General features: G+C 69.1%; 108 protein-coding genes and 1 pseudogene (2 of these 109 only partly in view). 61 read left to right on the top strand and 48 right to left on the bottom strand.

The annotated features are described in order from the left end of the window. Positions 1–327 carry the start of a carbohydrate kinase family protein gene (locus ACQUSM_RS04870; protein ID WP_435116304.1) on the bottom strand. 627 nt of this gene lie to the left of the window's left edge, so only the first 327 of its 954 coding nucleotides appear in the window; the start codon lies at positions 325–327; its stop codon lies beyond the left edge, outside the window. A 199-nt stretch (positions 328–526) separates the two neighbouring features. On the opposite strand from ACQUSM_RS04870, the gene ilvA reads away from it, so the two are divergent. Both ilvA and ACQUSM_RS04860 read left to right on the top strand, forming a co-directional pair. Next, positions 527–1,747: a threonine ammonia-lyase gene (ilvA, locus tag ACQUSM_RS04865; protein ID WP_435116302.1), complete on the top strand. Its 1,221-nt coding sequence runs from the start codon at positions 527–529 to the stop codon at positions 1,745–1,747. Positions 1,748–1,807: 60 nt separating this feature from the next. After that, positions 1,808–2,680, top strand: a complete 873-nt coding sequence (locus ACQUSM_RS04860) for a DUF3267 domain-containing protein (RefSeq protein WP_435116300.1) — start codon at positions 1,808–1,810, stop codon at positions 2,678–2,680. 4 nt (positions 2,681–2,684) lie between these two features. Here the strand turns inward: ACQUSM_RS04860 and ACQUSM_RS04855 are convergent, their stop codons facing one another. Beyond that, positions 2,685–2,999, bottom strand: a complete 315-nt coding sequence (locus ACQUSM_RS04855) for a hypothetical protein (RefSeq protein WP_435116298.1) — start codon at positions 2,997–2,999, stop codon at positions 2,685–2,687. 80 nt (positions 3,000–3,079) lie between these two features. On the opposite strand from ACQUSM_RS04855, the gene ACQUSM_RS04850 reads away from it, so the two are divergent. Next, positions 3,080–6,088, top strand: a complete 3,009-nt coding sequence (locus ACQUSM_RS04850; protein ID WP_435116296.1) for a glycosyltransferase — start codon at positions 3,080–3,082, stop codon at positions 6,086–6,088. On the opposite strand, the gene ACQUSM_RS04845 is transcribed toward ACQUSM_RS04850, so the two are convergent. Next, entirely contained in the window at positions 6,085–6,828 is a 744-nt protein-coding gene (locus ACQUSM_RS04845; RefSeq protein WP_435116294.1) for a pirin family protein, read from the bottom strand. The genes ACQUSM_RS04850 and ACQUSM_RS04845 overlap by 4 nt on opposite strands. Before the next feature lie 198 nt (positions 6,829–7,026). On the opposite strand from ACQUSM_RS04845, the gene sod reads away from it, so the two are divergent. Then, positions 7,027–7,629 (top strand): superoxide dismutase, encoded by a 603-nt coding sequence (gene sod, locus ACQUSM_RS04840; RefSeq protein WP_435116292.1) that lies wholly within the window; start codon positions 7,027–7,029, stop codon positions 7,627–7,629. 138 nt (positions 7,630–7,767) lie between these two features. On the opposite strand, the gene ACQUSM_RS04835 is transcribed toward sod, so the two are convergent. Further along, complete coding sequence (locus ACQUSM_RS04835) at positions 7,768–8,184, bottom strand: Rieske (2Fe-2S) protein (RefSeq protein ID WP_435116290.1); 417 nt, start codon at positions 8,182–8,184, stop codon at positions 7,768–7,770. 128 nt (positions 8,185–8,312) lie between these two features. Here ACQUSM_RS04835 and ACQUSM_RS04830 point away from each other — a divergent pair, with 128 nt between their 5' ends. The 8 genes from ACQUSM_RS04830 (at position 8,313) to ACQUSM_RS04795 (ending at position 15,050) form a co-directional block, all read left to right on the top strand. Further along, positions 8,313–9,800, top strand: coding sequence for an aldehyde dehydrogenase family protein (locus tag ACQUSM_RS04830; protein ID WP_435116288.1), 1,488 nt, complete (start codon positions 8,313–8,315; stop codon positions 9,798–9,800). A 111-nt stretch (positions 9,801–9,911) separates the two neighbouring features. After that, complete coding sequence (locus ACQUSM_RS04825) at positions 9,912–11,111, top strand: ABC transporter substrate-binding protein (RefSeq protein ID WP_435116286.1); 1,200 nt, start codon at positions 9,912–9,914, stop codon at positions 11,109–11,111. A 93-nt stretch (positions 11,112–11,204) separates the two neighbouring features. Then, positions 11,205–13,055 carry an aldehyde ferredoxin oxidoreductase family protein gene (locus tag ACQUSM_RS04820; protein ID WP_435116284.1) on the top strand — a complete coding sequence of 617 codons (1,851 nt, stop codon included), beginning with the start codon at positions 11,205–11,207 and terminating at the stop codon, positions 13,053–13,055. Continuing rightward, the gene (locus tag ACQUSM_RS04815) at positions 13,052–14,011 is read left to right on the top strand and encodes a DUF7124 domain-containing protein (protein ID WP_435116282.1); all 960 of its coding nucleotides are present in this window, start codon (positions 13,052–13,054) and stop codon (positions 14,009–14,011) included. The genes ACQUSM_RS04820 and ACQUSM_RS04815 overlap by 4 nt, the downstream gene beginning before the upstream one ends. A gap of 48 nt (positions 14,012–14,059) precedes the next feature. Beyond that, on the top strand, positions 14,060–14,320 hold the full coding sequence (locus ACQUSM_RS04810; RefSeq protein WP_435116280.1) for a hypothetical protein: 261 nt from the start codon (positions 14,060–14,062) through the stop codon (positions 14,318–14,320). Next, positions 14,320–14,463 carry a hypothetical protein gene (locus ACQUSM_RS04805; protein WP_435116278.1) on the top strand — a complete coding sequence of 48 codons (144 nt, stop codon included), beginning with the start codon at positions 14,320–14,322 and terminating at the stop codon, positions 14,461–14,463. The genes ACQUSM_RS04810 and ACQUSM_RS04805 overlap by 1 nt, the downstream gene beginning before the upstream one ends. Further along, positions 14,463–14,822 (top strand): hypothetical protein, encoded by a 360-nt coding sequence (locus tag ACQUSM_RS04800; protein WP_435116276.1) that lies wholly within the window; start codon positions 14,463–14,465, stop codon positions 14,820–14,822. The genes ACQUSM_RS04805 and ACQUSM_RS04800 overlap by 1 nt, the downstream gene beginning before the upstream one ends. Before the next feature lie 39 nt (positions 14,823–14,861). Then, a complete protein-coding gene (locus tag ACQUSM_RS04795) occupies positions 14,862–15,050 on the top strand; it encodes a hypothetical protein (RefSeq protein ID WP_435116274.1) in 189 nt (62 codons plus the stop codon). 586 nt (positions 15,051–15,636) lie between these two features. Here ACQUSM_RS04795 and ACQUSM_RS04790 read toward each other — a convergent pair. Together ACQUSM_RS04790 and ACQUSM_RS04785 are read right to left on the bottom strand one after the other, a co-directional pair. Further along, positions 15,637–16,263, bottom strand: coding sequence for a TorD/DmsD family molecular chaperone (locus ACQUSM_RS04790; RefSeq protein WP_435116272.1), 627 nt, complete (start codon positions 16,261–16,263; stop codon positions 15,637–15,639). 3 nt (positions 16,264–16,266) lie between these two features. Continuing rightward, on the bottom strand, positions 16,267–18,384 hold the full coding sequence (locus ACQUSM_RS04785) for a hydrogenase iron-sulfur subunit (protein ID WP_435116270.1): 2,118 nt from the start codon (positions 18,382–18,384) through the stop codon (positions 16,267–16,269). A gap of 272 nt (positions 18,385–18,656) precedes the next feature. Here ACQUSM_RS04785 and ACQUSM_RS04780 point away from each other — a divergent pair, with 272 nt between their 5' ends. From ACQUSM_RS04780 to ACQUSM_RS04765, 4 genes are read left to right on the top strand one after another with little or no spacing between them, the layout of a single operon-like run. Further along, entirely contained in the window at positions 18,657–21,869 is a 3,213-nt protein-coding gene (locus ACQUSM_RS04780; RefSeq protein WP_435116268.1) for a molybdopterin oxidoreductase family protein, read from the top strand. Position 21,870: 1 nt separating this feature from the next. Continuing rightward, positions 21,871–22,551 carry a 4Fe-4S dicluster domain-containing protein gene (locus ACQUSM_RS04775; RefSeq protein WP_435116266.1) on the top strand — a complete coding sequence of 227 codons (681 nt, stop codon included), beginning with the start codon at positions 21,871–21,873 and terminating at the stop codon, positions 22,549–22,551. After that, the gene (locus ACQUSM_RS04770; RefSeq protein WP_435116264.1) at positions 22,548–22,937 is read left to right on the top strand and encodes a hypothetical protein; all 390 of its coding nucleotides are present in this window, start codon (positions 22,548–22,550) and stop codon (positions 22,935–22,937) included. The genes ACQUSM_RS04775 and ACQUSM_RS04770 overlap by 4 nt, the downstream gene beginning before the upstream one ends. After that, the gene (locus tag ACQUSM_RS04765; RefSeq protein WP_435116262.1) at positions 22,934–23,926 is read left to right on the top strand and encodes a cytochrome b/b6 domain-containing protein; all 993 of its coding nucleotides are present in this window, start codon (positions 22,934–22,936) and stop codon (positions 23,924–23,926) included. Before ACQUSM_RS04770 ends, ACQUSM_RS04765 begins: the two co-directional genes overlap by 4 nt. An 82-nt stretch (positions 23,927–24,008) precedes the next feature. On the opposite strand, the gene ACQUSM_RS04760 is transcribed toward ACQUSM_RS04765, so the two are convergent. After that, positions 24,009–24,407, bottom strand: a complete 399-nt coding sequence (locus ACQUSM_RS04760) for a hypothetical protein (RefSeq protein WP_053947779.1) — start codon at positions 24,405–24,407, stop codon at positions 24,009–24,011. Between the two features lie 96 nt (positions 24,408–24,503). On the opposite strand from ACQUSM_RS04760, the gene ACQUSM_RS04755 reads away from it, so the two are divergent. Continuing rightward, the gene (locus ACQUSM_RS04755) at positions 24,504–24,683 is read left to right on the top strand and encodes a hypothetical protein (RefSeq protein WP_435116259.1); all 180 of its coding nucleotides are present in this window, start codon (positions 24,504–24,506) and stop codon (positions 24,681–24,683) included. A gap of 100 nt (positions 24,684–24,783) precedes the next feature. Here the strand turns inward: ACQUSM_RS04755 and ACQUSM_RS04750 are convergent, their stop codons facing one another. Together ACQUSM_RS04750 and ACQUSM_RS04745 are read right to left on the bottom strand one after the other, a co-directional pair. Then, positions 24,784–28,293, bottom strand: a complete 3,510-nt coding sequence (locus ACQUSM_RS04750) for a UvrD-helicase domain-containing protein (RefSeq protein WP_435116257.1) — start codon at positions 28,291–28,293, stop codon at positions 24,784–24,786. Further along, positions 28,290–30,317, bottom strand: coding sequence for a hypothetical protein (locus tag ACQUSM_RS04745; RefSeq protein ID WP_435116255.1), 2,028 nt, complete (start codon positions 30,315–30,317; stop codon positions 28,290–28,292). Before ACQUSM_RS04745 ends, ACQUSM_RS04750 begins: the two co-directional genes overlap by 4 nt. A gap of 129 nt (positions 30,318–30,446) precedes the next feature. Between ACQUSM_RS04745 and ACQUSM_RS04740 the strand changes: the two genes are divergently transcribed. Both ACQUSM_RS04740 and ACQUSM_RS04735 read left to right on the top strand, forming a co-directional pair. Next, a complete protein-coding gene (locus ACQUSM_RS04740; protein WP_435116253.1) occupies positions 30,447–31,439 on the top strand; it encodes an asparaginase in 993 nt (330 codons plus the stop codon). 43 nt (positions 31,440–31,482) lie between these two features. Next, positions 31,483–31,740: a hypothetical protein gene (locus ACQUSM_RS04735; protein WP_435116251.1), complete on the top strand. Its 258-nt coding sequence runs from the start codon at positions 31,483–31,485 to the stop codon at positions 31,738–31,740. On the opposite strand, the gene ACQUSM_RS04730 is transcribed toward ACQUSM_RS04735, so the two are convergent. The 3 genes from ACQUSM_RS04730 to ACQUSM_RS04720 all read right to left on the bottom strand — a co-directional run bounded on the left by ACQUSM_RS04730 (position 31,737) and on the right by ACQUSM_RS04720 (position 34,263). Then, positions 31,737–32,717 (bottom strand): AAA family ATPase, encoded by a 981-nt coding sequence (locus tag ACQUSM_RS04730; RefSeq protein ID WP_435116249.1) that lies wholly within the window; start codon positions 32,715–32,717, stop codon positions 31,737–31,739. The genes ACQUSM_RS04735 and ACQUSM_RS04730 overlap by 4 nt on opposite strands. An 83-nt stretch (positions 32,718–32,800) precedes the next feature. Then, positions 32,801–33,562 (bottom strand): enoyl-CoA hydratase/isomerase family protein, encoded by a 762-nt coding sequence (locus ACQUSM_RS04725; RefSeq protein WP_435116247.1) that lies wholly within the window; start codon positions 33,560–33,562, stop codon positions 32,801–32,803. 53 nt (positions 33,563–33,615) lie between these two features. Then, positions 33,616–34,263, bottom strand: a complete 648-nt coding sequence (locus ACQUSM_RS04720; protein WP_435116245.1) for a helix-turn-helix domain-containing protein — start codon at positions 34,261–34,263, stop codon at positions 33,616–33,618. A gap of 84 nt (positions 34,264–34,347) precedes the next feature. Between ACQUSM_RS04720 and ACQUSM_RS04715 the strand changes: the two genes are divergently transcribed. The 5 genes from ACQUSM_RS04715 to paaE are packed head-to-tail and all read left to right on the top strand — an operon-like array spanning position 34,348 to position 37,282. Beyond that, on the top strand, positions 34,348–35,289 hold the full coding sequence (locus tag ACQUSM_RS04715; protein WP_435116243.1) for a Phenylacetic acid catabolic protein: 942 nt from the start codon (positions 34,348–34,350) through the stop codon (positions 35,287–35,289). A 2-nt stretch (positions 35,290–35,291) separates the two neighbouring features. Next, positions 35,292–35,810, top strand: a complete 519-nt coding sequence (locus ACQUSM_RS04710; RefSeq protein ID WP_435116241.1) for a PacF protein — start codon at positions 35,292–35,294, stop codon at positions 35,808–35,810. Continuing rightward, complete coding sequence (gene paaC, locus ACQUSM_RS04705; RefSeq protein ID WP_435116239.1) at positions 35,810–36,640, top strand: 1,2-phenylacetyl-CoA epoxidase subunit PaaC; 831 nt, start codon at positions 35,810–35,812, stop codon at positions 36,638–36,640. The genes ACQUSM_RS04710 and paaC overlap by 1 nt, the downstream gene beginning before the upstream one ends. Continuing rightward, on the top strand, positions 36,633–37,082 hold the full coding sequence (paaD, locus tag ACQUSM_RS04700) for a 1,2-phenylacetyl-CoA epoxidase subunit PaaD (protein ID WP_435116237.1): 450 nt from the start codon (positions 36,633–36,635) through the stop codon (positions 37,080–37,082). The genes paaC and paaD overlap by 8 nt, the downstream gene beginning before the upstream one ends. Then, positions 37,079–37,282, top strand: coding sequence for a 1,2-phenylacetyl-CoA epoxidase subunit PaaE (gene paaE / locus ACQUSM_RS04695; RefSeq protein ID WP_435116235.1), 204 nt, complete (start codon positions 37,079–37,081; stop codon positions 37,280–37,282). Before paaD ends, paaE begins: the two co-directional genes overlap by 4 nt. 160 nt (positions 37,283–37,442) lie before the next feature. Here the strand turns inward: paaE and ACQUSM_RS04690 are convergent. The 3 genes and pseudogenes from ACQUSM_RS04690 to ACQUSM_RS04680 all read right to left on the bottom strand — a co-directional run. Then, positions 37,443–37,541: pseudogene (locus tag ACQUSM_RS04690) on the bottom strand (DUF7558 family protein); the annotation flags it as partial. A gap of 9 nt (positions 37,542–37,550) precedes the next feature. Then, complete coding sequence (locus tag ACQUSM_RS04685; protein ID WP_435116233.1) at positions 37,551–38,864, bottom strand: HEAT repeat domain-containing protein; 1,314 nt, start codon at positions 38,862–38,864, stop codon at positions 37,551–37,553. A gap of 98 nt (positions 38,865–38,962) precedes the next feature. Then, positions 38,963–39,160, bottom strand: a complete 198-nt coding sequence (locus ACQUSM_RS04680; RefSeq protein ID WP_435116231.1) for a hypothetical protein — start codon at positions 39,158–39,160, stop codon at positions 38,963–38,965. Positions 39,161–39,285: 125 nt separating this feature from the next. Here ACQUSM_RS04680 and ACQUSM_RS04675 point away from each other — a divergent pair, with 125 nt between their 5' ends. Continuing rightward, positions 39,286–39,603, top strand: coding sequence for a hypothetical protein (locus ACQUSM_RS04675; protein ID WP_435116229.1), 318 nt, complete (start codon positions 39,286–39,288; stop codon positions 39,601–39,603). Between the two features lie 194 nt (positions 39,604–39,797). Here ACQUSM_RS04675 and ACQUSM_RS04670 read toward each other — a convergent pair whose 3' ends face one another. Genes ACQUSM_RS04670 through paaK form a run of 3 tightly spaced genes read right to left on the bottom strand, consistent with a single transcriptional unit; the run spans position 39,798 to position 43,101 of the window. Beyond that, the gene (locus tag ACQUSM_RS04670; protein WP_435116227.1) at positions 39,798–41,228 is read right to left on the bottom strand and encodes a serpin family protein; all 1,431 of its coding nucleotides are present in this window, start codon (positions 41,226–41,228) and stop codon (positions 39,798–39,800) included. A 59-nt stretch (positions 41,229–41,287) separates the two neighbouring features. Beyond that, positions 41,288–41,761: a MaoC/PaaZ C-terminal domain-containing protein gene (locus ACQUSM_RS04665; protein WP_435116225.1), complete on the bottom strand. Its 474-nt coding sequence runs from the start codon at positions 41,759–41,761 to the stop codon at positions 41,288–41,290. 53 nt (positions 41,762–41,814) lie between these two features. Next, positions 41,815–43,101 carry a phenylacetate--CoA ligase PaaK gene (paaK, locus tag ACQUSM_RS04660; protein WP_435116223.1) on the bottom strand — a complete coding sequence of 429 codons (1,287 nt, stop codon included), beginning with the start codon at positions 43,099–43,101 and terminating at the stop codon, positions 41,815–41,817. 112 nt (positions 43,102–43,213) lie between these two features. Between paaK and ACQUSM_RS04655 the strand changes: the two genes are divergently transcribed. The 6 genes from ACQUSM_RS04655 (at position 43,214) to lpdA (ending at position 49,545) form a co-directional block, all read left to right on the top strand. Beyond that, the gene (locus ACQUSM_RS04655) at positions 43,214–44,386 is read left to right on the top strand and encodes a thiolase domain-containing protein (protein WP_435116221.1); all 1,173 of its coding nucleotides are present in this window, start codon (positions 43,214–43,216) and stop codon (positions 44,384–44,386) included. Then, the gene (locus ACQUSM_RS04650; RefSeq protein ID WP_435116219.1) at positions 44,383–45,855 is read left to right on the top strand and encodes a zinc ribbon domain-containing protein; all 1,473 of its coding nucleotides are present in this window, start codon (positions 44,383–44,385) and stop codon (positions 45,853–45,855) included. The genes ACQUSM_RS04655 and ACQUSM_RS04650 overlap by 4 nt, the downstream gene beginning before the upstream one ends. A gap of 66 nt (positions 45,856–45,921) precedes the next feature. Then, positions 45,922–46,809 (top strand): 3-hydroxyacyl-CoA dehydrogenase family protein, encoded by an 888-nt coding sequence (locus ACQUSM_RS04645; RefSeq protein WP_435116217.1) that lies wholly within the window; start codon positions 45,922–45,924, stop codon positions 46,807–46,809. Then, positions 46,806–47,612, top strand: coding sequence for an enoyl-CoA hydratase/isomerase family protein (locus tag ACQUSM_RS04640; RefSeq protein ID WP_435116215.1), 807 nt, complete (start codon positions 46,806–46,808; stop codon positions 47,610–47,612). Before ACQUSM_RS04645 ends, ACQUSM_RS04640 begins: the two co-directional genes overlap by 4 nt. Positions 47,613–47,657: 45 nt before the next feature. Next, the gene (locus tag ACQUSM_RS04635; protein ID WP_435116213.1) at positions 47,658–48,038 is read left to right on the top strand and encodes a PaaI family thioesterase; all 381 of its coding nucleotides are present in this window, start codon (positions 47,658–47,660) and stop codon (positions 48,036–48,038) included. A 103-nt stretch (positions 48,039–48,141) separates the two neighbouring features. Then, positions 48,142–49,545: a dihydrolipoyl dehydrogenase gene (gene lpdA, locus ACQUSM_RS04630; RefSeq protein ID WP_435116211.1), complete on the top strand. Its 1,404-nt coding sequence runs from the start codon at positions 48,142–48,144 to the stop codon at positions 49,543–49,545. A gap of 6 nt (positions 49,546–49,551) precedes the next feature. On the opposite strand, the gene ACQUSM_RS04625 is transcribed toward lpdA, so the two are convergent. The 4 genes from ACQUSM_RS04625 to ACQUSM_RS04610 all read right to left on the bottom strand — a co-directional run bounded on the left by ACQUSM_RS04625 (position 49,552) and on the right by ACQUSM_RS04610 (position 53,720). After that, positions 49,552–50,529 (bottom strand): alpha-ketoacid dehydrogenase subunit beta, encoded by a 978-nt coding sequence (locus ACQUSM_RS04625; RefSeq protein ID WP_435116209.1) that lies wholly within the window; start codon positions 50,527–50,529, stop codon positions 49,552–49,554. After that, entirely contained in the window at positions 50,526–51,560 is a 1,035-nt protein-coding gene (locus tag ACQUSM_RS04620) for a thiamine pyrophosphate-dependent dehydrogenase E1 component subunit alpha (RefSeq protein ID WP_435116207.1), read from the bottom strand. The genes ACQUSM_RS04625 and ACQUSM_RS04620 overlap by 4 nt, the downstream gene beginning before the upstream one ends. A gap of 80 nt (positions 51,561–51,640) precedes the next feature. Then, complete coding sequence (locus tag ACQUSM_RS04615; RefSeq protein WP_435116205.1) at positions 51,641–52,429, bottom strand: SDR family oxidoreductase; 789 nt, start codon at positions 52,427–52,429, stop codon at positions 51,641–51,643. 73 nt (positions 52,430–52,502) lie between these two features. After that, on the bottom strand, positions 52,503–53,720 hold the full coding sequence (locus ACQUSM_RS04610; protein ID WP_435116203.1) for a dihydrolipoamide acetyltransferase family protein: 1,218 nt from the start codon (positions 53,718–53,720) through the stop codon (positions 52,503–52,505). Positions 53,721–53,817: 97 nt separating this feature from the next. On the opposite strand from ACQUSM_RS04610, the gene ACQUSM_RS04605 reads away from it, so the two are divergent. Both ACQUSM_RS04605 and ACQUSM_RS04600 read left to right on the top strand, forming a co-directional pair. Further along, entirely contained in the window at positions 53,818–54,621 is an 804-nt protein-coding gene (locus ACQUSM_RS04605) for a hypothetical protein (protein WP_435116201.1), read from the top strand. Between the two features lie 25 nt (positions 54,622–54,646). Then, positions 54,647–55,099 carry a VOC family protein gene (locus ACQUSM_RS04600; protein WP_435116199.1) on the top strand — a complete coding sequence of 151 codons (453 nt, stop codon included), beginning with the start codon at positions 54,647–54,649 and terminating at the stop codon, positions 55,097–55,099. Here the strand turns inward: ACQUSM_RS04600 and ACQUSM_RS04595 are convergent. Genes ACQUSM_RS04595 through dctP form a run of 3 tightly spaced genes read right to left on the bottom strand, consistent with a single transcriptional unit; the run spans position 55,071 to position 57,892 of the window. After that, the gene (locus tag ACQUSM_RS04595) at positions 55,071–56,351 is read right to left on the bottom strand and encodes a TRAP transporter large permease (RefSeq protein WP_435116197.1); all 1,281 of its coding nucleotides are present in this window, start codon (positions 56,349–56,351) and stop codon (positions 55,071–55,073) included. The two genes, ACQUSM_RS04600 and ACQUSM_RS04595, sit on opposite strands and share 29 nt — an antisense overlap. Further along, the gene (locus ACQUSM_RS04590) at positions 56,351–56,827 is read right to left on the bottom strand and encodes a TRAP transporter small permease (protein WP_435116195.1); all 477 of its coding nucleotides are present in this window, start codon (positions 56,825–56,827) and stop codon (positions 56,351–56,353) included. Before ACQUSM_RS04590 ends, ACQUSM_RS04595 begins: the two co-directional genes overlap by 1 nt. Continuing rightward, complete coding sequence (gene dctP, locus ACQUSM_RS04585; RefSeq protein WP_435116193.1) at positions 56,828–57,892, bottom strand: TRAP transporter substrate-binding protein DctP; 1,065 nt, start codon at positions 57,890–57,892, stop codon at positions 56,828–56,830. Positions 57,893–58,261: 369 nt separating this feature from the next. Here dctP and ACQUSM_RS04580 point away from each other — a divergent pair, with 369 nt between their 5' ends. Next, positions 58,262–58,558 carry a DUF7562 family protein gene (locus ACQUSM_RS04580; protein ID WP_435116191.1) on the top strand — a complete coding sequence of 99 codons (297 nt, stop codon included), beginning with the start codon at positions 58,262–58,264 and terminating at the stop codon, positions 58,556–58,558. 17 nt (positions 58,559–58,575) lie between these two features. Here the strand turns inward: ACQUSM_RS04580 and ACQUSM_RS04575 are convergent, their stop codons facing one another. The 5 genes from ACQUSM_RS04575 to ACQUSM_RS04555 all read right to left on the bottom strand — a co-directional run bounded on the left by ACQUSM_RS04575 (position 58,576) and on the right by ACQUSM_RS04555 (position 61,765). Then, positions 58,576–59,892, bottom strand: coding sequence for a phosphoribosylamine--glycine ligase (locus ACQUSM_RS04575; protein WP_435116189.1), 1,317 nt, complete (start codon positions 59,890–59,892; stop codon positions 58,576–58,578). A 46-nt stretch (positions 59,893–59,938) separates the two neighbouring features. Beyond that, positions 59,939–60,748, bottom strand: a complete 810-nt coding sequence (locus tag ACQUSM_RS04570; RefSeq protein WP_435118285.1) for a carbon-nitrogen family hydrolase — start codon at positions 60,746–60,748, stop codon at positions 59,939–59,941. 26 nt (positions 60,749–60,774) lie between these two features. Beyond that, positions 60,775–61,209, bottom strand: a complete 435-nt coding sequence (locus ACQUSM_RS04565; protein ID WP_435116187.1) for a CoxG family protein — start codon at positions 61,207–61,209, stop codon at positions 60,775–60,777. 79 nt (positions 61,210–61,288) lie between these two features. Next, positions 61,289–61,516, bottom strand: coding sequence for a DUF7123 family protein (locus tag ACQUSM_RS04560; protein WP_379731050.1), 228 nt, complete (start codon positions 61,514–61,516; stop codon positions 61,289–61,291). 42 nt (positions 61,517–61,558) lie between these two features. Continuing rightward, positions 61,559–61,765, bottom strand: a complete 207-nt coding sequence (locus ACQUSM_RS04555; protein WP_435116184.1) for a DUF7525 family protein — start codon at positions 61,763–61,765, stop codon at positions 61,559–61,561. Positions 61,766–62,254: 489 nt separating this feature from the next. On the opposite strand from ACQUSM_RS04555, the gene ACQUSM_RS04550 reads away from it, so the two are divergent. Continuing rightward, positions 62,255–62,722: an NUDIX hydrolase gene (locus ACQUSM_RS04550; protein WP_435116182.1), complete on the top strand. Its 468-nt coding sequence runs from the start codon at positions 62,255–62,257 to the stop codon at positions 62,720–62,722. Here the strand turns inward: ACQUSM_RS04550 and ACQUSM_RS04545 are convergent, their stop codons facing one another. Together ACQUSM_RS04545 and ACQUSM_RS04540 are read right to left on the bottom strand one after the other, a co-directional pair. Continuing rightward, a complete protein-coding gene (locus ACQUSM_RS04545; RefSeq protein WP_435116180.1) occupies positions 62,723–63,841 on the bottom strand; it encodes an asparagine synthase C-terminal domain-containing protein in 1,119 nt (372 codons plus the stop codon). After that, positions 63,841–64,524: a PHP domain-containing protein gene (locus tag ACQUSM_RS04540; protein ID WP_435116178.1), complete on the bottom strand. Its 684-nt coding sequence runs from the start codon at positions 64,522–64,524 to the stop codon at positions 63,841–63,843. Before ACQUSM_RS04540 ends, ACQUSM_RS04545 begins: the two co-directional genes overlap by 1 nt. Positions 64,525–64,649: 125 nt before the next feature. On the opposite strand from ACQUSM_RS04540, the gene ACQUSM_RS04535 reads away from it, so the two are divergent. From ACQUSM_RS04535 to ACQUSM_RS04525, 3 genes are all read left to right on the top strand, one after another. Further along, the gene (locus ACQUSM_RS04535; RefSeq protein WP_435116176.1) at positions 64,650–65,510 is read left to right on the top strand and encodes a ZIP family metal transporter; all 861 of its coding nucleotides are present in this window, start codon (positions 64,650–64,652) and stop codon (positions 65,508–65,510) included. A 79-nt stretch (positions 65,511–65,589) separates the two neighbouring features. Further along, on the top strand, positions 65,590–67,752 hold the full coding sequence (purL, locus tag ACQUSM_RS04530) for a phosphoribosylformylglycinamidine synthase subunit PurL (RefSeq protein ID WP_435116174.1): 2,163 nt from the start codon (positions 65,590–65,592) through the stop codon (positions 67,750–67,752). Positions 67,753–67,955: 203 nt separating this feature from the next. Next, positions 67,956–69,194: a hypothetical protein gene (locus ACQUSM_RS04525; RefSeq protein ID WP_435116172.1), complete on the top strand. Its 1,239-nt coding sequence runs from the start codon at positions 67,956–67,958 to the stop codon at positions 69,192–69,194. A gap of 4 nt (positions 69,195–69,198) precedes the next feature. On the opposite strand, the gene ACQUSM_RS04520 is transcribed toward ACQUSM_RS04525, so the two are convergent. From ACQUSM_RS04520 to ACQUSM_RS04500, 5 genes are all read right to left on the bottom strand, one after another. Continuing rightward, positions 69,199–70,281 carry a hypothetical protein gene (locus tag ACQUSM_RS04520; protein WP_435116170.1) on the bottom strand — a complete coding sequence of 361 codons (1,083 nt, stop codon included), beginning with the start codon at positions 70,279–70,281 and terminating at the stop codon, positions 69,199–69,201. A gap of 73 nt (positions 70,282–70,354) precedes the next feature. Beyond that, the gene (locus ACQUSM_RS04515; RefSeq protein ID WP_435116168.1) at positions 70,355–71,521 is read right to left on the bottom strand and encodes a hypothetical protein; all 1,167 of its coding nucleotides are present in this window, start codon (positions 71,519–71,521) and stop codon (positions 70,355–70,357) included. Between the two features lie 214 nt (positions 71,522–71,735). After that, complete coding sequence (locus ACQUSM_RS04510; protein ID WP_435116166.1) at positions 71,736–71,888, bottom strand: DUF7550 family protein; 153 nt, start codon at positions 71,886–71,888, stop codon at positions 71,736–71,738. Positions 71,889–71,934: 46 nt separating this feature from the next. Then, positions 71,935–72,144, bottom strand: coding sequence for a hypothetical protein (locus ACQUSM_RS04505; RefSeq protein WP_435116164.1), 210 nt, complete (start codon positions 72,142–72,144; stop codon positions 71,935–71,937). A 52-nt stretch (positions 72,145–72,196) separates the two neighbouring features. Then, positions 72,197–74,461, bottom strand: coding sequence for an AAA family ATPase (locus tag ACQUSM_RS04500; RefSeq protein ID WP_435116162.1), 2,265 nt, complete (start codon positions 74,459–74,461; stop codon positions 72,197–72,199). Positions 74,462–74,642: 181 nt separating this feature from the next. Between ACQUSM_RS04500 and ACQUSM_RS04495 the strand changes: the two genes are divergently transcribed. Further along, positions 74,643–75,851 carry a PAS domain S-box protein gene (locus ACQUSM_RS04495; protein ID WP_435116160.1) on the top strand — a complete coding sequence of 403 codons (1,209 nt, stop codon included), beginning with the start codon at positions 74,643–74,645 and terminating at the stop codon, positions 75,849–75,851. Positions 75,852–75,906: 55 nt separating this feature from the next. Here the strand turns inward: ACQUSM_RS04495 and ACQUSM_RS04490 are convergent, their stop codons facing one another. Beyond that, the gene (locus tag ACQUSM_RS04490) at positions 75,907–78,762 is read right to left on the bottom strand and encodes a DEAD/DEAH box helicase (RefSeq protein ID WP_435116158.1); all 2,856 of its coding nucleotides are present in this window, start codon (positions 78,760–78,762) and stop codon (positions 75,907–75,909) included. 102 nt (positions 78,763–78,864) lie between these two features. Between ACQUSM_RS04490 and ACQUSM_RS04485 the strand changes: the two genes are divergently transcribed. The 4 genes from ACQUSM_RS04485 (at position 78,865) to aroC (ending at position 84,210) form a co-directional block, all read left to right on the top strand. Then, complete coding sequence (locus tag ACQUSM_RS04485) at positions 78,865–80,130, top strand: Zn-dependent hydrolase (protein ID WP_435116156.1); 1,266 nt, start codon at positions 78,865–78,867, stop codon at positions 80,128–80,130. A 187-nt stretch (positions 80,131–80,317) separates the two neighbouring features. Beyond that, entirely contained in the window at positions 80,318–81,622 is a 1,305-nt protein-coding gene (aroA, locus tag ACQUSM_RS04480) for a 3-phosphoshikimate 1-carboxyvinyltransferase (RefSeq protein ID WP_435116154.1), read from the top strand. 70 nt (positions 81,623–81,692) lie between these two features. Beyond that, on the top strand, positions 81,693–82,955 hold the full coding sequence (locus ACQUSM_RS04475) for an alkaline phosphatase family protein (protein WP_435116152.1): 1,263 nt from the start codon (positions 81,693–81,695) through the stop codon (positions 82,953–82,955). Between the two features lie 88 nt (positions 82,956–83,043). Beyond that, positions 83,044–84,210, top strand: coding sequence for a chorismate synthase (gene aroC / locus ACQUSM_RS04470; protein WP_435116150.1), 1,167 nt, complete (start codon positions 83,044–83,046; stop codon positions 84,208–84,210). On the opposite strand, the gene ACQUSM_RS04465 is transcribed toward aroC, so the two are convergent. Continuing rightward, positions 84,207–84,803, bottom strand: a complete 597-nt coding sequence (locus ACQUSM_RS04465) for a CAP domain-containing protein (RefSeq protein WP_435116148.1) — start codon at positions 84,801–84,803, stop codon at positions 84,207–84,209. The genes aroC and ACQUSM_RS04465 overlap by 4 nt on opposite strands. Continuing rightward, positions 84,804–87,596, bottom strand: coding sequence for a PKD domain-containing protein (locus ACQUSM_RS04460; protein ID WP_435116146.1), 2,793 nt, complete (start codon positions 87,594–87,596; stop codon positions 84,804–84,806). Between the two features lie 156 nt (positions 87,597–87,752). Here ACQUSM_RS04460 and ACQUSM_RS04455 point away from each other — a divergent pair, with 156 nt between their 5' ends. The 7 genes from ACQUSM_RS04455 to ACQUSM_RS04425 all read left to right on the top strand — a co-directional run bounded on the left by ACQUSM_RS04455 (position 87,753) and on the right by ACQUSM_RS04425 (position 94,278). Further along, positions 87,753–87,980, top strand: coding sequence for a hypothetical protein (locus tag ACQUSM_RS04455; protein WP_435116144.1), 228 nt, complete (start codon positions 87,753–87,755; stop codon positions 87,978–87,980). Between the two features lie 132 nt (positions 87,981–88,112). Further along, on the top strand, positions 88,113–90,002 hold the full coding sequence (locus ACQUSM_RS04450; protein ID WP_435116142.1) for a 2-oxoacid:acceptor oxidoreductase subunit alpha: 1,890 nt from the start codon (positions 88,113–88,115) through the stop codon (positions 90,000–90,002). A gap of 3 nt (positions 90,003–90,005) precedes the next feature. Beyond that, the gene (locus ACQUSM_RS04445; protein ID WP_435116140.1) at positions 90,006–90,944 is read left to right on the top strand and encodes a thiamine pyrophosphate-dependent enzyme; all 939 of its coding nucleotides are present in this window, start codon (positions 90,006–90,008) and stop codon (positions 90,942–90,944) included. Between the two features lie 103 nt (positions 90,945–91,047). Continuing rightward, positions 91,048–91,476 (top strand): HTH-type transcriptional regulator LrpA1, encoded by a 429-nt coding sequence (lrpA1, locus tag ACQUSM_RS04440; protein ID WP_379730802.1) that lies wholly within the window; start codon positions 91,048–91,050, stop codon positions 91,474–91,476. 80 nt (positions 91,477–91,556) lie between these two features. Then, complete coding sequence (dinB, locus tag ACQUSM_RS04435) at positions 91,557–92,897, top strand: DNA polymerase IV (protein ID WP_435116137.1); 1,341 nt, start codon at positions 91,557–91,559, stop codon at positions 92,895–92,897. A gap of 116 nt (positions 92,898–93,013) precedes the next feature. Further along, the gene (locus tag ACQUSM_RS04430; protein ID WP_435116135.1) at positions 93,014–94,000 is read left to right on the top strand and encodes a hypothetical protein; all 987 of its coding nucleotides are present in this window, start codon (positions 93,014–93,016) and stop codon (positions 93,998–94,000) included. Continuing rightward, complete coding sequence (locus ACQUSM_RS04425; RefSeq protein ID WP_435116133.1) at positions 93,997–94,278, top strand: hypothetical protein; 282 nt, start codon at positions 93,997–93,999, stop codon at positions 94,276–94,278. The genes ACQUSM_RS04430 and ACQUSM_RS04425 overlap by 4 nt, the downstream gene beginning before the upstream one ends. 17 nt (positions 94,279–94,295) lie before the next feature. Here the strand turns inward: ACQUSM_RS04425 and tpiA are convergent, their stop codons facing one another. The 3 genes from tpiA to ACQUSM_RS04410 all read right to left on the bottom strand — a co-directional run bounded on the left by tpiA (position 94,296) and on the right by ACQUSM_RS04410 (position 96,207). Next, entirely contained in the window at positions 94,296–94,940 is a 645-nt protein-coding gene (gene tpiA / locus ACQUSM_RS04420) for a triose-phosphate isomerase (protein ID WP_435116131.1), read from the bottom strand. 66 nt (positions 94,941–95,006) lie between these two features. Next, the gene (locus tag ACQUSM_RS04415; RefSeq protein WP_435116129.1) at positions 95,007–95,531 is read right to left on the bottom strand and encodes a multiprotein bridging factor aMBF1; all 525 of its coding nucleotides are present in this window, start codon (positions 95,529–95,531) and stop codon (positions 95,007–95,009) included. A 61-nt stretch (positions 95,532–95,592) separates the two neighbouring features. After that, on the bottom strand, positions 95,593–96,207 hold the full coding sequence (locus ACQUSM_RS04410) for a class I SAM-dependent methyltransferase (RefSeq protein WP_435116127.1): 615 nt from the start codon (positions 96,205–96,207) through the stop codon (positions 95,593–95,595). A gap of 123 nt (positions 96,208–96,330) precedes the next feature. Here ACQUSM_RS04410 and ACQUSM_RS04405 point away from each other — a divergent pair, with 123 nt between their 5' ends. Next, a complete protein-coding gene (locus ACQUSM_RS04405; protein WP_435116125.1) occupies positions 96,331–97,281 on the top strand; it encodes an ATP-binding protein in 951 nt (316 codons plus the stop codon). Here the strand turns inward: ACQUSM_RS04405 and ACQUSM_RS04400 are convergent. Beyond that, positions 97,278–97,664 carry a winged helix-turn-helix transcriptional regulator gene (locus ACQUSM_RS04400; protein ID WP_435116123.1) on the bottom strand — a complete coding sequence of 129 codons (387 nt, stop codon included), beginning with the start codon at positions 97,662–97,664 and terminating at the stop codon, positions 97,278–97,280. The two genes, ACQUSM_RS04405 and ACQUSM_RS04400, sit on opposite strands and share 4 nt — an antisense overlap. A 132-nt stretch (positions 97,665–97,796) precedes the next feature. Here ACQUSM_RS04400 and ACQUSM_RS04395 point away from each other — a divergent pair, with 132 nt between their 5' ends. Together ACQUSM_RS04395 and ACQUSM_RS04390 are read left to right on the top strand one after the other, a co-directional pair. Next, entirely contained in the window at positions 97,797–99,413 is a 1,617-nt protein-coding gene (locus ACQUSM_RS04395; RefSeq protein ID WP_435116121.1) for a GTPBP1 family GTP-binding protein, read from the top strand. Positions 99,414–99,452: 39 nt separating this feature from the next. Further along, positions 99,453–99,854, top strand: a complete 402-nt coding sequence (locus ACQUSM_RS04390; protein ID WP_435116119.1) for a hypothetical protein — start codon at positions 99,453–99,455, stop codon at positions 99,852–99,854. Between the two features lie 3 nt (positions 99,855–99,857). On the opposite strand, the gene ACQUSM_RS04385 is transcribed toward ACQUSM_RS04390, so the two are convergent. Genes ACQUSM_RS04385 through ACQUSM_RS04375 form a run of 3 tightly spaced genes read right to left on the bottom strand, consistent with a single transcriptional unit; the run spans position 99,858 to position 101,644 of the window. Continuing rightward, positions 99,858–100,343: a hypothetical protein gene (locus tag ACQUSM_RS04385; RefSeq protein WP_435116117.1), complete on the bottom strand. Its 486-nt coding sequence runs from the start codon at positions 100,341–100,343 to the stop codon at positions 99,858–99,860. 3 nt (positions 100,344–100,346) lie between these two features. Continuing rightward, positions 100,347–101,282: a methenyltetrahydromethanopterin cyclohydrolase gene (mch, locus tag ACQUSM_RS04380; protein WP_435116115.1), complete on the bottom strand. Its 936-nt coding sequence runs from the start codon at positions 101,280–101,282 to the stop codon at positions 100,347–100,349. 35 nt (positions 101,283–101,317) lie between these two features. Next, complete coding sequence (locus ACQUSM_RS04375) at positions 101,318–101,644, bottom strand: thiamine-binding protein (protein WP_435116113.1); 327 nt, start codon at positions 101,642–101,644, stop codon at positions 101,318–101,320. Positions 101,645–101,723: 79 nt separating this feature from the next. On the opposite strand from ACQUSM_RS04375, the gene ACQUSM_RS04370 reads away from it, so the two are divergent. From ACQUSM_RS04370 to ACQUSM_RS04340, 7 genes are all read left to right on the top strand, one after another. Further along, positions 101,724–102,368, top strand: coding sequence for a hypothetical protein (locus ACQUSM_RS04370; protein WP_435116111.1), 645 nt, complete (start codon positions 101,724–101,726; stop codon positions 102,366–102,368). Between the two features lie 167 nt (positions 102,369–102,535). Then, positions 102,536–103,645: a substrate-binding domain-containing protein gene (locus ACQUSM_RS04365; RefSeq protein WP_435116109.1), complete on the top strand. Its 1,110-nt coding sequence runs from the start codon at positions 102,536–102,538 to the stop codon at positions 103,643–103,645. Positions 103,646–103,694: 49 nt separating this feature from the next. Then, positions 103,695–104,852: a phosphate ABC transporter permease subunit PstC gene (gene pstC / locus ACQUSM_RS04360; protein WP_435116107.1), complete on the top strand. Its 1,158-nt coding sequence runs from the start codon at positions 103,695–103,697 to the stop codon at positions 104,850–104,852. Then, positions 104,849–106,453, top strand: a complete 1,605-nt coding sequence (gene pstA / locus ACQUSM_RS04355; RefSeq protein ID WP_435116105.1) for a phosphate ABC transporter permease PstA — start codon at positions 104,849–104,851, stop codon at positions 106,451–106,453. Before pstC ends, pstA begins: the two co-directional genes overlap by 4 nt. Next, positions 106,446–107,342 (top strand): phosphate ABC transporter ATP-binding protein PstB, encoded by an 897-nt coding sequence (gene pstB / locus ACQUSM_RS04350; protein WP_435116103.1) that lies wholly within the window; start codon positions 106,446–106,448, stop codon positions 107,340–107,342. Before pstA ends, pstB begins: the two co-directional genes overlap by 8 nt. Then, positions 107,342–108,325, top strand: coding sequence for an AbrB/MazE/SpoVT family DNA-binding domain-containing protein (locus tag ACQUSM_RS04345; RefSeq protein ID WP_435116101.1), 984 nt, complete (start codon positions 107,342–107,344; stop codon positions 108,323–108,325). Before pstB ends, ACQUSM_RS04345 begins: the two co-directional genes overlap by 1 nt. A 79-nt stretch (positions 108,326–108,404) precedes the next feature. Next, positions 108,405–109,580 carry a pyridoxal-phosphate-dependent aminotransferase family protein gene (locus tag ACQUSM_RS04340; RefSeq protein ID WP_435116099.1) on the top strand — a complete coding sequence of 392 codons (1,176 nt, stop codon included), beginning with the start codon at positions 108,405–108,407 and terminating at the stop codon, positions 109,578–109,580. A 4-nt stretch (positions 109,581–109,584) separates the two neighbouring features. Here the strand turns inward: ACQUSM_RS04340 and serB are convergent, their stop codons facing one another. Continuing rightward, a complete protein-coding gene (serB, locus tag ACQUSM_RS04335; protein WP_435116097.1) occupies positions 109,585–110,223 on the bottom strand; it encodes a phosphoserine phosphatase SerB in 639 nt (212 codons plus the stop codon). Between the two features lie 162 nt (positions 110,224–110,385). Here serB and serA point away from each other — a divergent pair, with 162 nt between their 5' ends. Further along, a protein-coding gene (gene serA, locus ACQUSM_RS04330; protein ID WP_435116095.1) for a phosphoglycerate dehydrogenase crosses the window boundary here: on the top strand, positions 110,386–111,503 show its 5' portion. Its footprint extends 463 nt past the window's final position; 1,118 of the gene's 1,581 nt are visible here — the first part of the coding sequence; the start codon lies at positions 110,386–110,388; its stop codon lies beyond the right edge, outside the window.

Raw genomic sequence — 111,503 nt, 5'->3', positions numbered from 1 at the left:
GCCGGCGTCGTCGCGGAGGATCACACAGTGGGTCGTCGTGCCGTCGCCGCGGCGGACCAGCGCGGTCGAGACGGGGCCCGTTTCGAGATCCGCGAGCACGCGGTCAGCGAGGTCGTCTCGGCCGATCCGCGCGAGGAGGGCGGTGTCCCGCCCCAGTCGCGCGAGGCCGGTCGCGACGTTGGCGCCGACGCCGCCGAAACGCTCGGTGGCCTCGCGGGCGAACGCGCCGCCGTCCGGTTCGGGGAGGTTCGTCACGTCGTAGAACCGATCGACCGTCGCGGCGCCGACGGAGACGACCTCGGGCGAGGGCTCGGCTGAGTCGGTCATACCCGCGCTGGGTCGTCCCGGGAGATAAGTCCATGGCGCGCTGTCGGCCGCGCCCGGTCCCGACGGCGTCGTCGTGTTCGCCGCGGATCTCGCGGCGGTCGAACGAAGGACTAAGGCGGTGTCGGCTCCAGTTCGACGGCGTGAACGACCACGCGACCCGACACGGCAGTCCGAGCCGACCCGCCGCGGGGGTGGGGCGATGACGGTCTCGCTCGACGACGTGCGCGCGGCCCGCGAGCGCCTCACCGACGCCGAGGGGATCCGCGAGACGCCGGTGATGCACAACCAGACGCTCAGCGAGCGCGTCGGCGCCGACGCGTGGCTCAAGCTGGAGCAGTTCCAGAAGACCGGCTCGTTCAAACCCCGCGGGGCGTACAACCGGATCAGCGAGGTCGCCGAGCGCGGCGAGGCCGACCGGGTCGTCGCCGCGAGCGCGGGCAACCACGCGCAGGGGGTCGCGTACGCCGCGACCGAGCGCGGGCTCGACTCGCTGGTGTTCATGCCCGAGACCGCGCCACAGGCCAAGATCGACGCCACCGAGGGGTACGGCGCGACGGTCGAACTCCGCGGGGAGACGTTCGCGGAAGCGATGGCCGCGGCCCAGGACCGCGCTGACGACCCCGGCACCGCGTTCGTCCACGCCTACGACGACCCCGCGGTGATCGCCGGACAGGGGACGCTCGGGCTCGAACTGCTGGAGCAGGTGCCCGATCTCGACACCGTGGTCGTCCCGATCGGCGGCGGCGGGCTGATCTCCGGCGTCGCGACGGCAATGCAGGCCGCCGATCGCGACGTTCGCGTCGTCGGGGTACAAGCGGAAGACGCCGCGACGGCGCCGGAGAGCCTCCGGAAGGGTGAACCGGTCGAGAACGAGAACCCCGACACGATCGCCGACGGGATCGCGACGGGCAGCCTCTCGGACCGAACGTTCGAGATCATTGAGGAGCGCGTCGACGAGGTAGTGACGGTGAGCGACACCGAGATCGCCACCGCGACGCTGTGGCTGCTCGAACGCACCAAACAGCTCACCGAGGGGGCGGCCGCGGCCTCGGTCGCGCCGCTGCTCTCGGAGACGATCGACGTGGACGGGACGGTCGTCCCGCTGCTCTGTGGCGGCAACATCGACATCGCGACGCTGCAGGACGTGTTGACCCGCGCGCTGGTCGACCGCCGGCAGTTCGTCACGCTCCGGGTCCGGATCGACGACCAGCCGGGCGTGCTCGGCGAGCTCGCGTCGCTGATCGGCGAGCACGACACCAACATCCGCAGCGTGCGCCACGACCGCTCGGAGGAGGGACTGCCCGTCGGCGAGGCCGACCTCGTCATGCGGCTGACGACGCCCAGCGAGGCCGCCATTCAGGGGATCATCCGGGACATCGAGGACGCCGGCTACCGCGTCCGGGATCTCGTCCCGTCGTAGGGCGGCCGCGGGAGATGTCGGTTCCGTAACTATATGTCGTCGTGACGAGGAGACTCCTGTATGTCCGACGACGACGTCGTTCTCGGCGATCTCGAACTGACCCGGTCGTTGACGATACAGATGAGCGCGATCGGGACGCTGGGGTTCGTCGTCGCGGCTTCGCTGTTCGCGGCCCTGTTCCAGACGGTCACCGGCGCGCCCCCGACGTTCCGGTTCGCCCCCGACGTGGGCTGGTGGACCGGGGCGCTGAACGCCGTGGCGCTGATCGTGCTGAGCGTCGCGTTCGTGGTTCCACACGAACTCCTCCACGGACTGGCGATACGCTACTACGGCGGGAGGGCCCGCTACGGCGTCGGCGTCGCCCACTTCATCCTGCCCTACGCCTACGCGACGACCGACACGGAGTTCAACCGAAACCAGTTTATCGTGATCCTGCTGACGCCGCTGGTGGTGCTCACCGCCGTCGGTGTCCCGCTGATGCTCGCACTGGAGTGGGGCTGGCTGCTCGTCCCGCTGGCGGCCAACGCGGCCGGCGCCGTCGCCGACGTGTGGATGACGCTGACGCTGCTGGGGTATCCGAAACACGTGCGGCTCGAAGATCACGAAACCGGCGTTCGACTGATCGGCACGGAGCGCGACCGCCCGCGTCCGCTCTCGGTGACCTCGCTGGTGTGGGACGCGCTCGCCGGCGCGGCGGTGTCGGCGTTCGGCGTCCTGCTGGTACTGGCCGTCGCTGGCCCGTTCGTGCTGTCGGCGATGGGCGTGGAGTCGCTCACCGTCGGGACCGAGGGGACGATCACCTACCTGTTCTCGTTCACGAACACGCCCACGGAGATCTCCATGGGTGTCGGCCCGGCGGTGGTGGTGGTGGGTGCACTGCTGGGGCTGGTGTACGCGCTGATCCGAAGCTATCTCCGAGTAGCGCGAGCCTGAGGCGTCAGGCGTCGACGCGCTCCCACGCCGCCGACGCGAGCGCCGGTCGGGCCTCCCGGAACTCCGCCTCGATGGCGCCGTAGAACCGAGTCCGTCCGACGGGGGTCCGGAGCCGGAGGACGAGCGTCTCGTCTGTCGCCTCGAACGCCGTCAGCGTCCAGTGTCCCTCGGTGTGCCGCCACTCGCCGACGCGCTCGGCGCCGTCGACGATTCGGCTGCCGAGCTTCCAGCTCTGTCGCGTGAGGTTCCGGAGGTCGAACGGGACGGCGTCGGGGAGCGACGCCGGGGTCGGGTCGTCGCGCTGTGCATGCGTCGCCATACCACGTTGATCGCTCTCCGCCCGTAAAAATCGCACCCCTTGGGCCCCAGATTTGGAAAGGCGTTAGTACGACCAGATTTGTGAGTAACTCGATAGATCTGTTCGCGGCGCTGTCGGAGCTCTCCTACTCGACGACACAGCTCGTCGCCGTCGTCTTGGGGATCGTCTGGACGTCGGTGAGTTTCTACACGTACACGCCGGTCGTCCAACTCGCAGTGTCACGGGCCGTCGACCGACTCCGAGGTCGCCGTACGGTGGTCGATCCCGACGAGGTCCCGATCGAAGAGTGGCCCACGCTCGAGGTGTTCGTCGCCGCGTACGACGAGCCGGCAGTCATCGAGGAGGCAGTACGCACCGCGACCGCATCGCGCTATCCCGCCGAGAAGCTCACCGTAACCGTCCTGACGGAGCCGGGCGACGACGCGACGAACGCGGTCGTCGACCGGATCGCCGACCGCTACGAGTTTACCCACCGACTGGTCCCGACCGACTACCCCGGAACGCCGAACAAGCCTCGGGCACTCAACTACGGCTTCGAGCACTCGACCGCCGAGATCGTGGGGGTGATCGACGCCGAAGACATCGTCGACGAGGCGCTGTTCGCGACCAGCGCCCTGACGATCAGCCACGGGGAGCCTGACTTCACCCACGGCGTGCTCGACATGACCAACGAGGCTGACGGGTGGATCAACCTCCTGTTTCGTGCGGAGTACGGCTACTGGTTCCGGCTGGTCGCCCCCGGGTTCGTCCGTATCGGCTACGACGTGCCGCTCCCGGGGACGACCTGCTTCTTCGACGCCGCGGTGCTCCGCGAGATCGACGGGATCCGCCGGGAGAAACTCGGGAGCCCGTGGGACGATGCCGCGCGGGCGTGGCTCGACGACCACGGCCTCTCCGGGATCACGCCGTGGGATCCGGAGAACGTCACCGAGGACTTCGAGATCGGCCTGCTGCTGTCGGCCAGCGACTTCACGCCGGGCTACGTCCCCGTCGTCACTGCCGAGGAGTCGCCGCGGGAGGTCAACGACTGGATCCGCCAGCGGACGCGGTGGCAGAAGGGAAAGGTCTACACGTTCCTGCGCTACCGCGGGGTGCTTCCCTCGGGGCTAAAACATAAGCTCCACTTCTCCTATCAGTCGCTGCTGCCCCACCTCGGCCCGCTGAACATCGCCGCGGTCGTCGTCGTCTTCTTCCTTTCGGGACTACTGGCGTACCAGCCACTCTCGCTAGTTCGGGCGGTTCTGAGCGTCGGGCTCGCGTTCGTCGCCTTGGCAGTCGGGTTCCACCTGCTCGGATACTGGCTCGCGTCGGACGCCCCGCTCGGGACGCGGCTCCGTCGCTCCGTGATCGTCGCCGTTGGGGTGTTCCCCTACTGGGTGCTCCAGTGGGGGGCCGACGTGCGTGCGATCGTACAGACGTACGCCGGCCAGTTCGATTGGGAGCACACCCCCCACGTCGGTCGCGCGATCGCGGACGCCGACGAGCCGCTGGACGAGCATCGGTTCGAGCCGACGTACACCATGTCGGGGATCTTTCGAGACACGCTGCTCGGGCTGATACTCTTGGTGGGGCTGGCGCTCCGAATCCCCCGAATCGGCACACAGAGCCTTTGGTCCGACGAGATATACTCCGTCGCGGTTCGCGCGAGCTTCTCGCTGCCCGACCTACTGCTCGCAGACGACCCCCACCCACCGTTGTACTACCTCCTGCTCAAGGGTTGGATGGCGTTGTTCGGGAACGGTCCAGCCCCGGCGCGGTGGTTCTCCGTGGTCTGCTCGCTGGGAGCGGTGTATCTCGCGTACTCGGTCGGGATGCGGCTGTTCGACGATCGAACCGGGCTGTTGCTGGCGGCGCTGCTCTCGGTGTCGACGTTCCACGTCCACTTCGGCCGGACCGCGCGGATGTACGCGCTGTTCTCGCTGTTGACGCTGCTGTCGTGGTACGCGTTCCTGTCAGTCCGGAACGGGAGCACGCTCCAGCGGGCGGGGTACGCGTTCGCGACCGCCGGCGTATTGTACACACACGTCTTCGGCGTCTTCGTCGTCGGTGCCCAGTGGATCTACCTACTGCTCACGACTCCTCGGTCGCGAGACCGTGGTCCGGAGCGTCGGGCGGTACTCGGTGTCGCGGTGCTGTCGCTCCCGCTCGTGGGATTCTTCGCACGGTTGGTGTTTGCCTCTGGGAGCGAGGACGGGCCGGCGTTGGACTGGATCCCGGCACCGTCCCCGGAGCTACTGGAGGAGTTGGCGCTGCTGTACGCCGGCTACCCGGACATCTACCCGATCATGGCGGGATCCCAAACGACACGGATCGCCGCGCTCGTCGTCGCCGCGGTCGGGCTGGTCGGGCTCACGGCCGCGGTGTTCGACTCCGTACGCCCGGACGACGACACCCACACTCGCGCGGTCGCCCAGATGCTCTCGCTGGCGGGAGTCACTGTCGGCGGCGCACTGCTGATCTCTCTGCTCTACCGCCCCGTTCTGATCCCTCGCTACACGCTCCCGGCCAGCATCGGCGTCTCCGCGCTCGTCGTCACCGGGCTCCGGAACCTCCCCGTCCGTCCGGCCCGTGCAGTCGCGGTGGTGCTTCTGATCAGCGGCCTGCTCGTCGGCGGCGTCGCCTACCACAACACGGAGACGTTCGAAGACTGGGAGGGTGCGACCGCCGCTATTGAGGGAGGGGCGACCCCCGCCACGGCAGTCGTCTACCAGCCCGGCTGGACCCGGACCAACGTCGAGTACTACGACGAGGGGCCGACGCCGGCTGCCTACCAGATAGACCCCGACGTGGCCGTCGGGACTCCGGATGCCCGGCTCGCACCCGGGACCGAACAGCAGCTCTCGGCGGCGCTTACGAACCATGAAACTGTCTGGTACGTCCAGTACAACGCGCCGTTCGACGCGCCGACGAGCGAGTGGCTCCGCTCTAACGCGGAGACACAGTACGTCGAGAACTTCGGGATCGTCACGGTGTATCAGTTCCAGACCGCCGAGGCGGAGTCGACTGCGACGGTCGAAGCGGCCGACGACGGATCGGCAACGACGATCGCGAGGGCGCTATCGACTGCGACTGTCGTCTCGCCGGCCTAGAGTACGAACGGGCCGCGCTGATTGATCGGTTCGTCGTGGGGCTCGCCGGCGACGGCGACGAGGCGGAACTCCTCGCCCTCGACGGTGACGCCGCCGGCGTCGGTCGCCGGCAGCACGTCGCCCTTCCCGAACGCCTCGCCGTCGACGGTCCCCTCGCCCGAGACGCCGTAGAGGAACCCCGCCCAGCCCTCGGGCGTGGTCCACTCCCACGTGCCGTCGACGCGCACGTCGAAGTACTCCATGTCGGTGTGCAGCGAGAGCGGCGACCCCTCGCCGACGACGGTCGTGATCGTCGCGCCCTCGACCTCCTCGGTGGGCAGCTCCTCGGCGTCCGCGTCGGCGTAGTCGGCCTCGATCTCCTTCTTCTCGCGGGGCAGGTTCACCCAGAGCTGGAGGCCGTTACAGCCCGCCCCGTCGGCGGGCATCTCGGAGTGCTCGATGCCGCCGCCGGTGGTGATCCGCATCGCGTCGCCCGGGTAGGCGGTGTGAGTCACGCCCAGCGAGTCGCCGTGCTCCATCCCGCCGTCGATCATGTAGGAGACGATCTCGAACCCCCTGTGGGGGTGGGTCGGGAAGCCGTCGTCGGGCTCGATGTAGAACCGCTCGAACAGCACGAACGGGTCGAGGTTGTGCGGGTAGCCGTCCGTCGGGAACGCGCGATTGGAGTTCACGCCGGTCCCGTGCCGGACCGTCTCCCCCGGGAGCGGCCCGTCGGTGTTTACCGTTTGGTCGAAAGACATGGTTCGACGAAATCGGCGGGGACGCTTAACCGTCACGGCGGCGGAACCGGATATGTCTCTGTTTCTCGATATATTTTACAGAGAAGCCAGATAGAGGGCTGAAAAACGCTCTCAACTCGATATTCCTACCTCTCGACAATCGAACTTGAATCCGTTTCAGGGAACGCTCTTACCGTCCCGGCCCGTACGGTGGAGTGCATGACGGATTACGAACTGCCGCCGCTGCCGTACGAGTACGATGCACTGGAACCGTCGATCTCCGAGCAGGTGCTGACGTGGCACCACGACACGCACCATCAGGGCTACGTCAACGGCTGGAACAGCGCCGAGGAGACGCTCGAAGAGAACCGAGAGAACGGTGAGTTCGGCTCCTCACCGGGCGCCATCGGCGACGTAACGCACAACGGGTCGGGACACATTCTCCACGACCTGTTCTGGCAGTCGATGAGCCCCGAGGGCGGCGACGAGCCCTCTGGCGCGCTCGCGGACCGGATCGCGGAGGACTTCGGCTCCTACGAGGCTTGGAAGGGCGAGTTCGAGGCGGCTGCCGGCGCTGCCGGCGGCTGGGCACTCCTCGTCTACGACTCCTACAGCAACCAGCTGCGCAACGTCGTGGTGGACAAGCACGACCAGGGCGCGCTCTGGGGCAGCCACCCCATCCTCGCGCTGGACGTGTGGGAGCACTCTTACTACTACGACTACGGTCCCGCGCGTGGTGACTTCATCGACGCGTTCTTCGAGGTTGTCGACTGGGAAGAGCCGTCGGCCCGCTACGAGCAGGCCGTCGAGCTCTTCGAGTAACGACTCGGATTCGGCCCTCTCGGGGTCGCGGCCGACACCGCGACCCGCGCGCTCCGCCGGCGGCGACAGGAACGACGGTTGGCACCCCGCCGCCCGGACGCGTTTTCCCGTTTTCAGCCTCGACAGCGGCTGCTCGACTCAGAACGAGAGGTGGGAGGTCGAACTCGGGCCTTCGTCGTCGTCGAGCCCACCGTCCTTGAGGTAGGTGTAGCCGTCGTCGACGAGGAACACGTCGCCGTCCGCGACGGCGACCTCGACCGGGCGGAGCGACGACCCCGCTGCGGGGCCGTTGCCGCAGTCGCCCTCGCAGGCGTCGAACAGCGAGCCGTGCTTCGGGCAGATGATCTCGCCGTCGCGCATCGCCGCGCCGTCGCCGCGGTCGAACCGCTGATCCTCGTGGGGGCAGTTGTTGAGCCACGCCTCGACGCCGGGCTCGTCCTCGCAGGGGACGAGGATCGCCTCGCGCTCGTTGGTGAACGCGTCCTCGACGCTGAACAGGTACGAGCCACGCTCCGGCACGGCGTCGACCGCCGCGATCCGTGTTCCCTCGGGCATCGCCGGTACCTCGCCGCCGCCGGCAAAAAGGGCAGCGCCGCCGGCGCTCGTGCTGCTCGCGAGGGTAGCGGTGCCGACCACCGCCGTCGGTTCGCTTTTCCCTCTATTGACCGTATGGTAAACCACCGATGACCGACCTCTCTATCGACGCCGACTGGACCAGCCAGTACATCGACGGCGAGTTCGTACCGAGCGAGAGCGGCGAGACCATCGACGTCGAGGACCCCTCGACGCGGGAGATCGTCACCGAGGTCCCCGCGGGCGTCGAGGCAGACGTGGACGCCGCCTACGAGGCCGCCGCGGAAGCGCAGGAGTCGTGGGCCGAGCAGCCGCCCGCGCGGCGCGCGGAAGTGGTTCAGAACCTCCTCGGACTGCTCGAGGAGCACGAAGCGGAGATCACGTCGCTGCTGACCCACGAGGTCGGCGGCTCGCCCGCGATGGGACAGACCTCGATCCAGATCGCCAGCGACCACGCCGGCGAGGCGGCGACGCTCCCCCGACGGATGAAAGGCGAGACCGCCGCGTCGAACATCCCGGGGAAGGAGAACCGCCTCTACCGCGAACCCAAGGGCGTGGTGACAGTGATCTCGCCGTGGAACTTCCCGCTGAACCTCTCGATGCGGGCGGTCGCGCCCGCGATCGCCGCGGGCAACAGCGTCGTGCTGAAGCCGTCGACGAACTCCCCGATCACGGGCGGACTGCTGTTCGCGAAGCTGCTGGAGGAGGCCGGCCTCCCCGAGGGCGTCCTGAACGTCGTCGTCGGCAAGGGCAGCGAGATCGGCGACCGCGTCGCCAGCCACCCCGAGAGCGACGTGGTCGCGTTCACCGGCTCGACGGAGGTCGGCCGCCACGTCGCCGGCCTCGCGGGCGAGAACCTCGCGGTGCCGGCGATGGAGCTCGGCGGCAACAACGCCCACGTCGTCACGGGCGACGCCGACCTCGACCGTGCGATCGACGGCGCCGTCTTCGGTAGCTTCGTCCACCAGGGACAGGTGTGTATCTCGATCAACCGCCACATCGTCCACGAGAGCGTCTACGACGAGTACGTCGAGCGACTGACCGAGCGCGCCGAGGCGCTCCCGGTCGGGAGCGCCCACGACGAGGGCACCGTCGTCGGCCCGATCATCGACGAGTCTCAGCGCGACGAGATGCTCGACTACGTCGAACGAACCGTCGAGGCCGGCGCGACGCTCGAAACCGGCGGTGAGACGGTCGACCTCGACGGCGTCGACGATTCGCTCGTCGTCGCGCCGACAGTGCTGTCGGACGTGACGATGGAGATGGCCGCCGCGTGTAACGAGCACTTCGGCCCGATCGCGCCCGTGATCCCGTTCTCGGACGTGGAGGAAGCGATCGAACTCGCGAACGACACCGAGTACGGCCTCTCGGGGTCGGTCCACGCCGGCGACCTCGGGGTCGCCGAGGAGATCGCCCACGGGATGGAGACCGGTAACGTCCACATCAACGACCAGCCGATCAACGACGAGGCCCACGTCCCCTTCAGCGGGATCGGCGCCTCCGGCGTCGGCGGCTACAACAGCGACGCGTTCCTCGACGAGATCACCGAGACGAAGTGGATCTCGGTCCAGACGGAGCCCCGGGACTACCCGTTCTGAGGTCGCCGCGGCCGCGTCGGGGTCGCCGACCTCCTCTCGGTCGATCGAAGCACCGCCGCCCTGTTTTAGGCAGACCGAAAACAATATGCGTGTTTAGGCTAGCCAAAACCCATGGCACACGAGAAGCCGACACGGCGGGAGTACCTGACACTGGGCGGCACCGTCGCCGCCAGCGGACTGCTCGCGGGCTGTTCCGGGGGAGAAACGACGCCGACCGAGGGTGACGGAGCGTCGCGTCCGACGACCGAGACGGCCACACCCGCCGACGAGGGAAGCTACACCGTCTCGATGGCGCCGATGGGCGAGGTCGAGTTCGACGCCGTCCCCGAGAGCATCTTCACCCGGCTGACCCACCTCGCGGGGATGGCGTTCGCGCTCGGCCGCGGGAACGACGTGAACGCGATGCACGCCCCGGGCTACTACGACGCGCTCTGGAACCAGTTCACGCCGCGACTCCCGGGCGTCTCCCTCGACTGGAGCGGGGGCTACTCCTCGTGGGAGCCGAGCAAGGAGAAGCTCTACGAGCTGAACAGCGACGTGCACTTGGCCGACCCCGCCAGCGTCGCCGCCACGGGGTGGAGCCGCGCGGATCTGGAGGAGGTCGCGACCAACATCGGCCCGTGGTTCGGCAACCACTACAGCGACACGCACGCGACGCCGCCGGAGGGCTGGGCCGACCAGTACGAGTACTACACGCTCTGGGAGATGTTCGAGAGAGTCGCCGGAGTGTTCCGCGAGGAGGCGCGCTACGAGGCGCTCGCGTCGGTCCGCGACGACCTGCTCGCGACGATCGAGGCCGGACTCCCCGAGGAGCGCGACCGCCCGACGGCGACGCTGGCCGGAATGAGCGATATCGAGGCGCCGTACGTGTACGCTACCGACCAGCCGGGAATCCTCTCCTCGCACGTCCGCCCGCTCGGCGTGCGCGGGGCGTTCGGCGACGACGTCGAGACGAACGCGCAGGTCGACCTCGAAGCGATGCTCGAAGCCGATCCCGACGTGATCCTCGCGCTGGGCGGGATGCACCCGAACACCGACATGGCCGCGATCCGCAGCGAGCTCGCGGAGCATCCGGTCGGACAGGACCTCACCGCGGTCCAGAACGGGCGAGTGTACGCTCAGGGCGCCCGGTATCAGGGCCCGATCCTGAACCTGTTCCAGATCGAGATGACCGCCAAACAGCTCTACCCCGAGGCGTTCGGCGAGTGGCCGACGTACGACTCCGGCCCGTACCCGGAGATCCCGCCGGAGGAGCAGCTGTTCGATCACGAGCGCGTCGCGTCGGTGATCGCCGACGGCGCCGAGGCCTGACCGCTGACCCACGGCCCTCCAGCCCAGTACGCACCGGCAGGCAGCCACACCGTCGAGCAACCCTTTTAGCCGTCCCCGCCCTGGAAACCACAGATGCAACGGGAGTCGGTACTTCGCGTCGACCTCACCCGCGGGGCCGTCACCGAGGAGCCAGTGCCCGAGCGCTGGCGCCGGCGATACCTCGGCGGGAAGGGGCTGGGCGCACGCTACCTCTACGAGGAGCTCCCGGCCGACGCCGACCCGCTGGGCCCGGAGAACCGGCTCTGTTTCGCGCTCGGCCCGCTCTCGGGCTACCTGCCGGGCGAGACCCGCTACGCCGCGGTGACCAAGTCGCCGCTGACGGGAGGGTTCCTCGACTCCTACGCCGGCGGGCAGTTCCCGCTCGCGCTCGCCGGCGCGCTGCCGAACTGTCTGGGCGTGATCGTACAGGGCGTCGCCGACGAGCCGACGACGCTGGTCGTCGAGGACGGCGATGCCGAACTCGTGCCGGCCGAGAACTGGGGCGCCGACACCGTCGAGACGGCCGAGGCCTACCCCGACGCGAGCGTCGCGTGTATCGGTCCGGCCGGCGAGAACGAGGTCGCGTACGCCACCGTCGCGTCCGACGCCGGCGACCACCACGCGGGCCGCGGCGGCGTCGGCGCCGTGATGGGGGCGAAGCGACTGAAGGCGGTCGTCGCCCGCGGTGACCGGCCCGAGATCCCGCCCGCGATCGAGGAACTCCGGGAGCGCACCGACGCGGAGTACGCGGACCACGCGACCGGCCGCTGGCAGGCCGCCAGCGGCACCCTCGAATCCGTCGAGTTCGCCGACGAGGTGGGCGCGCTCGCGACCGAGGGCTGGCAGGCCGGCCGCTTCGACGGGAGCGAGGGCGTCGGGATCGGCGCCGCGCGCGACGCCGCGATCGAGCGCGAGCGCGAGGACGACCGCGTCCCCGGCGGCTTCCGGGTCGACACCGAGGAGGGCGAAAGCGTCCCCCGCGGCGCGACCCCGATCAGTCTCGGCGCGGGCCTCGGGATCGACGACTTCGACGCGGTCGCGGCGCTGGGTGCGGCGTGTGACCGCCTCGGCGTCGACGTGATCGAGTCCGGCAGCGCCGTCTCGTGGACCGTCCTCGCCGCGGAGGCGGGCGTCGTGGACGAGGCCGTCGAGTTCGGCGACGACGAAGCCGCACGCGAGCTTGTGGAGCGGATCGCCCGGCGCGAGGACCCGCTGGCGGACGCGCTCGCGCAGGGGGTCGCCGAGGCCGCCGCGTTCGCGGCGCGAAGAGACGACGCGGAGGCCGGCGAAGACGCCGACGACGCCGACCTCTCCGGCGAGGAGCTGGTGCCGACGGTGAAGGCGATGGCGCTGCCGGGGTACGACCCCCGGGGCGCCGAGGGGATGGCGCTGGCCTACGCCACCAGCGACCGCGGCGGCTGTCACCGGCGCGCCCGGCCGGTCGAGGAGGAGGTGTTCCACGACCGGAGCCGCGCCGAGACCGTCCGGGAGGTCGCGGAGGCACAGACCGCCCGCTCGGTGCTCTGGAGCCTCGTCGCCGACGACTTCCTGGGCGACGTGCTCCGAGAGGACCTCGGCGCGGAGTGGCTCCGCGCGGTCGGCATCGACCACGACGCGGCGTCGCTGGCCCGGACCGGCGAGCGGATCTGGACGCTGGTCCGGCTGTTCAACGCCCGCGAGGGGTTCGACCGCGCGGACGACGAACTGCCCGCCCGCCTGCGACAGGCCCGCGAGGACGGTGCCGCGATCGACCCCGCGGCGTTCGAGCGCACCCTCGACGCCTACTACGAGTACCGCGGCTGGGGCCGGGACGGCCTCCCCACCGACGAGCTCGTTCACGCGCTCGGCCTCGACGACGTGATCGACGCCGAGACGCCGCTCTCGACCGACGCCCCGGCGCCGGCCGGCGACGCGACAGTACCCGACGACACCCAGACAGAATGACCGACAGGATCGATCTCGACGACGTCGAACAGCCCGAGGAGGAACGCGACGAGGACCGACCCAACCCCGGCGACTGGCTCTGGAAGGGCGAGGGCTCGCCGGACGACGAGCCGGCGCCGCCCGAACGGAGCGTCGACATCGGCGCCGACGACTTCGCGGACACCGGCACTGCGACGCCCCGCATCCCGCGGGAGAACGACGACAAGCCGGTCGGCGTCCCCGTCGACAGCGGCGGCGCGGGCGGCGGCCCGGCGAACGCTGGCGACGCGCCGACCGGTGGCGTGCCGTCGGCCGACAGCGAGTCCGAGAGTGAGGGGGCCGAACGGAGTGGCGATCCCGCGAACACCGGCGACACGCCCAGTCGCGCGTGGGGGGAGGCCGCCCGGGAGCACGGCGCCTCCGCGGACGCGACCGCGGCCGACGCCGACAACCCACAGCCGGGCACCCCCGAGGGCGGCGACGGCGCGACCCCGAGCGCGAGTCGGACGAGCGCCGGCGGGCACTCTCGCGGCGAGGAGTGGGAGAACGCCCAGCCGGTGCAGCAGTCGGAGTCGACGCCCGGCGCGGCCTCCCACGGCTCGGCGCCGACCCGGACCGCCGACATGACGATGGCGTTCTCCTACCGCGCGATCCGGCGGCTGGGGAACGTCCACGCCGCGCTGGCCGACGCCGAGAACTGGACCGACTACCTCGGCATCGTCGGCGACGTGGACGCGTCGACGATCAACAAGTACCAGCGCGACAACGTGCTGGATCTCGACTTCTTCAACGGCTCCGGCACGGGGCCGGCCGAACGGCTCGCGGCCGTGGGGCCCAACTCGATGTTCTACGCCGAGCGGATGGTGCTCGTCGGCGTCGACGGGCGCGAACAGGCGTGGGCCCAAGAGGCCGACTGGGAGTTCGTCCCGCTCGAAACCGCCGCCGAGGAGGCCGGCTGGGAGCTGGGCGAGAACTGATGGCCCGCGACCCGTGGGTTTTTGCCCCGACGGCTCAATGAACACTGTATGAGTCTGAAAGAGGCGTTCGAGCAGTCAAGCTTCCTGACGGTGGCCATCCTGGCCGCCATCGCGTGGACCGTGTTCTCCGCCGCCCGCGTGCTGGGGCAGTTCGACTACTGGAACCCCGAGCCGTTCGGCATGACTCCCGGTGCGGGGGTCGTCGGCGTCCTCGTGATGGGTATCGGCGTCGTCCTCGCGATCGCGCTGCTGGGCGCGTTCGAGCACGACGAGCCGTCGCCGGAGCCGTGGCCGCCCGAAGACGCATAATGCAGTACGTCTGTACCGAGTGCGACTCCATGGCGCGGTTCGGCGGCGAAACCGGCCCCGTGGACACGGAGTGTCCGGTCTGTGAGGCGGTCACGCGCTGGGAGCCCGCCTTCGAGGGCGAGGCCCAGGGGGTGTCGTTCTGATGGCGCTGCAGGTCAGCATCGGTGACCGGCTCGCCGACGCGGCGTCGGAGTGGGCCGACCAGCGGATGCTCGACGACGACGACGCGCTGGAGCAGAAGCTCGAACAGGCGCTGCTGGAGGTCGAACACCTCGCCTCCGGCACAACCGAGATCGAGTTCGAGCTCGACGGTCGGACGCTCCACTACGCGCCCAGCGACGAGCTCGCGGAGCTGCTCGAAGAGCAGGCCGAGCGCGTCGACGCCGAGCCGAGCGCGGTGCTCGGGCTCCACCTCGAACTGTTCGCCCGGACGTTCCTCCCCGAGGACTCGATCCAGCCGGGGGCCGGCCCGGGCGCGCCGGTCGACGCCGACGACTGGTGAGGGAAAACGACTAAGCCCCGTCGGCTCTTGACCCCGAGTATGGCTTTCAAGGACAGTGGATGGCGTCCGGAAGGCGCGATGGACGCGTTCGGCGACTACGAGGTCTGGGAGTACGAGCGCGGCCCACACGAGATCAACACGGGCGAGGTCGACGGCGAGATCGACTTCGAGAAGTACGAGGACGGCGACTTCGCGACCTCGGTCGACGATCTCGAAGACGACGAGTAACGCGGTCGGTTTTTTGGTTCTGGCGTTTTTGCGTTGCAGTTCGACTCGATAGCTTCTGGGACGGCGATCGTGGCAGCAATTCGCTCGTCGGTCTCTGGAACAGCGACCGCGGCAGCGTCCCGATCGTTGGCTTCTGAGACCGCAACCGCGACAGCGTCTCGCTCGGTGCCTTCTCAGACCGCAACCGCGACAGCATCCTGATCGTTGGCCACTTGCGACCGCAGTGCGCCGAGCACGAGGCTCGGCGCAGCGCCGAGTCCCCACCCCTCCCCCCGCGGCCGGCGACCGTTGCCGGCCGCGAGGCGTCCACCGCCACCGCACCGCAGTCGCGGTCGGCGCGAAGCGTCGGCGCCTCTGTGCGCCGACCGAGCGCGAGGGACGAGCGACCATCGGGAGCGAGTCGGCTGGGGAGGTCCGTGGGCTGTGCGGGGCGGTTGCGGTCGCAAGTGGCTAGGCTCACTCCGCGGTCGTGTTCGTCGTGGAGGTAGCGAAGTTGGAAGCAGTGAACTCCGCGGTCGTGTTCGTCGTCTAGCAAGCAACGACCGCCACCACTCACGAACGAAGTGAAGAAACGAAAAACCGAGAACTACAGCAACTGCGCGACGATCTCGTCCTCGAACGCTGCCGTCCCCGCGGCGATCCGCGCCCCGGCGATGAACAGCGGCTCGTCGGTTTCCTCCGCGATGTGGTCGGTGAACTGCTCCAGCCACGTCAGCAGGTGCTCGTCGAGGAACACGCGCTCGAAGCCGACAGTCTCGTCCTGCCCGGCGCGCTGGCGCTCGATCAGGTTCCGCAGGAACGCGAACTCCACGGCGATGTGGTCGTTCTCCTCGCCGTACTCCTCCGGGGGGTTCCAGCCCGCGGCGCCGTAGCTGGCCTCCACGTCGGCCAGCCCCTCGCCGATGAACTCGGTGTCGTCCCGGTAGTACGTCTCGTGGGGGAGCACGTTCGGCCGGGGGCCGACCATCAGCGCGGTGTACTCCTTCGCGATCTCGTTGGTCACTTCCGCGGGATCGCGCCCCTCGTTCTCCGCGACGAACTGCTCCAGCGCGGCGAAGCCGGCGTCGAGGTGCTCGTTCACCTCGTCGCCGGGCGTCTCGATCTCGCCCGCGAGCAGGCGCTCCACGAACGCCTCGTCCGGCGTGTCGTGGAACACTTCGATCACGAAGTCGACCAGTTCGATGCGTGCGTCGTAAACGGCGGTTTCGTCCATTAGTTACCCCTGAAACACGATCTGCGCGCGGCACTCGTCGCAGTACTCGAAGATGCTGTGCTCGGTGTCGCCGGCGATGCCCTCGACGAGCTCGCCGACCTCGTCCTGCACCTTCTCCATCGATCCGCGGCTGGTGAAGGGGGTGCCACAGCGTACACACTCGATCATCTCCCCCTCGAAGACGGGCTCCCACTCCTCGCCGTCGCGGTTCTCCGGGAGCCGGGAGCGCTCCAGCCCGGGCTCGATCGTGATGGCGCCCTCCGGACAGCCGCTCTCACAGAGCCCGCAGTTCACGCAGTCGGCGTGGTTGAACTGGAGTTCGCCGTCGTTGGTGCGCTGGATGGCGTCGGTGGGACAGAGCGTCGAACAGGTGGGCGTGAGGTTGCAGTCGTCGGAGACCGCCATCCGCCCGAACGTGTCCAGCCCGCGGATCACGTCTCGCTCGGGGTCGGTCTCCTCCAGGATCCGGCGCAGCGACTCCAGCGCCCAGTCGTGGGTCGTGAACGGCTCCCGGGGGGAGTCCGGCCGGCCGGTGCCGGTGGCCTCGTGCTCGCCGGTCGGGAGCGGCGACGGCGCCAGCCCCTCGACGAACTCGTCGAGTTCGTCGGCGAAGCCCGCGGGGTCGCCGCCCTCGGGCGCGAAGAACGCGGTCCGGGAACCGAGCTCCAGATCGTTCGTCGCGATGTTCATCCGTTCGACCAGTTCGGCCTTCGGGTCGGGGCCGGAGTGGAGACAGTCGTCGCCGCAGCCGACGATCGCGACGCCCTCCGCACCGGCCGCGAGCGCGTGGAGCACCTGCGCCTCGCCGACGGTGTCCGTACAGTTCACGCGGACGGGTAGGATCGGCTGGTAGGACACGTCCTCGCCGCGGCCCGCGCGCCGCCCGTAGCTCTCCAGGGCGTCGGCGGCCTGCTCCGAGCAGACGAACGCGATCACCGGCGACTGGATGCCGCTGTCGCCGCCGAAGAACTGCGAGATGCGGCCGCCCTCCTCCATATCGAGCAGGGATTCGACCTCCCGCGCGAGGCGCTCGTTCGACGGCTCGCGGAGTTCGACCGCGCCCGTGGGACACGAGGACGTACACGCGCCACAGTCCATACACGCGGTCTCGTCGAACGCGACCTCGTCCACCGCGGGCCGGGAGACGGCCTCGTGCGGGCAGGCGTCCGTACAGCGCGTACAGCCCTCGACGCCGGAGTCGCCCGAGGCACAGAGATCCATGTCGATGTCGAGATGCTGGGGCTTGGAGATCCCGCCGAGTTGGCTCTCGACGGCCGCGGCGACGCCGCCGTCGAAGTGGGAGAAGTAGCCCAGCTGGCCCCCGCGACCCCGCGTCGGGCCGCCGGGGTACACCACTTGATCCGCCTCGATCGTTCGTTCGACACCCTCGGGCTCGATGGCGTCGACCGGACAGCAGTCGAGATAGTCGCCGTCGGGCGCGTCCGGCGCGATGTCGACCGGGTAGGAGCTGACCGCCTCGTCGGGGCCCTGCTTCACGCACTCCATGCAGCCGATACAGTCCTCGGTGACGCGGGCCTCGACGGTGAGTTCGAACTCGCCGAACGAGCCCGAGAGGTCACGGATCCGGCCGCGCTCGACGTCAACGTCGTCGAGGTCGTGCTCCGGTTCGCCGAAGTCGAGCCCGTTCGCGAGCAGCGTCACGTCGGCGCGCCCCGAGAGGGATTCGGCGGCGGCGGCGTCGCCGACGACGACGACGTGGTCGCCGGCCTCCTTCGACACCGTGCGCGAGGGCGACTCCTCGCGCAGGCCCGCGACGGTCGCGTCGATGGTGCGGGCGGTCTTCTCGGTCGCTTCGGGCGTGTCGTGCACCCAGCCCGAGCCCTCGCGGTGGTCGACGAACGCGGTGGCGTCGGGGTGGAGCCCCTGTGCCTCGGCCATCTCCTGGATCCGCCGCTGGCAGCCGGCGTCGGGGGCGGTCGCGACCACGTGATCGAGGTCGTACTCCTCGACCACGGCGGCGGCCTTCCCGAGCCCGTCGCCACAGAGGTGACTCGCGCTCGCGACCACCTCTACGTCCTCGTCGCCGACGCCCTCCCTGACGCCCTCGGCGTCGATGGCGTCGGGGGCGCCGCAGTCGCAGACGAACGCGCCTACCTTCATCGTCCGAGCGCTTACCTACCGCCCCCAATAGGGCTTGCGACACGGGCAGTTGTTTTTCCGAGAGACGGAAGATCGACTCGTCGTTCTTGGTATTGGTTCCGGTGGTTCCCAAAGGGTGGGAATTCGTGTACGAATACAGTTTCATTGACAATCCTGAGGGTTTTTCGGCGGGCCAAAATCGCCGTACTGCCGTGCGATGGATTCAAGGAGTACCCGTTCGTGTATCCGTTAATTCGTGCCAGTCCGTATCGCTGGTACGACATGATACAACAATGAGTTCACAACCAGTCTCCCTCGACCTGGACCGCAGGTCGTTCCTGAAGGCGAGCGCGCTGGCCGGCGCAGTAGCCCTCGGGGGCGGCGGCGCGGGGCAGGCACTCGCACAAAGTGACGGGGAGGTCGACGGAACCGACGAAGAGGGCGAACTCACAAAGACGGTCTGTAACTTCTGTGCCGTCGGCTGTGGGTTCCGGGGCGAACGCAAGGGCAACGCCTTCGTCGGGCAGGAGCCCTGGCACGAGAACCCGATAAACAACGGCTCGCTCTGTTCGAAGGGTGCCGCGATCTACGGGAGTGAACACTCCGAACGGCGGCTCAAGCACCCGCTCGTCAAGGACGGCGACAGCTGGCGCAAGGCCGGCTGGAGCGAGGCGCTCGACAAGGTGGGCAGCGAGCTCAACCAGATCCGGGAGGAGCACGGTCCCGACTCGGTGATGTGGATGGGGTCGGCCCACTTCTCCAACGAGGAGTCCTACGCGTTCCGGAAGCTCTCGAGCTTCTTCGGGACCAACAACGTGGACCACCAGGCCCGGATCTGTCACTCCACCACCGTCGCCGGCCTCGCGAACACGTGGGGTTACGGGGCGATGACCAACACGATCAACGACTACCGCAACTTCGATCTCAACATCATCATCGGCCAGAACCCGGCCGAGGCCCACCCGATCGCGATGCAGCACATCCTCGAGGGCCAGAAGCGCGGCGGCGATATCGCGGTGGTCGACCCGCGGTTCACCAAGACCGCAGCCCACGGGGACTACTACTACCGGATGCGGCCCGGCACCGACGTGGCCCTGATGATGGGGCTGATGAAGTATCTCCGGGACGAGCAGAACCTCGACCGCGACATGCTCGAGGAGCGGGTCATGGGCTGGCCGGACGTCGAGGCCGAGCTCGATCAGTACGACCTCGAGACCGTCGAGGACATCACGTGGGTCAGTCAGGAGCAGATTCAGGAGCTCGGCGACCTGATCGCCGAGAACGCGCCGAACGTCCAGATCGAGTGGGCGATGGGCGGGACCCAGCACAACAACGGGACCCAGAACATCCGGTCCTACGCGCTCACCTCGCTGGCCTCCGGCAGCGCCGCCCGCTCCGGCGGCGGCCTGCAGGTCATGCGTGGCCACGCGAACGTTCAGGGGGCGACCGACCTCGCCGTCGCGAGCCACATCCTGCCGGGCTACTACTCGGTCGGTTCGCCCGGCTCGTGGCGCTACTGGACCGACGTGTGGAGCAAAAGCCCGTACACGAGCGGGGAGATCTCCTTCGAGGAGCTGTACGACGAGTACGACCTGATGCCGGAGGAGAAGTACGCCCGGCAGTCGGGTGAAGGGGAGGTCGACGAGACGTTCCCGAACGACCGCTCGATGATGTTCCAGAAGGGGATGACCGTCGCGCGGTGGTTCGACGGCGGGCTCCCCCAGGAGGAGCGGCTCAACGAGACGCCGCTGTACCAGCCCGACGAGCTGAAAGCCGTCGTCATCTGGGGCCACTCGCTGAACTCCATCTCGGAGATGCAGAAGATGAAGGACGCGATGGACCGGATGGATCTGGTCGTCGTCGTCGACGTGTTCCCCTCGGTGGCGTCGGTGCTCTCCGATCAGGACAACGTCGTGATCCTCTCGGCGGCCTCGCAGTACGAGCACCACCGCTCGCTCACCAACTCCCACCGTTCGGTCCAGTGGTCCGAGCCCGTGCGACCGCCGTCGCACAACACGAAGCCGGACCTCGAGATCATGCAGGAGCTGGCCGCCCGGTTCGGCTTCGGCGACCACTTCGACTGGGGGTCGGGCTCCGGGCTCTACAACGGCAAGAGCACCTACGAGGAGACCCTGCGCGAGGTCAACCTCGGCGTCCGGACGATCGGCTACCAGCAGGATCCCCAGCGGCTCCAGGAACAGCAGGAGTACGACTACGCGTTCTCCACGGACAACCTCCGCTGTGAGGAGGAAGGGCTCCCCGTCTCCGGGGAGTTCTGGCAGCTTCCGTGGCCCTGCTGGGGCGAGGGCCATCCCGGCACCCCGATCATCTGGAACGACGATCTCGACCCGCGCAACGGCGGGCAGGACTTCCGTGCTCGGTGGGGCGTTCAGGCGCCGACACCCGAGGAGTGGGAAGAGATGGACGTCGGGGACAAGGAGTACCCGATGCAGGAGACGTACGATCAGGACGGCGAAGAAGGCCTGAACCTCCTGCGTGACCCCTACGAGCCCGAGTGGGAGTCCGACTTCGACGGCGAGGTGCAGGGCGTCCCGCAGTACCCCGGGTTCGCGACGACGCTGCCCGAGGACTACACCAACCCGGACCAGCTCTCGCTGCCGTACGCGTACGCGCTCGATCCGAACCAGTCCGTCTACGACACGGCGGTCGCGATGAACGAGCGCTACGGGACGGACTTCGACGAGGACTGGTACGAGCAGTACGACTACGCCCAGCCGGACGCGCCGACCGGACGTGGCCGCGCACGCGGCGTGGTCTGGGGCTTCCTCGACACGGTTCCGGTCCACCGGGAGCCGGTCGAGAGCCCGCGTCCCGACCTGGTCGAGGAGTGGCCCGCGAACGGCCAGCAGACCAACTTCTACCGGCTCGACCAGAACAACGCGGCGGTCCAGGAGCGCGCGACCGCGGCCGCGAACGATCCGGGCGACGAGTCGGCGTTCAGTACGGTCATGACGACCGGGCGGCAGGTCGAACACCAGGGTGGCGGGGCCGAGTCCCGCTCCAACGAGTACCTGGCCGACCTCCAGCCCCACATGTACGTGGAGATCCACCCGAACATGGCCGAGGAGATGGGGATCGACGGCGGCGACCTCGTCGTCGTCTCCACCACCGACCGCGGGTCGGTGCTCGTCAAGTCCCGCGTCACCCCGCGACCCGGCCACGGGCCGGAGGAGGAGGAGATCTTCCTGCCGTTCCACTGGGGCGGCATCGCGAAAGGTGAGAGCCTGCTCGACAAGTACCCCGACGGCAACGAGCCGTTCGCCATCGGCGACTCGGTGAACTTCATCACCTCGCGCGGGTACGACGTGGAAACCCAGATGCAGGAGACCAAGGCGGCGCTGGCGAAGGTCCGGCCCGCGACACAGGAGCTGGTCGACGAGCTCAACATGAACGTCGATCTGAGCACGTTCTCGTTCCCGCAGGACGAGGACGGGTTCGGCCAGCAGAAGGACTTCGACACCCGCGACAACACGACGGTTCAGTAAAATGTCTACTAACGAATCAAACACCGAAGTCATCGGCCAAGGGGTGATGAGCACCGGCGAGGATACGCGCATCTTCCCCGACGTGGCCGCGTGTATCGACTGTGGCGGCTGTGTAGTCGCCTGTAAACGAACCTGGGACGTACCCAAGGACGAACAGCGCATCAGCATCTCCACGATGCTCGAGGGCGAGGAGGGCGCCGAGGGGCTCAACGCGAACCCCTCACAGGCGATGGCCCAGGGCGAGAGCCCGGGCGAGACCAGCGTCCCGATGCAGTGTTACCACTGCGAGAACGCGCCCTGCGTGTCGGTCTGTCCGGTCGACGCCCTCGTCAAGAAGGACGACGGGTTCGTCGACGTGCGCGACGACGTCTGTATCGGCTGCCAGTACTGCCTCTCGGCCTGCCCGTTCGGCGCCCCGCAGTTCCCGGGCGCGAACGACGGCTCGGCGGAGCTGTTCGGTACCGGCGGCACGATGGACAAGTGTACGATGTGTCAGGAGCGACAGGACGTCGGCAAGGGCCCGGCCTGTGCCGAGGAGTGTGCGACCGACGCCATCCTCGTGGGGACGACCGAGCAGATCGCCGACGAGCTGGAGAAGCGCGACTCGGGGACGTTCTTCAACGACGAGGCGATGAAGGTCGTCTTCGGTGAGGACGAGGCCAAGGAGGCGTTCGGCGTATGAGCAACTCGACCGCAGAGAACGGCGCCAGCAGCTACTCGGGGACCGTCGTCGCGGTCAACGCCGTGATCTCGGTGGCGGTCGCGCTCGGGTTGGTCTGGGTCGTCAACGGGTTCAACGTGTTCTACGAGCGGCTGGACCGTGTCTCGCCCACCGTCGACGGCGGCGGGATCGGGACGGCGTTCGTGCAGGGCAACGAGATCGGTTGGCTCGTGTTCATGGTCGAAGCCATCCACGCGGTCGACGTGCTGATGGGGCTGTTCATCCTGGTGCTGGTGTTCGTCCACTGGGGCTCGTTCCGACGCCTCGCCGCGAAGATGCGCCAGCCGGGCGAGTCCCGCGCGGTGCCCGACGGGGGCGACGCCGACACCGGAGGTGAGAACGAATGACGAACCTCGATCACGGGAAGTTCACGCGCATGACGACGGTGTTCCACTCGCTGCTCGCCATGGACGTGTTCTTCCTGTTCTTCACGGGGTACGCCATCATGTTCAACGACGAGCTCTGGTGGATGCTCACCCTGATGGGTGGCTCCGGCGCGGTCGCCGCGCTCCACCGGGCGTTCGGCGTCGGCCTGCTGGCGCTGATCACCTTCTGGATGCTGATGATGGTGACGACGGACACCGGGCGCTCGAACTTCCGTGAGATCATGCCGACGCCCGGCGACGCGAAGGCGTTCGTGCAGGACATCCAGTTCGTGCTGGGTAACGCCGAGGAGCGCCACCCCAACGCCCGCCAGTTCGCCGGCGGCACCGCCGACGAGATCCCGCTGCTGAGCTACGTCGGCAAGGGCGTGGTGTTCATCTTCGCCGCGGAGCTGACGCTGCTGTCCGTCTCGGGCCTGCTCATCTGGAGCAAGACCGGGCTGATGCAGTACTTCGCGACCCAGACCGCGGCGATGGCGTTCGTCGTGTTCCACGGCCTGCTGGGGGTCGTGATGCTGATGGGTGTGATGTTCCACATCTTCGAGCACGGGTTCCACCCGGCGTTCTTCCCGGTGGAGACGAAGGCGTTCATCCCGCGTTCGATGATCCCCGAGGAGCACAGCGACGACGACGAAGGGACGGGCATCGAGCACCTCGAGCTCTCGCCCAACTGGGGGAGCGCCTCGAACCTCGCCGGCGCGGCGACGGTGATCGGGATCGTCAGCGTGCTGACCGCCAGCATCTACGACACCGGCTACCCGGTGTCGCTCGAACTGCTGGTCGGCGGCGGCCCGACGAACCTGCTGCTGACCGTCGGCGTCAACATCGGCGTGCTCGTGCTGTTCCTCGGCATGGTGCTGTCGGTGTACGGTAACCTCGTCCGCATCCGCTGGGAACAGCGCATGGCCGAGGAGGAGGAGTCCGACGGCGTCGAGGCCGAAGCGGCCGACTGACGCCACACTCGCGGTTTTTCTTTCTTTTCGATCGAACAGCAGCCGCTCCAACGGCGTTCCGACAGCGCAGAACGAGAGGGCGTTAGGAGATCAGTTCCGCGCTCTCCGTCGACAGTTCGACGGTCACGTCCTCGGTGGCGTGCTGCTGGATCTGGTCGATGTTTCGCGTGAGCACCTCGAGCACGTCCTCCGGCTCGGGGTAGACGAGCATGTTGCCGTCGTCGTCCTCCATCACCAGCTGGGTGTCCGAGAGCTGGATCTGCCCGTCCTCGATCGAGGCGACGATCGACGACAGCGCCTCGGAGCCGCCGGGCTCGCCCTCGACCACTTTCGTGATGTAGAGGCTGTCCATACCGATCAGGTCTTTGTACTCCCGAATCCGCTCGGCACAGCTGACCATGTCGCGGGTCACTGCCGTCTTCTCGGGGTTCCCGTGTTCTCCTTCGTAGCAGTGTTTGCAGACCCGCAGTTCCATCCGCATACCCCGCTGTCGGGGATGGGGTCGGATATAGCTGTCCACCTCGGCCGACCGCGCTGCGACCGGGGAGTTATTACGGACGCGCCGTAACGGGCAGGTATGGCTGGCGAGCTACTCAACATGGCCTACGCGTGGGCGGCTGTCGCCCTCGCCGTAGTCGGCGTTGTGGGAACGATGCTGTTCACCGACGGTCCCGAGAACGACCGGACTGCCTCCGGCGTCACCGCGATCGCGGTCGCGGTGTTCGTCACCGCGCTGGTGGCGTCGCTGACGCTGTAAGGCGTCGCGATCGTCGAGGCGCCGATAGCGACTGCACCGTCGGTAGATCGCACCGTTTTCACGCTCTTTCCCCGCGTAGACGCTTCTCAACGGGGTGGAGCTACCGCTGACAGTCCCAGCGGCGGTCAGCCAGCCGATCCAACAGCGTGCGAACGTCCTCCGCCCCGGCGGTGACGGTGGCGCTCTCTTGGCGGGCGCCGACGGTCGTCACCGTCGCCGTCACGGCCGACGGCTCCTGTCGTTCGAGGAGCCACGCGTACGTCGCCGCCTGTAGCTCGTAGCGCTCCCGGAGTTCGGGCTCCGGCGGCCGGAGTCCGATCTTGAACTCGTCGACGTGCCACGCCCCGTCGGCATCGACCGAGACCACGTCCGCGCGGCCGCCGAGCTCGACGGCCAGTCCCGAGATGCGCACGACGGCGTCCAGCGGCTCCTCCACGTACCGCCGGCGGCTCGCCGCCAGCCGCCCGTAGCTCTCCGTCGCGGCCAACTGCGGGCAGAGCGTCCCCTCTACGTAGCGCCGGAGCTGCTCGCGCTCGTCGGGCGCGACGCCGCGGGCGTACTCGTCGATCGCTCGGTCCAACGCCGCCGGCAACGGGCCCGCACAGTCCCGGAGCGTCTCGGGGTCGACGCCGGCCGACAGCGCGGTCGCGAACACGTCGTGAGCCACGTCGCCGACGACCTCCGGCCCCATCGTCTCGAACGACAGCGGGACCGTGACGCCGTCCTGCTCGGCGTGGAGCGGCTGCCCGCTCAGGTGGGCGAGCACGCCGTCGTCCGGCGCCGCGGCGAGCTCGTACACCGTACTCGGGTTGACGAACCGCGGCGTCCACCCGCGCTCGGGGAGCGGGTCCGGCCGGTCCGTCGTCTCCCCCTCCTCCTGCCCCTCGATCGCGGTCGGTGTCTCGCCGTCCGCACGGTGGACCGCGACCGTCAGCGGGTCGTGGTCGCCGGGCGCCTCGACCGTGTACTCGCCGTCGCGGTCGGCATCGAACGAGAGCGTCTCCCGGAGCGTGTCGACCCAGCGGTCCCGCGGCGTCGGCTCCGAGCGCCGTCCCGGGAGCGGGAGCACGAGGTGGTCGCGCGCCCGCGAGAGCGCGACGTACAGCAGGCGCCAGCGCTCGGCGCGTGCGGCCGCGACGGGCGCCCGGAGCGGCGGCGGCCCCGCCAGCCGGGGCGGGTCACCCTCGACCCACCGCTCGCTCGCCCACCGGAGCCCCGCGCTCCCGTCACCCGGCGACGCGTCGGGGTCGTAGGGGCCGCCGGCGAGCACCGTCCCGCCGAGGTCGGGGTACGCACTCCCGAGGTTGGGCTCCGGGGGGGCCAGCGCGACGTGGCGGCCGTGCGCGACGAACCGGTCGAGGTAGGCGCCGTAACGGCCGACCCCGCTTCCGAGATCCGCGACCGCGACCACGTCGTCCTCGTCGCCTTTCGCGCCGTGGATCGTGCGGAACGTCACGTCGGCCTCGGCGGCAGTCGGGAGGCTGGGCCCGCCTCTCGGGTTCCGGCGCGCGTGATCCAGTGCCGTCGCGAGTCCGGCCAGCGAGTACGGCTGCTCGCCCTCCCAGTCGGCGACCACGCCGACGAGTCGGTCCAGTACCGCCGCATCGTCGACGGCAGTTGCGCTCTGATCCAGCGGGTCGTCGGCCAGCGAGAGCGTCTCGATCACGTCGCTGACCACGTCCGCACCCGCCATCGCGAGGTGGTCGGCGCGCCGGCCCGCGAGCTCGGCGAGCCCGTCGACCACCGCCGCCTTCGTCCCCCGCATCGCTCCCGACTCGGCCACGGCCGCGATCGACCAGTCCGAGCGCATGAGCCGGTCGACGAGCCCGTCGATCGGCAGGTCGTCGTCGTTGACGAGATCGAGCGTCGCCGACTGCGTCGTCGGCCCGCGGAGCCACTCGACGACCGCACAAACCGCGCCGACGAGGGGGTGGTCGAACAGCGCGCGGCTGGTGTCCCGCACCGAGAGCCCGGCGTCGGCGAACGCGTCGACGTACGTGTCCATGTGGGTTCGGCGGTGGAACAGCACCGTCACGCCCGGCTCCTCGCCGTCCTCGCACTCGAACCGGCCCGACGCCAGCCCCGTCGCGATGCAGTCGGCCAGCGCCTCGGCCTCGCCCAGCCCCTCCGCCGGATCGACCCACGTCGGCGACCCGGGACGGCCGTGCTCCGGGAACGCGGCGACGTGGACGCCCGGCTCGGGCGTCGGCTCGCGGACGGCCGAGAGCCGGTCGTACGCCCGGGTTTCGCGACCGTCGGCCGCTGCCTCGGCGCCGCCGCGGGTCGGGTAGGTAAACGTCGGCTCGAACACGGTGTCGATCGCGGCCGCGATCGAGGGGCGGAAGCGGTACGATCTGGTCGCGCTCCGTCGTTCGTGGGGCGCCCAGTCGACGCCGAAGTACTCGCCCTCGGTCGCGGCCCGGTCGAACAGACTCGGCTGGGCGTTCCGCCACGCGTAGATACACTGTTCGCGGTCGCCGACCAACAGGACCCGCGTGTCGGCGTCGACCAGCGGCGCGAGCGCGTCGTGCTGCGCCCGGGAGACATCCTGTGCCTCGTCGACGATCACCGTCGAGAGCCGGTCGGTCCAGCGTCGGCGCAGGCGATCCCGGAACGCGCTCTCGTACGACTCGTTCTCGAAGAACTCGGCGACCCAGTGGGCCACGTCGACGTGGGCGAGCACCTCCGACGCGCGACAGGCCTCGTCGTAGGCGTCGAGGTAGGCGGGTAACACCGTACAGAGCGCGTCGACGGCCTCGCCCCACCGCTCGTGGCAGTCCACGTCGGCGTCGACGACCGCGTCGGGATCGCCGTCGGGATCGGTTTCTAGCCCCCGTTCGACCGCCGCGCGCTCTTCGGGGCCGAAAAAGCGCTCCGTGTCCCGCAGCACGTCGGCCAGCGAGTCCGGCGTCCCGTCGGGGTAGGATCCGGAGACGACCCCTCCCAGCCGTTCGTGCAGCGCTGGCACCGAGAGGCGGCGCTCCCGGCAGGCGCTCCGGGCGGCCGTGAGCAGATCGGCGGTGTCGGCGTCGTACCGTCCGCCCGGGTAGGCGTCGTCCAGTGTCGCGAGGGCGTCGTCGAGCGACCCGTCGTCCCGGATCGTGTCGAGCGCGTCGCCGTGGACGCTCGCCAGTGCGGCGCTGTCGCCGACTTCCGGCACCTCCTCGAAGCCGACTTCCCCGGTGATGGCTTCGAACACCGTGCCGAGGACGCTGTCGATCGTGCCCACGCGGTCGCTCCCGCGGAGCGCGGTCCCCAGTTCCGTGGCGGTCCCGTCGTCGAGGTCGACCGGCGCGTCGGGGTCGGCGGCGAACTCCCGGAGTGCGCGCTCGACGCCGGGGAGGATGCTCGCGGCGTCGTCGCGGGAGAACGACGTGACACAGAGCGTCTCCGTGGGGCTGTCGACCCCATCCCGGGCCTTGCGCGCGAGGTCCTCCGCGGCGATGCTGTCGGCGGTGACGGACTTCCCCGACCCCGGCCCGCAGTCGAGCACGAACAGCCCCGAGTCGGCGGCGAAGAAGGCGTCGCGAATCTCCGCCTGCGCGCCTTCGAGCCGACGGTAGCCGTCCGTCCCCTCCTCCGCCGGGCCGGCCGACTCCTTATCACTCATCGCGCACCACCCCCGTCGGCGGCGAGGGCGTCGGGGAGCGTCCCCGCCGTCAGTAGCGACTGCGCCGCCGGCTCGTCGACCTGTCGGGTCGACACGCCCGCGAGCAGGGGCGAACGCTCCCGCGCGGTTCCTTCGCGGTCCCGTCGGTACCGCGTGCAACAGAGCGTCTCGGTCGCGGCGCCGAGCCCGCTGGCGAGGTGGTCGGCCTCGCGGGCGGCGGTCCACCGGCCGGGGACCGCCAGTCGCCGAGCGGCAGCACTGTCGCCCGCGACGACGGCCTGCCGGAGTGCCTCGGGGAACACGCTCTCGACTCGACGCGGCCAGACACCGTCCACCAACCCCACGCCGACGACGTGGGGCGCTTCCCGGAGCCACGCGTCCGTCGCGTCGATCACGTCGACTGCGGCGGCGTTGGCGTGTTCGCGCCGGCCCGGGCGAGTCGTCACCACGCGCTCGGCGAGGTCGGCGACGGCCAGCCACGAACGCGGCACGTCGCCGGCGTCGAGCCACTCGCGGTACTTCGCCCGCGTGTCGGTCAGGAGCTCCTCGATCCGACTGAGCGCGCGGGCGTACCGCGAGGTCCGAGCGAGATCGGAACTGTCGTCGGCGAACACGGCCGGCAGCGCGAACTCCCGCCCCGCCTCGACCAGCGGCTCGAACGTGTCGTGGATCGCGGCGGGCTCGGGCGTTCCCGGCTGTTCGTCGGCCCAGTCGAGGAACGTCCGGAGCGGACGCGCTCGCCCCCGGTCGATCTCGCCGTCGTCGACGACTGCCGTGAGTCGGTCTGCCCACCCACCGAGCGAGCGCTGCGCCTCGGAATCGGCCGTGAGCGCCGCTCGGAGCTCGCCGATGTCGGCGGTGGAGAGCGGCCACGCCGCCGTGTCGTCGATCGCCGGCGGAACCCAGTGGAACTCCAGCGGTTCGAGTAGTCGCTCTACCCCGAGTTCGTCGGCCGCGAGGACGGCACAGGTCGCCGCGAACTGGCGGTAGGGGATCGTCCGCTCGACCGGTAGCTGCGCCCAGACGGCGACGTTCACCCCCTGCCGTCCCATCGCTCGACGGAGCGGGCGCTCGTACTCCGCGGCGTCGCGGGCGACGACCAGCAGATCGCTCGGCGACACGCCGTTGCGGAGGTGGGCGGCGACGACGCCCGCCGCGAGTCTGGCCTCCGCTTCGGGCGTGTCGGCGACGAGCTCCGTGGCTTCGAGATCGGGACCGACCGACGGGTCCCGACCGTCCGTCGAGAGACCGACGCCGTTCGGGGCTCGGTCCGGAAGCCTGTCGACGATCGACGGCCCCGTTCCCGGCCGGAGCGAGAGCGTCACGTCGACGCCGGCGGCCGTGGCCGCGTCCAGCAACGAGAGCAGCGGGGCGTCCACCGCACTCACGCCGGCGACCGAGAGCCGTTCGGCCGTCGGGAACGTCTCGGACCAGAGCGCCGGATCGTCTCGAAGCGTGTCGGCCGCGGCCGGCAGCAGCGTCTCACGCGAGTGGACGGCGCCGACACGCTCCGCGAGCCCCTGCTCCAGCGCGCGGACGCCGGCGAGGAGGTCGGCCGTGTCCCGGGCAGCGACCGACGGGAGCCCCTCGGCGACCGTCGACAGCGCGTTCAGACGATCGTTCTCCCAACCGGTCATCTCGCCGACGCGGTCCTGTGCCGCGGCGATCGTCTCGGCGTGGGCGGGGAGATCGCTCCCGACCGCCGCACGCAGCCGCTCGTTCGTCTCGGTGTCCCGTTCCAGCAACGATTCGAGATGTTTGAGCCGGTCGATCCGGTCGATCGTCTCGCTCGGTTCGTCGGCGGCGTCCAGCAGCCGACTTGCGATCGCCGTCGCGTCGGTGAGCCAGAGACTGCTCCGCGGCGTCGCCCGCTCGGCGAGCCGTCGCTTCAGGTTCCGCCGGTGGAGTCGCTCGGGCGTGACGACGAACTCGGCCGGTTCGGCGGCCCGACCCGCCCGGTCGAGCAGTTCTTCGGGGCGCCCGACGACCGCTCGGATCGAGCCCCGGTCGGTGGTCTCGGTCATGCGGGAAGGATATCCCCGACGTGGCCCCCGATCGGTAAGTATCCGTGGGACGGCAGCCGGGCTCGCGGCGGTGCCGGCAATGATCGCCGCAATCCCGCGGCGTATCGTCCGCCGGTGTCCCGCTCCGGCATGGAGGTCACGCTACTGAGCACGGGCGGGACGATCGCCAGCACCGACGGCGACGGGGGGAAGACGCCGTCGAAGGCGGGTGAGGCACTGATCGAGGCGGTTCCGGGGCTCGGCGAGCGGGCGTCGCTCACGGTCGAGCGAGTCGCGAGCGTCTCCGGCTTCGACGTGACGTGGAAGCGGGCGGCTGCGCTCCGGAACGCGGCCGAATCGGCGGCCGACGAGTCGGACGGGATCGTCGTCACCCACGGCACCGACACGATGGCGGAGTCCGCGTACCTGCTGGACCTGACGACCGACCTCCCCGTCCCGGTGGCGTTTACGGGCGCCCAACGGCCGTTCGACGAGGTGGGGACCGACGGGCCGCCGAACCTGCTCGCGGCCGTCCGGACGGTCACGCACGACCGCGTGGGGTCGGGGACGTACCTCGTGTTCGACGACGAGGTCCACGCCGCCCGTGACGTGGTGAAGTCCCACACCAGCGCGCTCTCGACGTTCCGCTCGCCCGAGCGTGGCCCGGTCGGGGAGTTCACGCCCGCGGGGCTTCGACTGTTTCGGGAGCCGCGGAGCTACGCCGACGGCGCGCCCGACGTGGACGAGATCGGCGCGGCGATCCCGATCCTCACCTCGGGACTCGGCGTGAGCGGCGACACCCTCCGTCGGGTAGTCGGAGAACTGGACGACCCCGCGGTCGACGGCGTCGTGGTCGCGGGGACGGGGTTGGGAAACACGACGGGCGCGCTCTGTGACGCGATCGAGGAAATCCGGGCAGCCGAGGTCCCGGTCGCCGTCGCCTCTCGCTGCCACGAGGGTTCGACCGCACCCCTGTACGGCGGCGCCGGCGGCGGCACGACGCTCGACGAGCTAGGAGTGCTCTGGGCGGGTGATCTCCCGGCGTGGAAGGCACGCATCAAGCTCGCGGTCGCGCTGGCGGTCGGCGACGACGGGGTCGACGAGGCGTTCTTCGAACGCGGGCTCCGCGAGCCCGGGCAGTGAGCCGCAGCGTGGCCGATTTATCCGTGGGGCGCCACCGGCGACCGTGAGCGAGACGATCGCGGATCGGGTCGTCCTTACCGTCGAGCCCGACGACGACGGGACGGTGGCGGCGCTCGACTCGGACCGCTACCGTGCGTTCCTCCGGCGTGCACACGCCGGGCCCGTCGGTGTCGGCGACGAGTGGGCGGAGTTCGTGAGCCGCGGCTGTGGGTCGACGCGGGACGTGACGCTCCGCGTGGCGGCGGTCGAGGGCGGCGAAGAAGTCGGGGCTGGGACGGCGTTCGCGTTCCGGCGCGACTAAGCCTCCGGGGCGGCGTCGACCGTCGGCACCTCGACGCTGTCGAGCACGTCCGCGATCACGACCGCCTTGTCGACGCCGTCGACCTGTGCCTCCGGCGTGAGCACGAGCCGGTGGGCCAGCGCCGGCTCGGCGACGGCTTTCACGTCGTCGGGGGTGAGGAACTCCCGGGAGCGCAGGGTGGCGTGGGCGCGGCTGATCTCGAACAGCCGTTGGGTGCCGCGCGGGGAGACGCCGACCTCGACGCGGCGATCCTCGCGGGTAGCTCGGGCCACGTCGGCGACGTAGTCTAGGAGGTCCGGGTCTGCGTGGACTTCCTCGGGGACGTGCTGGAGCGTCTCGACCATCCCGTCGTCGAGCACGCGTTCGACGGAGGGCACCTGCTCGGTCCGCCCGGCGCGGCGGCGGAGCAGTTCGATCTCGCCGTCGCGCTCGGGGTAGCCCATCGAGTCCTTCACCGCGAAGCGGTCGACCTGCGCCTCGGGCAGCGGGAACGTCCCCTCGCTCTCGACGGGGTTCTGGGTCGCGATCACGATGAACGGCTCGGGGAGCTCTCTGGTCTCCCCCTCGACGGTGACCTGCCCCTCGGCCATCGCTTCGAGGAGTGCAGCCTGCGTCTTCGGCGGCGCGCGGTTGATCTCGTCGGCCAGCACGACGTTCGCGAAGATTGGGCCGGGCTGGAACTCGAAGTCGCCCTCGTTCTCGTGGAACACGTTGGTCCCGGTGATGTCTGCCGGCAGCAGGTCCGGCGTGAACTGGATCCGGGAGAACGAGAGCCCCAGCGCTTTCGAGACGCTCTGGGCGGTCAGCGTCTTCCCCGTACCGGGGACGTCTTCGAGCAGGACGTGCCCGCGGGCGAGCACGCCGACGAGGACGGTTTCGAGGAACTCGCGGCGAACGATTACGGCTCCCTCGATGGCGTCGAGCACCGCTTCGCAGCGCTCGCCCGCCTCCGAGGCGGAGGGCGTGTCAGTCGTCATTCACCCGTACGTTACACCGGGGGGCCAAAGTTCCTGTCCTCGCGGTATCGCGGGGAAACGACACCGCTGGGCCCGACGTTCTATCAATCGAAGTTCGGTTTACGCCCTTCCCGAAACGCGTCGACACCCTCCTCGTGGGCGGCAGTGTCGTACGCCAGCGACTGGATTTTGGCCTCCCGGCTGAGACCGTCGCGCCACGGCTGCCCGAGGTTGTCGTGGATCGCCTCCTTCGCGAGCCCGACGTTGGCAGTCGGCTGTTCTCGGAGCGTGTCGACGAGATCGTCCACGCGGCCGTCGAGGTCGTCGTCCGGTACGGACTCGTTGACGAGGTCCATCGCTGCCGCTTCGTCGGCGCCGACGAGTTTCCCGGTGAACGCGAGTTCCTTCGTTTTCCGGAGGCCGATCAGGCGGGGGAGGATCGCGGTCGCACCCATGTCGGGGATCAGTCCGACGTTGACGAACGTGGCGCCGAAGCGGGCGGATTCGGCGGCGTACGCGAAGTCCGAGAGCGCGACCAGCGACATCCCGGCGCCGACCGCGTCGCCGTTCACCTTCGCGACGATAGGGACCGGGGCCGAGAGCGCGTTCTCGGCGACGCGACCGAACGTCGACTGGACGCGATCGTACGCCTCCGCGGTGTTCCAATCGCGTTCGGCCATCGAGTCGATGTCGCCGCCGGCGCTGAACGCGTCGCCCTCGCCCGTGATCACGGCGGCGTCGTGGGCTTCGGGGTCGAGGTCGCCGAGTGCGTCCACCAATTCGGCGGCGACGCCGGTACTCATCGCGTTGTACACGTCCGGCCGGTCGAAGGTGATACGCTTGACTGCGCCGTCGTCGATCTGCATGGGTAGGTCCGGGGCCGGCGGCGTCTTAGTACCCGCCGCTGGGCCGTGGCCGCTCAGCGGTCGGCGTCGAACACCTGCGCGAACAGCGCGTGCTGGCCTCGACGGAGGCGTTCGAGAAAGGCGGTTTTGCTGATCCCCATCGCGTCGGCGACCTCGCTCGCCGTCGCCTCTCGGGGAACGGTGAAGTAGCCCATCGCGACGGCAGTGCGGATCGCGTCGCTCTGGGCGGGCGTGAGGTCCCACCGCTCGGCCACGGTGCTGTCCTCCTCGGGCCCAAGTGCGTACACTCGTTCCAGTTCCACGCCGACGGTCCCGCCGGCGGTCTCCATGACCGCCTGAAGGATCTCCTGCCCGACGACGGCGCCGGTGAGGAGGGCGTCGCCGCGCTGGTAGCGCAGCGACTCGACGACGAACCCCGCGCTGACGAGCTCGTGGACGACGCTGCGCTGGAGCGAGAGACAGCGGTAGCTGTGGCGGTCGTCGACGGCCGCGCGGTAGAGGTAGCGAATGCGGTCGTCGGCCTCGAGCGCGGCGGTAAAGTTCTCGTTCGGCGCCGCGCTGAACCGGAGGAGGACGTTGCCGTCGTCCCGGAGCAGCGGCGGGGCCACGTCGACGACCGCGTCGGCGGCGCGGGACGCCTCGGCGAGCGGGCAGTCGTCGCCCCTGACGCGGAACTCCGCCATCAGGCACTCGTCGATCATCGCGCCCAGAGAGGTGCCGACGATATTTAAACCCCGTCTATGGACTGCCGAACGAGTAAGGTCGATCGTCGGTAAGGATCGATCATGGACATCGAGGAGGTCAAAGAGCAGGCAGCACCGCGCGCGTTCAGCCCGCGCGACGACCTGCCCCGGGAGTACCGCGAGGCCGCGACGCGGATGCTCGAGTTCCACGCCAACAGCGAGATCATGGGCGCGTATCTGGAGCGCCCGTTCATCCGCAAGGCGCCCAGTCTCGAGCGCAAGATGGCGTTCAGCGCCAAGACGCAGGACGAGATCGGCCACGGGCAGATGCTCTACCGCGCGGCGGAGTCGCTGGGCATCAAGACCCGCGACGAGATGCTCGAGGACCTCGCCAACGGCGACGGGAAGTTCCTCAACTGCTTCCACTACCCGATGGAGGAGTACGTCGAGACGCCGATGATCGCCTTCTTCGTCGACGGCGCGGCGATGCGCCGGCAGGCGACGCTGAAGTCCTCGAGCTGGGAGCCGTACGCCCACGCGATGGACAAGATCTGCTTCGAGGAGGGGATGCACGTCAAACACGGCGAGTCGATCCTCCGGGAGCTGATGAGCGGCTCCAAGCGCGAACAGGAGATGACACAGGAAGCCTTCGAGGAGTGGTGGCCCCGCATCCTGCAGTTCTTCGGACCGACCGACGACCAGAGCACCCACCACGACTTCGCCGAGCAGGTGGGGCTGAAGACCAAGTCCAACGACGAGCTCCGAAACGCGTTCCTCAACACGTACATGCCCAAGGCGGAGAACTACGGGCTGGAGATCCCCGACGAGCCGCGCATCCGGGACAACGGCGACGGCACCTACGAGGTCGTGGAGGACGACCTCGACTGGGAGGAGTTCTTCACCGTCTCGAAGAACGAGTACGAGGGCAGCATCGAACAGATCGACGGTCGGGCCCGCGCCCAGGAGGCCGTCCAGTGGGTGCGCGACATGCTCGACGGGCAGTCGACCACCGGGAGCGGCCCCACGCCGCAGGCGGCCGACTGACCATGATCTGGGAAGTGTTCCGGCAGGGGACGCCCGAGGCCGCCCACGAGCACTGCGGGAACGTCCACGCGCCCGACCGGGAGATGGCCAAGCAGTTCTCGGTGATCCAGCACGGGCGCCGCAAGCCCACCCACTCGCTGTGGGTCGCCCCACAGGAGAAGGTCAGCGGGGTCTACGGCGACGAGGACGCCGGCCCCGTCGACGGCGAGACGGACTGGGCGGTGTTCCGACAGGAGCAGGCGGGCGGCTACCACGAGCACTGCGGGCAGGTGACCGCAGCCAGCCTCGACGACGCGAGAGAGGCAGCCCACGACGCCTTCGGCGAGGACGACCCCAACAGTCTCTGGCTGGTCCAGTCGCGTTACGTCGGCGAGATCACCGACGAGGAGGTCGAGTTCGGCGGCACGACGAACAAGGCCTATCGGTTCGCCCAGACGTACAACGTCGACCCGGCTGCCGAGGAAGTTCAGGCCTCCGAGAGCGAGCAGATCGAGGCCGAGCGCCGGCGGGGTGATAGCTGATGGCGGCGACCGACGCCGACCTCGGCGCCCCCGACGAACTCAGCGAGCGGGAGCGCGAGGCCGTCGAGGCCCAGCTGTTCCGGCTCGCCGACGACGAGTACGTGCAGGCCGAGCGGTACACGTTCTGGCAGGTGCGCGCGCCGACGCTGGAGTCCGATCTCGCGGTCGCGAACAACGCGCAGGACGAGCTCGGCCACGCGCGGCTGTGGTACGACGCGATCCAGCAACTCGGCTACTCCGAGGAGTCGCTGCTGTGGGAGAGCGAGCCCGACGATTTCCAGCACAGCACCCTCGTCGAACTCCCGTTCTCGGAGGGCGACTGGGACGACGCGATCGTCCGGGCCTATCTCTACGACGTGGCCGAGGAGATCCGCCTCGCCGCGCTCGCGGAGTCGAGCTACGAGGCGATCCGGAATCGAACGAGTCGCATTCAGGGCGAGGAGGACTACCACGTCAAGCACGCCGAGAACTGGCTGCGCCGCATGGCCGACGACGAGGAGGGGAGCCGCCGCGTACAGGCCGCGCTCGAGAGGCTCTACCCCTACGCGCTGACGCTGTTCGAGCCCGTGGACGAGGCGGTCGAACAGGATATCGTCGACCTCGGCATCCGCGACGCGACGCTGGCGGAGATGCGCGCGGAGTGGGAGGAGCGCACCACCGCGTTCCTCACCGACCTCGGCTTCGAGGTGCCGGAGAACGTCGAACCGGCGACGCCGACGGGGCGGGACAACGAGCACACCCAGCACTGGCACGACCTCCACGAGGAGATGACCTCCGCCTACCGCAACCTCGGTCGCCACGAAGCGACCACACTCATGGACGATGAGTAGCGACCACGACGCCGAGGCGTTCGACCGCCCGCGGGCGGACCCCGACGCCGCGCCGTGTGGCTACACCGAGTACGAGACCAAAGAACGCACCACCGAGGAGGTGCCCGCCACCGGGGAGGGCGCCGAGGGGCTCGAACGCGAGGTCTGGGCCGCGCTGTACGAGGTCGAGGACCCCGAGATGCCCGTCAGCGTCGTCGACCTCGGGCTGATCTACGGGCTCGAACTCGACGACGGCGAGGCGACGATCGACATGACGCTGACCTACAGCGGCTGTCCGGCCCGTGAACTCATCCTCGACGACGTGGAGGAAGCCGCCGAGAGCGTCGACGGCGTCGAGAACGCCGAGGTCCGACTGGTCTGGGCGCCGGACTGGTCGCTCGACCTCGTGACCGAACAGGGGAAGGAAGCGCTCCGGGAGTTCGGCATCAGCGTGGAGCGATGAGCGACGAACCCACCTCGGGGCCGAGCCCGGGTGCGGGCGAGCCGGACCCCAGCGTCACGACCAGCGGCGAGACGACCGGCGCGGAGTGTCCCTACTGCGGGTCGGAGAACACCGAGCGCGAGCACCCCCGCGGGCCGTCGCGCTGTCAGTCGATCCACTACTGTAACGACTGTTTACAGCAGTTCAAGAAGTTCGAGTAGGGAGGCTGTCGAATCGATGTTCTGCCCGCTTCAGGACCCATCTACGTCCATCTCGTCGAGTTCTCTCCCGGCTTTCTCGATGTCGTAGTGCCCGTGGACGCCCGGGAGGTGAACGGACGAGGGTTGGGACGCCGTAAGCGAGAGATGGGTGACGGGGCCACTCTGCCGGCGTCGCGACGAGATGCGTCTCGGGATCGCGCGTCCAGTACGTCGCGAGCCCGCCCGGACTACAGCGGGCGCACAGCTGCAACAGATGTCCAGCGACCGATCAGATCCGGTTGAGCGCCCACGTGGCACGCTCCCTGACGTTCGCATCGTCGTCTTCAGTCGCCCGTTCTGCCAGCGCCGACTCCGCCTCCTCGGCGCCGAGGAGGCCGAGTGCCCAGCAGGCGTTCTCCCGGACGACTGGACTCTCCGCCGAGAGGAGCTCCACGAACGTCGGTGTCAGGTGGGCGACCGAGTCGGGGAAGTCCTCGGCGACCCGGCTGAGTGCACCGCTGGCGTTGACGCGGGCGAACTCGTCGTCGTCATCCAGAAGCGGCGCGATCACATCGATGTACGGTTCGACGACGTCGGTGTGGACGATCGCGACGTCGCCGATCACGCCGATCGCGTTGTTGCGGAGTCTGTCGTTCTCCGTGTCGAGGAGGTCGATCAGATCGCCGACGAGCTCCACGCCGACGCTGGGATACTCCCCGACGACACGGCCGAGCCCCGCGGTAGCGTTCAGCCGGACCTGCTCGTGGGCCGCGTCGTCGACTGCCGTCTCCGCCAGCGTCGACACCACGGGTTTCACCTCGTCCGGGTACGGGTCCGCGACTCGGGACAGCGCGAACACGGCATACGGTGCGTCGTCGAGGTCGTCTTCGATAACCGCCGCGAGCGACGGGACGGCGGCAACGACGTCCGCGGGATGGTCGGCGGCGATCTCTGCAAGACAGCGTGCCGCCCGCCCGCGGACCCGACTGTCCGACGACGCCAGTGCGGTGCGAATCTCGTCGGTCAGGGGGGCGATCGCCGTCGGGTCGTGGCGGCCGAGGTGGGACAGCGTCGCCAGCACTCCCAGTTGTATCTCCGGATCCGCATCGCCGAGCAGCGAGCGGAGAACCGGGATCGCCGGCGTGCAGTCCTCGGAACGCACGCTGGCGACCTGCCGGAGCGCGTCGAGCGCGGCACGGTCCCGTGTGTGACTGTCGGCTGTGTCCTCGTGCGCAGTATCGAGCAGTGCGAGGACCGAGGCCACGCGTACCGCCTCGGGGTTCACACTCGCCAACCGGCGGAGCCCGATTGCGGTCTCCTCGGGAGTTTCCGCGGTCGCCGTGTACAGATCGACAGGTGGCTCCGCGATCGAGAGCATCTCGATATCGCCGATCGGGATCGTGAAGTCGTCTGCCGCCGGCGACACTGGGGTACATTCTGCCGTGGGGACAGCCGATGGCCGGTCGACTGTGCGCTGCAGGACCGACATATCGTGGAGGAGTTCGGTCCGTTCGGCGCCGCCGTCGGTGTACGTCAGTTCGAACCCCGGGGCATCCGAGTACTCGTCGAGAAACGACGAGAGGTGTGACGCGTCGACGGGCATGATCCCGGCGCTCGACGGCCAGCCCCCGTCAGGGCCCTGTGACTGCCCACCGTCGGGTCGCAACTCACGCGGCCACGGGCCGAGCGCGAACACCGGCATCAGGCCACCCCGACGAGTCGGTTCGCGGGCGACTGCAGCTCGGCCGGTTCGTCGATTGCGGCCAGCCGGCGGTTCGGGAGCGCGTCGGCGTTGCCCCGCGCCCTTGCCACGTCGCCGACGGCGAACTCGACCGGCCGCCCGCGGGCGCCGCCACACGTCACCCCCAGCAGTCCGCTGTTCGCCCGATCCGGGTCCATGGGTGAGTGGTTTGTGGTGGGCGAGGAAAGTCTGTGGGTGGTGGTTGGCAAAACGGGGGGCTGGCTAAGAAATTCATTTAGTGGCCGGCCGAACGCCTATCCCGTTCGGTCTGCTACTGTCTCACATGACCGTCGCAAGCCGAATCGTACTCTCCCATCCCGAAGAGCTGTCGGAGTGGGGCCGCGACCAGATCGATACCGACCGCTACCGGAACTACCTGCGGACGGTCGTCGACCCGGTCGAGGGGGCAGAGTTCGAGGAGTTCGTCGACGTTGGCTGCTGTGGCGACTCGATGGACATCCCCTTCCGAGTGGAGTCGGTCGATGGCGACGAGATCGGCGAGAAGACTGCGGTAGTGTACACGACCCGCGACGCGGCGATGGAGGGTGGCTGGCTCGTCCAGAGTCAGGCCGATCGGGACGGCCGTTGTCGAACCGAGTGAGGCTGGGGTTCCGGCCACCCCGGAGGGAGTGCTCAGATATACTCGCCGAATGGGTTCTCGACGGCAATCAGTCCTCGGCAGCGGCCGGGCGTATCAGTAGCCATATCCGAACGGGACGACGGCGGCGTCGACGAGGATGGTTATCGGTTACTCCACTTGCGGTTCAGCACGCCTTGTTTCCGCTCGTGAATCTGCTACTCCTGAGCAGCGTTGGCATCGACAACGTGCCCCGTGAACAGCACCGTCCCGGTTGGCCGGTCCCGGATCACGAAGAGGAACGGACGATCGGCGTCGAGTAACGTCGGTGGACGTGACACGAAATTCACCACCGACCCCGTCGCCGCTGCTGCTTCGGTTCCCTGCTCGTCGACGGCGATGTAGGTGTCGTGGTACACTTGATCGACGAAGAGGTTGCCGCCGGTCTCCGAGAGATCGGCCATCCGCGAGAAGTCCGCCGCGTTCGGGTCGAACGCATCGGTCATGCCCAGCGCCTCCAGGGAGCTCTCGAGCTTGAACTCCGAGTCAAACTCGAACCGCGGGAGGTTGACGTAGCCACGCTGCGGTTCGAGCGCGTCGACGATCCGGCCGAGTCGCTCCACGTCGAACGTTCGTTCGTAGGCTTCGAACTCGCCAGCTGGCGGCGCAACGATGAGCATTCCCGTCGTCCCGCCGACGTACGGTAGTTCGACGGCCTGCACGCCGTCGACGGTCGCCGCCGGGACCTGGACGTCTTGGGACATCATCTGGACAGTACTCGTCGAGCCATCGAGGGCGGTGAACTCAGCCGGCTCAGTTTGCCCCTCGTCGAACGGGTGGCGCCAGTTCGCCATGAAGTAGATGGCGTTTGTCAGGACGAGCACGGTCTGGGAGGAAACCGACCCTGCTGGAAGCAACTCCTCGATTCGGTCGTCTGTCTGGTCGGCGATCCAGGCGTTGATCGCCTTGCGGATCCCGTCCGGATTCTCGACGAAATCGACCTGGTTGAGGCCGCCGCCATAGTGGTTCTCGAGTGTGGTGCGGTATTCGTCCCGGAACGGAAACCCCGCTTGGCCCCAGATGGCGTTGACGAGTGAGAGCTCGAAGGGAACGGGGTCGTCGCCTTCGTCGTAGTCTGCGGGGAGATCGTCCTCGTCGAAGTTCTTCTCGCGGCTAGATAGTGTTCGCTGGAGTTCGTTGAACGCCGCATGGAGCTGGTCGTCGTCGAGTGTATAGCCGACCGCCTCCCGCATCTGCTCGCGAGTGGTCCCACCGGCACCAGCGTACGTCATCGTCAGCGCAATTGTGGCACTGATCGGCGAGACCAGCAGGTTCTCGGCGTCATCAGCGGTCCGAAGTTCGTCGAACAGATCCAACGCAAACGTGTTCGTTCCAGCGACCAACTCGGCGAGCGTGTCGTCGTCGACGTCCGGCTGGCGGGCAGGTGTGGACTGTGCACTCGCGTTAATCTCGGCGTGCGACGTGGCTGGTGCTGTACATCCTGCGAGGGCACCGGCGAGGAGGGCGCTCGAGACCGAGAGATATCGACGACGATCCATACGCGTCGGATTCAGAAGGCGACGTCGAGTATCTTCTGGAAGCACAAACAAATCTTTGAGTAGCTGCTTCGAGCGCCGACCGCGGGGCATGACCGTCTCGACCTCGAACTGGTCGTTGTGTACTTCGGCCCGACCGGCTCCTGAACGTACTACTCCGTGTCTTCCGCCGCCTTCCGCTTGATCAGGAACTTCATATCCCCCTCGAACACCACCGTATCCTCCTGGTTCTCCATCACGCAGTCGAGCACGACCAGCCCGGCGTCGTCGCGACTGAGCTCCTTCTTCTCGGTGACCTCCATCTCCAGTTGGAGCGTGTCGCCGATCGTGACGGGGTTGGGGAGGTCCATGTAGTTCATCCCGAGGAACGCGACGGCGGTGCGCTCGACGATGCCCGTGCGGTAGACGAACCCCGTGGCCTGCACGAACGTCATCGGGCCGTGGGCGATGCGTTCGCCGAACTCCTGCTCCTCGGCGTACTCCTTGTTGGTGTGGAGTTCGGTCCAGTCGCCGCTGAGCGCGGAGTGCATCACGAAGTCCGACTCGGTGACCGTTCGCCCGACGCTGAGGAACTCCTCGCCGATCTCGAAGTCCTCGAAGTAGTGCGGTTCGTAGCTGTAAGCCATACCCCCGGGTTCGCCCAGTCGGGGTAAATAGCTCCCGGAGGCGCCGGCCTCCGCTACCGGTGATCGTAGACGCGCTGGACCTTCCCGACCTCGCTGCGGGCGATCCCGCCGGCCCCGACCAGCGTGAGCTCGTCCGGCGTGAACGCGAGCACGTTCTCCAGCCGTTCGAGGATCTCCTCGCGGAGTTCCGCGTGGCCTCGATCCGTGCCCTCGGCGCGCTCGACGGTGAGCTCCATCACGTCGAGGTTCTCCTCGCGGTCGAGGTCGATCCGGTAGTGGGGCGCGACGCCGTCGACGTCGAGCACCACGTCCTCGATCTCGCTGGGGTAGAGGTTCACGCCGCGGACGATCAGCAGGTCGTCGGCCCGGCCGGTGACGTTGTCCATCCGGACCATCGTCCGCCCGCACTCACACTCCTCGTAGGTCAGCGTCGTCAGGTCGCCGGTCCGGTAGCGCAGCACGGGCAGCGCCTCCTTCGACAGCGTCGTGAGCACGAGTTCGCCCTCCTCGCCCGGCGGCAGCGGCTCGCCCGTCTGCGGGTCGACGACCTCCGGGAGGAAGCGGTCCTCCCAGATGTGCAGCCCGTCCTGTGCCTCGTGACACTCGTTCGAGACGCCGGGGCCGACGATCTCCGAGAGGCCGTAGATGTCGATCCCCGTCACGTCCAGCCGTTGTTCGATCTCCTCGCGCATCGGATCGGTGCAGGGCTCGGCCCCGAAGATGACCGTCGAGATCGGCAGCTCTCGCGGGTCGTGACCCATCTCTTCGGCGGTCTCGGCGAGGTAGAGCGCGTACGAGGGCGTGCAGGTGAACACGTCGCTGTCGAGATCGATCATCAGCTCGATCTGCCGCTGGGTCTGCCCGCCGCCGACCGGGATCACCGTCCCGCCGAGCTCCTCGACGCCGTAGTGGAGCCCGAGACCGCCCGTGAACAGCCCGTAGCCGTAGGCGTTCTGGACGGTGTCGCCCGCCTCGACGCCCGCGGCCGCGAGCGATCGCGCGACGACCTCACTCCAGACGTCGACGTCGTCGTCGGTGTACGCGACGATCTTGGGCTTGCCCGTGGTGCCGGAGGAGGCGTGAATCCGCGTCACTTCGTCGTCGTCGACGGCGAACAGCCCGTCGGGGTACTCGTCGCGGAAGTCCTCCTTCGTCGTCGTCGGGAGCTTCGTCACGTCGTCGACGCTGTCGATATCCGCCGGCTCGACGCCCATCTCGTCGAGCGTCTCGCGGTAGAACGGGACGTTCTCGTAGGCGTTCTCGACGGTTTCGCGCAGTCGCTCGGCTTGGAGGTCGCGGATCTCCCCGCGGTCGGCGCCCTCTATGGGCTTGTGTACCATAGTCAGCCGCTCGGCCGACGGCAGTAAAAATCATGATGTTCCCGCCGCCCTCGCCGCCTCCGCGCGCTCCCCACGGGAAGGCTTTTCGTCGGACCGGCGGAACCGTCGGTCAATGCGCGAGGCGTACATCATCGGCGCGGGGCAGACTCCCTTCGGCGCGATGCCCGGCGAGAGCTACCGGTCGCTGTTCGCCGACGCGGTCGACGCGGCGGCCGAGAGCGTCCCTGACGGGATCGATCGCGACGAGATCGACGAAGCGGTCGTCGGCACGCTCGGCGTCGGCGGGCGACAGATCGGCCTCTCGGCCCCGGCGGTCACCGAACACGCGGGGCTCCACGGCGTCCCGAGCACGCGCGTCGAGAACGCGTGTGCGGCCTCGGGGTACGCGGTCCGGCAGGCCGTCCAGGCCGTCCGGAGCGGGATGGCCGACGTAGCGCTCGCCGGCGGCGTCGAGGTGATGACCGACCTGAGCGGCGACGCGGCGAAGTACTGGCTCGGCGTCTCCGGCGAAACCGAGTGGGAGCGCCTGACCGGCACGACGTTCGCGGGCGTGTACGCCCAGATGGCCAGCGCCTACTTCGATCGCTACGACGCGACGCCGGAGCACCTCTCGCAGGTCGCCGTGAAGAACCACGCGAACGGCGCGAAGAACGAGCACGCCCATCTCGGCTTCGAGTGTTCGCTCGAAGACGCCCGCGACGCGCCGGTCGTCGCCGACCCGCTGAACCTCTATCACTGCTGTCCGACCTCGGACGGCGCCGCGGCGGTACTGGTCGCGAGCGAGGACGTCGTCGAGGAGTACACCGACGAGCCGGTCCGCGTCGCGGGCGTCGGCGCCGCGAGCGAGCGCGTCGGCCTGTTCCAGCGCGACACCTACACGGGCATCGACGCGTCGATGGAGGCCGCCGTCGAGGCGTACGACCGCGCGGGGATCGAGCCCGCTGACCTCGACTTCGCGGAGGTCCACGACTGCTTCGCGATCGCGGAGCTGCTGGCGTACGAGGATCTGGGGTTCTGTGACCGTGGGGAGGCCCACGAACTGATCGACTCGGGCGCCACCGAACTCGGGGGCGAGCTCCCGGTGAACGCCTCCGGCGGCCTCAAGTCGAAGGGCCATCCGATCGGCGCGACCGGCGCCGGGCAGATCGCCGAGGCGTACAAACAGCTCCGCGGCGAGGCCGGCGACCGGCAGGTCGCCGACGCCGAACTCGGCGTGACCCACAACGTCGGCGGGAGCGGCGGTGCCGCGGTTGTTCACGTCCTCGAACGGGAGGTGGGCCGATGAGCGACGACGGCTCCAGCGGGGCCGACGACCCCGGGATCGCGGCGATCGGTGCGTACACCCCCCGGCTCAGGATCGACGCCGCCGAGTTCGAGGAGGCGTGGGGCCGCTTCGACGCGGCGGGGGTCGAGGAGAAAGCGGTCCCCGAGGCCGACGAGGACGCGCTCACGATGGGAATCGAAGCCGGCCGCCGTGCCCTCGACGCCGCAGGCCGCGACGGCGCCGAGATCGCCCACCTCGCCTTCGCGACCACGACGCCGCCGATAGCCGAGGAGGATCTCACGCCCCGACTCGCGAGCGTGCTGGGCGCGCCGGCGGACGCCGACACGCGCACGCTCACGGGCAGCACTCGCGCCGGCGCGCAGGCGCTCGATGGCGCGCTCGACGCGGGCCCGTGGAACGAACCCGGCGCGGGTGACGGGATCGGGCTCGTGATCGCCGCCGACTGCCCGCGCGGCCACCCGGACAGCGAGGTCGAACACGCCGCGGGCGCCGGCGCGACGGCGTTCGTCCTCGCCGCCGACGCGCCCGGGACTGTCGTCGATCGCGGCTCGCACGTCGAACCCTACCTCGGAACGCGGTTCCGCGAAACCGGGAGCGAGCAGACCACGGGGCTGGGGATCACCCAGTACGACCGCGAGGCGTTCACCACCGCGCTCGGCGGCGCCGCAGCCGATCTCGACGCCGACCCGTCGAGCGTCGACGCCGCGGCGGTCCAGTCGCCCGACGGCAAGCTCCCCTACCGCGCTGCGGGCGCGGTGGGCGTCGACACCGGGACGATCGCGGCCGCGGAGACCGTCAGCCATCTCGGCGACACCGGCGCGGCGAGCGCGTTCCTCGGGGCCGCGTCGGCGTTCGAGGACGGCGCCGACCGCGTGCTGCTCGCGGCGTACGGCAGCGGCGCGGGCGCGAACGCGTTCGTGATCGACGGCTCGATCCCCGTCGACGCCGCGCTGTCTGGGACGACCGAGCTCTCCTACGCCGAGTATCTCCGCCGGCGCGGCGAGATCACGACCGGCGAGCCCGAGGGCGGGGGCGCGTACGTCAGCGTCCCCTCGTGGCAGCGCACGACGCCACAGCGCCACCGACTCGTCGCCGGGCGGTGTCCGGACTGCGGCGCGCTGAACTTCCCGCCGGAGGGTGCCTGTCGGGACTGCCACACCCGGACCGAGGAGTACGAGCCCGTCGAACTTCCGGGGGAGGGGCGCGTCGAAGCCACGACCACCATCGCTCAGGGCGGCGCGCCGCCGGAGTTCGCCGAGCAGCAGTCCCGCAGCGGCCCGTTCGTCAGCGCGATCGTCGCGCTCGACGGGCCCGACGGCGGCAGCGTGAGCGTTCCGTCACAGGTGCTCGCCGACAACACGGAGGTGGAGATCGGCACGCGCGTCGCGGCCACGATCCGGCGAGTGTACACGCAGGAGGGCGTGATTCGCTACGGGTTCAAGCTGCGGCCGGTCGAGCAGCGACGGTAGTCGACCGAGCACGCCGACGACCGCGTGTCACGCGGTTTTTTCTCGGTTCCGCCCCCCCACGGGAGCATGCACGTAGCCGTACTCGGCGCCGGCACGATGGGCCACGGGATCGCCCAAGTGTCGGCCATGGCGGGCCACGACGTGTGGATGCGCGACGTCGAACGGGAGTTCGTCGACGACGGGCTCGACGCGATCGAGTCGAACCTGCAGGGCGGCGTCGAGCGCGACAAACTCACCGAGGCGGAGAAAGAGGCGACGCTCGAACGGATCAGCGGCACCACGTCGCTCGAGGAAGCGGTCGGCGACGCCGAGGTCGTGATCGAGGCGGTGCCCGAGCAGATGGAGATCAAGCAGGAGACGTTCGCGGACGTGGAGTCCCACGTCGCCGACGGCACGATCATCGCCTCCAACACCTCCTCGCTATCGCTGACGGAGATCGCGAGCGCGTTGGACCGTCCGGACCGCGCGGTCGGTCTGCACTTCTTCAACCCCGTACACATCATGGAATTGGTGGAAATTGTGGTCGCCGAACAGACGAGCGATCAGACGCTGGAGCGCGCCCGTGAGTTCGTCGAGGGGATCGACCGAACGCCGGTGGAAGTGACCGACTCGCCGGGGTTCGCCTCCTCGCGGCTGGGCGTTGCGCTGGGCGTCGAAGCGATGCGGATGGTACAGGAGGGCGTCGCCTCGCCGGAGGACATCGACGCCGCGATGGAGCTCGGCTACAACCACCCGCAGGGGCCGATCGCGCTGGGCGACGTGGTCGGACTCGACGTGCGGCTGGACATCCTCGAACACCTCCGGGAGGAGCTGGGCGAGCGGTTCCGCCCGCCACAGATCCTGAAACGGAAGGTCCGGGCCGGCAAGCTCGGGAAGAAGACTGGTGAAGGGTTCTACCTGTGGGAGAACGGTGAAATCGTCGGCACCAGCGGCGACTGGGGTGACGACCAGTGATCGAGCAGGTCGCGGCCGACTGCGAGACCGTCGACGCCGAAGTCGGCGAGCGTGGGGCGCACGTCGCGACGGTCACGCTCCGGCGCCCGGACGCCCGGAACGCGCTGAACGCCCAACTCCGCGAGGAGCTCGCCGAGGTGATCGACGCGGTGGAGGGAGACGAAGTCCGGGCAGTCGTGCTCACTGGTGCCGAGGAAGCGGGCGCGTTCGCCGCCGGCGCCGACGTGACAGAACTTCGGGAGCGCGACGCGCTCGAACAGCGCGAGGCCAGCAAGCGCCCGCGGGTGTACGAACACGTCGCGGACTGCCCGATGCCGGTGATCGCCCGGATCAACGGGCACGCGCTCGGCGGCGGCTGCGAGCTGATTCAGGCGTGTGACGTGCGCATCGCCCACGAGGACGCCAAGATCGGCCAGCCCGAGATCACGCTCGGCATCATGCCCGGCGGCGGCGGCACCCAGCGCCTCCCCCGGTTGGTCGGCGAGGGGCAGGCCATGCGCCTGATCCTCTCGGGCGAGCTGATCGACGCCGCGGAGGCCGCGGAGATCGGTCTCGTCGACGAGGTCCACGGCGACGAGGGGTTCGACGACGCGGTCGACGAGCTCGCGGCGTCGATGGCTGCGAACAGCCCCGTCGCGCTGGAGTTCGCCAAGCAGTCCGTGAAGGCGTCGTCGCAGATGGAACTCGAGGACGGCATCGAGTACGAGGCCGAACTGTTCGCCCAACTGTTCGCGACGGCCGACAAGGACGAGGGGATCGACGCGTTCCTCGAGGATCGCGACCCCGAGTGGCAGGGCGAGTAGCGACCGCGGACGAAGGTTTTTGCCACGGTACGGGAACCCTCCGCCATGGACGTCGAGGCGTTCCTGGATCGAATGCCGTTCACGGACCTGCTGGGCATCGAGGTGACAGAAATCGGCGACGGCTACGCCGCGGGCCGCGTCGAGATGCGCGAGGAACTGGCGTGGGACGCCGAGGGGACGACCGCACACGGCGGCGTCACGTTCGCACTCGCGGACACCGTCGGCGGCGCTGCGCTCCTCTCGCAGGTGGAACAGCCGGTCCCGACCGTCGACATGCGCATCGACTACCTGGAAGCCGGGACCGGGGATCTCTCGGCCGAAGCGGAGGTGGTCCGGCTCGGCGACGACACCGCCGTCGTCGAGGTAAGCGTGTTCTGCGAGGGCACGCACGTCGCCGACGCTCGCGGGGTGTACAAGACGGGATGAGCGAGTCGATAAACCACTACTAGCGATATCGAACTCCCCCATCGAGCGATTCCAGTGTTGCCGGCGGGACTGGCTTTATGCCACACTGACCCAAGGTAGAGCCATGTCTACCGAACAGACGGACGTGGTCGTGATCGGCGCCGGGCCGGGCGGCTACGTCGCCGCGATCCGTGCCGCACAGCGGGGGCTCGAAACCACCATCGTCGAGCGCGGCGAGCCGGGCGGGGTCTGCCTCAACCACGGCTGCATCCCTTCGAAGGCGCTGATCGACGTAGCACGCGCCGCGGGCGGGGTCGGGCGGATGGCCGATCGCGGCGTCCACGCGGAGCCGACAGTCGCGTTCGACGAGCTGAGCGAGTGGCAGGACTCGGTCGTCGACCGGCTCACCGGCGGCGTCGAGCAGCTCCTCGACGCCAACGGCGTGACCTATCGAGAGGGGACTGCCCGCTTCCGGGACGAGCACACCGTCGAGATCGACCCGCCGTCGCTGACCGCCGACTCGACGACGCTCTCCTTCGAGCACGCGGTGATCGCGACCGGGAGCCGGCCGATCGAGCTGCCCGGGTTCGCGTTCGACGACGAGCCGGTGTTGAGCTCCCGCGACGTGCTCGACCTCGACGAGCGGCCCGACCGGCTGGTCGTCGTCGGCGCCGGCTACATCGGGATGGAGCTCTCGACGGCGTTTGCCGAGCTGGGCACCGACGTGACCGTTCTGGAGGCGCTCGACGACCCGCTCCCGGCGTACGGCGACGAGCTCGTCGAACCGGTCGCCGAGCGCGCCCGCGAGCTGGGGATCTCCTTCTCCTTCGGCGAGGCCGCACAGGAGTGGTACGAGGACATCACCGGCGCGCCCGTCGTCGTCACCGAGACCGAGGACGGGGAGCAGCAGGAGTACGAGGCCGACGCCGTGCTCGTCGCCGTGGGTCGCCGCCCGGTCGCCGACACGGTCGAGCCGGACGCCGCGGGCGTGACGGTCGACGACGACGGGTTCGTCGTCACGGGGGCGAACGGGCAGACGAGCCGGGAGCACATCTACGCCGTCGGCGACGTGGCGGGCGAGCCGATGCTGGCCCACGAGGCCAGCCACGCGGCGCTGCACGCCGTCGAGGAAATCGCCGGCGGGGAGCCCGGCCCGGTCGGCCCCGTCCCGAGCGTCGTGTTCACCGAGCCCGAGATCGCGACTGTCGGGGTCGCTCCCGAGGACGCACAGCGAGAGGTCACCGTCGGCCGCATGTCGTTCCGGGGGAACGGCCGCGCGCTCACCGCCGGCGAGGAAGACGGGTTCGTGCAGGTCGTCGCCGACGCCGACGACGGGACGCTGGTGGGCGCCCAGCTCGTCGGTCCGGAGGCGTCGGAGCTGATCGGCGAGCTGACGCTCGCGGTGCGGAACGGGCTCACTGCGGCCGACGTGGCTCACACCGTCCACGCGCACCCGACACTGGGCGAGGCGTTGATGGAGGCCGCCGCGAACGTGGACGGCGAGGCGATTCACACCGTGAACCGCTGAGGCGGTTCAGAGCGTGCGCTCGATCGCGCGCCGTACGTCGTCGGCGTCGGGCACCACTTCGTCCTCCTGTGCCGGCGAGAACGGGATCGGCGTGTCCGGGACGCCGACGCGCTGCAACGGCGCGTCGAGGTGCCAGAACGCGTCCTCGGCCGAGCGAGCGAACACTTCGGCGTGGAACCCGTAGGAGAGCGGGCTCTCGTCGGCGACGACCAGCCGCCCCGTCTTCTCGACGCTGTCGGTGATCGTCTCGGTGTCCAGCGGGTAGAGCGACCGCGGGTCGATCACCTCGATGCCGAGGTCGTCGAACTCCCGGGTCGCCGCGAGCGCCTCGCCGAGCAGTCGCTGAGTCGCGACGACGGTCACGTCGTCGCCCTCCTGTTCGACGCTCGCCTCGCCCAGCGGGACGGTGAACTCCTCGTCGACGGGCACCTCGCCCCGGCGCTCGTACGTCGTCTTGTTCTCGAAGAACACCACCGGGTCGTCGGACCTGATGGCGGACTTCATCAGCCCCTTGGCGGCCTCGGGCGTGCCCGGCGCGACCGCCTTGATCCCCGGGAGGTGGGACACCATCGAGTGGACCGTCCCGGAGTGCTGGGCCGCGGCGTTGAGCCCGGCGCCCTCGATCGCCCGGATCGTCATGGGGACGGAGCTCGCGCCGCCGAACATGTACCGGGTCTTCCCGGCCTGGTTCATCACCTGATCGTAGCAGACGCCGATGAAGTCCGAGAAGCTGAGGTTCACGACCGGCCGGAGCCCGGTCGCGGCGGCGCCGACGCCCGAACCGATCTGGGCGGCCTCGCTGATCGGCGTGTTCCGCACGCGGTCGAAGCCGAACTCGTCGTGGAGCCCGGCGGTCACCTCGAAGGAGCCGCCGTCCTCCTCGTCCTGCCCCATGATGAACACGTCGTCGTCCCGGAGCAGCTCCTCACGGAGCGCCGAGCGGATCGCCTCGCGGATGCTCAGGCGCTCGGTCTCGCCGCTCATTCTCCACCCCCGTCGGCGCGGAGCCGATCACGGAACCGCTCGACGTCGTCGACGGGCTCGGCGAACACGTCGTCGTAGGCGTCCTCGGGGTCGGGCTCGTCGGCGTCGCGGGCGAACTGGACCGCGGCGTCGATCTCCTCGACGACCGACTCCCGGAGCTCCTCGAACGTCGCCTCGTCGATCACGCCCTCTTCCAGCAGCCGCGTACGGTAGTTGTCGATGGGGTCGTGCTCCCGCTGCCACGTCTCGACCTCCTCCTCGGAGCGGTAGGGCTCCTCGTCGCCCTCGAAGTGGCCGCGGTAGCGGTACGTCTTGGCCTCGATCAGCGTCGGCCCCTCGCCCGCGAGCGCGCGCTCGCGAGCCGCCTCGACGACGTCGTTGACCGCCTCCACGTCCTGGCCGTCGACGATCTCGCCGGGGATCCCGTACGACGCCGCCATGTCCGCGAGATCCTCGATGTTGTGCTGCTCGTCGAACACCATCCCCTCGGAGTACTGGTTGTTCTCGATGACGAACGCGATCGGCAGCCCCCACGTCGCCGCGAGGTTGATCGCCTCGTGTACCTGTCCGGCGGCCGTGGAGCCGTCGCCGCAGAACGCGATCGCCATCCAGTCCTCGTCGCGCAGGTGGGCGGTGAGCGCCGCCCCGGTGCCCAGCGGGACGCTGGCGCCGACGATGGGCTGAGCCCCGAGCATCCCGGTGTCGAGGTCGGCGACGTGCATCGACCCCCCGCGTCCGCCGCAGTAGCCCGCTTCCTTCCCGTACAGCTCGGCCATGAGCCGGTCCGATTCGAGCCCCTTCGCGAGGCTGTGGCCGTGGGCACGGTGGGTGCTCGTGACGTAGTCGTCGTCGTCGAGCGCGCCGCAGGCGCCGACGGCGACGGCCTCCTGCCCCTGCGAGAGGTGGACGAACCCGGGGATCTCGTTGTCCGCGAACCGCTCGCTGACCCGGTTCTCGAACTCCCGTATCAGCAGCATCTTCTGGAGGGCGTTCCGCCTGTCGTCGGCTGAATCCAAGTCGAACTGTGGCATGATAATGATTAACGCGTAGGAATGAGCAGCAACAGCATAAAAAGATTGGTAGCGGGGCGATTCCGGCCGATTCTCCCCGGTTACTCCGAGAGGAGCTGTCCCCGGGTGTTGACCATCCCGCCGTCGACGACCAGCGACGAGCCGTTGACGAAGTCCGCGCGGTCGCTCGCGAGGAACACGGCGGCGTCGGCCACGTCCTCGGGCTCGCCCATCCGGCCCCGGGGCACCCCGGCGAGAAACGGGTTCTCGCCGTCCGGGTCGGTGCCGAGATCGTCCCGCATCAGCCCGGTGTCGACGGGGCCCGGGTGGATCGCGTTGACCCGGACGTTCTCGTCGCCGAGCGCGTCGGCCAGCGCGTACGTCATCAGCCGGACCGCACCCTTCGAGGTGGAGTACGTCACGTAGTCGCCGGCGCCCTCCAGCCCGGCGATGCTGGAGATGTTGATGATGCAGCCCCCCTCGCCCTCGGCCATCCGCCGGGCGGCCCGCTGGGCGCCGAAGAACGTCCCCTTGACGTTCACGTCCATCACCTGCTCGTACTCTTTCTCGGTGACCGACAGCAGCGACTCCACCCGCACGACGCCGGCGTTGTTCACCATTACGTCGACGCCGCCGAACGCCTCGGCCTCGTCCATCGCGGCCTCGATCGCGTCCGGGTCGCTCACGTCGCACTCGGCGAAGGCGGCGTCGGCGTCGGTGTCCTCGCGGATCCGTTCGTGGGTGGGCCGTCCCCCCTCGCGTGGCTCCGGCGCGAGGTCGGCGACGACCACGTCCGCGCCCTCGTCGGCGAACGCGAGCGCGATCGCGCGCCCGATCCCGCTCGCCGCGCCCGTCACGACCGCCGTCTCTCCCGTCAGGAGTTCCGTCATCGTCCGGTCGTGTGACCGACAGCGCATAAATCTACGTTGCGTGGTACCACACCACAGAAAACGTCGGTGAAGCTCAGTCGAGCAGCTTCTCGGCGGCCGCGAGCGTCTCGTCGAGCGTGACGAGGAAGCGCGCCGCGTCCGCGCCGTCGACGACGCGGTGGTCGAACGAGAGGCTGAACGTGATGTGGCGGGGGAACTCGATCCCCGAGTCGGTGTTGACCGGGCGCTCACGGACGCGGTTGACGCCGAGGATCGCGATCTCGGGGGGGTTGATGATCGGCGTGAAGGAGTCGCTGCCCACCACGCCGAGGTTCGACACCGTGAACGTCCCGCCGCTGAGGTCGTCGGCGTCGTACTCGCCGTCGAGCACGCGGTCTGTCAGCCGGCCCCGCTGTCGGGCGAGCTCGTCGATGGACTTCCCGCCCACGTCGGGGATCACCGGCGTCACGAGGCCGCCTTCGAGGTCGACCGCGACGCCGATGTTGTGCTCCTCGTACAGCGTGTGCGTCTCCGTCTCGGCGTCGAAGGTGGCGTTGAACTCGGGGTGTTCCTCCAGCGTCGCCGACACCGCGAGCAGCAACACGTCGGTCAGCGACGCGTCCTCCCCGGCGGCGTCGGCCGCGTCGAACGCCGCCTCGACCTCGACCTCCCGGTCGACGGTGACGTGGGCGGCCTCCCGGTAGCTCGTGCTCAGTCGGTCGGCGATCGTCGAGCGCATCCCCGAGAACGTCCGCTCCTCGCGGATCGTCCGCCCGCCGGCGTCGCCCGCCGCGGCCGCCACGTCGTCGGCGACGATCCCGCCCTCGGGCCCCGTCCCTTCGACCCGGGAGAGCGTCACGCCGAGCTCCTCGGCACGGCGCTTGGCCCGCGGGCTCGCCCGGACGGTCCCGTCGTCGACCGAGGGCTGTGTCGGCTCCTCGGCCGAGTCGGTGGGCCCTGCGTCGTCGGCGTCCGGCTCCGACTCCGTCGGCTCGGCGTCCTCCCCTTCTGCCGCCTCCTCGGTATCGTCCGAATCCACGTCGACCTCCGCCCGCAGCGAGGAGATGTCGGCATCCGGCGGCGCGAAGATGCCCATCGCGGCGCCCGGCGGCCCCTCCTCGCCGACGGCGAGGTAGCGCTCACGGAGCGCCCCGTCCTCCCGCGCCGCGACCTCGGCGGTCGACTTCTCGGACTCGATCTCGGCGATCACGTCCCCCTCCTCGGCCGTCTCCCCCACGTCGAGGTGCCACTCGATCACGATCCCTGTCTCCATCTCGACGCCGAGTTTGGGCATCCGGACGACGTATGACATATACTCCCAAGAAGAGGGGAATACCGACAAAAAGCTGTTCGTCCCGGCGACTGAGGCGGTCACCGGGAGTTATGCGGCTGCGGTCGTCAGTTCGATCGTGGTACTCACTGACATTCGAGTGGTCGACAGCGTGACACAGCTTGCGGCCGACGCCGCGCCGAGCGTCGTCGTCGCCGCGAGCCACGGCGGCGCCTACGCGGGGTATCTCGCGGCGCGGGCCGGCGTCCGCGGAGTGATCCTCAACGACGCCGGCGTCGGGAAGGAGGCGGCGGGCGTCGCGACGCTGCCCGCGTTCGACGAGCACGGCACGCCCGCGGCCACCGTCCACCACGACAGCGCCCGCATCGGCGACGGCGCCGACACCGTCCGGTCGGGGCAGCTCAGCCGGGTCAACGACGCCGCCGCGGCGCTCGGCTGTGCCGTCGGCGACTCCACGCTCGACGCCGCCGAGCGGATGCGCGACGCAGATCCCGCGCCGTCGCCGGAGCCCCGATCGCCCGGGCGGTTCGAACTCGACGACGGCGACCCCGCGGTCTGGGGGATGGACTCGCTGTCGCTGATTCGGCCGGAGGACGACGGCCGGATCGCGATCACCGCGAGCCACGGCGCCCGGCTCGCCGGGGAACGGGAGTCGTACATCGCGGGCGACGTGGCCGGCGCGGTGTTCAACGACGCCGGCGGCGGGAAGGAGGGGGCAGGCCGGAGCCGGCTCCCGTTCCTCGACGAGCGGGGAATCCCCGCGGCCACGGTCGCCCACGACTCCGCCCGCATCGGCGACGCGCGATCGACGTGGACCGACGGGGTGGTGAGCGCGGTGAACGACGCCGCGGCCGCGCGCGGCGGCTCGGTCGGCATGGACTGTCGCGCGTTCGTCGCGGCGTTGCAGGAGACGATAGATTGATGCTACGAGCGGCGACGTATGCGGTATGTTCACGCGCATCCACCACGTGGCGTTCGTGGTCGGCGACTTGGACGCGGCGACAGACGCGTTCGAAGCACAGTTCGGCGTCGATCGGCTGGCTCGCGAGGAGATGACCGGCGAGTTCGAACTCGAAGTGGCGCTCTACCCGGTCGGCGACGCGCTGGTCGAACTGATCACGCCGACGACGGAGCGCGGTTGGGTGTACGAGCACTGGCGCGAGCACGGCGACGGCTTCTTCCACATCGCGTTCGCCGTCGACGATATCCGGGAGCGGATGGCCGAACTCCGGGCGGCGGGCGTGGAGTTCGCGAGCGAGGAGCCCCAGCAGGGGTACGACTGGCTGGTCGCGACGATGGCCGAGGGGGACACGCTCGTGACGATGCAGTTGGTGGAGGACGACACGCCGCCGGAGAAGCGCCGGCGGCGGGCTACAGGTACTCGAGAATACTCAGACTGAGCGGCGGGTAGTACGTGATCACCAGCAGCGCGATCGCGAGGATCACGTAGTAGTCCCGGGTCTCCCGGAACACGTTCCACACCGGTTCGTCCGCGATGTCCGCCGAGAGGTACACCGAGAGCCCCAGCGGCGGGGTGAGCAGCCCGAGCATCAGGTTGAACACCATGATCACTCCCGCGTGGACCGGATCGACGCCGACCTCGGTCAGCGTGGGGAGGACGATCGGCGTCATCATCACCAGCGCGGCGATCGGGTCGAGGAACAGCCCGATGAACAGCAGCACGAGGTTCACCAGGATCAACACGATGATCGGGTTGGTCGAGAGCGACAGCACGGTCGTCTCGAACAGCCTGTCGACGCCCTCGACGGAGAGCACGTAGCTGAACACGCTCGCGGCGCCGAGGATGATCACGATCGTCCCGGTGGTCTCGACGGTCTCCGTGGCCGCGTTCCAGATGTACCGGAGGTTCAGGAACCGGTAGACGACGGTGTTGATCAACAGGATGTAGAACACCGTCACCGCCGCGGCCTCGGTCGGGCTGAACAGCCCGCCCAGCATCCCCGCGATGAGGATCACCGGCGTCAGCAGCGCCGGGAACGCCTTGGCGAACGAGGAGCCGATCTTGCCTAGCGACGCGCGGTGGGAGTTGCTCGGGAGCCCGCGGGTCTTCGCGATGACCGCGGTGCCGAGCATCAGGAACGCGACGGTGAGCAGCGCCGGCAGCGCGCCCGCCAGCAGCAGCGAAACCACCGAGACCTCCGCGATGATCCCGTAGAGAATCAGCGGGATGCTCGGCGGGAAGATCGGGCCGGCCGTCGCCGAGGCGCTGGTGACCGCCGCCGAGAAGTCGCCGTCGTAGCCGGCGTCCTTCATCGAGTCGATCAGGACGCGCCCGACGCCGCCGATGTCGGCGAGCGCCGAGCCGCTGATCCCCGAGAAGATCAGGCTGGTGAGGATGTTCACCTGCGCCAGCCCGCCGTCGTAGTGGCCGACGACGTCGTCGGCGAAGTCGAATATCTTCTCGGTGATCTCGCCGTGGTTCATCAGCGAGCCGACGTAGATGAACAGCGGGATCGCGAGCAGCGTGAACGAGTCCAACTCCCGAACCATGTTCACCGCCGGGAACAGCAACGGCTGCCCGCTGACGAAGCTGTACAGGGCGGCCGGCACCAGCAGCGCGATCCACACCGGCACCCGGATCGAGGCCAGCGCCACGAACAGCAGCACCGCGATCAGACCCAGCACCGCCATCAGCGTCGCACCTCCTGAACCGCGGAGTAGATGCGGTAGCCGTAGATCGACAGCAGGAACCCCGCCCCGAGCGTCGACGCCGCGTAGTAGAACGGGATCGGGATGTCGACGGCCGGCGACGTGGAGTCGGCGAACGTCACCATCGCGATCGCCGAACCGACGAAGATGACGTACGCCGCGTACGTCCCCACGAGCGTCACGAAGATCTCGTGTAGCGGCTGCCAACGCTCGGGGATACGGTCAGTGAAGTAGTCGATCTCGATGTGGCGCCGTTCCCACTCCAGCGCGCCGACGATCATGAACGTGAGCCAGACTGCGGCCGCCTGTGCGACGATCTGGAGCCCGCTGATCCCGAGGCTGAGGTTCCGTGAGACGACCCGGACCAGCATCAAAACGAGGATGAGCAGCAGCGCTACCGCGGAGCCGCGATACAGCGCACTCGTCGCCCGGTCGAACGCGCGCTCGACCCGTGACATCTATTCCGCGGGGTAGCCGTTACCGTGCAGCTGTTCGATCGTGTCGATCAGGTCCGGGAACTGGTCCCGGATGCGCTGGCGGGTCGAGGTTCGGAACGCGTCCATGTCGATATCCTCCGGCGGCACGATCGTGAGGCCGTTCTCGCGCATGAACTCCCGGTGACCCTCGAGGTTCTCCTGTAGCGTCTCGGTCGCGCGGGACTGGTTCTCGCGCACCGCGTCGTACATGATCTGCTGTTGGTTGTCGGTGAGGTCGTCCTGGAAGATCCCCTCGTTGATGATGATCGCCAGCGGCACGTGCATGTGGTCGGTCTCGATGATGTGGCTCTGGTTCTCCCAGATGCCCGAGCTCCGGATGATGTTGTAGGGGTTCTCCTGCCCCTGGATCGAGCCCGAGGCCAGCGCCTGTGGCACCTCCGAGAAGTCGATGTTCGTCGTCTCGGCGCCGAGGCCGACGAGCGCCTGCTCGTACATCCCGATCGGCACCGCACGCATCCGGTACTCGCCGAGCTCCTCGGGGTTCGTCGGCGGCTCGCCCTCGACGTTCAGCGTACACCGCCGCGTCCCCTGCACCACCGCGCCGAGCGACCGGATGTTGGTCTCCGAAGCGAGGTTCTCGATGACGTCCTGTGCGATCTCGCTGTCCTGCGGGTCGGTCTTCTCGTAGATGTCCTCGTAAGGGTTGTCCGGATCGTACAGGTACGGCGCGTCGAACACCTGTGCCGGCTGGTACTGGGTCCCCGTCAGCGCGTAGGGGATGACGTACATCTCCAGCGACCCCGTGGAGACGTTCTCGATCGACTCGATCTGTCCCCCCAGCTCGCTATTGCGGTACACTTCGATCTCGATGTCGCCGTCGGTCTCCGCCTCGACGTACTCCTTGATCCACGCCCCGGCGTCGCCGTGGACCGACCCCTCCGCTGCCGGCGAGTTCACCCGGAGCGTCGTGGTGCCTCCAGTCAGCGAGGAGACACATCCGCTCAGTCCGGCGAAGCTGCCGACCGCTGCGCCCGCTTTCAGGTACGTTCGTCGCGTGGTCGTTGGTTGATTGTCACCATCTACCATGGGCTATGGCTGGGCTATTGGGGTAAATAGCTTAGGCAAGCATCAGTCAATATGCGCCTACATAGACGATAGATATTCGCTGGTATTATCAGAATTCAATACTGTCCGGCTGAGAGCGCCCCTCTCGGGCGAATTTATTTCGTTACGAGGCTGGAGTGACGTTGTGCCGACCGTTGTTTACGATAACTGATGGTTCACCAGCTCCAGTCGTGAAGGGGGATGGACAGCGTGGTTCGACCAGTCCCACGACCGTTCCGTCGGCGCCGCGTCGTCGATTCGTGGGGACGAAACCCCCCGGCACCGATACTTAACGAACACGACTGGTGAGGCAGTCGACCTACTGCGATCCGTCGCCTCGTCCGACACACGATGGCGTCGAGGCTGTTCGGGACCAGCGCGCGGGTGACGTGTATCAGCTGTGGCGAATCGCTCGCGAAAGACGACGCGTTCGAGTACGACAAACACGGCGACATCTGGAACCGCGAGGGGAAGGAGTTCGAGTACGTCTGCAAGCCGTGCTACCGCGAGTACTGCCACCAGCACCGCGACGGGCTGGAGGAGCTGCTCGTCGCGGCCGGCGCCGGGCGCACGGACCGCGAGACGTTCCTGCGGCGGTTCTGTGCCCTGCTGGCCGACGACGCGGCGCCGGCCGAGGAGGACCCGTAACACCGGACGCCGCGGCGCTACGACTGCGGTCCGAGATACCCCCACGCCTGCAGCCGGTCGCCGTCGCCGTCGATCCAGCGCTCGCCGATGTCGTCCCGGTAGTACATGTTGGGCATCACGATGTCGTCGATGCGGTCGTACGCCTGCTCGCGCGCGGCGCCCATCGTCTCCCCCTTCCCGGTCACGACGATGGGCATCCCGTTGTCGCCCGCGACACGCCACTGTCCGTCGACTTTCTTCGCGTCTTCGAGGTGGACCCCTTCCCGGCTCTCGGTCTCGAACACGACCGCGGCGTTCCGGGAGTTCTCGTCGTACGTCTCCTCGTCGTCGAACGGGAACGGCGGCAGGACGACCCGGACCGCGATCTGGTAGCCGCTGTGTACCGCGAGTTCGGGATCGTTCCCGTGGGCGAGATCGTAGAAGAACTGCCCCGTCGAGGACTCGAACGACTCCTCCTGCAGCGCGATCGTCGGGTAGCCGAACCGTGGCGTGAACTCGAGCGGGTAGATCCCGGTCTCGTTGACGATGCAGTTGATATCGATACTGCCGACGTACCCCTCCTCGGCGAGCCACCCTTCGAGCTTCCCGAACGTCTCCTCGAACAGCTTGTTCCGGCCGGCCCAGAACATCGACGTGCCCATCTCGCCGGTCGAGGGGCCGATGTTGCCCGGGAACAGCTTCTTGTGCTCGAAGTTGAAGTTGACTCGGTCGACGAACTCGTTCCCGTCGAAGAACCCGCAGATCGCGACCTCGACGCCCTCGACCTTCCGCTGGAGCTGGAACCCCTTCATTCGGTGGCCCCACGCCTTCTCGTAGGCCCTCAGCACGTCCACGACGTCGCTCCCGTCGTCCTCGTCGCCGACGTACAGCAGGCGCTTGACGTTCTGTACCTCCCCCAGCGGCTTGATCACGTACGGCGCGGGGTTCTGCTGGACGTGCTGAATTCCGGCGTCGAACTCCTCGAACACGTGGTGTTCGACGGTGTTGACGCCGTGTTCCTCGAGGATCTCCATCGCGTAGCCGCGGTCCTCCTCGAGCTGATCGGTGTTCGGCGTGCCGCCGACGACCGCCTTCCCTCGCTCGCGCAGTTCCTCGGCGAGCGCGCCGGTCCCGATGTCCGATCCGACCCAGATGTCGTCGAAGACGATCACGTCGGCCCAGTCGACCTCGGCCTCCCAGTCGTCGGTCTTGGGGACGAACCCGTCGCCGATCTCCCGGTCGCTCTCGGCCTCGATGTAGTACTTCACGTCGTGACCCTCCCGGTGGACCTGCCACGCGAGGTCGGTGATCAGGGCGGCGTCGGCCGAGACGAACAGGAACCGCTTGGTGTCCATGGCGGCCGTTCAGCCGCCGAGATGTAGGCTCTTTCGCCGCGGCGAGCTACAGCCGACGGTCCCGCAGCGCCGGGAACTCCTCGCGGACCGCCTCGACGCGGGACGGCGACAGCTCGGCGGTCACCAGTTCGGGGCCGTCGTCGCAGGTCGATATCGGCGTCCCCCAGGGATCGTACACCGTCGAGCGGCCGACGAGGCGGTCCTCGCCCATCTCCCCGGCGCCGTTGACCGCGGCGACGTACGCGAGGTTCTCGATGGCTCGCGAGCGCGGGAGCGTCCGCCAGTGTTCGACTCGCGGGTACGGCCACGCGCTCGGCACCAGCACCAGCGAGACACCCTCGTCGGCGAGCTCGCGGTACAGTTCGGGGAAGCGCAGGTCGTAGCAGGTGGTCATCCCGACGGTGAACCCCTCGAACTCGACGGTCGGGAGCGACTCGCCGGGCGTGAGCAGTCGGGTCTCCGCGGAGTCGTAGCCGAACAGGTGCTGTTTGCGGTACACTCCCCGTACCTCGCCCGCGCGGTCGAGGAACACCGAGGCGTTGGCCAACCCCCCCGATTCGGGCGTCGAGAAGCCGGCGTCGGCGCTGGCGGCGAGATCCTCGACGATGCTGCCGGCCTGAACGGCGACGCCGTGGTCGGCGGCGACGCCGGCGATCCGGTCGAGCGTCGGCCCGCCGAGCCCCTCCGCCTCACGGGCGTAGGAGTCGAACGCGAAGTAGCCGACGTTGAACATCTCGGGCAGACAGACCAGGTCGGCGCCCTCGCCGGCCGCACGCTCGATGGCTGCGACCGCGCGGTCGACGTTGGCCTCGACGTGGCCTGCCTCGACGCGGTGCTGGGCCAGCGCGATCGTGATCGCGTCGTCGCCGGCAGCGATTTCGCTCATGCTTTCAGCCCCAACTCCTCGCGGAGCGCGGCTTCGAGGTTGTCGAGCTCCGACTCGAAGTTCTTCTTGAAGAAGCGCTCGACGCCGGGGAGTCGGCCGTCGACGACGAACTCGTTGTGCAGCGTCGTCGTCTCGCCGTCGGACTCGATGGTGTGGGTGCCGGTCACCCGCAGCGCCGTGGACTTGCCGACGAACTTGACGCGGTTCGGCGGGTCGCGCTCGACGTCCTCGGTCTCGATCGCGACGGTCGCGCCCACGCCCGGGATCGGGAGGCTGACGTGCCACGTCGCCTCCCGGCCCGCATCGTCGGCGACTTCGTACGATTCGACGACGCTGATCGCCTCGGCACGCTTGGCGGGGTCCGCGATGAACTCCCACACCTGCTCGGCCGGGGCGTCGAACGTGAAGGTCCGTTCGACACGGACGGTCATACCCCGGGCTACGGGTCGGGGGGTGATAACGGGTAGGGACTGCGGCGGACCGAAAAGCGGCGGACGGCGCGAGGCGGTGCTACCCCTGGGGTTCGACGCGCCACGTCGTGGATTTCGAGCGTCCCCACTTCTCGATCTCCACGTCGTCGGACTTCTCCGCCAGCGTCGGCAGTCGGCTGCCGACCTGCTTGGCCGAGAGCCCGATCGACTCGGCGATGTTCTTGGCCCGGAAGTACCGATCCCCAGAGGAGACGCTGTGGCGTAGGTACGCGACGATGCGTGCCTCCTCCTCGGTGTACTCGGTCATTCGTCGTGGCGTAAGGCGTTCGCGGTCTTAACGGTTTCCCGCCTACTCCCCCCAGAAGAGGTGGATCGCGGCGACGGCGGCGACGCCGACGGTCATCGCGACGGCGAAGGGAACCGCCGCGGCGTGCATCCCGCTGTCGAACGTCGCGCTCGGGTCGACCAGCGCCAGCCACGCCGCGGCCAGCAGCGCGACCACGGAGAGGGTGACGCCGATCCCGAGGCCCAGATCGGACGAGCTTTCGTGTGCCATACCGTAAACTGTGAGTGCCCACCAAGTAGTTCTTGCGACCCGATCTTTTGCTGCGGTCGGTGCCGATGGACTGCTGCTCACACGTACTGCCGCTAATGCTGTGGCGCGAAGCGGTCGCGCCTCCGTACGCGACCCGAGCGCGAGGTCCTCGCGAGCAACGCGAGCGAGGGCACGAGGGAGCTTTGCTCCCTCGGAGGACGAACGAGCGAACGAAGTGAGCGAGTGAGTCGGCTGGGGAGGCGTGTGGGCTGTGCTGTCGGGTGGAACTGAAAGGGGCTGCTCGCTCGGCGAAGGCGGCCGACGCAAGCACCGCAGGGAGCGGAGCGACCGAGGAGCGCAGCGAGGCCCCCGAGCCGAGCGGGCAGGGGCTTTAACGGTGTTGTCGTGATAACGGTTCACAGAAGTAGACCGACTGACGTTCTACCGACTAAATACACAACCCAATAATCGAACCGCAACCCCGAAACCCCACGGTGGTAATCGAGAGCCATGGAGACGACGCGCCACTTCACTGCGACCGTCTACGTCGTCAACGACGGCGCCGCGGCCTTGCACTACCACCCGAAACTGGAGATCCACATCCCCCCGGGCGGCCACGTGGACCGCGACGAACTCCCCCACGAGGCCGGCCTGCGCGAGACACGCGAGGAGACGGGGCTCGAACCGACGCTGCTCGACGACACCGACCCCGTCGGCGCGCCCGCGGGGCGGACCCTCCCCACCCCGCGGGAGCAACTGCTGTACGACATCGACACCGACGGCGACGACGTGTTCCACCAGCACGTCGACCACGTCTACTTTGCGACGGTCCCGAGCCGGGAGATCGACCCCGCGCCGGGCGAGGCCGACGCCGACGCGTGGGCGTGGTACGATCGCGAGGAACTCGCAGAGAGCCACATCGATGCCGACACACGAGCCCTCGCGCGCAGGGCGATCGAGGCCGCCGAAAACGCGTAGCTACGCGTCGCCGGCGACCAGCGCGTCGATGTACTGCCCGACGTGATCGTCCATCCGGCGCTTGTAGCCGGCCTGTCGAGCCAGCCGATCAAGCTCCCGTGCGGCGTAGGTGCCGTACTGCACCGCCTTCTTCTCGGCCCCGCGAACGTCGTCCGGAACGACGCCCGCGACCGCGCGCCGGAACCCCACCTTCCGTTCGGCCTCGGTCGCGAGCAGGTCCGCGGGCAGTCGGAGCGCGGCGTCGATCACGCGGTCGTGGAGCAGCGGCGCGACCGGCTCGACGCCGGCGGCCCGCAGCGTCAGCACGTCACGCGGCAGTTGATCGGGGAGGCTCCCGATCACCTCCCGCGTCGCGCCGCGGACCGAATCAGCTTCGACGCGGTGGTCCTCGGCGGGATCGACCACCTTCCGGTAGCCGCCGAACAGCTCGTCGGCGCCCTGCCCGACCGCGAGACGGTCGTATCCGTCAGCCGCGGCCCGCTCGGCGACGAAGTACAGCGGGAGCGCGATCCCCACGTCCATCGCGTTCGAGCGCCCCGTGGCACGGACGATTTCGGGGACAGCCCGCTCGATGTCGTCGTGGTCGAACGCGACCACGCGGAGGTCGCGGTCCATCGCGTCGGCGGCCGCGCGCGCCGCGTCCACGTCGTGGGACTCGGCGTCCGCGAAGCCGGCGACGTAGCAGGGCACGTCCGGCACCCCTGCGGCGACGACCGCGGAGTCGACGCCACCGGAGAACGCGACCGCGAGCCCGTCGGAATCCGGCTCGCGGACGCTCGTGAGCACCGCGTCGCGGACGGCGTCGACGGCGGCCTCCCGATCGGTCTCGGGCGACAGGTCCGGGAGCGACCACACCCTCCGCCGGTCGCCGTCCGGTTCGACGACCGTGCCGGCGTCGAGGAGTTCGGGCTCTTCGAGGTCGGTCGGGTCGAAGCTCCACTCCCGGGCGTCGCTCGCGGCGTCGAGGTAGAGCGGTTCGCGGCCCAGCACGTCACAGACGAGCCGACCGTCGATTTCCCCGGCGAAGCCGCCCGTTCCGGGGAGAGGATCGCCGGACGCGACGGCTTCGCGGACCGTCGACAGGTCGGCGCCGCGGAGCGTAGTTCCGTCGGCGGTCATCAGAACAGTTCGCGCACGCCGCGCTGGACCCGGCGTTTCACGCCGCCGGCGGCCTGCCGGAACGAGATTCGCCACGGCGTCTTCTGTCCGACGACGCTGGTCCGGCCCTGCTGGATCGCCCGCAGGATCGCGTCGACGCTCCGCTCCTCGACACCGATTTCGGTGATCGCCTGCCCGACCATCTCGGAGATATGGGCGTCGCTCCCGGCGGTTTTGGGCACGTCGTGGGCGGTCGCGAACCGCTCGGCCTGCCGGTTCGACCGCCCCGTGAGGAGGCGTGAGTTGTACACCTCGATCGCGTCGGCGCTCGCGAGCTGCTCGTCGCTGATGTGGGCGGCGACGCCGTGTCGCGAGCTCTGGAACGGGTGAGGGACGATCGCGATCCCCCCCTGATCGTGGATGCGGTCGAGCGTCTCGTCGTACGCCAGCCCCGAGGGGATCGCCTCCTCGATCCCCAGCGCGAGCACGTGGCCGGCCGCGGAGGTGACTTCCATCCCGACGATGCCGACGAGCCCGTACTCCTCGGCCAACGCGGCGGCCTCGTGGCTCGCGTGGATGGCGTCGTGGTCGGTGACGGCGATCGCGTCGAGCCCGACAGCCGCGGCCTGTTCGACCAGCAGATCCACCGGATCCCGGCCGTCGTGGGAGAGCTCGGAGTGGCAGTGCAGCTCGGCCGAAAGCACGATCCGGGGTTGGCGGCCGGCCGTAAAAAGGCGTCCGGTACGGGTGGGTGGACGACGGCTTTAGGACGACCAAAAACTATCGGATATCTGAAAAGAGTTATGCCGGTCGAGACGAACGGTGAGACATGGGACTGGCAGGGAACCTCGCGTTCGTGTTCCTCGCCGGCCTCGTCACGGATCTGGCGACGGGGCTCGGCGCGTTGCCGTTCTTCTACACCGACGAGATCAGCGACCGCTGGAACGTCGCGCTGTGGGGGCTGGCGTCGGGGATCATGGTGTCGGCGTCGCTGTTCGGGCTGTTCAACGAGGGGCTGGCCTACTCCACGGGACTCCCCCTCCTGCTCGTCGGCGGGATCGTCGCGGGCGCGGCGTTGGTGGAGGTCTCGGACCGCGTCCTCGACAGGATCGACGTCGGGGGACACGCCGTCGAGGCCGACGGCGGCGACCACGCTCACGACGAGCACCGACTGGAGGCCGAGGCGTTCGCGGCGGGCGACCTCAGGAAGCTCGCGCTCATTCTCGGCATCCTCACGATCCACAGCTTCCCGGAGGGCGTCGCCGTCGGCGTCTCCTTCGCGGAGCTGGGGCTTACGGGCGGGATTCCCGTGTTGGGGTTCTCGGTGCCCGTGCTCGCGGTGTTCATGACCGTCGCCATCTCGATCCACAACGTCCCCGAGGGGACGGCGATCGCGATCCCCATGCGGGCGATGGGGCTCTCGAACTGGCGGATGGTGGGCGCCGCGGTGTTCTCGAGCCTCCCGCAGCCGATCGGCGCGGTAATCGCGTTCGTGTTCGTGCGCTGGGCCCAGTCGTTCCTCCCGTTCGGGTTCGGGTTCGCCGCGGGCGCGATGGTGTATCTCGTCGCGACGGAGTTCGTCCCCGAGGCGCTGGAGACCGGCGCCGACCTCCCCGACGGCGGCCACCGCGCGCTAGTCGCGGGGTTCGCCGCGGGCGTGGCGGTGATGCTGCCGCTGCTGTTCGTCTGAAATTCTCGCGGCCCCGCCGTCTATCCACGAACGCGCACAACGAAACCCCTTTGCACCCCGACGCTGACCACACGGGTGAATGCCTCTCGCGGATGCGGACCACGACCTCGTCGTCGACGAACTCGGTCGCGAGCCCACCCGGGCCGAGGAGCACCTGTTCGAGAACCTCTGGAGCGAACACTGCGCGTACCGCTCCTCGCGCATGCTGCTCTCGGCGTTCGAGAGCGAGGGCGAGCACGTCGAGATCGGCCCCGGCGACGACGCCGCGGTCGTCCGGGTCCCCGGCACCGACACGCTGCTCACGTTCGGGATCGAGAGCCACAACCACCCCAGCTACGTTGACCCGTACGACGGCGCCGCGACCGGGATCGGCGGCATCGTCCGCGACACGCTCTCGATGGGCGCCTACCCCATCGCGCTCGCGGACTCGCTGTACTTCGGCCCGTTCGACCGCGAGCACTCCCGCTACCTGCTCGACGGCGTCGTCGAGGGGATCGCGGACTACGGCAACGCGATCGGCGTCCCGACGGTCGCGGGCAGCGTCGCGTTCGAGGAGGGCCACGTCGGGAACCCCCTCGTGAACGTCGCCTGCGTCGGGAAGACCACACCAGACCGCCTCGTGACAGCCGAGGCGCAGGAAGCGGGCAACCGACTCGTTCTGCTCGGCAACGCGACGGGCCGTGACGGCCTCGGCGGCGCCTCCTTCGCGAGCGAGGATCTCGACGAGGACGCCGAGACCGAAGACAGACCCGCCGTGCAGGTCGGCGACCCCTACTCGGAGAAGCTGCTGATCGAGTGCAACGAGGCGCTGGTCGACGAGGGGCTGATCGAGTCCGCGCGGGACCTCGGCGCGGCGGGGCTCGGCGGCGCCTCCTCAGAGCTCGTCGCGAAGGGCGGCTTCGGCGCCGATATCGACCTGAACGCGGTCCACACCCGCGAGCCCGGGATGAACGCGACGGAGATCCTGCTCGCGGAGTCCCAAGAGCGGATGTGTTACGAGGTGACCCCGGAGAACGTCGAGCGCGTGAGGGAGATCGCCGAGCGCTTCGACCTCGGCTGCTCGGACATCGGCGAGATCACCGAGGGGAACTACGTCTGTCAGTTTGACGGGGAGACGGTGGTCGACGCCGACGCCGACTACCTCGCGGAGGGCGCGCCGTTGAACGATCTCGCCCGTGAACCGCCGGAAGCGCCCGAACGCGACCTGCCCGCATTCGACCTCCGGGAGGCGTTCGAGGCGGTCGTCGCGGACCCCACCGCCGCGAGCAAGGAGTGGGTGTACCGGCAGTACGACCACGAGGTCGGCCTGCGAACCGCCGTCGAGCCCGGCGACGACGCCGCCCTGCTCGCGCTCCACGACGCCGGCGACGAGGACGAGGAACACGCGATCGCGCTCTCCTCGGGCGCGAACCCCCACTGGACCGACTCCGACCCCGCGGCCGGCGCCCGCGCGGTCGCGGTCGAGAACGCCACCAACCTCGCCGCCAAGGGCGCGACGCCGCTCGCGGCCGTCGACTGCCTCAACGGCGGCAACCCCGAGGATCCCGAGACGTACGACGGCTTCGCCAGCGCGGTCGAGGGGCTGGCCGACGCCTGCGCGGCGCTCTCGGTGCCGGTCGTCGGCGGCAACGTCTCGCTGTACAACGACTCCGAGAGCGGCCCCATCGCGCCGACGCCGACGCTCGCTCTCCTGGGAACGAAGTCGGGGTACGACGCACCACCGACCACCGTCTCCGGCGAGGGTGAACTGGTGCTCGTCGAACCAACCGAGTACGCCGCGGGCTCCGGGATCGGCAGCGACGACCCCCACGCGCTGGGCGGCTCGCTCCTCCTCTCGCAGTTCGGCGGCTCGGATCGCTTCCCCGCGCTCCCCGCGGATCCGGGGGCGCTCGTGGACGCGCTCGCTCGCGTGGCCGACCTCGACTCCACGCTCGCGACCCACGACGCCAGCGACGGCGGGCTCGCGGTGACGCTCGCGGAGATGGTCACCGACGACGCGGGCGTCGCAGCCGAGTTCGACGACGCGGCGGCGCTGTTCAGCGAGACCCCGGGCCGAGTCGTGGTTGAGACGACCGACGCCGACGCGCTCCGCGAGGCGGTCGCCGACGACGCGACGGTGACCGACCTCGGGACCGCGACCGGGGACGGGTCGCTCTCGCTCTCGACCGCCGACGGGTCGATCGAGTACCCGAGCGACGAGATCCGGCAGCTTCGCGACGTGCTGGCGGCCGAACTCGACTGAGCGTCGCGGCGATCGATTTCGGGACCCACCCTTTCCGACTGGTTCTCGCGAATCTCCGTTACAAGCGAGTCGCGAGCGACGTGGTCTGCGGACGTGCGTGACGGATCCGTAGATATAGACGGTATGAGTTCGGTACCGTTTTCGAATATTTAAATCGACAGTCGAGACAGTATCTTTTTGGATAATACGTTCGATTTGACAGTATGCGCCTCGCACCCATCGCGTGTGCCCTCCTGCTCGTGTTCGCCGGCTGTGGCGCCGCGCCCGCCGGCCCGTCGCCGACGGCTACGCCGGAGCCGACACGGACGCCGACTTCTGACCCGGCGTCACCGACGCCGTCGACGGGCGTGACGCCGGACGGTGACGGTGTCTCCATCGCCGCCGACCGACTACCGGTCGACCCGGATCCGGTGTTCGAGCGTGTGCTGAACCTCACCGGGCAGGACGTGCGGCCGCCGACGGTGTACACCGCCGACAGCGCCGATCGCCCGACGCCCGACGCTCCGCGGTTCTACGCGTCGCTGGGGATCACGCCGCCCGACGAGCGGGTCGAAGCGGCCGGCGCCGCCACGGGCCCCTCGACCGTCTACCTCTTCGAGCCGGCGCTGGCCGACGAGCGCCTCGCGGAGACGACACTCGCCCACGAGTTCCTCCACGTCGTTCAGTTCAGCACAGACTGGCGCGACACGCTCGTGTCCGCGCTCTCGGAGGGGCGTCAGTGGACGTACGACGTACGCAAGACCCGCGACCTCGTCGTCGAAGGGGCGGCGACCCACGTCGAATCGGAGTATCGGCGCGCGTTCATGCCGTCGTCGGAGCCGCTGTCGTACGCGGGGCGATACCGGAACGCGACGGCGTGGAACCGGCTCGTGCTCGCGCCGTATCGCTACGGCCACGTGTACGTCGAAGAACGACTCGACGCGGGCGACGAGCTGGCCGCTGTTCACACGGATCCGCCGAACTCGACCGAACAGGTGCTTCACGGCACCGACGACCCGATCACGCCGTTGAACGTCACCGCCGGCGCGGTCGGCGAGTGGGAGCACCGTGGCGGCGCGACGCAGGGCGAACTGTTCCTCCGCGTCGCGCTCCGGACGGAACTGAACCGCTCCGCGGCCGTCGACGCCGCACACGGCTGGGGGAACGACCGCCGGCTGACGTACGAGCGCGGCGAAGCGACGGCGACCGCGTGGGTGTTGCGCTGGGACGACGCCGCGAACGCCACCGAGTTCGCGACCGCGTTCACACGCTATCTCGACGAGAAAGCGACGCGGACCGGGGGCGTCTGGACGCAGGCCGACGGGAACACGGCGTACCGACTGGAGCGCGTGAGCGAGAGAAACGTCGTCGTCTACCTCGGGAACGAGTCGTTCGTTCGGTCGGCGACCGTGACAACGGCGGACGGGCCACGCGTCACGGTCGGGAACGCCTCGGCGTCGTAGCTCCTCAGAACCCGAACCCGTCGTGGTCCCCGCGGACGGGGACGGCGATCGGGCTTCGCGGGAGTTCCGGCGGGAGCGACGCCTCGTTGTACACGCTGGGCGCGAGGTCGTTCGGCCCGTCGGGGTAGAACAGCGACGCGATCTCCTGTGCCTGCCCGCGACCGACGGAGAGTTCGAACTGCCCGCCGCCGTACAGCGTCACGCCGTTATCGAGCGCCCAGCGCACGGTCCGGAGCAGCGACTCGACGCTGCCGAACCGCGAAGGCTTGACGTTGAGCCACGACGGCTCCCACGGGAGCGCGCGCACGTCGTCCATCCCGTGAATCGGGCTGTCCCACGACACACGCCCCTCCTCGCCCTCGAACACCGGGCCCGTCTCCTCGGTCACGAGGGGGTCCTCGACGACCGCGTCGGGGAACCCCTCGACGATCCGGCGGTAGAACTCGGGATCGGCGTCGGCGTCCACGTCGGTCCCCTCGTAGTGGCCCTTGAGGTCGACGACGCGGACGGCGTCGCGGGCTCGCAGATCGTCGATCAGATCGTCGCTCCAGTCGGGGGTGGGGTCGAGCTTGAACCCGATCTGTGGGTTGCGCGAGCGGACCTCGTCGACGCGGTCGGCGCTCGGCGGCTCGCCCAGCCGCGTGCTCGCGACAAACCGGACCGGCTGGTGCTCGCGGTCCAGCAGGCCGGGGAGGTTCGTGTCGTTCTGCCGGAGCGCGAGGTCCAGCGCCGCGGACTCGACCGCCCAGCGTCGATAGTCGATCGAGTCCTCGCGCTCCGGCCCGGCTCCGGGGAACAGGTCGACCGTGTCGAGCGCCGACGAGAACTCCGCGAACGTGAACGAGCCCGTGGGGAGCGGGAACTCCCCGGCGTCGAGCGCGCTCGCGAGGCGCTCGTGGTCCTCTGTGTCGTACGTCACGTCTTCGCCGCGACCGCTCGCGCCGTCGCCGCGGAGCTCGAACACGGTCGTGACGCGGGTGAACCCGGAGGAGGTGTCCTGCTCGAACTGGTCGTAGTCGATCCCCTCGACCGTGAGCGGGAGCGCCGCGATCGCACGGTACTCGGCTGGAACGGGGCTGTCGGTCATCGTCGGAACGAGCGGCTGAGGGCGGTTAACTCCGGTGGGTGACGGGGGTCGTCCTGATGTCCGCACCGGCCGATCAGTCGACGCGCTGCTCGGCGGTCGCGATGACGTCGTCCACCCTGAGGTGGTGGTAGAAGCCGTAGAGCATCGAGCCCGCGCCGACCACCGCGAGGAAGACGGTCGTGTCGCGGGGCAGCCCCGCCGTCCCGGTGACGATCAGGAGGACGAACGACGCACAGACCGCGGCCGGCCAGTGGAGCGTGTGGGTCACTCGGCCCAGCCCCAGCCGCTGCAGGAGATTCCCCTCGCGACCCAGCCACAGTATCAGCAGGAACAGGTAGAACGCCGGGACCGTCCCCGACGGGAGCGCCAGCGTCCGTCCGGCCCCCTCGACGAGGAGCCGCGCCCGGACCGCGACCAACTGTTGGAGCAACAGGCCGGTCACGACGCCGATGCCGACGAGGTCGAACACCCGCCGCGGCTCCGACCGCTTTCGGTCGATGCTCGGGAGCGTGAGCCCGGCGATCAGGCCGGCGTAGACGAGCGCCAGCCCGGCCAGCAGGAGCAGTCCCGACTCCGTGACGACGAGCCCAGCGACCAGCGCCGGGACGGTCAGCCATCGGTACTGCTCGGTCCAGCGCCGGACGTACTGCTCGTAGCCGTCGAACTCCCGGTCGTCGGGCGACGGCACGACCTGATCCTCCTCGTCGTCGATGTCGAGGTGGCTGTAGAACCCGACGAAGCAGTACGCCGCGAGCGCGGCGCCGACGGTCGCCGCCGCGGCGAGGCTGCCGCGGTAGATCGAGAAGAAGCCCATCACTCCGAACGCGACCGACAGCGCCGCGCCCCAGACGATCGAGTGGGTCATGCTCCGGTGGCGCGACGCCAGCCCGGTCCAGAGCAGCAGGAGGACGAACAGCGCCGACGGCGTGAGCCCCATCGGGAGCGCGGACAGCACGCCCGCGAGCAGCGGTCCCGGGACGACCAGATCGACCGACGTGAGGAAGAAAACCACCAGCACCCAGACCGTGAGCAGTCGGCCGAGCTTCCGGCGCGGGATCGAGTCGTGGCTGTCGATATCCGGGACCACCGCGCCGGCACGGGTGAGCAGGCTCCCGACCACCAGCGTCACGACGACGAGCGTCGGGTCGTTCGTCCCGACGTAGACGGGGACGACGAGCCACAGGCTGGCGGCCGAAAAGCGCTGTCGCCCTTCCGTGTAGTGCTCCTCGAAGTCGCCCATGTCACTCCCCTTCGAGGCCGTCTCACGCCGACGGCTCGTGTTCGTCCGCGTACCAGTAAACAGTTCGACACGAAAGTAAAACCCATCGACGCCGGTCAGGATCGCTCCGGGCTACCGCGTCCGGCGGCCGCTCACTCGGATCGACTCCCGGGCTGCGTGACGAGGCCGTCGAGAAAGATGTCGCCGTCGATACGGCGGAAGCGAGAAGCCCGGTTCAGAACCCGACCAGCCCCAGCGCCAGCCCGAACGTCAGCACGAGGCCGACGACGAGCACCGCGGCGCCGATCCCGGCCTCGCCGGTCGTGAACTCCTGCATCGGTGCAGTCACGCGTCCTTCGTCGCCGTCGTCGTGATCGTGGTCGTCCATGCGGGCGACTGCGGCCGGCGCGTACTTTGGCCTATCGGAACGGCGCTCACCTGTCCAGGTAGCCGGAGTCCCAGACGAGCAGCATCCCCGCCACGGCGGCGAACATCCACCCGCCGAACGAGAGCAGGAACATGAACCAGCCGACGTTCGTCCGGCCGGTCGCCAGGAGCAGTATCGTCCCGGCGGTCATGCCGATCACCGTCAGCGCGACCGCGGCCGCCGCGACCGTCGCGCGCCTACTGAGGCCGAACGCCATTATCCGACCGTTCGACCGAACCGGTATAAGGGGACCGAAGGCGGCGGAGCCGTCAGATGGAGGGCTCCACCGCGTCGAGCGCCCGTTCGAAGTGACTCCCCGTGAGCAGGATCTCGTCGGCGTGGTCGTTGGCCTCCTCGCCCGCGTAGCGGCTCGTCACGTCCTCGACGGCGAGCAGCGTCGCCTCGCGCACGACTGCGTTCACGTCCGCGCCCGTGTACCCCGCCATCGACGCCGCGACGGCGTCGAGATCCACGTCGTCGCCGAGGGGTTTTCTCTCGACGTGCACGTCGAGGATCGCCCGCCGCGCGTCCTCGCCCGGCGCGGGCACGTGGACGTGGGACTCGAACCGTCCCGGCCGGAGGAGCGCCGGGTCGAGCGCGTCCTTCCGGTTGGTCGCCGCCAGCACGACGAGGTTCGGGTTCTCCGCGGCGCGGTCGAGCTCCGTGAGGAGCTGGGAGACCACCCGTTCCCCGACCTCGGAGTCGTTCCCGCCGCCGCGGGCGGTCGCGATGGCGTCGATCTCGTCGAAGAACACGACCGCGGGGGCGGCCTGTCTGGCGCGCTCGAACAGCTCGCGGACCGCCTTCTCGCTCTCGCCGACGTAGCGGTCGAGCAGCTCCGGGCCGGCGACTTCGAGGAAGTTCACGCCGCTCTCGCCGGCGATCGCTCTCGCGAGCAGCGTCTTCCCCGTGCCGGGCGGGCCGTGGAGCAGCACCCCCGTCGGCGGCGACGCCTCCACGGCGTCGAACAGCGGGCCGTAGGAGAGCGGCCACGCGACGGCGCGCTCCAACGTCTCCTTGGCCTCGTCCAGCCCGCCCACATCGTCGAATCCGACCTCCGGCGACTCCGCGACGTACTCTCGCATCGCGCTGGGTTCGACCGCCGCCAGCGCCGACTCGAAGTCCGACCGTGTGACGGTGAGGTCGGCGGCCGCGACGGCTGTTTCGGGCTCGCTGTCGGCGGTTTCGGTCCCCTCCCGGCGCGCGCGCCGGAGCGCAGACATCGCCGCCTCCTTCGCGACCGACGCGAGGTCCGCGCCGGTGAACCCGTGGGTTCGCTCCGCGAGCCGGTCGATCCGGACGTCGTCGGCCAGCGGCATGTTCCGCGTGTGGACCTCCAGCACCTCGCGGCGGCCCGTCTCCCCGGGGACGCCGATCTCGATCTCGCGGTCGAAGCGGCCGCCACGGCGCAGCGCGGGGTCGATCTCGTCGACGCGGTTGGTCGCGCCGATCACGACCACCTCGCCGCGGGCGTTCAGCCCGTCCATCAGGCTGAGTAGCTGGCCCACCACCCGGCTCTCCACGTCGCCGCCGTCCTCGCGTTTGGGGGCGACCGAGTCGATCTCGTCGAAGAAGATGATCGCCGGCGCGTCGGCCTGTGCGGCCTCGAACACCTCCCGGACGCGCTCCTCGCTCTCCCCCTTGTACTTGCTCATGATCTCCGGGCCGGAGATGCTGATGAACGTCGCGTCGACCTCGTTCGCGACGGCTTTCGCGATCAGCGTCTTTCCCGTCCCGGGCGGGCCGTGCAGCAGCACCCCCTTCGGCGGATCGATCCCCAGCCGGGCGAACAGCTCGGGGTTCGACAGCGGGAGTTCGACCGTCTCCCGGACGAGATCGAGCTCCTCGTCGAGCCCGCCGATATCCTCGTAGCTGACGCCCGTGCTGGTGCCGCCGCTCCCGGTCACGTCGACGGCGCTGCCGGACATCTCGTCGCTATCGCTGCCGGGCTGGGTTGGCGTCGTCTGACTGCTCCCGTCTGTCCCACTCTCGGACTCTCCGACCCCTTCGACGGGGCTCGTCCCGCCGGACGCGCCTTCGATCCGCAGTTCGACCTCGGTGTCGTCGGTGACGCGGACGCGCCCGTCGGGATCGGCCTCGTCGACGGTGAACGCGATCTCGGAGAGTCGTTCGAGGTGGAGTCGATCGCCCGGCGCGACCGGGCGGTTGCGAACGTCCTCACTCACGAGGCGCTCGATCGACTCCCGATCCACGTCGACCTCGCCCAGCGCCGCCGGCGCGCGGAGGGTGACCGACCTCGCTTCGGGCAGATCGGTGGCGGCGACGCTGACGGTGTCGCCGACTTTCACGCCGGCGTTGGCGCGGCTGTCGGCGTCGATCCGGATCACCCCGTCGGGCACGTCGCCGCGGGCGGGCCAGAGCTTCGCGACGGTCTCGCGCTCGCCCTCGATCAGGACGGTGTCGCCCGAGAGCAGGCCCAACTGCTGTCTGGCGGCTTCGGGGAGCCGCGCGATGCCCCGGCCCGCGTCGCGCTTCTCGGCGGCGCGGACCGTCAGGCGGAGGGAGTCGCTCATGGCCGCGGGTCGGTACGGGTGGCCCAAAGCGTTGCCGGAGCGAGGTGAACGACGACTGCCGTGGCAGTCCGGCTCTCGGTTCCTCCGGGAGCGGCAGGGAGGTCTCCGCCGGCGGAGGAGAGCGCTTATACCGTTCAGAAATTTAGGGTGCCCTAAATTGGTCGATCACGCTGATCAGTTTGTGGGTACGCTCTTCCGGATTCTCTCCGAAGAGGGCCACACGGAAGCCCAACAGGCACTCCTGAGCACGTACGAATCACGGGCGACGGACGACCGGAAAGACCTGACCGAGGAACTCTTCTCTGAGTTCATCACCGTTCTGCACGAGCAGATCGACACACGAGCAGAGGTCGACATCCTCACGACGTCGGTCGAGCGCCTCCTCGATCGCTTCGCCGCGGTCGTCGAGACCGCGCCGGTCGGGATTCTCGTCGTCGACGAAGGTGGCGGGATTCAGGTCTGGAACGACGGTGCCGAGCGCATCTTCGGCTGGAGTGACACGGAGGTACAAAGCCAACCCTACCCGCGTGTTCTTAGCGAACAGCCGGAGGCCGTCGAGGAGTTTCTCGACCGTCTCCGGGCCGGCGAGAAACTCCACGGCGTCGAGACACGACACACCCACAAGAACGGTGCCGTGCTCGACGTCCGGATCTGGGCCGCCCCGATCCGAACGCAGGCCGAGTCGTTCAGCGGCGGCGTCTTCGTCATCAGCGACATCACCGAACAGAAACAACGGGAGCAGCGGCTCGCGGTCCTCAACCGGGTACTGCGACACAACATCCGGAACGACGTGAACGTGGTTCGGGGACACCTCGAGCTACTGGCCGAGGAGCGCGCCGAGGACGACGAACACGTCGAGGTAATGCACGACCGGCTCTCGAACATCGTCGAACTGAGCCGGACCGCACGGAACATCGAGCAGCTCCAGGGGACGGATAGATCGGAACGAGCCACGATCGAGTTGGGCGGGATGCTACGAGAGCGGCTCGAACGACTCCGTGCCGAGTCACGGGACGTCGACGTCTCGGTCGGTCTGCCCGAGTCGCTCCCCGTGATCGGTCACGAACTGCTGCCGTACGCGTTCGACAACGTCCTCGACAACGCAATCGAACACAACGATTCGGACACTCCCGAGGTGGCGATCTCGTCCGAGGTCACGCCGTCCGGGAGTCACGTCACCGTGCACGTCGAGGACAACGGGCCGGGGCTCCCGCCGACCGAACGCGAGGTGCTCACGTCGGAAACCGAGACACAACTCACCCACAGTAGCGGCTTGGGGCTGTGGTTGACCCGCTGGATCGTGCGAAGCTCCGAGGGTTCGATAACCGTGGGCGACAGTGACCTTGGCGGAACACGTGTCTCAGTCCGGCTCCGGGTACAGACTGACTGAGGTTCGAGTGTTCCGGGACTGTTCGTCTCCGGGGGTCTCGGGAACCCGTACGGACTCACCAGAAGCTCTTCGTCCGCGCATACTGTCGTTCCTGTTCGAGGATGTCGCGGTAGAAGTCCGCCTCGTCCTCGCGGAACTTCGCGATGATCCGCGCCGCCGTCTGCGGGCCGACCCCGCGAGCGGCCAGCGCCCGAACCGCCTTCATCCCGTGCTCCTGCACCAGATTGGCGGACTTGAACGCTTTCCGCGTCATGCGGTCTTGCTCGTCGTCTTTCTCCTCCGCCCGAACTGCCTTCACCACTTCGTCGGCCCACGGATTCAGCGCGGCGATCCGAGTCGAGCCACACTTCGGGCACTCGATCGGCTCGCGTATCTTCCCGACCTCCTGCCGGCGGTTCCAGTCCTTGCAGTGGACACAGAACAGCAGCACGCGGTCGCCCTCCAGTCGATCGCGGACGGTCTGGATCACGCTCGCGTCGGCGTCGTCCGGGACGAGGAACTCACCGCCGGTCGAGCGCCCGCCCGCGCCGATGGGCGTGCGCTCGCGGGCGGTCGTCAGTTCCACGCCGCCCTCCTCGGACTGGATCGCGTCGAGCAGGTCTTTCGTCTCCTCGAGCGCCAGATCCTCGTGGAACACCTGTCGGAGCGCCTCCTCGTAGACGGGCGTGTCCTCCAGCGCGGCGAGCAGCCGGTCCGCGCCGAAGCGGCCCTGGCCCTGGTAGCGCTTGAGCGCGCCGAACTTCGCGGCGACGTGGCTGAGCGTGAACTTCAACGCGTCGGAGTTCTTGAGCGCGAGTTCGATGATCGCCTCGACGTGGCTCGGGTCCGTCTCGCGTAACACCTCGTCGAACGCCGCGATGCCGACGCCGCTGGGCACCTCGAACTCGACCCGGTAGGGGTCGACCTCCATCCCGACCGACGAGCCCGTCCGCTGCCCGACCAGCGCCGAGCAGAGCTTCCCGAGCGTCTCGTTCACCTGGTGGCCGTAGGGGCTGTTGAGCACGACCGTCCGGCCCTGCGACTCGAGCACCAACCGCTCCGCGGTGGGAACCGGCGCGCCGGCGTCGACCTGCCGTTCGACGGGTTCCAGCGCGACTTCGGCCGTCCCGGCGTCGACTGGATAGCGGTTGGTGAACTCCGACGCGACCGCGGAGAGCCTCGCGCCGTTCTGGAACTGCTGGGCGGCGACCTCGCGGTGCTCACCGACCTCGTTCGCGACGGCCGCAGGGACGGGAACCTCCGAGCCGACCCACGTCGGGACTTCGCCGCCGGGGTCCTGCACGGGCGAGACTTCGACGCGCTCCTCCTCGTCGTCGACGCGGTCGACCCGCCACATCTCGCCCCGTTGGACGAACACCGATCCGGGTTCGGCGAAGTTGACGACGAACCGCTCGTCCAAGCTCCCGATCCCGCGACGGGAGGAGACGTCGTACACTTCGTACTTCTCCTCGTCCGGGATCATCGAGAGGTTCGCGTAGTAGTACTGCCACGTGCCGCCGGAGCTCTCGATGCGGTCGTGGTCCTCTTCGAGCCAGAGCAGCCGGTTCGAGGAGAGCTCGCGGACCACCTCGCGGAACGTCTCCTCGGGGAGGTCACGGAACGGGTAGGCGCGGGTGATCCGCTCGTACGCCTCGCGGGCGTCGATCTCGCCCTCGTCCATCAGCAGGCCGACGATCTGGTTCGCGAGCACGTCGAGGCTGCCCTCGTGAATCCCTGCGGGCTCCACTTCGCCGGCGACGGCGCGGCGGGCGATCGCCATCGCCTCGCTGGCGTCGTCGGGGTCGGAAACGACGACCGTCCCGTTCGACACCTGATCGCGCCGGTGTCCCGCGCGCCCCACGCGCTGGAGGAGTCGGGCGACTTCGCGGGGGGAGCCGTACTGCACGACGTGGTCCACGCGCCCCACGTCGATCCCCAGTTCCATCGACGACGTACAGACGAGCCCGTCGATCTCGCCGGCTTTGAACGCCTCTTCGACTTCGATCCGTGCGTCCTTCGATAGCGAGCCGTGGTGGATTCCGATCGGCGCGTCGAGGCTCTTGAACCGCGATCCGAGCGCCTCCGCGGTCTGGCGCGTGTTGACGAACACGAGCGTCGACTCGTTCTCGGCGACCACGTCGCGAATGAACCGGACGTGGCTGGCGATCTCCGGCTCCGTCGCGAGTTCGCCCGCCAGCTTCCGGTCGGACTCCGTGATCTCCGGGCGAACCACATCGATGTCGGTTTTCGATCCCGCGTCGACCTCGACGATCTGGTAGTCCCGTTGGGTCCGATACTCCCCTCGGACGGTGCCGGTGAGGAACTTCGCGACCTCGTCGGGATCGCCGACGGTCGCGGAGAGGCCGATCCGCTGGAACGGCCCCGAGAGCTCTTGGACCCGCTCCATCGCGATCGTCAACTGCGCGCCGCGCTTCGAGGCCGCGAGTTCGTGCACCTCGTCGACGATCAAGTGTTCCACGTCCGAGAGCGCTCTCCGGAGCTTCTCTCCGGTCAGCATCGCCTGCACCGTCTCGGGCGTAGTGATCAGCACGTCCGGCGGGTCGTCGGCCTGCTTGCTGCGCTGGTAGTCGGTGGTGTCGCCGTGGCGCACGTCGACCTCGAGATCCAGCGTCTCGCCCCACCACTCAAGCCGGTCGAGCATATCGCGGTTCAGCGCGCGGAGCGGGGTGATGTACAGCGCCGAGATTCCGTGGCGCTCCTCGGCGGCAGCGATCTGATCCAGCACCGGGAGCATCGCGGTCTCGGTCTTGCCAGTCCCTGTGGGCGCGATCACGAGTGCGTTCTCCCCCGCCGCCAGCGGCGGAATCGCTCGCCGCTGTGGCTCCGTCGGCGTCGAGAACCCCCGTTCGGAGAGGGCCTCCCGAACCGCCGGACCGAGGTGGGTGAACGCGTCGGCGCCGGCGTTCTCCATTCGCTTCGATCGAGGCGGTCGCCGGGGTTAAGCACCACGCCTCCGGTGGGCTCGTCCGCCGCGAGAGGTACTGGTAAGGCGCCTGCCCCGCCAGGGCCGGACATGGAGATCGACGCCGACCGTCTGCGGAGGGACATCGAACGCAATGCGGAGAACGGAGAGATCGAGGTCGACGAAGGACGCGGCCGGACGGTCCTCACCGGGACCGACGCGAACCGCGCCGCTCGCGAGCTGCTGGTCGACCGAATGGAAGGCGCCGGACTCGACGTGACCGTCGACGCCGTCGGCAACATCGCCGGCACGTGGACGCCCGACTCGGCAGATCCCGACGCTGCACCCGTGGCTGCGGGAAGCCACGTCGACTCCGTCCCCGAGGGTGGTATCTTCGACGGGCCCTTGGGAGTGTACGCGGCACTGGAGGCGGTCCGGACGTTGCAGGACGCGGGTGTCGAGCCGTCGCGGCCGCTGGCGGTCGTCTCCTTCACCGAGGAGGAGGGGCAGCGCTTCGCGGACGGCCTGCTCGGCTCGTCCGTCGCCGTCGGCGAGCGAAGCGTCGAGGAGGCGCTCGCGATCGAGGACGACGACGGGGTCTCCCTCGAAGAGTCCCTCGAACGGATCGGCTTCCGTGGCGAGGGACGACTCGACGCCAGCGACTGGGCGGCGTGGTACGAACTGCACATCGAGCAGGACACCCAACTGGAGCGCGAGAACGTCCCCGTCGGTGTCGTCACGACGATCACGGGCATCACCCACTGCGAGGCCGAGATCGTCGGCGAAGCGAACCACGCCGGCGCGACGCCGATGGGCGAACGGACCGACGCGCTCGCGGCGGCGTCGGAGGTGGTGCTGGACGTGGAAGCCGCCGCCAACGACGTAGTCGAGTCCGAGAGCGACACCGCAGTCGGTACTGTCGGCTCGCTCTCGGTGTCGCCCAACGCGACCAACGTCGTGCCCGGAAAGGTGGAGATGGGCGTCGACATCCGGGACGTCGAGTACCAGTCGATGCAGACGATCGTCGAGGCCACGCGATCAAGTCTCGCGATCGTCGAAGCCGACCGGGGCGTCGAGACCTCGTTCTCGCGACCGTTCGACCTCGAACCGACGCCGATGAGCGAGTCGCTCCGCGCAGCCGCGCATCGAGCGGGCGAGGTGGCCGGCATCCGGACGATGGACCTCCACTCCGGCGCCGCACACGACACGATGCACGTGGCCGACGTGACGGAGGCGGCGCTGCTGTTCGCGCCGTCGGAGGACGGGATCAGCCACAATCCGCGGGAGTGGACGGACTGGGCGGACTGTGCGAGTGCGGCGCGGGTGCTGGCTGGGGCGATGGCCGAATCGGCGGGCGCCGACGCCGTCGGGGAGTGAAGGCCGGGAAACGCGGTCGCTGTCGGGGGGAGGGCGAACAGGCGGCCGACCTCCTCGCGAGACGGCTGGCCGCACACCCGCGAACCGTCCCGCGGCGACTCTCAGCGCACGCGGGGATTGGTCCCGCTATCGCACTTCAAAAGTCGGCTCCGGTGGACTCATTTCCTCGGCAGTCACAGGGAAGAGTATGAAGAAACACGTCTCGCAGTCCCGAGTTTCCGGCCGTTGTCGAGCGCCGCCGTCGAAGAGCTACACCCACCGCGCGATCCTCGCGGCGGGGTACGCCGACGAGGCGACCGTCGAAGATCCGCTGGTCAGTGCGGACACGCGGGCGACGATGCGTGCAGTCTCCGCGTTCGGCGGCACCGTCGATCGGTCCCGACTGGACGCAGGGACGCTCACGATCGATGGGTTCGACGGTCGACCCGGGGTCCCGGACGACGTGATAAACTGCGAGAACTCCGGGACGACGACCCGACTGGTGACGGCGGCGGCGGCGCTCGCCGACGGGCTGACAGTGCTCACGGGCGACGATTCGCTTCGCTCCCGTCCCCACGGCCCGCTGCTCGACGCGGTCGAGGCGCTCGGCGCACGCGCCGAGAGCACCCGGCGGAACGGGCAGGCGCCGCTCGTCGTCGGCGACTCCCTTTCGGGGGGAACGGTCTCGATGCCCGGTGACGTGTCCTCACAGTTCATCACCGCGCTGCTGATGGCCGGCGCGGTCACCGACGAAGGGATCGAGATCGACCTCGAGACCGAACTCAAGTCGGCACCGTACGTCGAGATCACGCTCGAAGTGCTCGACGCGTTCGGCGTCGACGCCGAACACACCGACTCGGGGTTCCGAGTCGAGGGCGGCCAGCAGTACACGCCCCATGGCGGGAGTTACGCGGTCCCGGGCGACTTCTCGTCGATCTCTTACCTCGCCGCGGCCGGGGCGGTCGCCGCGGCGGAGGGGAGCGACGGCGTCGTGATCGAGGGCGCACAGCCGAGCGCACAGGGCGACACCGCGATCGTCGACGTTCTCGACCGGATGGGTGCCCAGATCGACTGGAACCGCGACGACGGCGAGCTCCACGCAGCGGGCGGCGATCTCTCCGGCATCGAGGTTGACGTGGGTGACACGCCGGACCTCTTGCCAACGATCGCTGCGGTCGGCGCCGTCGCCGACGGCGAGACGCGGATCGTGAACTGCGAGCACGTCCGCCTGAAGGAGACCGACCGCGTGAGCGCGATGGCCGAGGAGTTGGAGAAACTCGGTGCGGAGGTGACCGAGGAGCGGGACACGCTCACCGTCCACGGCGGCGAGTCAGCGCTCGTCGGTGCGGAGGTCGACGGCCGCGGCGACCACCGGATCGCAATGGCGCTGGCGGTCGCCGGCCTCGTCGCCGAGGGGACGACGACGGTCGCGGGCGCCGAACACGTCGACGTGTCGTTCCCCGACTTCTGGCTCGTACTCGACGATCTTGGGGCGACAGTCACGGACGCCTGACGCGCTCTCTCCGACGGCGCCGCTCGCTCGGTGTCGGTACCGCTTTATCGGTCGCTGTGAGACACCCCCTGTGAGCGATTTCGCACCCGACCTCCGCGAGGAGTACGAGGAGAACGGGTACGTCTTCCCCGCGTACCGCGACCGCTGTTTCGCCGACGCCACCGAGAGCACCCTCTCGCTGCTGTCGTCGGAGTTCGCTCGAAACCTCCCCGACGGAGCGTTCGGCGATCTCCTCGACGACGTCGAGAACGTCGTCCTGCTCGTCGTTGACGGCTTCGGGCTGGACCAGTGGACCCGGCTCCGCGACGACCTGCCGCTGCTCGCCGGCTTCGAGACGGCCGGGACCGTCACGCCGTTAACTTCCACCTACCCCTCCGAGACGGCCGCGGCGATCACGACGCTCCACACGGGACTGCTCCCGGCCGAACACGGCCTGCTCGGCTGGCACCAGTACCTCGACTCCGCCGGCGAGTCGGTCCAGACGCTCCCGTTCCTGCTGGAGGACGGCACCCCCGTTCGGGACGAGTTCCCGCTCGCGGACCCGCGTGAACTGTTCGAGGGCGAACCCATCTACGGCGACGCCGAGGCGGCGGGGATCGACACCCACGTCACCCAGCCCGAGCACATCGCCGGCTCCGTCTCCTCGGAACTGACGACCGCGGGCGCGGAGACGCACGGCTACTGGAACGTCGCCGACATGGCGGTCACGGTTCGCGACGCCGTCGCCGAGGGCGGCCCGACCCACGTCACGGCGTACGTTCCGAACGTCGACAGTATCTCGCACGTGACGGGGACCGAGACCGACCGGTACGACGCCCAGGTGCGGATGGTGACCGAGGCGTTCCGCACGGGGTTCCTCGACACCCTCGACCGCGAAACCGCCGCGGAGACGGCGGTCCTACTCACCGCCGACCACGGCCACACCAACGTCGACGAGGGGGTCGCGGTCGACCTCGCTGCGTCCGAGGTGCAGAACTGTCTCGCCCGAAACGACGCGGGCGAGCCGATTCAACCGATGGGTGGTCCGCGGAACGTCCAGTTCCACGTCCGCGACGGGCGGGTCGAGGAGCTCCGACGCCACGTCGAAACCGAAGCCGACGGAGACGTGTTGACCTTCACGGAGGCCGAGTACCGCGATCGTGGTCTGTTCGGGAGCAACCACGCCGAGCCCAGCGCGACCTTCGACCGCCGCGCCCCGGATCTGCTGGCGGTCCACCGCGATCACGTGATGTGGTACGAGCCGGACGACAAGATCGGCGTCCACGGCGGGATGACTCCCGAGGAGATGCTGGTGCCGTTCGCCGCGGCGCGCGCGAGCGATCTGCAGGACTGATCGACCGCTACTCGATCGACTTCGGCGGCGTCGACACCCGGGCGGCCGCTTCTGCAACGACTAAATGCACGGCTCACTACCACCACCCATGAACGGCAATCGCTTCGGCCGCCTGTTTCAGGTGACCACCTACGGCGAGAGTCACGGCCCGGGGATGGGCTGCACAGTCAGCGGCGTCCCCGCCGGCGTCGAACTCGACGAGGAGGATATCCAGCGCGATCTCGACCGACGCAAGCCCGGCCAGTCGATGATCACGACCAGCCGCGGCGAACCCGACGAGGTGTCGATCCAGTCGGGGCTGCAGGACGGCTACACCACCGGCACGCCGATCGGGATGACGATCCAGAACAAGGACGCCCGCTCGGGTAAGTACGAGCCGTTCGTCACCGCACCCCGACCGAGCCACGGCGACTTCACCTACTCCGCGAAGTTCGGCACACGGAACTGGGGTGGCGGCGGTCGCTCCAGCGCACGCGAGACGGTGAACTGGGTCGCCGCGGGCGCCATCGCCAAGCAGGTGCTCGAACAGAGCGAGCACGACGTGCAGATCAAGGCCCACGTCAACCAGATCGGCGATATCGAGGCCCCCGACGTGAGCTTCGAGCAGCTGCTCGAACACAGCGAGGAGAACGAGGTCCGCTGTGCGGACCCGGAGACCGCCGAGGAGATGCGGGAGCTGATCGACGAGTATCAGGAGGCGGGCGACTCCATCGGCGGTAGCGTCGCGTTCGAGGCTCGTGGCGTCCCCCGAGGTCTCGGTGCCCCGCGGTTCGACAGCTTCCCCGCCCGACTCGGGCAAGCGCTGCTCGCCGTCCCGGCGTCGACGGGCTTCGAGTACGGGCTCGGCCGCGACGCGCGCGAGGTCACCGGGAAGGAGCGCAACGAGGACTGGGAGTTCCCCGAGAGCGAGGAAGATCCGGATCCGACGCCGGTCGGCAACGACCACGGCGGGCTTCAGGGCGGGATCACGACCGGCCAGCCGATCTACGGCGAACTCACGCTCCACGCGCCGACCTCGATTCCGAAGACCCAGCGCACTGCGGACTGGGAGACCGGCGAGGAGAAGGAGATCCAGGTCGTCGGCCGCCACGATCCGGTGCTCCCCCCGCGGGCGGTTCCGGTGGTCGAAGCGATGCTCTACCTGACGGTGCTCGACTTCATGCTCCTCGGAGGGCGGATCAACCCGGATCGGCTCGACGACAACCCGGGCGAGTACGACACGCCGTACCACCCGAGCAGCCCGCGGAACGACTAACCGCAGAGCTCCTGCGTCACGAAGACGGTGCCGTTCTCGTCGACGAAGACGCCGATTCCTTGGCTGTCGTAGTTCGAAGAGAGGGCGTTTTGGCGGTGGGCAGTAGAATTGAATAATAATTCAATTGCTCTCTTTGAAACCCTTTCAACATCTAATAAAAACAATTGTTTATTGCTACTGTTTATAGGTCCTAGGTCTTTAACTAGGTTCTGTCCACTATATTGGCAGTTAACGTTATACTTCCCACGCAACTTCGCGTGTGTTGACCTGTTCGGACTATTATGGGCGAAGTAATCCTGCTGTGCCATGTCCCACGACTTGTACCGAGCGACAGCGTCCAACGTTTTGTTCCGTTCGAGTGGCTCGACACCGTTCTGAATTCGCCGTTCGTTCATTTTCTCGTGGATGAGATCCTCGATCTGTTCCACGTCGACGTCGTACCGTGCCGATGACGGTGTCGTCGGCTGTCGGGGTGTAGACTCCGTATCGGCTGTCGTGTCCTCGGTCCCGTGGATGGCGTCAGGGACAGTCCCAGCCCCTCCGCAACCGGCGAGGGCTACTACCACGCAAACTGTGATGAGCAGAACCCTCATTTAGGTCTCACCGTTACAGACTGTCGGTTCGTTCGCGTTCGGATTTGCGCCACACTCCCTCACGATCTTGGTCACGTTGCGGACATCTCCCGCCGGTTCGCTGAACGCACGGTCCTTCTCCCAGGTGTACGTGATTTTTTGCCATCGGTAGACTTCGGTTCTCTCGAACACGGGACGCTCCCACCGGATGTACTCAGTTCCGACCCGAACTTGCTTCTCGTACTCGTGGACTGCCTCCTTCTCGTACGTCTCGCGACGGTAGCGATGGGAGTACTCGGTTTCCTCGACAGTTCGTTCCCACTCATAGACCGCGTCGTACTCGGGAACGCGGTACTCGTACTGGTAGTCGTACACCGGATCACGCTCGGTTTCCGACTCGATACAGACCGGCGGATCGAACCGATACGAGCGCTCGACACAGTACTCCGTCTCGTCGTATCCACTGACGTATCTGTCGGACCGCCGGTACTCCCAGTGCTCGGGTGCACGGTAGTGGGAGTAGACCCACTGTGTGTGGTAGCCGGTCAGAGTTCGACCGACTTGGTCCCCTCGCTCCCAACCACTTCCGGCGGGCCGGTCCGCGGACCGCTCCGTTTCGGTCCGTTCGACGGTCCGGGGGACAGCTTCAACGTACTCCCAATCGTCACCGAAAGCGTCCCGCTGTGGCATTATCGTGTACTCCCAACCGGCGAACACCCGCTGCTGGTCGACGTTTCGCTTCGCGATTTCCCACTCGCCGCCGGGGTGATTCGTACTCCTCGTTGTTCGTCGTTCGATGTCGAACTCGGTCGTCGTTCCGACACGCTGCCACTCCGGGCCGGGACTGAAAGTTCCGCGCCCATCGTCGGCTGGCGTCCGCATCGTTTTAGTGTCGATCTGTTCACGGTTGATCCGCGCGACTCCCTCCTTCGTCCAATTTTCTCCGGGGCTCTCGACTGCTTCGGTTCTGTATATTTCGGTCGTGTTCCGTTCGTACTCCCACACGGTGTACTCCCTCTCCGATAACCTCACCGGGATCGACGCCTTGTCCGGTGACCATGCGGGGTTTATTGAGAGATGGTAGTCACCGCCGGACGCATACCGGTGCCGGAAGTAGTGATAGTTCGTCTCCTCGAGCGTGTGTGTCGTGACGTTCTTGTCCCCAAAACCGATCACGACCTGCTTTCCGGCGTGCATAGAGTCTATCCTATACCGTCCCTGAACGGTTGTTCCGTCTATGTCCGTTAGTTGAATTGAGATGTCTAGTCCGGAGGAGTTCTCACTTGGTGTTCCCCGGTGTACGTCGAAAGTTTCCTTGACCGACTGTTGGTGGCCGTTTTGATCGGTAACCATGAGTTGTACTTCGACCGTCCCGTCGTCGAATTCCATGTTCTCAAGGCCGTGAGAGACGCTCGCTCGTGCGGGACTCCCTCCTTCATGAGTACTAAACAGGAGTCTGTCGTCGACTTTCCACTGGAAGTGTAACCGGTTTGAGTCAGTGTCGTTTGCCACCCCCGTCAATATGATCTGCCTCCCGCTTATTCCGTTAGGACCGTCCCTGACGGACAGATCGAGACTGAGTATATCGGGAGAGGATTGCGCTAGTGGACTAGCCATATTAGATTTCTCACTTTCAACCACCGTCACCTCCTTCTTGACCTTCGTCACCCCACCGTGTTCGTCGCGAACCGTCGCCTCGATCGTCACCGTCCCGTCGCGCTCGGGAATCCCCGTGAAACGGAACGAGCGTGCCCACTCGCCGGTCCCTCCCGACAACGTTCCGGCCGGTTCGACGGCGCCGGCGTCGTCGGTCAGGCTCACCGAGACGATCTGCCCGTCGGGGTCGCTCGCCACGACTCGATACTCCTTCGTCGAGTCCACGACAGCGACATCGTCGCCCTCGATCCGGGCAGTCGGCGGCGTGTTCCGGATCTCGACGGTCTTCTGCAGCGTCGACGTCGCTCCGTCGTCGTCGACGACGATCGCGGTCACCGTCGCGGTCGTCCCCGGCGTGCCGTCGACGGTCATGGCTCGCGTCCCGCTCCGGAGCTCAGCTTGGCTCGGGGGCGAAGAAGCGAGCGACGTGGGGAGCCACCACCGGTCCACGATCTCGCCGTCGGAATCCGTCGCGTCGATACTGTAGCTGACTGCCGAACCCGAGGTCACGTGTGAGGGGCCTTCGATCTCGCCCGACGGCGGCTGATTCGGATCGGTCGTCGGGGGATCGGGCGGAGAGGGGGTCGATGTGGCCGCATCGGTCGGCGTCGGTTCCGGAGGTTCCGTCGACCTCGGCGTTTCAGTCAACGTTTCGGCCGACGTCTCAGCCGGCGTTTCGGCCGGCGTTTCAGTCAACGTTTCGGCCGGCGTTTCAGTCAACGTTTCGGCCGGCGTTTCAGTCAACGTTTCGGCCGGCGTCTCAGCCGGCGTTTCGATCGCCGTTTCGGTCGGCGTCTCCGTCGGCTGCTGTTCCGGCGCCTCCTCGACGTCGACGTACATCGTGTCCGCGTGTGTCTGCCCGTCGTCGCCGGTGACCGTCAGTCGGACTTCGTACCGTCCGATCTCGTCCGGGACGAATCGCGTGGTCACCGCGTCCGAGTCCGCGGGCGTCATCCTCTCGCCGCTGGGCGTTCGAATCGACCAGTCGTAGTCGACGATCTCGCCGTCGGGGTCGACGCTCCCGCCGCCGTCGAGGTAGACCGTACTCCCGACCGTCGCCGATTGGTCGAGCCCCGCGTCCGCGAGCGGGCGTCCGTCGTCAGCCGCCGTTACCGCGGGCATCGGTAGGCCAGCAACCACGAGCAGCACTGCGAGCATGAGGGAGACTCGTTTCATCTGACAGTGCGTTCTTTCACCTCGTATCCGTACTTAAATTTCAGGAACGAGTTTGTCGATTTGATAGACGGAGCGGTCGAAGCAGTTCCCGACGGCGCGTCCGTGCGTTATTTATCACTCCACACCCGGTTTACGGGTATGCTCGAGAACGAGTCCTCGATGCCCTACCTGCTCGGGGGCACGATGACGGTCGGGACGGCTGTCCTACTGGTCGGGGTCGCCCTGGGCTCCGAGTTGGTGCACAGCGAACAGCTCACACAGTTCGGCCAACCGCTGCAGTTGGCCGGCGGCGCCGTGCTCGTCCTCGGCGTGCTCCTGTTCGCGCGCTACCTCGACGGGCTCCCGGAGCAGGAAGCCGGCCACTGAGCCGTCGGTCGCGATCGCCCCCGGGGGCGTCGGTCTGTCACGGTCTTTTCTTGACAACTGATAGCAAGTGCTTTGGGCTCGGCGCGGGAATGCCCATGAAGACGCGACCGACCGTCGGTCGCCGTACCACTCATGACTGACGACGAACTCATCTGGCGGATCGCGGGCGGTTCCGGCGACGGGATCGCTTCGACCAGCCAGAACTTCGCGAAAGCGTTGATGCGGTCGGGGCTGGACGTCTTCACCCACCGACACTACCCGTCCCGGATCCGTGGCGGTCACACGTACACGGAAGTCCGGGCCGCCCCCGAGGACGTGACCTCACGGGGCGACGGGTACGACTTCCTCCTCGCGCTCGGGGACTCCTTCGCGCGCAACCCACAGGAGGAGGCGTACTACGGGAAAGAGGAGATCAAGCCGCTCTCGGAGAACCTCGACGACCTCCGAGAGGGTGGCGTGATCGTCTACGACTCCGGCCTCATCGACGCCGACGAGGTACCGAACTTCGACCAGCGCGTCGAAGAGAACGACTGGCACGTGTTCCCGCTCGACCTCCGCGGGCTGGCCCGCGAGAAGGGCCGCGAGGTGATGCGCAACACCGCCGGCGTCGGCGCGACTTGCGCGATCGCCGACATCCCCGTGGAGGCGATCGAGGAGCTGATGCGGGACGCGATGCCCGAGAAGATCCTCGAACCCAACCTCGAGATCCTCAACGAGGCGTATGAGGCGGTGCTGGAGGACTACGACCTCTCCGGAATCGAGGTCTCCTGTCCCGAGGGCGAGCACGAGGAGGAGCAGGTGCTCGTCAACGGCTCCGACGGGATCGCCTACGGCGCGTTCGACGAAGGCTGTCGGTTCATCTCCGGCTACCCGATGACGCCGTGGACGGAAGTGTTCACCATCCTCTCGAAGAACCTCCCCGAAGTCGGGGGGATCTCCGAGCAGGTGGAGGACGAGATCGCCGCGGCGTCGCTGGCGATCGGTGCCGCCCACACCGGCGTGAAGGCGATGTCGGGCTCCTCCGGCGGCGGCTTCGCGCTGATGTCCGAACCGCTCGGGCTGGCGGAGATCTCCGAGACGCCGATCGTGCTGCTCGAGGCTGCCCGCGCGGGCCCCTCGACGGGGATGCCGACCAAGCCCGAGCAGGCCGACCTGGAACACGTCCTGTACACCTCACAGGGTGACTCCAACCGCGTCGTGTTCGCGCCCGCGGACCCCGCGGAGGCGTACGACCACGCGCGGAAGGCGTTCCAGATCGCCTACGAGTACCAGATCCCGTCGATCATCCTCTACGACCAGAAGCTCTCCGGGGAGTACCGCAACGTCCCCGCGAGCCACTTCGACCGGGAGCCCAACCCCGACATCGGCAAGACGCTCACCGAGGACCAGATCGCGGAGGCACCACACGAGCCCGGCGGGAAGCTCAAGCGCTTCCGCCACGACCCCGAGGACGGCGTCTCGCCGCGCTCGGTGCCGGGGCAGAAGGGCGGGCGCTTCCTCGCGTCCGGCAACGAGCACAACGAGGCCGGCCACATCAGCGAGGACCCCGACAACCGCGTCGCGCAGGTCGACCGGCGGACCCGGAAGCTCGAGTCGATCCGCGAGGAGCTGAACGAGGACGGCCTCAACGAGACGTACGGCCCCGAGGACGCCGACTACGGCATCCTCGCGTTCGGCAGCATGGTCGGCACCGTCGAGGAGGCGGTCGACCGACTCAACGCCGACGGCGAGTCCGTGAAGGCGCTCGCGGTCGGCGAACTCGCGCCGTACCCGGAGACGGAAGTTCGGGAGTTCATCGAGAGCGTCGACCAAGCGATGGTCGTCGAGATGAACTCCTCGGCGCAGTTCCGCGGCCTGACCCAGAAACACCTGGGCGAGTACGGGCCGAAGCTGTCGAGCCTCCTGAAGTACAACGGCAACCCCTTCGAGCCCGCCGAAGTGGTCGAGGGGTTCCACAACACCGTCGACGGTGAGGAAGCCACCGATCACCAGACGACGTTCGTACCCGCGGCAGGTGACTGACCAATGAGTGCATTCAGCGCAATCGGCGACGAACGCGAGATCGAACAGGACGAGTACACGCCGGGGATCGAGCCCCAGCCGACGTGGTGTCCGGGCTGCGGTGACTTCGGCGTCCTGAAGGCACTGAAGGGTGCCCTGCCCGAAGCCGGGCGCACGCCCGACGAGACTCTGACGGTGACGGGGATCGGCTGCTCGGGCAAGCTGAACTCCTACTTCAACAGCTACGGGTTCCACACGATTCACGGGCGCGCGCTGCCCGTGGCGCGAGCCGCGAAGCTCGCGAACCCCGGACTGGAAGTGATCGCCGCCGGCGGCGACGGCGACGGCTACGGGATCGGCGGGAACCACTTCATGCACACCGCCCGGGAGAACCACGACTTCACCTACATCGTGTTCAACAACGAGATCTTCGGCCTCACCAAGGGCCAGACCTCGCCCACCTCCCCGAAGGGCCACAAGTCGAAGACTCAGCCTCACGGCTCGGCGAAGGAGCCGGTCCGCCCGCTCTCGCTCTCGCTCAACGCGGGGGCGTCGTTCGTGGCCCGGACCGCCGCGGTCAACCCCAACCAGGCCAAGGAGCTGATCAAGGAGGCCATCGAGCACGACGGGTTCGCCCACATCGACTTCCTGACCCAGTGTCCGACCTGGAACAAGGACGCCAAGCAGTACGTCCCGTACATCGACGTCAACGAGAACGACGACTACGAGTTCGACCCGACGAACCGGGACGAGGCGGCCGAGATGATGCGTGAGACCGAGGAAGCCCTCTACGAGGGTGAGGTGCTCACCGGGAAGTTCTACGTCGACGAGGATCGCCCGTCCTACCAGCAGGAGAAACGGCAGATCGGCGAGATGCCCGAGGAGCCGCTGGCCGAGCGCTACTTCGACGACGACTACGAGTGGGAGCGCTCCGCGGACATGTTCCTCGACGACCACAAGTGAGCGTCGGCGGCCGGTAGCGGCCGCCCGCGCCGAGCGTTTGGGTCCACGGAGACTCGCTTTCCGCTTCGCAAGGCATTTTTCCCCGCACCGCGAAGCGAGTTCCATGACTACGTCGGCCACCGAGGACCGGATCCTGCAGATCCTGGAGGAGGACGCGCAGGCGTCGGTCTCCGAGATCGCCGAGCGCGCCGACGTCTCCAAGCCGACGGTTCGGAAGTACGTCCGGCAGCTCGAAGAGGAGGGCGTGATCGTCGGCTACTCCGCCGAGGTCGACCCCAAGAAGCTCACGGGCCAGTCGATCGCGCTGGTGGGGATGGACGTCGACAGCGAGCAGTACGTCGACGCGACGAACGCGCTCAAGGATCTCGACGCGATCGAGTCGCTGTACAGCTCCTCGGGCGACCACATGCTGCTTGCGGAGGTCCGGGCCGCGGACGGCGACGCGCTCGGCGACGTGATCAACGACCGGATCCTCGAAATCGACGGCGTGACCGCGGCCCACCCCTGTTTCCTGCAGGAGCGTCTGAAGTAGCCGACGGAACGTATTCGGCGGCATTTCAGTTCCACCGCGCCCGGGAAACCCTCTTCTCCGTCCCGGCCCGAACGCCACGCATGAGCGGGAGCACCCTCCCCGGGACCGGCGACGACGAGTCGCCCGACCGCGTGGTGCTCCACGTCGACATGGACTGCTTCTACGCCTCCTGTGAGCGCCTGCGGGAGCCCGAACTCCGCGGCGAGCCCGTCGTCGTCGGCATGGGGTACGAGGAAGGCGAGACGATCGGCGCCGTCGCGACCGCCTCCTACGAGGCCCGGGAGTACGGGGTCGACTCCGCCCAGCCGATCTCGCAGGCCGTCGACCGGCTGCCGCCCGTCGAGCGCCCGGATCTCGGCTCGGCGGGCGACGACCGCGGCCACTACCGCCCGGTGGACATGGAGTTCTACCAGTCCGTCGCGAGCGAGGTGAAGGCGATCCTGCACGACTGCGCGGACACGGTGCGGGAGGTGAGCATCGACGAGGCGTACCTCGACGTGACCGACCGCACGTCGTGGGAGCGCGTCGACGCGCCCGCCCGGGCCTCGGGCGCCGCCGAGCAGCGCACGCTGGCGGAGGGGTTCGGGCGCCACGTCCGCGAGCGTATCGCCCGCGAGGTGGGCGTCCCGGCGAGCGTCGGCGTCGCGCCGAACATGGCGACCGCGAAGATCGCCAGCGATCACGACAAACCCGACGGGCTGACTGTCGTGCCGCCGGGGACGGTCGCTGACTTTCTCGCGCCGCTGCCCGTCGAGGAGATCCACGGCGTCGGCCCCGTGCGGGCGGGCGAACTCCGCGACATGGGGATCGAGACCGCCGGCGACCTCGCGGACGCGGACCCCGGCCGGCTGCAGGACCGCTTCGGCGACCGCGGGGTCGAACTCCACGAGCGCGCTCGGGGGAACGACGACCGCGAGGTCACGCCGACGGGGCTGCCCAAGAGCCTCTCCCGGGAGTCGTCGTTCTCTGAAGCGACGACCGACACGGAGGCGATGCGGGAGAAGGTCCGCGCGCTCGCGGCCGCCGTCGCGGAGCGTGCACGATCGAAGGGCGCGCTCTACCGGACGATCGGGATCAAGGCAGTCACGACGCCGTACGACGTGAACACCCGCGCCGAGTCGCTCTCGGGCCCCGTCGACGACCCGGATCTGGTCGAGGAGACCGCGCTCTCGCTGCTCGCGGAGTTCGAGGACGAACCGGTCCGCAAGCTCGGGGTGCGGGTGTCGAAGCTGAGCTTCACCGCGGGCGAGCAGGCCAGCCTCGACGGCTTCGACGGGCACGAACCGCGCGACGACGCGGTCGGGAGTCAGCAGCAGTCCGGCGACGCGGTCGCGGACGGCAGCGGCGAGGACGACGCTGGCCGCGATCGCGCGGCCGGCGAGGGCCGGTCGGGGCAGTTCTCCCTCGAGGAGTTCGAGTAGCCCCGTCGGAAACCCTATGTGGGCCCGGTGGGTCTGTTACGACGACCACGGCGACCGCTCCGGTCGCCCACCGTCCGACCGGCGCCGACGGCCGGGACGACGGCGACGCCCCCACCATGACCGACGACACCGACACCGACGCGCACGAGGACGAGCGTGCCGTCTCGCTCCCGCTCATCGACACGTTCGCCGCGCTGACGGCCGAACTCGACGCGAAGACCGACCGAATCGAGCGGCTGGAGAGCGAACTCGACCGGCGCTATCTCGACCCCGACGGCGATCCCGAGCCGGACGATGCCCCGGCGGACGAGTCGACCGACGAGACGGAAACGAGATCGCACGAGGACTGGGACCCGGCGACCGACCCGCTGGAGGACACCGGCGCCGCGACAGCCGACGGCGACCACGAGGGCGTACGACCGACGGTCGACACGGCGGCCGGGGCGTCCCATCGCGAGGAGCCGACGGCCGACGCCGAGTCGGCGCAGTCGGCGCACACCGACGAGGCGTCGCGGGAGTCCGGCCTCTCGCCGGTGAAAACGGCGTCAGCCTCCGACGCGTCGAGCACTGAGGCGTCCGAGGGAGCCACGGACGAGGCGTTCGGCGTCACGATGGAGTCCTCCTCGGATCTCACGGGCGGGTCGCTCGGCAGTTCGGCACCGATCGAGCGCTCGGCGCCGGAACGCGACGACGCTACCGACGGCGACGGGCAGCCCCCCGACCCGACCGCCGACCGCGGCGAGCGCCTCAGCCGGCTCGTCCGGCGCGCCGAACTCCGCGCGGAGGGGGAGGTCGTCGAGGCGTTCGTCGAGGGGATCGACGCGCTCGACGAGGTGACTCGGGCGATGCTGGCCCACTACCGCGAGGTCGGCGATGCCACCCCGCTGGACGCCCACGTCGCCGCCGGCGGCTCCGGGGAGCGCCAGTACGCCTACGCGCGCAACCGGACGCTGCGGAAGGCGGGGGTGATCGAACACGACGGCGCGGGTCGGTACCGCTACGCGCTGCCCGACCTCGTCGCGGAGGCGTTCGACGGCAACGCCGCCGCAGGGACGGTCGAGGACGCGGTCGACGCGATCGAGAACGCGACCGACCTCACATGAGGGCACTCCCCAAGACGGGTGACGGCCGGTGGCATCTCGACCGCCACGCCCGGCTGGTGGTGTACGAGGCCGACGCGGGCGACGAGCTCGTCACTGTCTACGACTGTGGCGCCGCACAGAAACCCCCCTCGGCGCAGTTCATCGGGAACCTCGTCCGGGTGCGCGCGCCTCACGAGGTCGAACGCTCGCCGACGGGCTACGTCGTCACGCTGAAAGAGGGCGGCACGCTGGTCGAGCAGGGCGAGGATCACTACGTGATCGAGGAACGAGACGCGTAAACGGTTCGTGCGGCTGTTTAGAGCGGATCGACCAGATCCCGCAGCACCGCCTCCGGATCATCAGCGAGCGCCACCCCGGAAGCCAGCAACACGCCGTCGGCGCCCAGATCCCGCGCCGCAGCCACGTCCTCGCCGGTCGCGATGCCGGCGCCGCAGAACACGTCCACGTCACCGTCGACCTCGCCCGCGGCGTCGACCGCGTCACGGACGATGTCCGGGTCGGCGGTCGCGACGGACTCGTCGCCGCCGATGAGTTCCGGCGGTTCGACCGCGACCGCATCCGGGCCGAGCGCCGTCGCGGCGGCGATCTGGTCCGGGTTGTTCGCGCAGACCACCGTTTCGAGGTTGGCCGCGTCGGCGGCGTCGAGGCCGGCGTCGATATCCGCGAGTTTGAGTCGTTTCTCCGAATGGTTCAGCAGCGTCCCGACAGCGCCGGTCGTCGCGACCGCGTCGGCGTGAGTGCTGCCGGTGTGGCTGCCGTGGGCGACGGGGCTGACGTGCTGGGCCCACGTCTCGACGCCCGTGGCGGCGACGGCGCCGAGGCGGGCGGCCTGCGGCGCGACCGCGATGCGGGCGCCGGTCTCCTCGGCCACGTCGGCCGCGGCTGCCGCCACGGCGACGGGGTCACAGTCGTACGCTTTGAGGTTGACGAGGACGAACACGTCGGGAGGCGGGTCCCGACCGGCAAATAGGTAGGCGGTTCGAGGTCGGCGGCCGAGGCGCGGGTCCTACTCGCCCTTCCGCTCGACCACGTCGCCGAGGGTCTGAGTCATCGAGGAGTCGGTCTCCCAGTCGGACGTGTCGTCGCCCGATCCTTCGGCCAGCGAGATCCCGAGGCGCTTCTCGAGTTTCTTGCGCACCTCGTCGCTCGGGAGCACGTCGCCGCGCTCGAGCTTGCCGATCAGCGAGGCCTTCTCGTTGAGCTCCTTCGCGAGGTCCTCCCGGCTCAGCCCCTCGTCCTCGCGGGCCGTCCGGATCTGCTCGTCGTAGTCGCCCGCGATCTCGTCCATCTGGTCGAACATGTCGCGGCGGCGCCCGCCGCCACCGCCCCCGCTGCTCCCCCCGCTCGTCGAGGACGAGGAGGAGCCGTCGGAGGAGGACGTCGAGTACTTCGTCGACGTGGTCGACGTCGACTCGGTCTCGACGGTCGTGCCGAAGTCCTTGCAGTCGTCGCAGAGTTCGAGCTCCGCGCCCTCGACTTTCGTCGTGGTGAGCGAGGACTTCTCCGCGCCGCACATCTCACACTGGGCCATACCCGACCTAGCGGATGGGGTAGTAAAAAGGAACCGGCGACCGTCGGCGGCTCGGGCGGGCTCACTCCGCGTCGAGCCGACAGCGCAGGAACGGCCAGTCGACGTCGTCCATCTCGCTGCGGACGCCGTAGCGCTCCGTGATCGTGAAGCCGGCCTCGGCCAGCAGGCGTTCGGTCTCCGCCATCGGGGGGAACGACCACGCCATACGCTCGCCGGCGTCGAGCCAGTCGTCGTTCTCCCCGGCCCAGTCGTCGCCGATGCTGAACAGGAACTCCCCGCCGGGTTCGAGCACCCGCGCGACCTCCGCGTAGCAGTCGCCGTGGTCCTCGATCGGGAGGTGGATCACCGAGTAGAAGGCGGTGACGGCGTCGAAGCTGTCGGCCGCGAACGGGAGCGCGGTCATGTCGCCCGCCACGAGCCCGGCGTCGACGCGCTCGCGGGCGATCCGGAGCTGGACCGTCGAGATGTCCAGCCCGACCGCGCGCTCGGTCGGGAGATACCGGAGCGGCCCCTCGCCGGCGCCACAGCCCAGATCGAGCACTCGCGGCGCCGCCGGGAGCGACTCCTTCAGCGCGACGAGCGCGTCGTTGTCCGCGGGCGCGCCGCGCCGCTGCTCGTCGTAGGCGTCCGCCATCGCGTCGTAGCCGTCCCGAACAGTCGCCCGCTGGTCGTCCATGGGCGGCGTTCTGATCCGTGACTGAAACCCGTTCCGAATGTCTGTGAACGTCCCTCACAGTGCACCTATCAGATCTCGTAACTGGAGCGTGCGATTATTGAGGGCGGCTCACGAACGGGGGGTGTGACGCCGGCTCTGGAGTCGCCGTTCGCCCGCCGCCGCGTTCTCGTTGTTGGGAACGACGACAGAGCCGCAGCACTCGAACGCAGCCTCGCCGCCGACGGTATCGAGACGGTACGAGCGGCGTCGGCGCCCGAGGCGCTCGCGACGCTCGACGCGGTGGAGGTGACGTTGCTGGTCGTCGTCGACGGGATCGAGAGCCGGCCCGCCGACGTGTTCGGCGCCGCCGCGCGCCGCGGCCACCAGCTCCCGGGCGTGTTCGTCGGGTCGAAGGCGCGACAGCTCCCGCCGGGGGTCGAGCAGGCGCCCGCGGGCGCGGACGCCGCCGCGTCGGTGATCCGCCAACGATTGCTCGTCGCGAGCGCGCCCGACGCCGAGCCTGCAGTCGACAACGACCCGCTCGCGGCGTTCGGCGACACCGTCTCTCACGAGCTACGGAACCACCTGAGCGCGGCCCGGCTCGCCGTCGACTCGCTGGAGGGGCCGACGATCGAGCAGGCGCGGGACGCGCTCGACCGGCTGGAGGGGCTCGCACGCGAGGCGGAGGTGATCGCCGCCGGCGAGGTGAGCGACACCGAGTCGGTGTCGCTCGCGTCCGCCGCTACTGGCGCCGCCGACCGCGTTCGCGCCCCCGACGCCTCGATCCGCGTCGACGTCGAGGGGACGGTCCAAGCGGACCCGGCGCTGTTGACGCTGTTACTGGAGAACCTCGTTCGGAACGCGGTCGAGCACGGCGGCGACGACGTGACCGTTCGCGTGACCGACACCGACGCCGGCTTCGCGGTCACCGACGACGGCCCCGGGTTCGGCGACGGTGACCCGTTCGCGTGGGGCTACTCCGGCGACGGCGGGCAGGGCGCCGGGCTGGGGATCGTCCGGCGCATCGCCGAGGCACACGACTGGGAGATCGTCGCCGAGAACGACGGCGGCGCGCGGGTCGAGATCGGAACTTAGTCGTCGGCCGTGGCGGCCTGACAGCTCTCCATCCACTCGTTGGCCCAGGACTCGATCTCGTCGAACACGGGCGCGAGCGACTCACCCTTCCCGGTGAGCGAGTAGTACGTCGCGACGGGGGCGTCCTCCTCCAGCCGCCGTTCGACGAACCCCGACTCCTGCAGGTCGTCGAGCACGCGCGAGAGCGTGCGGGCGTTGGCCTCCGTCGAGCGCTTGAGCTCGTTGAACCGCTTCTCCCCCTCGGTCAGGTCGTGGAGCACCACGAGCCGCCACTGGGAGCCGATCTGTTCGACGGCGTCGACGACCGGACAGACCTCGGTCGCTTGCCCCTCGCTCACCTGCTCCTCCGCGGTCACGCCGGCGTCCTCGATATCGGTAGACATCTGTTACCCGGTTCGCTCCGGATACCTATAACCGCTTCCCCTCCACCGGGCGAACCGCTCCGGAGCGCTACTGTGCTATGGGGAGACACAACACGAAAAGGCATATATCGGCCGCGGCGCCTACCCCGCCTCATGAGCGCAGACCGGGCCCCGCTTCGGCGGGCCCTGGAGCGCGGCGAGGAGGAGGGCGGTCCCGTCGAGTTCAAGACGCGGCTCACCCGCGACACCCACCTCGCGGACGGTCGGATGGAGTCGCTGGCTGCCCAACTCCGCCACCGCGTGCTCTCTGGCGACGGTGAGGCGACGTACGTCGTCGGCGTCGACGACGACGGCGCGATCGCGGGCATCTCCCCCGACGCCTTCTCGGAGTCGATGGACGTGCTCTCCCTGTTGGCCGACGAGGCCGACGCCCACATCGAGGACGTGGAGACGTGGGGGATCGACGGCGGCGACGGGGCCGAGGGGCTCGTCGGCGTCGCGACGGTCCGCGAGGGGGCGATGCTCGAACGCGAGGACGACGAACACGTCGTCGTCGGCACCGCGGGCCACGTCGATCACGGGAAGTCGACGCTCGTGGGCACGCTCGTCACCGGCGAGCGCGACGACGGGCAGGGGAACACCCGCTCGTTCCTCGACGTGCAGCCCCACGAGGTCGAGCGCGGGCTCTCGGCGGATCTCTCCTACGCGGTGTACGGGTTCGACGAGGCGGGCGACACAGTGCGGATGGACAACCCCCACCGCAAGAGCGACCGGGCCCGGGTCGTGCAGGAGGCCGATCGGCTCGTCAGCTTCGTCGACACCGTGGGTCACGAGCCGTGGCTCCGCACGACCATCCGCGGGCTGGTGGGACAGAAGCTCGACTACGGCCTGCTCGCGGTCGCGGCCGACGACGGCCCGACCAAGACCACCCGCGAACACCTCGGCATCCTGCTCGCGACCGAACTGCCGACGATGGTCGCGATCACCAAGACCGACGCCGTGAGCGACGAGCGCGTCGGGGAGGTCGAGGACGAGGTCGAGGCGATGCTCAGGGAGGTCGGCGAGACGCCACTGCCCGTCGCACGCCACGGCGTCGACGCGGCGATCGAGGAGATCGGCACCGTGGTTCCGATCCTCCGGACCAGCGCGGTCGCGGGCGACGGGCTCGACGATCTGGACACGCTGTTCGAGGCGCTACCCAAGCGGGAGTCCGACGCCGACGCGCCGTTCCGGATGTACGTCGACCGCTCTTACAGCGTCACCGGCGTCGGCGCGGTCGCGTCGGGGACGATCAACGCCGGCACCGTCGAGGCGGGCGACGAGCTGCTGCTCGGGCCGATGGCCGACGGGAGCTTCCGGGAGGTGGAGGTCCGCTCGATCGAGATGCACTACCACCGCGTCGATCAGGCCCGCGCAGGCCGGATCGTCGGGATCGCCCTCAAGGGCGTCGAGGAGGCGGAGATCGAGCGGGGGATGGCGCTGCTGCCCCGCGAGGCCGACCCCGATCCCGTGCGGGAGTTCGAGGCGGAGGTCGTCGTGTTGAACCACCCGACCAAGATCGGCGAGGGGTACGAGCCGGTCGTCCACCTCGAAACCGTGAGCGAAGCCGGGATCTTCACGCCCGAGGGCGGGCGGCTGCTTCCGGGGGACAACGGCCGGACGACGGTCCGGTTCAAGTTCCGCCCCTACCTCGTCGAGGAGGGCCAGCGCTTCGTGTTCCGCGAGGGGCAGAGCAAGGGCGTCGGGACGGTTCGGTCGATCGAGACGTAGCCCGAACGCTTTTCGCGCCGGACAGCGTTCCCCGAAGGGATGGAGTCGACCGCGAAGCGACGGCTGGCGCGGTTCGGCGCCGGCGCCCTGCTCGCGGCGGTCGTCACGGCGGTCGTCAGAATCTCCCTCGTCGGCGAGGGCGTCGCCGCGGAGCCGTACGCCGTTGCGGTGGGTACCGGCGTCGCGATGCCGGTGCTGCTGTCGGCCGCGTACCCGCTGACGAGCGTCGACGACCGGCGGACGCGAGCGACGCTCGCGGTCGCCGAGAGCGCTGCCGGCGTCGCGGTCGGCGCCGTCGCAGTCACGGTGCTGCTTGCGGTCGAGCTGCCGGGAGTGATCCCGGTCGGGGGCGCCGCGGCCGCGGCGTACCTCGGCGGCGTCGCGGCCCGCGCGCTCGTGCTCGGCCGTGCCGCGGTCGACGAGTCGATCGTCGACGAGTGACCGTCAGCCCGCGACGTAGCCGTCCTCTTCCCGCTCGGCCAGATCCAGCAGCACCAGCCAGTCGAGCAGCCGCTCGGTGCGGTCGGTCCAGTGGTCGACCCACTGTCGCCGGCGCTCGCGCTCCCAGCCCGGCACGGTGTCGCGCAGGCGATCGAACACCGCTTCGGCGGCGAGTGGGCCTTCTGCCTCCCGGAGCACGGTGAGCGTCTCGCTCGCGCCGAACACCCGCTCGCGGAACGACGCTCGGACGTTCTCGGCCGTCGGCTCACGCTGGGTGCGTTTGAACCCCGAGTCGGTCTCTTCGGCCAGCTCCAGCGCGCGGAGGAACGTGAGCCACGTCCGCGCCACGTCGCGGCTCTCGTGGCCCTCGCGGCGCATCAACCGGGCACAGCAGTCGTTCTCCGAGCCGGGGACCAGCGGCACCGCCGACTGGGCGTCGGCCACCGCGTCGAGGTCGGTCGGCGCCTCGGGCAGCGGTTTGAGTCGCACGGCCTAGAAGCCGAAGCTCTCCGCCAGCAGCGCCTCGTTCCGCCCGCCGAACCGGTACGTCGGGCCGTCGGCCACGTCGACGGTGGCCGCCGCGGGGCCGAACACCGACGCCGGCAGCGCCTCGAAGTCCCAGTCGTGGGCCTCGAAGATGTCGGCGAACGGGCGCCCGAACTCCTCGCCGGCGGCGGCGGTGATCGACTCGAACGCGTCGGCGTCGTCCTCGGCGACGGTGAGGTGGACCTCGCCGCCGTAGGCGAGCGCGTCGTTCGTCCGGGCCATCGCCTCGCTCTCGTCGTAGCCGACGGGCGCGACGGGGGCGCTGCCGGAGACCGAGAGCACGTCGTCGGGGTCGTACCCCGCCTCGAACAGCTGCCAGACCGCCATCTCCGGCGCGCGGGCGCCGGCGGCGACGCTGCCGGCGATCGAGCCCAGCGCGAACGTCGGCAGGAACACGCCGCTCTCCTCGACGCCCGCGAGGTCGGCGACGTGAGCCGCGATCTGGTCGTCCGGGAGTTCGATGCTCTCCACCGCGAGCACGGTCAGGTCGAACTCGTCGTAGTAGCCGACAGCCTCGAACTCGCTCTCGCGGCCGACGAGCGCCCGGGCGGGCCCGGAGCCGAGCCCGTCGAACACGTCGAAGTCGAGCTCCCAGCCCGCCTTCTGCGAACAGAGCAGCGCGATCCCGGGGTGGTCGGTCGACAGTTCGACGTGGGGGACGGGCGCACCGTCGACACGGCCCATCCGGGTCGTGATCGTCGACAGCCCCGCCGTCTGTATCTCCGCGAGCAGCACGCCCGCCTCGACCCCGCCGTCGACGTCGACGCCGAAGTCCAGCACGGTCGCGCCCGAATCGAGTTCGTAGGGCGCGACGTTGAGCTCGTCGGCGAAGTCGAGCGCCTCGTCGACCAGCTCGACCGCCATCCGGTTGATGCTCTCCATACCCCACACTCCCGCGTCACCGCGTAAAGGGGTTTTCAGTCCCTCTCGCTCGACCCATCGCTCCGGGCCGCCCGGCCCAGCGCGTCCTCCACGGACGCGACTTTCGACGCCGCGTCGGCGTCGCTGGTCCGTTTGTCGTCGATCTTCAGGAACGTGCTCACGCGATCGCCGTCGACGGCCTCGTGGGCGGCCTGTGCGGCCGCGAACAGCTCGCCGATCTCGTCGGCCTCGATGGTGGTCCCCATCGGCGTGGTCTCGTAGGACACGTCGAACGACTCGAGCGCGGCGACGGCTTTCGCGACTTCGGGGCCCATCGACTCCTCTGTCGCCGGTGCCACGGAGAGAAACGCCACGACAGTCATGGTCGGTCGTTGGCTCCCGCGGAACTTCGCTCTACCGGCGACCGCAACGCTGAGGGCGACGGCCGCACACGCGGGGACCGTGACCGACGACATCGAGGTCCCCCGGGACGCGACCGCGGTCGCGCGGCGCTACCTCCGCGTCGAACGGCTGGTCAGCGGCGCCGTCGCGCTCGGGATCGGGATCGCCGGCGCGGCGGCGTTCCTCTATCTCCCGCCGCTGTGGGCGCTGGTCCCCATCGTCGCCCTCGTCGCGCTGGCACGAGCGCCCGTGTTCCGCTCGGGCGGCCGCGCCCGCCTGCGAACCGATGCGAGCCCGGAGTCGGTCCGGGAGGCGTTCGCCGGCGCCACGCCGCCGCCGCTGGCGCTCCAGTGGGGGATCGCGGACGACGTTCGGGCCGCCGACGGCGGCGCCGCGTTCGACATCTCCTACCTGTTCGGGCTGCGAACCGTCGAGATGCGCGTCGACAGCGAGGTCGTCGAGGCGGTCAGCGAGCCCGACCGCGTGGAGCTGACGGTGACGGTCGACGGGCAGCCGTGGGGGAGCTACACCGCGTGGATCGAGCCCGTCGAGGGCGGCACCGGGATCACCGTCGAGGTGGGGTCCGACCGGAAGTTCGGCCTCCGACGGCTCCCCCAGCAGCTCGTCGCGCGGCGCTACCGCGACGCCGCGCTGGCGGCACAGGGGTACGAGACGGTCGAGCGGTCGTTCTCGCTGTCGCGGTAGCCGCCGGGGGTGGGGAGCCGCCGGGCTGCAGAGCAGTCGGGAGAAGTATATAGCGGTCACTGTGGGGGTGTATACCACGACAACAGAACGGAGCACTGTAGGGTTATTGTAGTGCCAAATACCCCTATTATAAACCGCTTTACTCGTCCTCCCCCCCGACACAGGTGATGGCACCCGACCCGGAGGCAGGACGAGTATCGCGGCGGAAATTCATCGCGGCGACCGGCGTCGCGGGCGTGGCAGGGATCGCCGGCTGTTCCGGCGGCAGCGGGACCGACACCGACGCCGGCGGCTCCGGCGGGTCCGGCTCGGGAAGCTCGAACGGGCTGGACACGACGGTTCTGACCGGCGACGGCTCCTCGACGGTGTTCCCGATCACGAACACCGCGTCGAGCTACTGGAACTCCAACCCCGAGGCGGGCGACGAGGACTACTGGCCTCAGGAGTGGGCCGACGAGTACGGCACCGACATGCGGCTGGCGGACTACTTCGCGAGCCAGTACGGCTACGAGGCGACCGAGCAGCGCTCGGTGCCGCCGTTCCGGGTCAGCATCGCGCTGAGCCACTCCGGCACCGGGATCGAGGGCGTGATGGAGGGTCGCGTCGACATCGGCGACGCCAGCTCCTCGGCGGCGTCCGAACTCGGCGAGGACGCCGAGGGGCTCGACGACTTCGTCGACCACGTCGTCGGCGTCGACGGCCAGCCGATCGTCGTCAGCCCCGAGATCGCGGACGCGGGCGTCGAGTCGATCACCATCGACGAGCTGCGCGGCATCTACAAGGGCGAGATCACCAACTGGAACGAGGTCGGCGGTCCCGACCGCGAGATCCTCGCGCTCGGCCGTGCGGAGGGGTCGGGCACCGACACCGCGTTCCGGAACAACGTGTACGGCGACCCCGACGAGCCGATCAGCCCCGATCAGCGCTTCGGGCAGAACCAGCAGCTCCAGCAGGCCGTCGGGCAGGCCGACAACGCGATCGCCTACATCGCGCTGGCGTTCGTCGACGAGGACGGCGGCACGCCGCCGATCGGCCTCGAGATCGACGGCACCCTGTACGAGTACGGCAAGAACCTCGGCGCACAGGACTACCCGCTGTCGCGAGACCTCCACGCCTACACGTACGAGGACACCTCCCGCAAGGAGGCCGCCTTCATCAACTTCTGTCTGAGCGACTTCGGACAGGAGATCTTCGTCGCCGGGAACAACTACTTCAAGCTCCCCAGCGACCGGCTCGAAACCCAGCGCGAGAAAGTCGCGGCGTCGAACTACGAGTAACGCTGCGCCCCGCCCGGTCGGCCCTCCCTGATTTATCAATGATGCACTCATGACGCAGCTACTTCCGCCAGCACGAGAGGTACCGACGCGGCTCCGCGCAGCCGCCGTCCGGCGCGTCGAAAAAACGAGACAGTGGGCACGGGACTACCGATCGCGGACCGAGGACGGCGCGATCGCGATGCACGGCCTCGTGATCGCGTCGGTGCTCCTGACGTTCCTGCTGTTCCTCGCCGGCTCACGCTGGACGGTGCTCGCGGTTCTGGCGTTCCTCGGCACGATGGGCGTCGGCTGGCTCCGCTATCAGGCGGAGGCCGCCAAGGCGCTGACGTTCCTCACGACCGTCGTCACGGTCTCGATACTGACGCTGATCGTCGCGTTCCTGCTGTACGAATCGATCCCTGCCGTCCGGGCGATGGGGGTGGATCTGTTCACGCAGGTCCGCAACCCCGCGATGGAGAACCCGACGCTCGGGCAGGGGCTCTGGGGCCGCGGCGGCGTCTGGTCGCTCACGCCGATGATGCTCGGCACCGCGATCACGACCCTCGTCGCGACGCTGATCGCGGCGCCGATCGGCGTCGCCGGCGCGGTGTTCGTGAGCGAGATCGCACCCGGCCGCATCCGCGAGGTGGTCAAACCGGGCATCGAGCTGATGGCCGGCATTCCGTCGATCACCTACGGGTTCATCGGCCTCACGATCGTGAACCAGTACTTCTACGCCGAGTTCGGCACCCCGACCATCGGGACGTACTTCGCGGCCGGGCTGATGATCGGCATCATGGCGCTGCCGACGGTGGTCACCGTCGCCGAGGACGCGCTGAACGCGGTGCCCGAGGAGATCAAAAGCGGCGCGCTCGCGATGGGGTCGACGCAGTGGCAGACGACCAAGAGCGTCACTATCCCCGCGGGGCTGTCGGGGGTCTCGGCGGGCGTCCTGCTCGGCGTCGGCCGCGCGATGGGCGAGACGATGGCCGCGACGGTGATGCTCACCCACACGAAGGGGTTCCCCTCGCCGGTGTTCGACGTGTTCTCGCGCTACGGCGAGACGCTCACGACGGTCATCGCGTTCGAGGGCGGCAACGCCAGCGGCGTCCACATGAGCGCGCTGTTCGCGGCCGGCGTGGTGCTGTTCGTGATGGTGATGCTGCTGAGCGTCACCTCGCAGTACGTCGAGTGGCGGATGCACCAGAAGCTCGGAGGTGAGCGATGAGCAACGTCGAACGGGACCGACTCGCGGGGGCGGACTCGACGGTCGGCGACCTCGTGTCGATGGGGATCATCGGCGTCGCGGTGCTGACGTTCCTCGCGTCGTGGATACTGTTGCTCCAGTGGGCCGACGAGACGGCGACCGTCGCCGGGCTGGGCGTGCTGAAGCTGCTCGGGGTCGGCCTCGTCGTCGTCGGCGTCGGCCTCGCTGTCCTCGGCGTCGGCTCGCGGTTCGACTACGTCGACACCGCGCCGTCGTCGACGGCCGGCGTCACCGTCGGCGTCGTGTTCGGGCTGCTGTGGGCGATCGTCGGCGGCCTCGCCGGCACGCTCGTGCTCGGGAACGACGCCGCGTTGTGGCTCCCGGTCGCCGCCGTCGCCGGGCTCGGCGGCTTCCTCGCGTCGGTGCTGCCCAGCGAGGACGTCGGCTCGACGCTCCCCGTCGCGGGGATACTGATCCTGCTCGGCGGCTTCGTCGCCGTCGGCGGCATCAACGCCGGCTGGACGTGGTCGCCGGCGTGGTCCTCGGCGGAGTTCCCGGGGAGCGAACTCGTCCCGATCCTCGTCGTGTTCGGGACGCTGCTCGGCGCCTGGAGCGCCGGGAAAGCGAAGGCGGGGTTCGGCGCCGAGGGGCGACAGACGGGGGCGTACTACCTCATCGGCTCGGTCGTGTTCGGGATGCTGGGCGTGCTCGCGCTGCTCGTCGCGTTCATCGTCACCAACGGGCTGGCGACGATGCTCACGGGTGCGAGCCTCGCCGGCGGCCGGCTCACGCTCCCGGTCGTCGGCGCACGGCTCCCGTGGCCCGAGTTCCCGTTCCTGCTGAACCAAACGGGCGGGCTGTTCGTCGAGATTCCGGGCGTCCTGCCCGCGCTGATCGGGACGCTCTGGCTCGTTTTCGGCGCGATCACGTTCGCGGTCCCGCTGGGGATCGGCGCCGCCGTGTTCCTGACGGAGTACGCCGAGCGCGGGCGGTTCACGCAGGTGGTCGAGATCGCGACCAACGGGCTCTGGAGCACGCCGAGCATCGTGTTCGGGCTGTTCGGGCTGGCGTTTCTCGTCCCCCGGATCAGCGGCGGGAACTCGATCCTGGTCGGCCAGTTGGTGCTCGGCTTCATGCTGCTGCCGCTGGTGCTGATCACGAGTCGCGAGGCGATCCTCGCGGTGCCCGACGCCCACCGCGACGCCAGCGCCGCCCTCGGCGTGACGAAGTGGCAGACGATCAGGAGCGTCGTGCTCCCGGCGGCGATGCCGGGCACCATCACCGGCGTCATCCTCGGCGTCGGCCGGATCGCGGGCGAGACCGCCCCGCTGCTGCTGGTGTTCGGCGGGGCGCCGTACCCCAGTAGCTTCCCGAACGTCCTCGGCAGCTTCCGGCTCAGCACGCAGCCCCCGTTCGTGACGAACGAGGCGCTGCTCTCCCCCGCGAGCGCCCTGCCGTACCAGCTCTACTCGACGATCACGGCTGGGGTGTTCCCCAAGGAGATCTTCACCAACACCGAGTTCGGCTGGGGCACCGCGCTCGTCCTGCTGCTGGTCGTCGTCGGTCTCTACGCCGTCGGCGTCGGCAGTCGACTCTACTTCCGGAGGAAACTACATGAGTGAGACAGACACACGCGACGGCACCGAACAGGAACTGACGACCACCGGCGAGACCAGCGAGGAGGTCCGCGAAGCGTGGACGGAGTACGAGTTCGCCGGCGACGCGAAGCTCGCCGTCGAGGAACTCGACGTGTACTACGGCGACGAGCGGGCGCTCCAGAGCGTCTCGTTGGAGATCCCAGACGAGTCCGTGACCGCGCTCATCGGGCCGTCGGGCTGTGGGAAGTCGACGTTCCTGCGCTGCCTGAACCGCATGAACGACCGGATCAGCAGCGCACGCGTCGACGGCTCCGTGACGCTCGACGGCGAGGAGATATACAGCGACGGGGTGAACCTCGTGGAGCTCCGCAAGCGCGTCGGCATGGTGTTTCAGGAGCCGAACCCGTTCCCGAAATCGATCGCGGACAACATCTCCTACGGCCCGCGGAAACACGGCGACCTCGACACCGGCCTGTTGGCCCGGCTGCTCGGCCGCGACGACACCGAGGCGGAGCGCGAACTCGTCGAGCGTGCACTCCGGCGCGCCGCGCTCTGGGAGGAGGTCGCGGACCGCCTCGACGACAACGCGCTCGGGCTCTCCGGCGGGCAGCAACAGCGCCTCTGCATCGCGCGCTGTCTCGCGGTCGACCCCGACGTGATCCTGATGGACGAGCCCGCGAGCGCGCTGGACCCCATCGCGACCGCGAAGATCGAGGACCTGATCGAGGAGCTCGCACAGGACTACTCGGTCGTCGTCGTCACCCACAACATGCAGCAGGCCGCCCGGATCAGCGACCAGACCGCCGTGTTCCTCACGGGGGGCCAGCTCGTCGAGTACGGCGAGACCGACCAGATCTTCGAGCACCCGCAGAGCCAGCGGGTCGAGGACTACATCACCGGGAAGTTCGGCTGATGGAGACCAGAAAGATCCAGCGGGTCGGCGGCGGGACGTACACCGTCTCGATCCCCATCTCCTGGGCCGAGGAGCACGGCGTTGAGGCCGGCGAGACCGCGTACCTCTACACCCACCGCGACGGCTCGCTGATCGTCCGGTGGGGCGAGCGCGAGGAGACCGCCCTCGGCGGGGTCGACGTCGAGGTCGGCGACGCCGGGACGGCCGTGGACCGGACGCTCGACGCCGCCTACACCGCGGGGTTCGACCGCATCACCTTCCGCGGCGTCTCGGCGGCCCAGCGGGAGGCGATCACCGCGCGGGCCCGGACGCTCGTGGGCGTCGACGTGACCGAGGAGTCCGAGGACGCCGTCGAAGTCCGGTGGCTGCTGGACGACAGCGACCTCACCGTCCGTCGGTCGGTCGGGCAGCTCCGGTTCGTCGCCGTATCGATGCACGACGCGGCGATGGGCACGCTCGCGGGCGCGACAGCCGAGCCGCGGTCGATCGGCGATCGGACCCAGGAGACGGACCGGCTCGCCCGGCTGGTCGAGCGCCAGTGCAGCCGTGCGATGGTGCTGTTCGCGGCGCTCGACCGCCTCGACGCCACGCGCCCGCAGCTGTTCGCGCAGTACCGCGCGGCGCGCGAACTCGAACGGGTCGGGACCGACGCCGCCGAGATCGCTCACGCCGCTCGGCGGTCCGGACCGGTCGAATCCACCGACCTCGCTGCCGACGTTCGGGCCGTCGGTGACGACGCCCGCGAGGCCGTCGAGATGGCGGCCGACGCGGTCGTCGACGGCGGGTCGACCGCGACGGCGTACGAGGTGCTGCGCCGGGCCGACGGCGCCGCGCAAGCGGCGCGAGAGCTTCGCCGAACGGTGGCGGCCGAGGCGCCGTCGGACGGCATCCTGCTCACCCGCGCGCTCGACAGCGTGGTCCGGACCACCAGTCGCGCGGAGACGCTCGGCGAGATCGCCCTCCAGCGGGCCGTTCGATCCTGACGGCGCCGCGTTCGGTGCGTGGTAACACGGCTGCCGCCGGCGGCGGGCTTAACACCCCTGGCGCGAACTAACCACACACATGCGAGAGGACTTCCTGCTTCTCAACCCCGGGCCGGTACCGATGAGCGCCGAGGCGCGCGAGGCGATGAGCGAGCCGATGGTCTCCCACCGCTCTGCGGCGTTCGAGGCGGTGTACGAGCGCGCACAGGACGGGCTGGAGTACGTGTTCGAGCGCTCGACGCCCGACGAGACCCGGGCCGCCCGGGGCGGCGAGGCGCTGATCCTCAACGGGACGGCGACGATGGGGATGGAGGCCGCCGTCGCGAACCTCGTCGACGCCGAGGACGAGCTCGTCGCGGTCGTCAACGGGAAGTTCGGCCGGCGGTTCAAGCGCATCGCCGACCGCCACTGCGAGGTGACGCCGGTGGAGTTCGACTGGGGCGATCCGATCGACGTCGACACCGTCGCCGAGGCGGTGACCGACGACACCGAGGTTGTCACGGTCGTCCACAACGAGACGAGCACGGGGCTGCTCAACCCCGTGGCGGAGATCGGCGAGATCGCCGCGGATCACGGCGCCCGCTACGTCGTCGACGGCGTCACCTCGATCGGCGGCGACGAGTTCCGGATCGACGACTGGGGGGTCGACATCGCGGTCACCGACGGGCAGAAGGCGCTCGCGGCGCCGCCGGGGATCTCCGCACTGTACGTCGCCGACGGCGTCGACGCGCACGTCGACGGCGAGGGCGCACCGTTCTACGAGGACCTCGACTGGCACAGCCGGAAGGCGAGCCAGCACCAGACCCCCTTCACCAGCGCGGTGCCGCTGTTCCGCGGGCTCGCGGTCGCCGTCGAGGAGATCGAGGCCGAGGGGATGGAAGGTCGGATCGAGCGCCACCGCCGTCAGTCGACCGCGTTCCGCGAGGCGATGTGGGCGATGGGACTGGAGTCGTTCCCCGAGCTGAACGCCGAGAGCGACTACTCCAACACGCTGACGGCGATCGAACTGCCCGAAGGTGCTCGCGAGGAAGACAGCGGCGCGTTCTTCGACGCCGTGGGGGAGCGCGGCGTGTCGATCTCGGGCGGGCAGGCCCACCTCGGCGGCGAGATCTTCCGGGTGAGCAACATGGGGAACCTCACGAGCGACCAACTGCTCCGGGGGATTCGGGCGATCGGCGAGGCGTTCGAGCAGGTCGGCGTCGACGTCGACACCGAGGCGGGGATCGAGACCGCGGAGTCCGAACTGCGCGACTGAGCGATCAGTCGAGCAGCCCTGTGCGCTCGAACAGCCCCGCGAGCGCGTCCATCGTCGTCACCACGTCGTCGCAGTGCGGTTCGACCGCGTCCTTCGGCTCGAACCCGACCGCGTGCCCGGCCGCCTTCAGCATCGGCAGATCGTTCGCGCCGTCGCCGACCGCGACGGTGTTCGCGCGATCGACCCCGTACTCCGCACAGAGATCGTCGAGCGCGTCGTCTTTGGTCCCCTCGATCAGCGGTCCCGTCACCTCGCCGGTCAGTTCGCCGTCCGCGGTCGGGAGGTCGTTCGCGACGATCCGGTCGACGCCCGCGCCGTCGCGCTCCAGCGCCGCCTCGACGCCGGGCGTGAACCCGCCGGTGAGGATCGCGGTCGTGTGGCCGGCGTCGTGCAGTCGGTCGAGCACGTCGGCTGCGCCGGGACGGAGCGTCGTCTCCTCGTACGCCGCCGCGGCCTCGTGTTCGGGCAGCCCGTCGAGCATCGCCGCGCGCTCGCGGAGGCTCTCGGCGTAGGAGAGCTCCCCGCGCATCGCGCGGGCGGTGATGTCGCCGATCGCCTCGGCGACGCCGTACCGTTCACCCAGTGCCACCAGCATCTCCGCCTCGGAGAGCGTGCCGTCGAAGTCGAACGCGACGAGAGTCACGGGCGTACTGCGGCTTCGGGGGTAATCGGTGTTTCCCTGTGGACGTTTCTGCGTATCGGCCGTGACTTGACAGCCTATGTACCCACATTCATGTGTATTTATCGTGGGTGTTGCTGGCACGCTGGAGAAAGCGTTAACCCCCGGGACGGGTTCACTCGGGGCGTGAAGGTACTCATCACGGATCCGATCGCCGACGCCGGGATCGACCGCCTCCGGGAGGCGGGCCACGAGGTCGTCACCGCCTACGACGCAGCCGGAACCACGCTGCTCGACGCCGTCGCCGACGCCGACGCGCTGATCGTCCGCTCCGGCACGGACGTGACCGAGGAGCTGTTCGCGGCCGCGCCGGACCTCCAGATCGTCGGCCGCGCGGGGATCGGCGTCGACAACATCGACATCGACGCCGCCACCGAACACGGCGTGATCGTCGCCAACGCGCCTGAGGGGAACGTCCGCGCGGCCGCGGAGCACACCGTCGGAATGACGTTCGCGACCGCGCGCTCGATCCCGCAGGCCCACGGCCGCATGGTCGAGGGCGCGTGGGCGAAGGGGGAGTTCCTCGGCACCGAACTCAACGGTAAGACGCTCGGGATCGTCGGCCTCGGCCGCGTCGGGCAGGAGGCGGCCAAGCGCCTCGGCGCGCTGGGGATGGAGCTGGTCGCGTACGACCCCTACATCAGCGAGGAGCGCGCCGAGCAGATCGGCGCCGAACTGGTCGAACTCGACGAGTGTATCGAGCGCGCGGAGTTCCTCACGGTCCACGTCCCGCTGACCGACGAGACCGAGGGGCTGATCGCCGAGGAGGAGCTCGCACAGATGGAGGACGGCTACGTGATCAACGTCGCCCGCGGCGGCGTCGTCGACGAGGCGGCGCTGGCCGACGCGGTCGAGGACGGCGTCGTCGCCGGCGCCGCGCTGGACGTGTTCACCGACGAGCCGCTCCCCGAGGGCTCGCGCCTGCGGGAGGTCGAGGACATCGTGCTGACACCCCACCTCGGCGCCTCGACCGCCGAGGCACAGGAGCACGTCGCCGTCGCGACCGCCGAGCAGGTGCTCGCCGCGTTCGCCGGCGAGCCGGTGATGAACGCGCTCAACGCCCCCTCGGTCGACGAGAGCGCGTTCCCCCGGATCGAGCCGTACATCGGCCTCGCGGAGACCGCCGGCCGCGTCGCGGCCGAACTGTTCGACGGCCGGATCGAGACGGTCGAGGTGAGCTACGCCGGCGAGATCGCCGAGGAGGACGTGGAGCTGGTCACCGCCAGCGCGCTCCAGGGAGCCTT

The sequence above is a fragment of the Halolamina sp. C58 genome (assembly GCF_051195095.1).
GTDB lineage: Archaea > Halobacteriota > Halobacteria > Halobacteriales > Haloferacaceae > Halolamina.
The sequence above is the reverse complement of the archived record's forward strand: the minus strand, read 5'-3'. Positions and strand labels throughout refer to the sequence as shown.

Bases quoted from the DNA above. Each gene is read 5' to 3' on its own strand.
- ilvA (WP_435116302.1), top strand. From the start codon at position 527: ATGACGGTCTCGCTCGACGACGTGCGCGCGGCCCGCGAGCGCCTCACC.
- mch (WP_435116115.1), bottom strand. From the start codon at position 101,282: ATGGAGAGCATCAACCGGATGGCGGTCGAGCTGGTCGACGAGGCGCTC.
- ACQUSM_RS04555 (WP_435116184.1), bottom strand. From the start codon at position 61,765: ATGGCACACGAAAGCTCGTCCGATCTGGGCCTCGGGATCGGCGTCACC.
- ACQUSM_RS04600 (WP_435116199.1), top strand. From the start codon at position 54,647: ATGTTCACGCGCATCCACCACGTGGCGTTCGTGGTCGGCGACTTGGAC.
- ACQUSM_RS04725 (WP_435116247.1), bottom strand. From the start codon at position 33,562: ATGCAGATCGACGACGGCGCAGTCAAGCGTATCACCTTCGACCGGCCG.
- ACQUSM_RS04765 (WP_435116262.1), top strand. From the start codon at position 22,934: ATGACGAACCTCGATCACGGGAAGTTCACGCGCATGACGACGGTGTTC.
- ACQUSM_RS04650 (WP_435116219.1), top strand. From the start codon at position 44,383: ATGAGCGACGACGGCTCCAGCGGGGCCGACGACCCCGGGATCGCGGCG.
- ACQUSM_RS04565 (WP_435116187.1), bottom strand. From the start codon at position 61,209: ATGACCGTCCGTGTCGAACGGACCTTCACGTTCGACGCCCCGGCCGAG.
- ACQUSM_RS04425 (WP_435116133.1), top strand. From the start codon at position 93,997: ATGAGGGCACTCCCCAAGACGGGTGACGGCCGGTGGCATCTCGACCGC.
- ACQUSM_RS04740 (WP_435116253.1), top strand. From the start codon at position 30,447: ATGGAGGTCACGCTACTGAGCACGGGCGGGACGATCGCCAGCACCGAC.
- ACQUSM_RS04615 (WP_435116205.1), bottom strand. From the start codon at position 52,429: ATGACGGAACTCCTGACGGGAGAGACGGCGGTCGTGACGGGCGCGGCG.
- ACQUSM_RS04675 (WP_435116229.1), top strand. From the start codon at position 39,286: ATGACCGTCGCAAGCCGAATCGTACTCTCCCATCCCGAAGAGCTGTCG.
- ACQUSM_RS04620 (WP_435116207.1), bottom strand. From the start codon at position 51,560: ATGCCACAGTTCGACTTGGATTCAGCCGACGACAGGCGGAACGCCCTC.
- ACQUSM_RS04665 (WP_435116225.1), bottom strand. From the start codon at position 41,761: ATGGCTTACAGCTACGAACCGCACTACTTCGAGGACTTCGAGATCGGC.
- ACQUSM_RS04750 (WP_435116257.1), bottom strand. From the start codon at position 28,293: ATGAGTGATAAGGAGTCGGCCGGCCCGGCGGAGGAGGGGACGGACGGC.
- ACQUSM_RS04365 (WP_435116109.1), top strand. From the start codon at position 102,536: ATGGCACCCGACCCGGAGGCAGGACGAGTATCGCGGCGGAAATTCATC.
- ACQUSM_RS04455 (WP_435116144.1), top strand. From the start codon at position 87,753: ATGCTCGAGAACGAGTCCTCGATGCCCTACCTGCTCGGGGGCACGATG.
- dctP (WP_435116193.1), bottom strand. From the start codon at position 57,892: ATGGTAGATGGTGACAATCAACCAACGACCACGCGACGAACGTACCTG.
- ACQUSM_RS04720 (WP_435116245.1), bottom strand. From the start codon at position 34,263: ATGATCGACGAGTGCCTGATGGCGGAGTTCCGCGTCAGGGGCGACGAC.
- ACQUSM_RS04395 (WP_435116121.1), top strand. From the start codon at position 97,797: ATGAGCGCAGACCGGGCCCCGCTTCGGCGGGCCCTGGAGCGCGGCGAG.
- ACQUSM_RS04390 (WP_435116119.1), top strand. From the start codon at position 99,453: ATGGAGTCGACCGCGAAGCGACGGCTGGCGCGGTTCGGCGCCGGCGCC.
- paaD (WP_435116237.1), top strand. From the start codon at position 36,633: ATGAGTAGCGACCACGACGCCGAGGCGTTCGACCGCCCGCGGGCGGAC.
- ACQUSM_RS04860 (WP_435116300.1), top strand. From the start codon at position 1,808: ATGTCCGACGACGACGTCGTTCTCGGCGATCTCGAACTGACCCGGTCG.
- sod (WP_435116292.1), top strand. From the start codon at position 7,027: ATGACGGATTACGAACTGCCGCCGCTGCCGTACGAGTACGATGCACTG.
- ACQUSM_RS04515 (WP_435116168.1), bottom strand. From the start codon at position 71,521: ATGGGCGACTTCGAGGAGCACTACACGGAAGGGCGACAGCGCTTTTCG.
- ACQUSM_RS04610 (WP_435116203.1), bottom strand. From the start codon at position 53,720: ATGTCATACGTCGTCCGGATGCCCAAACTCGGCGTCGAGATGGAGACA.
- ACQUSM_RS04775 (WP_435116266.1), top strand. From the start codon at position 21,871: ATGTCTACTAACGAATCAAACACCGAAGTCATCGGCCAAGGGGTGATG.
- aroC (WP_435116150.1), top strand. From the start codon at position 83,044: ATGAACGGCAATCGCTTCGGCCGCCTGTTTCAGGTGACCACCTACGGC.
- ACQUSM_RS04780 (WP_435116268.1), top strand. From the start codon at position 18,657: ATGAGTTCACAACCAGTCTCCCTCGACCTGGACCGCAGGTCGTTCCTG.
- ACQUSM_RS04800 (WP_435116276.1), top strand. From the start codon at position 14,463: ATGGCGCTGCAGGTCAGCATCGGTGACCGGCTCGCCGACGCGGCGTCG.
- ACQUSM_RS04685 (WP_435116233.1), bottom strand. From the start codon at position 38,864: ATGCCCGTCGACGCGTCACACCTCTCGTCGTTTCTCGACGAGTACTCG.
- ACQUSM_RS04710 (WP_435116241.1), top strand. From the start codon at position 35,292: ATGATCTGGGAAGTGTTCCGGCAGGGGACGCCCGAGGCCGCCCACGAG.
- ACQUSM_RS04715 (WP_435116243.1), top strand. From the start codon at position 34,348: ATGGACATCGAGGAGGTCAAAGAGCAGGCAGCACCGCGCGCGTTCAGC.
- ACQUSM_RS04755 (WP_435116259.1), top strand. From the start codon at position 24,504: ATGGCTGGCGAGCTACTCAACATGGCCTACGCGTGGGCGGCTGTCGCC.
- ACQUSM_RS04445 (WP_435116140.1), top strand. From the start codon at position 90,006: ATGAGTGCATTCAGCGCAATCGGCGACGAACGCGAGATCGAACAGGAC.
- ACQUSM_RS04500 (WP_435116162.1), bottom strand. From the start codon at position 74,461: ATGAGCGACTCCCTCCGCCTGACGGTCCGCGCCGCCGAGAAGCGCGAC.
- ACQUSM_RS04510 (WP_435116166.1), bottom strand. From the start codon at position 71,888: ATGGACGACCACGATCACGACGACGGCGACGAAGGACGCGTGACTGCA.
- ACQUSM_RS04490 (WP_435116158.1), bottom strand. From the start codon at position 78,762: ATGGAGAACGCCGGCGCCGACGCGTTCACCCACCTCGGTCCGGCGGTT.
- ACQUSM_RS04545 (WP_435116180.1), bottom strand. From the start codon at position 63,841: ATGACCGCCGACGGAACTACGCTCCGCGGCGCCGACCTGTCGACGGTC.
- ACQUSM_RS04575 (WP_435116189.1), bottom strand. From the start codon at position 59,892: ATGGACACCAAGCGGTTCCTGTTCGTCTCGGCCGACGCCGCCCTGATC.
- ACQUSM_RS04795 (WP_435116274.1), top strand. From the start codon at position 14,862: ATGGCTTTCAAGGACAGTGGATGGCGTCCGGAAGGCGCGATGGACGCG.
- ACQUSM_RS04805 (WP_435116278.1), top strand. From the start codon at position 14,320: ATGCAGTACGTCTGTACCGAGTGCGACTCCATGGCGCGGTTCGGCGGC.
- ACQUSM_RS04730 (WP_435116249.1), bottom strand. From the start codon at position 32,717: ATGACGACTGACACGCCCTCCGCCTCGGAGGCGGGCGAGCGCTGCGAA.
- ACQUSM_RS04760 (WP_053947779.1), bottom strand. From the start codon at position 24,407: ATGCGGATGGAACTGCGGGTCTGCAAACACTGCTACGAAGGAGAACAC.
- ACQUSM_RS04845 (WP_435116294.1), bottom strand. From the start codon at position 6,828: ATGTCTTTCGACCAAACGGTAAACACCGACGGGCCGCTCCCGGGGGAG.
- ACQUSM_RS04430 (WP_435116135.1), top strand. From the start codon at position 93,014: ATGACCGACGACACCGACACCGACGCGCACGAGGACGAGCGTGCCGTC.
- ACQUSM_RS04345 (WP_435116101.1), top strand. From the start codon at position 107,342: ATGGAGACCAGAAAGATCCAGCGGGTCGGCGGCGGGACGTACACCGTC.
- ACQUSM_RS04525 (WP_435116172.1), top strand. From the start codon at position 67,956: ATGCGCCTCGCACCCATCGCGTGTGCCCTCCTGCTCGTGTTCGCCGGC.
- ACQUSM_RS04790 (WP_435116272.1), bottom strand. From the start codon at position 16,263: ATGGACGAAACCGCCGTTTACGACGCACGCATCGAACTGGTCGACTTC.
- ACQUSM_RS04450 (WP_435116142.1), top strand. From the start codon at position 88,113: ATGACTGACGACGAACTCATCTGGCGGATCGCGGGCGGTTCCGGCGAC.
- ACQUSM_RS04655 (WP_435116221.1), top strand. From the start codon at position 43,214: ATGCGCGAGGCGTACATCATCGGCGCGGGGCAGACTCCCTTCGGCGCG.
- ACQUSM_RS04635 (WP_435116213.1), top strand. From the start codon at position 47,658: ATGGACGTCGAGGCGTTCCTGGATCGAATGCCGTTCACGGACCTGCTG.
- dinB (WP_435116137.1), top strand. From the start codon at position 91,557: ATGAGCGGGAGCACCCTCCCCGGGACCGGCGACGACGAGTCGCCCGAC.
- pstC (WP_435116107.1), top strand. From the start codon at position 103,695: ATGACGCAGCTACTTCCGCCAGCACGAGAGGTACCGACGCGGCTCCGC.
- paaC (WP_435116239.1), top strand. From the start codon at position 35,810: ATGGCGGCGACCGACGCCGACCTCGGCGCCCCCGACGAACTCAGCGAG.
- ACQUSM_RS04785 (WP_435116270.1), bottom strand. From the start codon at position 18,384: ATGAAGGTAGGCGCGTTCGTCTGCGACTGCGGCGCCCCCGACGCCATC.
- ACQUSM_RS04680 (WP_435116231.1), bottom strand. From the start codon at position 39,160: ATGGACCCGGATCGGGCGAACAGCGGACTGCTGGGGGTGACGTGTGGC.
- ACQUSM_RS04820 (WP_435116284.1), top strand. From the start codon at position 11,205: ATGCAACGGGAGTCGGTACTTCGCGTCGACCTCACCCGCGGGGCCGTC.
- ACQUSM_RS04645 (WP_435116217.1), top strand. From the start codon at position 45,922: ATGCACGTAGCCGTACTCGGCGCCGGCACGATGGGCCACGGGATCGCC.
- ACQUSM_RS04810 (WP_435116280.1), top strand. From the start codon at position 14,060: ATGAGTCTGAAAGAGGCGTTCGAGCAGTCAAGCTTCCTGACGGTGGCC.
- ACQUSM_RS04590 (WP_435116195.1), bottom strand. From the start codon at position 56,827: ATGTCACGGGTCGAGCGCGCGTTCGACCGGGCGACGAGTGCGCTGTAT.
- paaK (WP_435116223.1), bottom strand. From the start codon at position 43,101: ATGGTACACAAGCCCATAGAGGGCGCCGACCGCGGGGAGATCCGCGAC.
- ACQUSM_RS04340 (WP_435116099.1), top strand. From the start codon at position 108,405: ATGCGAGAGGACTTCCTGCTTCTCAACCCCGGGCCGGTACCGATGAGC.
- lpdA (WP_435116211.1), top strand. From the start codon at position 48,142: ATGTCTACCGAACAGACGGACGTGGTCGTGATCGGCGCCGGGCCGGGC.
- ACQUSM_RS04670 (WP_435116227.1), bottom strand. From the start codon at position 41,228: ATGCCCCGCGGTCGGCGCTCGAAGCAGCTACTCAAAGATTTGTTTGTG.
- ACQUSM_RS04835 (WP_435116290.1), bottom strand. From the start codon at position 8,184: ATGCCCGAGGGAACACGGATCGCGGCGGTCGACGCCGTGCCGGAGCGT.
- ACQUSM_RS04460 (WP_435116146.1), bottom strand. From the start codon at position 87,596: ATGCTCGCAGTGCTGCTCGTGGTTGCTGGCCTACCGATGCCCGCGGTA.
- pstB (WP_435116103.1), top strand. From the start codon at position 106,446: ATGAGTGAGACAGACACACGCGACGGCACCGAACAGGAACTGACGACC.
- ACQUSM_RS04560 (WP_379731050.1), bottom strand. From the start codon at position 61,516: ATGACCGAGTACACCGAGGAGGAGGCACGCATCGTCGCGTACCTACGC.
- ACQUSM_RS04745 (WP_435116255.1), bottom strand. From the start codon at position 30,317: ATGACCGAGACCACCGACCGGGGCTCGATCCGAGCGGTCGTCGGGCGC.
- ACQUSM_RS04410 (WP_435116127.1), bottom strand. From the start codon at position 96,207: ATGGACGACCAGCGGGCGACTGTTCGGGACGGCTACGACGCGATGGCG.
- ACQUSM_RS04595 (WP_435116197.1), bottom strand. From the start codon at position 56,351: ATGGCGGTGCTGGGTCTGATCGCGGTGCTGCTGTTCGTGGCGCTGGCC.
- ACQUSM_RS04415 (WP_435116129.1), bottom strand. From the start codon at position 95,531: ATGGCCCAGTGTGAGATGTGCGGCGCGGAGAAGTCCTCGCTCACCACG.
- lrpA1 (WP_379730802.1), top strand. From the start codon at position 91,048: ATGACTACGTCGGCCACCGAGGACCGGATCCTGCAGATCCTGGAGGAG.
- ACQUSM_RS04580 (WP_435116191.1), top strand. From the start codon at position 58,262: ATGGCGTCGAGGCTGTTCGGGACCAGCGCGCGGGTGACGTGTATCAGC.
- aroA (WP_435116154.1), top strand. From the start codon at position 80,318: ATGAAGAAACACGTCTCGCAGTCCCGAGTTTCCGGCCGTTGTCGAGCG.
- ACQUSM_RS04400 (WP_435116123.1), bottom strand. From the start codon at position 97,664: ATGTCTACCGATATCGAGGACGCCGGCGTGACCGCGGAGGAGCAGGTG.
- ACQUSM_RS04825 (WP_435116286.1), top strand. From the start codon at position 9,912: ATGGCACACGAGAAGCCGACACGGCGGGAGTACCTGACACTGGGCGGC.
- ACQUSM_RS04830 (WP_435116288.1), top strand. From the start codon at position 8,313: ATGACCGACCTCTCTATCGACGCCGACTGGACCAGCCAGTACATCGAC.
- ACQUSM_RS04855 (WP_435116298.1), bottom strand. From the start codon at position 2,999: ATGGCGACGCATGCACAGCGCGACGACCCGACCCCGGCGTCGCTCCCC.
- ACQUSM_RS04505 (WP_435116164.1), bottom strand. From the start codon at position 72,144: ATGGCGTTCGGCCTCAGTAGGCGCGCGACGGTCGCGGCGGCCGCGGTC.
- ACQUSM_RS04535 (WP_435116176.1), top strand. From the start codon at position 64,650: ATGGGACTGGCAGGGAACCTCGCGTTCGTGTTCCTCGCCGGCCTCGTC.
- ACQUSM_RS04625 (WP_435116209.1), bottom strand. From the start codon at position 50,529: ATGAGCGGCGAGACCGAGCGCCTGAGCATCCGCGAGGCGATCCGCTCG.
- purL (WP_435116174.1), top strand. From the start codon at position 65,590: ATGCCTCTCGCGGATGCGGACCACGACCTCGTCGTCGACGAACTCGGT.
- paaE (WP_435116235.1), top strand. From the start codon at position 37,079: ATGAGCGACGAACCCACCTCGGGGCCGAGCCCGGGTGCGGGCGAGCCG.
- ACQUSM_RS04520 (WP_435116170.1), bottom strand. From the start codon at position 70,281: ATGACCGACAGCCCCGTTCCAGCCGAGTACCGTGCGATCGCGGCGCTC.
- ACQUSM_RS04375 (WP_435116113.1), bottom strand. From the start codon at position 101,644: ATGACTGTCGTGGCGTTTCTCTCCGTGGCACCGGCGACAGAGGAGTCG.
- ACQUSM_RS04770 (WP_435116264.1), top strand. From the start codon at position 22,548: ATGAGCAACTCGACCGCAGAGAACGGCGCCAGCAGCTACTCGGGGACC.
- ACQUSM_RS04465 (WP_435116148.1), bottom strand. From the start codon at position 84,803: ATGAGGGTTCTGCTCATCACAGTTTGCGTGGTAGTAGCCCTCGCCGGT.
- ACQUSM_RS04550 (WP_435116182.1), top strand. From the start codon at position 62,255: ATGGAGACGACGCGCCACTTCACTGCGACCGTCTACGTCGTCAACGAC.
- ACQUSM_RS04485 (WP_435116156.1), top strand. From the start codon at position 78,865: ATGGAGATCGACGCCGACCGTCTGCGGAGGGACATCGAACGCAATGCG.
- ACQUSM_RS04815 (WP_435116282.1), top strand. From the start codon at position 13,052: ATGACCGACAGGATCGATCTCGACGACGTCGAACAGCCCGAGGAGGAA.
- pstA (WP_435116105.1), top strand. From the start codon at position 104,849: ATGAGCAACGTCGAACGGGACCGACTCGCGGGGGCGGACTCGACGGTC.